The organism is Arthrobacter paludis, from assembly GCF_056782315.1.
Genome location: NZ_JBXAEW010000001.1, coordinates 54,440 through 165,712, shown reverse-complemented (window position 1 = coordinate 165,712; position 111,273 = coordinate 54,440). Strand labels below are relative to the sequence as shown.

106 protein-coding genes, 1 tRNA gene, 1 pseudogene and 3 riboswitches (2 of these 111 only partly in view) are annotated in these 111,273 nt (G+C 74.5%); of the genes and pseudogenes, 67 read left to right on the top strand and 41 right to left on the bottom strand.

The window, feature by feature from the left end:
• Positions 1–272 carry the final stretch of a serine hydrolase domain-containing protein gene (locus AC1Q5D_RS00845; protein ID WP_481736659.1) on the top strand. Its footprint begins 904 nt before the window's first position, so the window shows 272 of its 1,176 coding nt (coding positions 905–1,176); its start codon lies off the left edge, out of view; the stop codon is at positions 270–272.
• A gap of 31 nt (positions 273–303) precedes the next feature.
• Here AC1Q5D_RS00845 and AC1Q5D_RS00840 read toward each other — a convergent pair whose 3' ends face one another.
• Entirely contained in the window at positions 304–996 is a 693-nt protein-coding gene (locus AC1Q5D_RS00840) for a hypothetical protein (protein ID WP_481736658.1), read from the bottom strand.
• Positions 993–1,352, bottom strand: coding sequence for a hypothetical protein (locus AC1Q5D_RS00835; protein WP_481736657.1), 360 nt, complete (start codon positions 1,350–1,352; stop codon positions 993–995). Before AC1Q5D_RS00835 ends, AC1Q5D_RS00840 begins: the two co-directional genes overlap by 4 nt.
• Before the next feature lie 257 nt (positions 1,353–1,609).
• Here AC1Q5D_RS00835 and AC1Q5D_RS00830 point away from each other — a divergent pair, with 257 nt between their 5' ends.
• The 13 genes from AC1Q5D_RS00830 to AC1Q5D_RS00770 all read left to right on the top strand — a co-directional run bounded on the left by AC1Q5D_RS00830 (position 1,610) and on the right by AC1Q5D_RS00770 (position 17,312).
• Positions 1,610–3,274, top strand: a complete 1,665-nt coding sequence (locus AC1Q5D_RS00830; RefSeq protein WP_481736656.1) for a RecQ family ATP-dependent DNA helicase — start codon at positions 1,610–1,612, stop codon at positions 3,272–3,274.
• 26 nt (positions 3,275–3,300) lie between these two features.
• On the top strand, positions 3,301–4,062 hold the full coding sequence (locus tag AC1Q5D_RS00825; protein WP_481736655.1) for an SGNH/GDSL hydrolase family protein: 762 nt from the start codon (positions 3,301–3,303) through the stop codon (positions 4,060–4,062).
• Between the two features lie 57 nt (positions 4,063–4,119).
• Positions 4,120–4,851: a VIT1/CCC1 transporter family protein gene (locus tag AC1Q5D_RS00820; RefSeq protein WP_481736654.1), complete on the top strand. Its 732-nt coding sequence runs from the start codon at positions 4,120–4,122 to the stop codon at positions 4,849–4,851.
• Positions 4,852–5,291: 440 nt separating this feature from the next.
• Positions 5,292–6,185: an AfsR/SARP family transcriptional regulator gene (locus AC1Q5D_RS00815; RefSeq protein WP_481736653.1), complete on the top strand. Its 894-nt coding sequence runs from the start codon at positions 5,292–5,294 to the stop codon at positions 6,183–6,185.
• Positions 6,186–6,357: 172 nt separating this feature from the next.
• Entirely contained in the window at positions 6,358–7,029 is a 672-nt protein-coding gene (locus AC1Q5D_RS00810; RefSeq protein WP_481736652.1) for a response regulator, read from the top strand.
• Complete coding sequence (locus AC1Q5D_RS00805) at positions 7,022–8,437, top strand: sensor histidine kinase (RefSeq protein WP_481736651.1); 1,416 nt, start codon at positions 7,022–7,024, stop codon at positions 8,435–8,437. The genes AC1Q5D_RS00810 and AC1Q5D_RS00805 overlap by 8 nt, the downstream gene beginning before the upstream one ends.
• A 55-nt stretch (positions 8,438–8,492) precedes the next feature.
• Entirely contained in the window at positions 8,493–9,080 is a 588-nt protein-coding gene (locus AC1Q5D_RS00800; RefSeq protein ID WP_481736650.1) for a hypothetical protein, read from the top strand.
• Between the two features lie 30 nt (positions 9,081–9,110).
• Positions 9,111–9,758 (top strand): sensor histidine kinase, encoded by a 648-nt coding sequence (locus tag AC1Q5D_RS00795; protein ID WP_481736649.1) that lies wholly within the window; start codon positions 9,111–9,113, stop codon positions 9,756–9,758.
• A gap of 56 nt (positions 9,759–9,814) precedes the next feature.
• A riboswitch (glycine riboswitch) is annotated at positions 9,815–9,912 on the top strand.
• Between the two features lie 193 nt (positions 9,913–10,105).
• Positions 10,106–12,985 (top strand): aminomethyl-transferring glycine dehydrogenase, encoded by a 2,880-nt coding sequence (gene gcvP, locus AC1Q5D_RS00790; protein ID WP_481736648.1) that lies wholly within the window; start codon positions 10,106–10,108, stop codon positions 12,983–12,985.
• A 26-nt stretch (positions 12,986–13,011) separates the two neighbouring features.
• Complete coding sequence (gene gcvT, locus AC1Q5D_RS00785) at positions 13,012–14,145, top strand: glycine cleavage system aminomethyltransferase GcvT (RefSeq protein ID WP_481736647.1); 1,134 nt, start codon at positions 13,012–13,014, stop codon at positions 14,143–14,145.
• 37 nt (positions 14,146–14,182) lie between these two features.
• Positions 14,183–14,563 (top strand): glycine cleavage system protein GcvH, encoded by a 381-nt coding sequence (gcvH, locus tag AC1Q5D_RS00780; protein ID WP_481736646.1) that lies wholly within the window; start codon positions 14,183–14,185, stop codon positions 14,561–14,563.
• A 12-nt stretch (positions 14,564–14,575) separates the two neighbouring features.
• Positions 14,576–15,985, top strand: coding sequence for an L-serine ammonia-lyase (locus tag AC1Q5D_RS00775; RefSeq protein WP_481736645.1), 1,410 nt, complete (start codon positions 14,576–14,578; stop codon positions 15,983–15,985).
• 190 nt (positions 15,986–16,175) lie between these two features.
• A complete protein-coding gene (locus AC1Q5D_RS00770; RefSeq protein WP_481736644.1) occupies positions 16,176–17,312 on the top strand; it encodes a baeRF2 domain-containing protein in 1,137 nt (378 codons plus the stop codon).
• Between the two features lie 179 nt (positions 17,313–17,491).
• Here the strand turns inward: AC1Q5D_RS00770 and AC1Q5D_RS00765 are convergent, their stop codons facing one another.
• The 3 genes from AC1Q5D_RS00765 to AC1Q5D_RS00755 all read right to left on the bottom strand — a co-directional run bounded on the left by AC1Q5D_RS00765 (position 17,492) and on the right by AC1Q5D_RS00755 (position 21,048).
• Positions 17,492–18,247, bottom strand: a complete 756-nt coding sequence (locus AC1Q5D_RS00765; RefSeq protein ID WP_481736643.1) for a ZIP family metal transporter — start codon at positions 18,245–18,247, stop codon at positions 17,492–17,494.
• Between the two features lie 11 nt (positions 18,248–18,258).
• Complete coding sequence (locus AC1Q5D_RS00760; protein WP_481736642.1) at positions 18,259–20,223, bottom strand: acyl-CoA dehydrogenase family protein; 1,965 nt, start codon at positions 20,221–20,223, stop codon at positions 18,259–18,261.
• 93 nt (positions 20,224–20,316) lie between these two features.
• The gene (locus AC1Q5D_RS00755; protein ID WP_481736641.1) at positions 20,317–21,048 is read right to left on the bottom strand and encodes a helix-turn-helix domain-containing protein; all 732 of its coding nucleotides are present in this window, start codon (positions 21,046–21,048) and stop codon (positions 20,317–20,319) included.
• 108 nt (positions 21,049–21,156) lie between these two features.
• On the opposite strand from AC1Q5D_RS00755, the gene AC1Q5D_RS00750 reads away from it, so the two are divergent.
• The 5 genes from AC1Q5D_RS00750 to rpsN all read left to right on the top strand — a co-directional run bounded on the left by AC1Q5D_RS00750 (position 21,157) and on the right by rpsN (position 23,280).
• Positions 21,157–21,591, top strand: coding sequence for a hypothetical protein (locus tag AC1Q5D_RS00750; RefSeq protein WP_481736640.1), 435 nt, complete (start codon positions 21,157–21,159; stop codon positions 21,589–21,591).
• Between the two features lie 96 nt (positions 21,592–21,687).
• Positions 21,688–22,164, top strand: coding sequence for a MarR family winged helix-turn-helix transcriptional regulator (locus AC1Q5D_RS00745; RefSeq protein WP_481736639.1), 477 nt, complete (start codon positions 21,688–21,690; stop codon positions 22,162–22,164).
• Positions 22,165–22,565: 401 nt separating this feature from the next.
• The gene (gene rpmB, locus AC1Q5D_RS00740; protein ID WP_481736638.1) at positions 22,566–22,802 is read left to right on the top strand and encodes a 50S ribosomal protein L28; all 237 of its coding nucleotides are present in this window, start codon (positions 22,566–22,568) and stop codon (positions 22,800–22,802) included.
• Positions 22,802–22,969 carry a 50S ribosomal protein L33 gene (gene rpmG / locus AC1Q5D_RS00735; RefSeq protein WP_411733535.1) on the top strand — a complete coding sequence of 56 codons (168 nt, stop codon included), beginning with the start codon at positions 22,802–22,804 and terminating at the stop codon, positions 22,967–22,969. The genes rpmB and rpmG overlap by 1 nt, the downstream gene beginning before the upstream one ends.
• A 5-nt stretch (positions 22,970–22,974) precedes the next feature.
• Positions 22,975–23,280, top strand: coding sequence for a 30S ribosomal protein S14 (gene rpsN, locus AC1Q5D_RS00730; RefSeq protein ID WP_481736637.1), 306 nt, complete (start codon positions 22,975–22,977; stop codon positions 23,278–23,280).
• 142 nt (positions 23,281–23,422) lie between these two features.
• On the opposite strand, the gene AC1Q5D_RS00725 is transcribed toward rpsN, so the two are convergent.
• The gene (locus tag AC1Q5D_RS00725; RefSeq protein WP_481736636.1) at positions 23,423–24,061 is read right to left on the bottom strand and encodes a DnaJ family domain-containing protein; all 639 of its coding nucleotides are present in this window, start codon (positions 24,059–24,061) and stop codon (positions 23,423–23,425) included.
• Positions 24,062–24,431: 370 nt separating this feature from the next.
• On the opposite strand from AC1Q5D_RS00725, the gene AC1Q5D_RS00720 reads away from it, so the two are divergent.
• The 11 genes from AC1Q5D_RS00720 (at position 24,432) to AC1Q5D_RS00670 (ending at position 39,161) form a co-directional block, all read left to right on the top strand.
• The gene (locus tag AC1Q5D_RS00720; protein ID WP_481736635.1) at positions 24,432–24,707 is read left to right on the top strand and encodes an HU family DNA-binding protein; all 276 of its coding nucleotides are present in this window, start codon (positions 24,432–24,434) and stop codon (positions 24,705–24,707) included.
• Between the two features lie 174 nt (positions 24,708–24,881).
• Positions 24,882–25,502, top strand: a complete 621-nt coding sequence (locus tag AC1Q5D_RS00715; RefSeq protein ID WP_481736634.1) for a hypothetical protein — start codon at positions 24,882–24,884, stop codon at positions 25,500–25,502.
• Positions 25,503–25,547: 45 nt separating this feature from the next.
• The gene (locus AC1Q5D_RS00710; RefSeq protein WP_481736633.1) at positions 25,548–26,219 is read left to right on the top strand and encodes a copper resistance CopC family protein; all 672 of its coding nucleotides are present in this window, start codon (positions 25,548–25,550) and stop codon (positions 26,217–26,219) included.
• 73 nt (positions 26,220–26,292) lie between these two features.
• On the top strand, positions 26,293–28,374 hold the full coding sequence (locus tag AC1Q5D_RS00705; protein WP_481736632.1) for a bifunctional copper resistance protein CopD/cytochrome c oxidase assembly protein: 2,082 nt from the start codon (positions 26,293–26,295) through the stop codon (positions 28,372–28,374).
• Positions 28,364–29,188, top strand: a complete 825-nt coding sequence (locus AC1Q5D_RS00700; RefSeq protein ID WP_481736631.1) for a hypothetical protein — start codon at positions 28,364–28,366, stop codon at positions 29,186–29,188. The genes AC1Q5D_RS00705 and AC1Q5D_RS00700 overlap by 11 nt, the downstream gene beginning before the upstream one ends.
• Positions 29,189–29,306: 118 nt before the next feature.
• The gene (locus AC1Q5D_RS00695) at positions 29,307–31,259 is read left to right on the top strand and encodes an NHL domain-containing thioredoxin family protein (RefSeq protein ID WP_481736630.1); all 1,953 of its coding nucleotides are present in this window, start codon (positions 29,307–29,309) and stop codon (positions 31,257–31,259) included.
• Between the two features lie 240 nt (positions 31,260–31,499).
• Positions 31,500–31,599: riboswitch (SAM riboswitch) on the top strand.
• A 71-nt stretch (positions 31,600–31,670) separates the two neighbouring features.
• Complete coding sequence (locus tag AC1Q5D_RS00690; protein ID WP_481736629.1) at positions 31,671–32,582, top strand: methylenetetrahydrofolate reductase; 912 nt, start codon at positions 31,671–31,673, stop codon at positions 32,580–32,582.
• Positions 32,583–32,632: 50 nt separating this feature from the next.
• Positions 32,633–35,035 carry a 5-methyltetrahydropteroyltriglutamate--homocysteine S-methyltransferase gene (gene metE, locus AC1Q5D_RS00685; protein WP_481736628.1) on the top strand — a complete coding sequence of 801 codons (2,403 nt, stop codon included), beginning with the start codon at positions 32,633–32,635 and terminating at the stop codon, positions 35,033–35,035.
• A 139-nt stretch (positions 35,036–35,174) separates the two neighbouring features.
• Positions 35,175–36,566 carry an O-acetylhomoserine aminocarboxypropyltransferase/cysteine synthase family protein gene (locus tag AC1Q5D_RS00680; protein WP_481736627.1) on the top strand — a complete coding sequence of 464 codons (1,392 nt, stop codon included), beginning with the start codon at positions 35,175–35,177 and terminating at the stop codon, positions 36,564–36,566.
• Between the two features lies 1 nt (position 36,567).
• Positions 36,568–37,815, top strand: a complete 1,248-nt coding sequence (locus AC1Q5D_RS00675) for a cystathionine gamma-synthase (RefSeq protein ID WP_481736626.1) — start codon at positions 36,568–36,570, stop codon at positions 37,813–37,815.
• Between the two features lie 98 nt (positions 37,816–37,913).
• Positions 37,914–39,161, top strand: a complete 1,248-nt coding sequence (locus AC1Q5D_RS00670; RefSeq protein WP_481736625.1) for an MFS transporter — start codon at positions 37,914–37,916, stop codon at positions 39,159–39,161.
• Here AC1Q5D_RS00670 and AC1Q5D_RS00665 read toward each other — a convergent pair.
• The 8 genes and pseudogenes from AC1Q5D_RS00665 to AC1Q5D_RS00630 all read right to left on the bottom strand — a co-directional run bounded on the left by AC1Q5D_RS00665 (position 39,100) and on the right by AC1Q5D_RS00630 (position 45,547).
• Entirely contained in the window at positions 39,100–40,089 is a 990-nt protein-coding gene (locus AC1Q5D_RS00665; protein WP_481736624.1) for a hypothetical protein, read from the bottom strand. The genes AC1Q5D_RS00670 and AC1Q5D_RS00665 overlap by 62 nt on opposite strands.
• Positions 40,090–40,149: 60 nt before the next feature.
• A pseudogene (locus tag AC1Q5D_RS00660) lies at positions 40,150–41,663 on the bottom strand (helicase HerA-like domain-containing protein).
• Positions 41,664–41,713: 50 nt separating this feature from the next.
• Complete coding sequence (locus AC1Q5D_RS00655) at positions 41,714–42,640, bottom strand: AEC family transporter (RefSeq protein WP_481736623.1); 927 nt, start codon at positions 42,638–42,640, stop codon at positions 41,714–41,716.
• A 3-nt stretch (positions 42,641–42,643) separates the two neighbouring features.
• On the bottom strand, positions 42,644–43,075 hold the full coding sequence (panD, locus tag AC1Q5D_RS00650; protein ID WP_481736622.1) for an aspartate 1-decarboxylase: 432 nt from the start codon (positions 43,073–43,075) through the stop codon (positions 42,644–42,646).
• A 59-nt stretch (positions 43,076–43,134) separates the two neighbouring features.
• A tRNA-Gly gene (locus AC1Q5D_RS00645) sits at positions 43,135–43,205 on the bottom strand.
• Between the two features lie 100 nt (positions 43,206–43,305).
• Positions 43,306–44,487, bottom strand: a complete 1,182-nt coding sequence (locus AC1Q5D_RS00640) for a cation:proton antiporter (RefSeq protein WP_481736621.1) — start codon at positions 44,485–44,487, stop codon at positions 43,306–43,308.
• A gap of 9 nt (positions 44,488–44,496) precedes the next feature.
• Entirely contained in the window at positions 44,497–44,979 is a 483-nt protein-coding gene (locus AC1Q5D_RS00635) for a cation:proton antiporter regulatory subunit (protein WP_481736620.1), read from the bottom strand.
• Positions 44,980–45,055: 76 nt separating this feature from the next.
• The gene (locus tag AC1Q5D_RS00630; RefSeq protein WP_481736619.1) at positions 45,056–45,547 is read right to left on the bottom strand and encodes an SseB family protein; all 492 of its coding nucleotides are present in this window, start codon (positions 45,545–45,547) and stop codon (positions 45,056–45,058) included.
• A gap of 118 nt (positions 45,548–45,665) precedes the next feature.
• Between AC1Q5D_RS00630 and AC1Q5D_RS00625 the strand changes: the two genes are divergently transcribed.
• Entirely contained in the window at positions 45,666–47,378 is a 1,713-nt protein-coding gene (locus tag AC1Q5D_RS00625; RefSeq protein ID WP_481736618.1) for a fumarate hydratase, read from the top strand.
• Positions 47,379–47,491: 113 nt separating this feature from the next.
• On the opposite strand, the gene AC1Q5D_RS00620 is transcribed toward AC1Q5D_RS00625, so the two are convergent.
• Positions 47,492–48,466 (bottom strand): M15 family metallopeptidase, encoded by a 975-nt coding sequence (locus AC1Q5D_RS00620; RefSeq protein ID WP_481736617.1) that lies wholly within the window; start codon positions 48,464–48,466, stop codon positions 47,492–47,494.
• A gap of 100 nt (positions 48,467–48,566) precedes the next feature.
• Between AC1Q5D_RS00620 and dcd the strand changes: the two genes are divergently transcribed.
• Positions 48,567–49,148 carry a dCTP deaminase gene (gene dcd / locus AC1Q5D_RS00615; RefSeq protein WP_481736616.1) on the top strand — a complete coding sequence of 194 codons (582 nt, stop codon included), beginning with the start codon at positions 48,567–48,569 and terminating at the stop codon, positions 49,146–49,148.
• A gap of 30 nt (positions 49,149–49,178) precedes the next feature.
• Here the strand turns inward: dcd and AC1Q5D_RS00610 are convergent, their stop codons facing one another.
• The gene (locus tag AC1Q5D_RS00610; protein WP_481736615.1) at positions 49,179–50,513 is read right to left on the bottom strand and encodes an MFS transporter; all 1,335 of its coding nucleotides are present in this window, start codon (positions 50,511–50,513) and stop codon (positions 49,179–49,181) included.
• Between the two features lie 110 nt (positions 50,514–50,623).
• On the opposite strand from AC1Q5D_RS00610, the gene AC1Q5D_RS00605 reads away from it, so the two are divergent.
• From AC1Q5D_RS00605 to mnhG, 6 genes are read left to right on the top strand one after another with little or no spacing between them, the layout of a single operon-like run.
• Positions 50,624–53,689 (top strand): Na+/H+ antiporter subunit A, encoded by a 3,066-nt coding sequence (locus AC1Q5D_RS00605; protein WP_481736614.1) that lies wholly within the window; start codon positions 50,624–50,626, stop codon positions 53,687–53,689.
• A complete protein-coding gene (locus AC1Q5D_RS00600) occupies positions 53,686–54,228 on the top strand; it encodes a Na(+)/H(+) antiporter subunit C (protein WP_481736613.1) in 543 nt (180 codons plus the stop codon). The genes AC1Q5D_RS00605 and AC1Q5D_RS00600 overlap by 4 nt, the downstream gene beginning before the upstream one ends.
• The gene (locus tag AC1Q5D_RS00595) at positions 54,225–55,850 is read left to right on the top strand and encodes a Na+/H+ antiporter subunit D (RefSeq protein ID WP_481736612.1); all 1,626 of its coding nucleotides are present in this window, start codon (positions 54,225–54,227) and stop codon (positions 55,848–55,850) included. Before AC1Q5D_RS00600 ends, AC1Q5D_RS00595 begins: the two co-directional genes overlap by 4 nt.
• Entirely contained in the window at positions 55,847–56,467 is a 621-nt protein-coding gene (locus AC1Q5D_RS00590; protein ID WP_481736611.1) for a Na+/H+ antiporter subunit E, read from the top strand. Before AC1Q5D_RS00595 ends, AC1Q5D_RS00590 begins: the two co-directional genes overlap by 4 nt.
• Positions 56,468–56,469: 2 nt before the next feature.
• Positions 56,470–56,730, top strand: coding sequence for an MrpF/PhaF family protein (locus AC1Q5D_RS00585; protein WP_481736789.1), 261 nt, complete (start codon positions 56,470–56,472; stop codon positions 56,728–56,730).
• Complete coding sequence (mnhG, locus tag AC1Q5D_RS00580; protein WP_481736610.1) at positions 56,731–57,243, top strand: monovalent cation/H(+) antiporter subunit G; 513 nt, start codon at positions 56,731–56,733, stop codon at positions 57,241–57,243.
• On the opposite strand, the gene AC1Q5D_RS00575 is transcribed toward mnhG, so the two are convergent.
• Entirely contained in the window at positions 57,240–57,509 is a 270-nt protein-coding gene (locus AC1Q5D_RS00575; RefSeq protein ID WP_481736609.1) for a DUF4235 domain-containing protein, read from the bottom strand. The genes mnhG and AC1Q5D_RS00575 overlap by 4 nt on opposite strands.
• 70 nt (positions 57,510–57,579) lie before the next feature.
• Positions 57,580–57,703: riboswitch (TPP riboswitch) on the top strand.
• Between the two features lie 50 nt (positions 57,704–57,753).
• Here AC1Q5D_RS00575 and AC1Q5D_RS00570 point away from each other — a divergent pair.
• From AC1Q5D_RS00570 to AC1Q5D_RS00560, 3 genes are read left to right on the top strand one after another with little or no spacing between them, the layout of a single operon-like run.
• Positions 57,754–58,374 carry an ECF transporter S component gene (locus AC1Q5D_RS00570; protein WP_481736608.1) on the top strand — a complete coding sequence of 207 codons (621 nt, stop codon included), beginning with the start codon at positions 57,754–57,756 and terminating at the stop codon, positions 58,372–58,374.
• Complete coding sequence (locus tag AC1Q5D_RS00565; protein WP_481736788.1) at positions 58,371–59,948, top strand: ABC transporter ATP-binding protein; 1,578 nt, start codon at positions 58,371–58,373, stop codon at positions 59,946–59,948. Before AC1Q5D_RS00570 ends, AC1Q5D_RS00565 begins: the two co-directional genes overlap by 4 nt.
• Positions 59,945–60,739 carry an energy-coupling factor transporter transmembrane component T family protein gene (locus tag AC1Q5D_RS00560; RefSeq protein ID WP_481736607.1) on the top strand — a complete coding sequence of 265 codons (795 nt, stop codon included), beginning with the start codon at positions 59,945–59,947 and terminating at the stop codon, positions 60,737–60,739. The genes AC1Q5D_RS00565 and AC1Q5D_RS00560 overlap by 4 nt, the downstream gene beginning before the upstream one ends.
• A gap of 84 nt (positions 60,740–60,823) precedes the next feature.
• Here AC1Q5D_RS00560 and AC1Q5D_RS00555 read toward each other — a convergent pair whose 3' ends face one another.
• On the bottom strand, positions 60,824–61,705 hold the full coding sequence (locus AC1Q5D_RS00555; RefSeq protein WP_481736606.1) for an aminodeoxychorismate lyase: 882 nt from the start codon (positions 61,703–61,705) through the stop codon (positions 60,824–60,826).
• A 69-nt stretch (positions 61,706–61,774) separates the two neighbouring features.
• Here AC1Q5D_RS00555 and cls point away from each other — a divergent pair, with 69 nt between their 5' ends.
• Positions 61,775–63,256, top strand: a complete 1,482-nt coding sequence (gene cls, locus AC1Q5D_RS00550; RefSeq protein ID WP_481736605.1) for a cardiolipin synthase — start codon at positions 61,775–61,777, stop codon at positions 63,254–63,256.
• 30 nt (positions 63,257–63,286) lie between these two features.
• Here the strand turns inward: cls and AC1Q5D_RS00545 are convergent, their stop codons facing one another.
• The 5 genes from AC1Q5D_RS00545 to AC1Q5D_RS00525 form a co-directional block, all read right to left on the bottom strand.
• Complete coding sequence (locus tag AC1Q5D_RS00545) at positions 63,287–64,561, bottom strand: FAD-dependent monooxygenase (protein WP_481736604.1); 1,275 nt, start codon at positions 64,559–64,561, stop codon at positions 63,287–63,289.
• 71 nt (positions 64,562–64,632) lie between these two features.
• Positions 64,633–66,738, bottom strand: coding sequence for a chorismate-binding protein (locus AC1Q5D_RS00540; RefSeq protein WP_481736603.1), 2,106 nt, complete (start codon positions 66,736–66,738; stop codon positions 64,633–64,635).
• Positions 66,728–67,231 carry a low molecular weight protein-tyrosine-phosphatase gene (locus AC1Q5D_RS00535; protein ID WP_481736602.1) on the bottom strand — a complete coding sequence of 168 codons (504 nt, stop codon included), beginning with the start codon at positions 67,229–67,231 and terminating at the stop codon, positions 66,728–66,730. The genes AC1Q5D_RS00540 and AC1Q5D_RS00535 overlap by 11 nt, the downstream gene beginning before the upstream one ends.
• A 41-nt stretch (positions 67,232–67,272) precedes the next feature.
• On the bottom strand, positions 67,273–67,896 hold the full coding sequence (locus AC1Q5D_RS00530; RefSeq protein WP_481736601.1) for a LysE family transporter: 624 nt from the start codon (positions 67,894–67,896) through the stop codon (positions 67,273–67,275).
• Between the two features lie 9 nt (positions 67,897–67,905).
• Entirely contained in the window at positions 67,906–68,739 is an 834-nt protein-coding gene (locus tag AC1Q5D_RS00525) for a class I SAM-dependent methyltransferase (RefSeq protein WP_481736600.1), read from the bottom strand.
• A gap of 388 nt (positions 68,740–69,127) precedes the next feature.
• Here AC1Q5D_RS00525 and AC1Q5D_RS00520 point away from each other — a divergent pair, with 388 nt between their 5' ends.
• A complete protein-coding gene (locus AC1Q5D_RS00520) occupies positions 69,128–70,945 on the top strand; it encodes a DEAD/DEAH box helicase (protein WP_481736599.1) in 1,818 nt (605 codons plus the stop codon).
• Positions 70,946–71,094: 149 nt separating this feature from the next.
• On the opposite strand, the gene AC1Q5D_RS00515 is transcribed toward AC1Q5D_RS00520, so the two are convergent.
• Complete coding sequence (locus AC1Q5D_RS00515; protein ID WP_481736598.1) at positions 71,095–72,072, bottom strand: trypsin-like serine peptidase; 978 nt, start codon at positions 72,070–72,072, stop codon at positions 71,095–71,097.
• A 338-nt stretch (positions 72,073–72,410) separates the two neighbouring features.
• Between AC1Q5D_RS00515 and dnaK the strand changes: the two genes are divergently transcribed.
• The 6 genes from dnaK to AC1Q5D_RS00485 all read left to right on the top strand — a co-directional run bounded on the left by dnaK (position 72,411) and on the right by AC1Q5D_RS00485 (position 78,110).
• Positions 72,411–74,267 carry a molecular chaperone DnaK gene (gene dnaK, locus AC1Q5D_RS00510; RefSeq protein ID WP_481736597.1) on the top strand — a complete coding sequence of 619 codons (1,857 nt, stop codon included), beginning with the start codon at positions 72,411–72,413 and terminating at the stop codon, positions 74,265–74,267.
• 14 nt (positions 74,268–74,281) lie between these two features.
• Positions 74,282–74,989, top strand: coding sequence for a nucleotide exchange factor GrpE (locus AC1Q5D_RS00505; RefSeq protein ID WP_481736596.1), 708 nt, complete (start codon positions 74,282–74,284; stop codon positions 74,987–74,989).
• Between the two features lie 178 nt (positions 74,990–75,167).
• Positions 75,168–76,154, top strand: a complete 987-nt coding sequence (locus AC1Q5D_RS00500; RefSeq protein ID WP_481736595.1) for a DnaJ C-terminal domain-containing protein — start codon at positions 75,168–75,170, stop codon at positions 76,152–76,154.
• Positions 76,155–76,211: 57 nt separating this feature from the next.
• Positions 76,212–76,631, top strand: coding sequence for a heat shock protein transcriptional repressor HspR (locus AC1Q5D_RS00495; RefSeq protein WP_481736594.1), 420 nt, complete (start codon positions 76,212–76,214; stop codon positions 76,629–76,631).
• Between the two features lie 5 nt (positions 76,632–76,636).
• Positions 76,637–77,563: an alpha/beta hydrolase gene (locus AC1Q5D_RS00490; RefSeq protein WP_481736593.1), complete on the top strand. Its 927-nt coding sequence runs from the start codon at positions 76,637–76,639 to the stop codon at positions 77,561–77,563.
• A 22-nt stretch (positions 77,564–77,585) separates the two neighbouring features.
• Positions 77,586–78,110, top strand: coding sequence for an SRPBCC domain-containing protein (locus tag AC1Q5D_RS00485; RefSeq protein ID WP_481736592.1), 525 nt, complete (start codon positions 77,586–77,588; stop codon positions 78,108–78,110).
• 88 nt (positions 78,111–78,198) lie between these two features.
• Here the strand turns inward: AC1Q5D_RS00485 and trmB are convergent, their stop codons facing one another.
• Positions 78,199–78,972, bottom strand: a complete 774-nt coding sequence (gene trmB, locus AC1Q5D_RS00480) for a tRNA (guanosine(46)-N7)-methyltransferase TrmB (RefSeq protein ID WP_481736787.1) — start codon at positions 78,970–78,972, stop codon at positions 78,199–78,201.
• Positions 78,973–79,218: 246 nt separating this feature from the next.
• Here trmB and AC1Q5D_RS00475 point away from each other — a divergent pair, with 246 nt between their 5' ends.
• The 3 genes from AC1Q5D_RS00475 to clpB all read left to right on the top strand — a co-directional run bounded on the left by AC1Q5D_RS00475 (position 79,219) and on the right by clpB (position 82,639).
• Positions 79,219–79,638 carry a YccF domain-containing protein gene (locus tag AC1Q5D_RS00475; protein ID WP_481736591.1) on the top strand — a complete coding sequence of 140 codons (420 nt, stop codon included), beginning with the start codon at positions 79,219–79,221 and terminating at the stop codon, positions 79,636–79,638.
• 44 nt (positions 79,639–79,682) lie between these two features.
• Positions 79,683–79,961, top strand: a complete 279-nt coding sequence (locus AC1Q5D_RS00470) for a VOC family protein (protein WP_481736590.1) — start codon at positions 79,683–79,685, stop codon at positions 79,959–79,961.
• Positions 79,962–80,032: 71 nt separating this feature from the next.
• Positions 80,033–82,639 (top strand): ATP-dependent chaperone ClpB, encoded by a 2,607-nt coding sequence (gene clpB / locus AC1Q5D_RS00465; protein ID WP_481736589.1) that lies wholly within the window; start codon positions 80,033–80,035, stop codon positions 82,637–82,639.
• Between the two features lie 73 nt (positions 82,640–82,712).
• On the opposite strand, the gene AC1Q5D_RS00460 is transcribed toward clpB, so the two are convergent.
• Complete coding sequence (locus tag AC1Q5D_RS00460) at positions 82,713–83,300, bottom strand: septum formation family protein (RefSeq protein ID WP_481736588.1); 588 nt, start codon at positions 83,298–83,300, stop codon at positions 82,713–82,715.
• A 185-nt stretch (positions 83,301–83,485) separates the two neighbouring features.
• Between AC1Q5D_RS00460 and AC1Q5D_RS00455 the strand changes: the two genes are divergently transcribed.
• Both AC1Q5D_RS00455 and AC1Q5D_RS00450 read left to right on the top strand, forming a co-directional pair.
• Positions 83,486–83,710 carry a DUF3073 domain-containing protein gene (locus AC1Q5D_RS00455; RefSeq protein WP_481736587.1) on the top strand — a complete coding sequence of 75 codons (225 nt, stop codon included), beginning with the start codon at positions 83,486–83,488 and terminating at the stop codon, positions 83,708–83,710.
• A gap of 20 nt (positions 83,711–83,730) precedes the next feature.
• Entirely contained in the window at positions 83,731–84,684 is a 954-nt protein-coding gene (locus AC1Q5D_RS00450; RefSeq protein ID WP_481736586.1) for a Sir2 family NAD-dependent protein deacetylase, read from the top strand.
• Here AC1Q5D_RS00450 and AC1Q5D_RS00445 read toward each other — a convergent pair.
• The 7 genes from AC1Q5D_RS00445 to AC1Q5D_RS00415 form a co-directional block, all read right to left on the bottom strand.
• Complete coding sequence (locus AC1Q5D_RS00445) at positions 84,681–85,160, bottom strand: 2'-5' RNA ligase family protein (RefSeq protein WP_481736585.1); 480 nt, start codon at positions 85,158–85,160, stop codon at positions 84,681–84,683. The two genes, AC1Q5D_RS00450 and AC1Q5D_RS00445, sit on opposite strands and share 4 nt — an antisense overlap.
• Positions 85,161–85,214: 54 nt before the next feature.
• The gene (gene purM / locus AC1Q5D_RS00440; RefSeq protein WP_481736584.1) at positions 85,215–86,360 is read right to left on the bottom strand and encodes a phosphoribosylformylglycinamidine cyclo-ligase; all 1,146 of its coding nucleotides are present in this window, start codon (positions 86,358–86,360) and stop codon (positions 85,215–85,217) included.
• 17 nt (positions 86,361–86,377) lie between these two features.
• Positions 86,378–87,952 (bottom strand): amidophosphoribosyltransferase, encoded by a 1,575-nt coding sequence (gene purF, locus AC1Q5D_RS00435; protein WP_481736583.1) that lies wholly within the window; start codon positions 87,950–87,952, stop codon positions 86,378–86,380.
• 74 nt (positions 87,953–88,026) lie between these two features.
• Entirely contained in the window at positions 88,027–88,407 is a 381-nt protein-coding gene (locus AC1Q5D_RS00430) for a hypothetical protein (protein ID WP_481736582.1), read from the bottom strand.
• A gap of 3 nt (positions 88,408–88,410) precedes the next feature.
• Complete coding sequence (locus AC1Q5D_RS00425; protein ID WP_481736581.1) at positions 88,411–88,794, bottom strand: sterol carrier family protein; 384 nt, start codon at positions 88,792–88,794, stop codon at positions 88,411–88,413.
• Positions 88,795–88,804: 10 nt separating this feature from the next.
• On the bottom strand, positions 88,805–89,809 hold the full coding sequence (locus AC1Q5D_RS00420) for an asparaginase (RefSeq protein ID WP_481736580.1): 1,005 nt from the start codon (positions 89,807–89,809) through the stop codon (positions 88,805–88,807).
• A 5-nt stretch (positions 89,810–89,814) separates the two neighbouring features.
• Positions 89,815–90,405 (bottom strand): class I SAM-dependent methyltransferase, encoded by a 591-nt coding sequence (locus AC1Q5D_RS00415; RefSeq protein WP_481736579.1) that lies wholly within the window; start codon positions 90,403–90,405, stop codon positions 89,815–89,817.
• A 72-nt stretch (positions 90,406–90,477) separates the two neighbouring features.
• Here AC1Q5D_RS00415 and purD point away from each other — a divergent pair, with 72 nt between their 5' ends.
• Both purD and AC1Q5D_RS00405 read left to right on the top strand, forming a co-directional pair.
• Positions 90,478–91,761, top strand: coding sequence for a phosphoribosylamine--glycine ligase (gene purD / locus AC1Q5D_RS00410; protein WP_481736578.1), 1,284 nt, complete (start codon positions 90,478–90,480; stop codon positions 91,759–91,761).
• Complete coding sequence (locus AC1Q5D_RS00405; RefSeq protein ID WP_481736577.1) at positions 91,761–92,666, top strand: phosphoribosylaminoimidazolesuccinocarboxamide synthase; 906 nt, start codon at positions 91,761–91,763, stop codon at positions 92,664–92,666. Before purD ends, AC1Q5D_RS00405 begins: the two co-directional genes overlap by 1 nt.
• Positions 92,667–92,681: 15 nt before the next feature.
• Here AC1Q5D_RS00405 and AC1Q5D_RS00400 read toward each other — a convergent pair whose 3' ends face one another.
• Entirely contained in the window at positions 92,682–93,920 is a 1,239-nt protein-coding gene (locus tag AC1Q5D_RS00400; protein ID WP_481736576.1) for a helix-turn-helix domain-containing protein, read from the bottom strand.
• 143 nt (positions 93,921–94,063) lie between these two features.
• On the opposite strand from AC1Q5D_RS00400, the gene AC1Q5D_RS00395 reads away from it, so the two are divergent.
• The gene (locus AC1Q5D_RS00395) at positions 94,064–94,225 is read left to right on the top strand and encodes a hypothetical protein (RefSeq protein ID WP_481736575.1); all 162 of its coding nucleotides are present in this window, start codon (positions 94,064–94,066) and stop codon (positions 94,223–94,225) included.
• A 68-nt stretch (positions 94,226–94,293) separates the two neighbouring features.
• Here the strand turns inward: AC1Q5D_RS00395 and AC1Q5D_RS00390 are convergent, their stop codons facing one another.
• Together AC1Q5D_RS00390 and AC1Q5D_RS00385 are read right to left on the bottom strand one after the other, a co-directional pair.
• Positions 94,294–95,241, bottom strand: coding sequence for a metallophosphoesterase (locus tag AC1Q5D_RS00390; RefSeq protein WP_481736574.1), 948 nt, complete (start codon positions 95,239–95,241; stop codon positions 94,294–94,296).
• A 1-nt stretch (position 95,242) separates the two neighbouring features.
• Complete coding sequence (locus AC1Q5D_RS00385; protein WP_481736573.1) at positions 95,243–97,627, bottom strand: transglycosylase domain-containing protein; 2,385 nt, start codon at positions 97,625–97,627, stop codon at positions 95,243–95,245.
• A 37-nt stretch (positions 97,628–97,664) separates the two neighbouring features.
• Between AC1Q5D_RS00385 and sp36 the strand changes: the two genes are divergently transcribed.
• From sp36 to AC1Q5D_RS00370, 3 genes are read left to right on the top strand one after another with little or no spacing between them, the layout of a single operon-like run.
• The gene (sp36, locus tag AC1Q5D_RS00380; RefSeq protein ID WP_481736572.1) at positions 97,665–97,820 is read left to right on the top strand and encodes a Sp36 family protein; all 156 of its coding nucleotides are present in this window, start codon (positions 97,665–97,667) and stop codon (positions 97,818–97,820) included.
• A 20-nt stretch (positions 97,821–97,840) separates the two neighbouring features.
• On the top strand, positions 97,841–98,317 hold the full coding sequence (locus tag AC1Q5D_RS00375) for a RidA family protein (protein ID WP_481736571.1): 477 nt from the start codon (positions 97,841–97,843) through the stop codon (positions 98,315–98,317).
• A gap of 4 nt (positions 98,318–98,321) precedes the next feature.
• On the top strand, positions 98,322–99,263 hold the full coding sequence (locus AC1Q5D_RS00370; RefSeq protein ID WP_481736570.1) for an NUDIX hydrolase: 942 nt from the start codon (positions 98,322–98,324) through the stop codon (positions 99,261–99,263).
• Positions 99,264–99,326: 63 nt separating this feature from the next.
• Here AC1Q5D_RS00370 and AC1Q5D_RS00365 read toward each other — a convergent pair whose 3' ends face one another.
• Positions 99,327–100,004 carry a Crp/Fnr family transcriptional regulator gene (locus AC1Q5D_RS00365; RefSeq protein WP_481736569.1) on the bottom strand — a complete coding sequence of 226 codons (678 nt, stop codon included), beginning with the start codon at positions 100,002–100,004 and terminating at the stop codon, positions 99,327–99,329.
• A gap of 195 nt (positions 100,005–100,199) precedes the next feature.
• Between AC1Q5D_RS00365 and AC1Q5D_RS00360 the strand changes: the two genes are divergently transcribed.
• The gene (locus tag AC1Q5D_RS00360; RefSeq protein ID WP_481736568.1) at positions 100,200–101,384 is read left to right on the top strand and encodes a MarP family serine protease; all 1,185 of its coding nucleotides are present in this window, start codon (positions 100,200–100,202) and stop codon (positions 101,382–101,384) included.
• Here AC1Q5D_RS00360 and AC1Q5D_RS00355 read toward each other — a convergent pair.
• The 3 genes from AC1Q5D_RS00355 to acs are packed head-to-tail and all read right to left on the bottom strand — an operon-like array spanning position 101,381 to position 104,918.
• Entirely contained in the window at positions 101,381–102,373 is a 993-nt protein-coding gene (locus AC1Q5D_RS00355) for a DUF2332 domain-containing protein (protein ID WP_481736567.1), read from the bottom strand. The genes AC1Q5D_RS00360 and AC1Q5D_RS00355 overlap by 4 nt on opposite strands.
• Before the next feature lie 35 nt (positions 102,374–102,408).
• Positions 102,409–102,855, bottom strand: a complete 447-nt coding sequence (aroQ, locus tag AC1Q5D_RS00350) for a type II 3-dehydroquinate dehydratase (RefSeq protein WP_481736566.1) — start codon at positions 102,853–102,855, stop codon at positions 102,409–102,411.
• Positions 102,852–104,918, bottom strand: coding sequence for an acetate--CoA ligase (gene acs / locus AC1Q5D_RS00345; protein ID WP_481736565.1), 2,067 nt, complete (start codon positions 104,916–104,918; stop codon positions 102,852–102,854). The genes aroQ and acs overlap by 4 nt, the downstream gene beginning before the upstream one ends.
• 233 nt (positions 104,919–105,151) lie before the next feature.
• On the opposite strand from acs, the gene AC1Q5D_RS00340 reads away from it, so the two are divergent.
• The 3 genes from AC1Q5D_RS00340 to AC1Q5D_RS00330 are packed head-to-tail and all read left to right on the top strand — an operon-like array spanning position 105,152 to position 107,598.
• The gene (locus AC1Q5D_RS00340) at positions 105,152–106,120 is read left to right on the top strand and encodes a hypothetical protein (RefSeq protein WP_481736564.1); all 969 of its coding nucleotides are present in this window, start codon (positions 105,152–105,154) and stop codon (positions 106,118–106,120) included.
• Complete coding sequence (nth, locus tag AC1Q5D_RS00335) at positions 106,113–106,901, top strand: endonuclease III (protein WP_481736563.1); 789 nt, start codon at positions 106,113–106,115, stop codon at positions 106,899–106,901. Before AC1Q5D_RS00340 ends, nth begins: the two co-directional genes overlap by 8 nt.
• Positions 106,902–106,926: 25 nt before the next feature.
• Positions 106,927–107,598, top strand: coding sequence for an NUDIX hydrolase (locus AC1Q5D_RS00330; RefSeq protein ID WP_481736562.1), 672 nt, complete (start codon positions 106,927–106,929; stop codon positions 107,596–107,598).
• Here the strand turns inward: AC1Q5D_RS00330 and AC1Q5D_RS00325 are convergent.
• Positions 107,595–109,349 carry a bifunctional 3'-5' exonuclease/DNA polymerase gene (locus AC1Q5D_RS00325; RefSeq protein ID WP_481736561.1) on the bottom strand — a complete coding sequence of 585 codons (1,755 nt, stop codon included), beginning with the start codon at positions 109,347–109,349 and terminating at the stop codon, positions 107,595–107,597. The two genes, AC1Q5D_RS00330 and AC1Q5D_RS00325, sit on opposite strands and share 4 nt — an antisense overlap.
• Before the next feature lie 170 nt (positions 109,350–109,519).
• Between AC1Q5D_RS00325 and ssd the strand changes: the two genes are divergently transcribed.
• From ssd to AC1Q5D_RS00310, 3 genes are all read left to right on the top strand, one after another.
• Positions 109,520–110,608, top strand: a complete 1,089-nt coding sequence (gene ssd / locus AC1Q5D_RS00320; protein ID WP_481736560.1) for a septum site-determining protein Ssd — start codon at positions 109,520–109,522, stop codon at positions 110,606–110,608.
• Positions 110,609–110,712: 104 nt separating this feature from the next.
• Positions 110,713–110,874: a hypothetical protein gene (locus AC1Q5D_RS00315; RefSeq protein WP_481736559.1), complete on the top strand. Its 162-nt coding sequence runs from the start codon at positions 110,713–110,715 to the stop codon at positions 110,872–110,874.
• Between the two features lie 12 nt (positions 110,875–110,886).
• Positions 110,887–111,273, top strand: partial view of a TadA family conjugal transfer-associated ATPase gene (locus tag AC1Q5D_RS00310; RefSeq protein WP_481736558.1) — the start only. The gene runs 579 nt beyond the window's last position; 387 of the gene's 966 nt are visible here — the first part of the coding sequence; the start codon lies at positions 110,887–110,889; the stop codon falls past the right edge of the window.

Genomic DNA, 111,273 nt, shown 5'->3' with positions numbered 1-111,273 from the left:
CCGCCCTGGCGCAGGAGCAGGTCTTCGGGATCGACCGCTCGAACGGGCTGACCGGGGCGTTCGGCGTCGTGTTCATGAAGTCCCAGCCCCGCAACGACTTCGGCTCCGCCCACGCGTACGGGCACGACGGCGCCAACGCGTCCCTGGCGTTTGCGGACCCGGCCTACGGGACGGCCTTCGGGTACGTGCCGGCCCGGCCCGAGCCCTCCGGGACGGGGTCGCGCGGGCAGCGGCTGACCGTCGCCGTGCGCCGGGCCCTGCTCGACGCCTAGCGCCGGCCGGGCGTCGCCCGCCCCCGGGACGCTAGCCGAGGATGGGCCCGGCCCCGCCGCGGCCCCGCGGCCATGCGGCGGACGCCAGGACCCGGCCGTCCACTCCGACGGCCAGCACCGGCGCCCCGTCGGGCACGGGGCCGCCCGCCAGGATGCGGGCCGCGAGCCGGTGCGCGTCCAGCACGCCGGGGCCCGCGACCGTGACCTGGCGGAGTCCGGGCTTCCCGGCCGGAGCCGCCCCCGGGGGAACGCGCCGCGCGAGCGTGGCCAGCGCCCCCGTGAACCCGGGCGTCCCGGCCAGAGGCACGTCGGCGAGCAGCCGGGACGGGTCGTCCGGGGAGGTCACCCCGGCCCGCCACGGCACGCCATAGAACGGGGTGCCGTAGCCGCCGTCGCCCGGGTCCGGCTGCCCGGGCGCGGGCGAGCCCGAGCAGAGGACGTCGCCGTCCGCGTTCACCCCCCAGTGCCGCAGGTCCATCCGGAGCAGGGCCTCGCCGGCCGTCGCCAGGGCCCAGGGACGCTCGAGCCCCTCCGGCGGGGCGGCCCGCGCCAGCGTCTCCGTGAACACCCGGTGCACGGCCTGGACGGCCGCCTCGAGCTCGCCGGGCTCCACCGGCGCGACGACGGAGACCACCGTCCCGGCGGCCTCCAGCGTCCTGGTCGCGAGGGGCGGGACCGGGAGGTGCTCCTCCGCGTCGGGCTCCGCCTCCGGCACGGCGGTCACGCGTGGACCGCGTCGAGGAGCGACTGCAGCGTCCCCGGGTAGGCGGACGGGGCGTAGCCCGCCCCGCCGGCCAGCTGGACGGGCGCGCCCGAGACCAGGTCGGACGGGTCCGCGGGCGAGAGCCCGCCCGCCTCGTCCGGCCCGGCTCCGGCCGCGGGCAGGGCCGACGGCGCGTCGGACGGCGCCGCCGTCGCGGTGGTTCCCGCGCGTGGCCCCGGCAGCGCGGTGCCCGGGGCGGCGAACGGGGCCGGGACCGTCGAGGCGTGGCGCTCGAGGGGTGCCGGGGAGCCGGCCCACCCGGCCACGACGAGTCCGGCCGAGGCCACGGACGCGAAGACGGCGGTGCGGATGTCCACAGGTGTCCTTTCGTTGGGGACGCTCCCACCCTTCCCAACGAGTCTGAGCGGTCTCTGTGAAACGGCTCGCGACACGCGGTGCCTTCGCCCCCAGCGAAAGCCCGCTCCAGGTTCCTTCCCGGCGGGACCCGCCGGGCGGCGGCCTGGCAAACCCACGCGCGGGGTGCCGGCGCACGGCCCCGTCCCGGTGCGGATTCCCGCCGACACGGGCCACGGATAGGGTGGCGGCACATCGACGCCTGAACGAGGGAGCCCGCGTGGAGCCAGCGACCGACACCGAAGCGCCGGCCCGTCCGGCGCCGGCCGTCCCCGCCGCGGACTGGCGCCGGATCGCCCGGGAGACCTTCGGCTGGGAGGAGCCCCGGCCCGGCCAGGAGCAGGCCATCGCCGCCGCGGTCGCCGGCCGGGACGTGCTCGCCGTGATGCCGACGGGCCACGGGAAGTCCGCCGTGTACCAGCTGGCGGCCCTGGCCCGCGGCGGCCTCGCCGTCGTCGTCTCCCCGCTCATCGCGCTCCAGGCCGACCAGCTGGACGACCTCGACGCCCTCCCCGGCGGGGCGCGCGCCGTCGCCGTGAACTCGTCCCTCGGCGCCCGCCAGGTGCGCGCGGCGTGGGAGGCCGTCGAGGCCGGAACCGCGGCCTTCCTCTTCCTCGCCCCGGAGCAGCTCGCCAAGGACGAGGTCGTGGAGCGGGTCCGCGCGGCCGCCCCGTCGCTGTTCGTCGTGGACGAGGCCCATTGCGTCTCCGCCTGGGGCCACGACTTCCGGCCGGACTACCTGCGGTTGGGCGCGGCCCGCCACAGGCTCGGCGACCCGCCCGCCGTCGCCCTGACGGCGACGGCGTCCATCCGGACGCGGGAGGAGATCGCCGAGCGGCTCGGCCTGCGCGACCCGGAGACCGTGGTCCTCGGCTTCGACCGGCCCAACCTGTTCCTCGAGGTCCGCCGGCACGAGGACCGCGCCGCCAAGGAGGACGCGGTCGTCGAGCGGGCGGCCGGACTCGGGTCCCCGGGCCTGGTCTACGTGGCGCGGCGCCGGGACACGGAGGCGTACGCGGCCCGGCTTGCCGAGCGGGGGCTGCGGGCCGAGGCCTACCACGCCGGGATGCGCGCCGCGGACCGGGCCGCCGTCCACGACGCGTTCCAGGACGGCGGGCTCGACGTCGTCGTCGCCACCAGCGCCTTCGGCATGGGCATCGACAAGCCCGACGTCCGCTTCGTCCTGCACGCCGACATCCCCGACTCGCTGGACAGCTACTACCAGGAGATCGGGCGGGCCGGCCGCGACGGCGACCCGGCCACCGCGGAGCTCCACTACCGCGCGGAGGACCTCGGGCTGCGCAGCTTCTTCGCGTCCCACCCCGCCCGCGAGGACGACCTCCGCACCGTGCTCAAGGCGCTGCGGCGCGCCGACGGCCCGGTGCGCCTGGCCGCCCTCCGCCGGGCCGTCGACCTGCCCGCCCGCCGGACCATGGGCGTCGTGAACCTCCTCGAGTCGGCGGGGCTGGCCCGAACCGGCCGCCACGGCGTGGAGGCCGGCCGGGACCGTGGCCTGGGGGCCTCCGTCGCGGCGGCCCTGGAGACGGCCGAGACGCTCGAGCGGATCGACGAGTCGCGCATCGGGATGATGCGCGGCTACGCCGAGACCGACGGATGCCGGCGCCAGTACCTGCTGGCCTACTTCGGCGAGGGGCTCGAGGATGTCTGCGGCCACTGCGACCGCTGCCGGGCGGGCACCGCCGAGGACCTCACGGCGGACGACGGCGACTTCCCGCTGCAGAGCCGCGTCGAGCACGCGGAATGGGGCGGCGGCGTGGTCATGGGGGTCGACGACGACCGGCTCACCGTGCTGTTCGACTCCGAGGGGTACCGGACGCTCTCCCTGCCGCACGTCCTCGGCGAGGGGCTCCTGCGGCGGGCCTGACCCGCGGCGTGCCCTAGGCTGTCGGCGTGGAATTCGCGAAACGGTATGTGGCCCTGGGGGATTCGTTCACCGAGGGGGTCGGCGACCCGGACCCCTCCCGCCCGAACGGGGTCCGCGGCTGGGCCGACCGCGTTGCCGAACAGCTGTGCGCGGCCGACGACGGCTGGGGGTACGCCAACCTGGCGATCCGCGGCAAGAAGATCCGGCAGGTCATCGACGAGCAGCTCGAGCCCGCGCTGGCGCTGCGGCCCACGCTGGTCACCGTCTACGCGGGCGGCAACGACATCCTCCGGCCCAGCGTCGACATCGACGGGCTGATGGACGGGTACGCGGGCATGGTCGCGCGGCTCCGGGACGCGGGCGCCGCCGTCGTCCTGTTCACCGGGTTCGACTCCTCCGGCTCCGCGGTCTTCGGACGCACGCGCGGACGCACCGCGATCTACAACGAGTGGGTCCGCGAGATCGCCGACGCGCAGGGGTGCGCGATCGCCGACTACTGGCGCTGGCGCGAATTCCAGGACTGGCGCTACTGGGCCGAGGACCGCCTCCACATGGGCGTGCCCGGCCACACGCTCATGGCGGCCCGCGTCCTGGACGTCCTGCGGCACGACCACGCCATCGACACCCCCGAACTCGAGGCCGCACCCGCCCGCGGCCGCGCCGCCCGGCTGCTCGCCGACGCCCGCTGGGCCCGGGACCACGTCGCACCGTGGGTCAAGCGCCGCCTCACGGGGACCTCCTCCGGCGACCTCCTGCAGCCCCGGCACCCCCGGTACACCCGCCTGTAGCGGCCGGGCGGGCGGCGGCGCTGGCGGTCCGCCGCACGGCGGTGATTCACTGGGGCCATGGACGGGTGGACGACGCCGGCGCATCCCGGAGAAGAACACGCGCCCGGCGGCCTGGCCGTCCGGCTGAACTGGCTGCGGGCCGGTGTCCTCGGGGCCAACGACGGCATCGTCTCCGTGGCGGCCGTCGTCGTCGGCGTCGCCGGCGCCACCCAAGCCACCGGCCCGATCCTGGCCGCGGGCACCGCGGCCGCCGTCGGCGGGGCGATCTCGATGGCGCTGGGCGAATACGTGTCCGTCTCCAGCTCCTCCGACTCGCAGCGGGCCCTCATCGCCAAGGAGCGCCACGAACTGCGCACCATGCCGCAGGAGGAGCTCGAGGAACTCGCGGGGCTCTACGAGGCCAAGGGGCTGGCGCCGGACACGGCCCGCCGCGTGGCCGTGGAGCTCACCGAGCACGACGCCCTGGCCGCCCACCTGGACGCCGAGCTGGGACTCGACGAGGGGGAGGTCGCCAGCCCGTGGCACGCCGCCGCGGCGTCCGCCCTCGCCTTCACGGTCGGGGCCGCCCTGCCGTTCCTGACCGCGGTCCTGCTCCCGCCGGCCCTCCGCGTCCCGGTGACGTTCGCCGCCGTCGTCCTCGCCCTTGCGCTGACCGGGTGGCTCGGCGCGTTCCTCGGCGGTGCCCGCCCGCTGCGGCCGACCGCCCGGGTCGTGGCCGGCGGGGTCCTGGCGCTCGGCACGACGTACGCGATCGGCACGTGGCTCGGCGTCAGCGGAGCCGTCGGCTGACCCGGCCGGGCCGCGGGGGCGCAAGCTTTCACCAAGGTGCCCCCCGCAGGATGGCTGGGGTAAGAGGGCCCCAGAAGTCCCCAGCCGGGGCCCTCTTCCGCTGCCCGCGGCCCTCCGGTGCCGGGCCCGGATTGTGGCAACGCGGTGCCCGCGACGATGCGGTCCCGCGGCCGGTCCGGACAAGGTTTCCCAAGGGTCGACGTCGCAAGCTGGGATCGCGGGGGAACCTGCGCGGCGAGCGACGCCGACGGCCAAGCACCGGCGCCCGCGGAGCGCAACCCCCCAATGAGGGGGCCCTGTTCTCGGGATCCCCCCACCCCCCAAACACGGCTGACTCCGCCGCCGGGCGAAGCGCAGGATGGGTTCATCCAATCAGGGGGGAAACAATGGATATTGGGGGAGTCCAGTCCGGCCTGTGGCCGGTCGGGACAGGCAAGGCATTGGGGATCAGCATTCTCGGCGGATTGGCGGTGCGGCGTGGGGACGCCGTCCTGTCGGCCGCCGACCTGGGGGGACCGAAAGCGCGCCAGATCCTGGAGATCCTGGTCGTGCGCTTCGGGACACCCGTCTCGAAGAGCGAGCTCGTCGAACTGCTCTGGGGCGGCAGCGCCCCGGCCGCGGCCATCGGAACGCTCGAGAGCTACGTGAGCGTCCTGCGCCGGGCCCTGCAGCCGGGCCAGGGCAAGGCGGGCCCGCTGCGCACCGCCAACGGCGGCTACTACCTGGAGCGGAGCCTGGTCGACACGGACCTCGACCGGTTCAACGGGCTCCTCCGGTCGGCCGGCCACGGCGCTCCGAGCGAGGCCTACGCGAAGCTGTGCGAGGCCCTGGCGCTCGCGTCGGCCCCGCTGCTCGAGGACGAGCTGCTCCCGGAGTGGGCCGCGCAGGAGCGCGACTACCACGCCTCGCGCGTGACCGGCGCCCGGCTGCTGGCCTCGGAGACCGCGACCCGCATCGGACTGACCGACGAGGCCGTCGCCTGGGCGCGCCACGTCCTGGACCAGGACCGGCTCAACGAATCGGCGTGGACCGCGCTGATCCACGCGCTGGAGCGCGGCGGGCGCCCGGTCGAGGGGCTCATGGCCTACGACCAGTGCCGGCGCATCCTGGACACCGAGCTCGGATGCTCGCCCGGACCGGTGCTGCAGGGAGCCCAGCGGCGCATGCTCGAGGCGACCGCCGGCGGGTCCGACGAGTTCTCCGGCGTCGTCGCCGCGCTGCTGGCCCTGCACGGGGCCGCGCAGGGGGCCGCCGACCAGGCGGCCCGGGCCGCGGTCCGCGAGGCGGAGGCGGTGGTGCGGCGCTATCTCGAGCGGGCGGTCCAGCACGCCTGACGGATGGAACGCGACGGCCCGGCACCGGGGGTGCCGGGCCGTCGCGTCGCGTGGAGTCCGGACCCTAGCCGTGGGCGGCTCCTCCGGAGATACTTGATCCACGCGATGGCACGTGGGGACGGGCCGCCGCGGGGACCGCGCACAGGGGGAGTGCCAACGGAGGGGGATCCCTATGACAGCCAGTACCGCGCGCCACGGGACGCGCATGGACATCCTGATCGTCGACGACCACACGACGTTCGCCGAACTGCTGGCGGGCGCGTTGGACCGGGAGCCGGACGTCGCGTCCGTCGACATCGCGACCAGCGTCCACGACGGCGTGGAACGCTGCCTCGCGGGAGGGCCCGACGTCGTGGTCATGGACTACCACCTGCCGGACGGCGACGGGCTGGAGGCCGCCGCCCGGATCCTCGCCGCAAGGCCCACGACGCGCATCATCATGCTCACCGGGGACCCGTCGCCCGAGGCCCTGGAGGAGGCGGCGGCGCTCGGGATCTGCGGCTTCCTGCCGAAGGACGGCTCGCTCGCGACCATGCTGGACACGCTGCGGCACGCCCAGCAGGGGAGCATGGTCGTGCCGCCCGCGCTGCTGGCCCTGCCCCGCCACGGGCAGCGGCAGCCGGCGCCCGCGGCGGCCGGCCTGACGCCGCGCGAGATGGAGGTGCTGCGGCTGCTGGCCGACGGCGTCGACGTCCGCGCCGCCAGCCGCCGGCTCGGGATCACCGCCAACACGGGGCGCGGGTACGTGAAGTCGATCCTCGTGAAGCTCGACGCCCACTCCCAGCTGGAGGCGGTGGCGACCGCCGCCAAGCTCGGGCTGCTGCCCGGCCGCGGACATGACTAGCCTGCCCCGCGTGGACGGGCCGGAGGAGGAGGGCGACGCCCGGCGGGCCGTGTCCCGGGCCCTCCGCCGTTTCCTGGCCGCCGGCCTGCTGGTCCTCGTGGCCGTTGCCGTTCCGAGCGTGCTGTGGATCAACCACACGGCCGAGCGCCTGGCCCTCGAGGAGGTCACGGGCCTCACCCAGCGCCTCGCCGACTACGCGCTCGGGCCGGCCGTCGACCAGTCGCTCCTCGGCGGCGATCCGGCGGCCCGCGCGGAGATCCGGCAGATCCTCGACCCGTGGGTCGACAGCAGCTACCTGGTCCGGATCAAGATCTGGGGCGGGGACGGCACGGTCCTGTACTCCGACGAGGCCGACCTCATCGGCCAGCGGTTCGAGCTCGGCGGGGACGCCCGCGCGGTCCTGGCCAGCGGGCGCGGCCAGGCCACCTACGAGGAGCAGAACGAGGTCGAGAACCTCTTCGAGGCCGGCCAGGGCAGCCTCGTGGAGGTGTACGTGGCGTCGGAGGCCTCGACGGGGGAGCCGCTCCTGTTCGAGGCGTACTTCGCGGGCGAGGTCGTCGACCGCACCCGCAGCGAGGTCCTGGCCGGGGCGGGGCCGCTCCTGCTCGTCGCGCTGGTGGTCCTGCAGCTGGCCCAGCTGCTGCCCGCCCTGGGGCTGGCGCGGCGCGTGCACTTCCACCAGGAGGAGCGCCGCCTGGCGCTGCAGCACGCCGTCGACGCCGGCCAGCTGGAGCGGGCGCGGATCGCCCGGGACATCCACGACGACGTCATCCAGGACCTGGCGGGCCTCGGGTACGCGCTGGAGGCGGCGGAGGCCGACGACGACGGGGCCCGGCCCGGCTTCCCCGCCACCGGCCGGACGGCCGGGCGGGCCCCCGCGGAGCCGGCCAGCGCCGTCGTCCGCCGCAGCGTCCGCACCCTGCGCGACATCACGGGGACGCTCTACGCGCCCCAGATCGAGCCGCACGACCTCCCCGAGGCCCTCTGCCGGCTCGGCGCGCCACTCTCCGAACGGGGCATCGAGGTGGATGTCCGCGTCGGGCGGGACCTGCGCCTGGACCAGCACCAGGCCACGGTGCTGTACCGCGTCGCGCGGGAGGCGCTCGTGAACATCGCCAAGCACGCCGGGGCGGTCCACGTGTGGATCGACGTCGCGCGCCGCGGGCAGGGGACCGCCATGGCGATCGAGGACGACGGCCGGGGCATCGACGCGGATCCGGTCGAGCGGCGGGGGCACTTGGGCCTGCGGATCATGCACGACATCGCCGCGACCGCCGGCGGGCGCACGGAGGTCGTGCCCCGCGCCGAGGGCGGGACCAGCGTGTCCGTCGTCTTCGACCAGACCGGAACCGGACCTTCCCCGGCGCCGAGGATGTTCCCGGCCCTGAGCCAGGACCGCGGGCGCTGAACCGGGCCGGCGCCCGACCCAGCTTTTCCCATGGTCCCGCGGCCAGTCTTGGGTCATGGAACACCACGCAGCCTCGGCCGTGGATCCACAGGCTGCGGGTCCCGGCCCCCTTCCCCCGCGGGTCGGGACCCGCTTACGCCGCGCCCGCGTCGCGCTCGCCGGGGTCGCCGCGGCCGGAGCCGCCGGCACCGCCGCGGCGCTGTTGCTCGCCGGTGATCCCGCCCCGGCCGGCCCACCGCCGGGCACCCCCGTGGAGGTCGACGGCGGCGTCGCCCGCATCGACGCGATCATCCCGTTGCTGGACGACGGATGGCTGCCCCCGTCCGGCGACCCGGCGCCGGCGGCCTTCGCCGCCCCGGTCGCCGGAGGCGCCCACCGCGTCCGGGTTCTCGTCGAGTTCACCGCCCTCGACGGGGACGGGCTCGAATTCGAGAGCGACGAGTACCGGCTCGGGGTCCTCGGCGGCAGCCGGATCGATCCACTCTGGACCGGGCCGGAACGGGCCGACGTGGAGCGGGGCGGGCGCCTCGTGGCCACGTTCGTCTACGAGATTCCCGACCGGGCCATCGAACTCGTCCTCGAGGGGCCCGGCGGCACGGTCCTGTCCCTGGGCTCCGCGCACCACACGGGGGCCGGCGCGTGAGGCGCGCCGCCACCGCCGGGGGAGGGCGCCATGGTGGCCCCGTGCTCCGGTGACGCCGGGCACCAGGCCCGCGCGGCCGAGGACCTCGAGCGGACGCGCGCCGTGCGGCGCCTGGAGCAGGAGATCATCCAGTCGCTCGCGGGGGTCTCCTACGCGCTCGAGGCCGAGGACGCCCGGGCCGGGCTCACCCGGCGCGGCCGACTGGTCGACGCCCGGAACGCCCTGCACTCCGCGCTGCGCTCCCTGGGCGACGTCTCGCGCGGCCTGCGGACCCCGGGGATGGACCCGGACCTGCTCGCCGAGTCGCTGGTCGCCCTCGCCGCGGAGCACTCGGCCGCGGGCTTCGCCGTGCGCCTGGACCTCCGGGAGGTTCCCGCGCTGCGGCCCGCCCAGGCCCTGATGTTCCACCGGATCGCCCGGGAGGCACTGTCCAACGCGGCACGGCACTCCGGCGCCGACGCGGCGGACCTGCTGTTCGGGGCCGCCGGGCACCGGGTCATGCTGCACGTGCGCGACGCCGGCCGCGGGTTCGATCCCGGGGCGCCGACGCCTCCGGGCGGGCTGGGGCTGCGGATCATGCGCGCCGCCGCCGGCGAGGGCGGCGGGGTGGTCAACATCGAGTCCGGGCCCGGGCGCGGGACGAGCGTCGCGGCCGCCGTGCCCGCGGCCGCAGGATAGCCACGGCCCGCCCGGGACGGTAGCATGGGTCACGTGCCCACCCGGGCACACGCCAATGACATGCGGCGGGAGAGTCCCGTCCACACCATGGACGGGCGCCGTAGGAGCAAATCCTCCCCGGGAATCTCTCAGGCCCCCGTACCGCCGCGCAGAGGCAACTCTGGAAAGCAGCCGACCGCTGCGCCCGTCCCCGGACGGTCGCCGTGGGCGGTTCACCGAAGGTGCAAAGCGCCGCGCGGCCCCAGCGGCCCGACGGGGCGGAATCTCTCAGGTCACAGACAGAGTCGGGGAGGAACCGAGCCCCTACGGCATGCCCACCGTGCCGCAGACGACCTGGAGTTCCCCTCATGACCGCCACAGCAGCCAGCACCGCCACCGCCGAGACCACCTTCGCCGACCGCCACATCGGTCCCGACTCCGACGCAGCGGCGACCATGCTGCGCGAGCTGGGCTACGACAGCCTGGACGCGCTCGTCGACACCGCCGTCCCCGCGGGCATCCGCCAGGAGAGCCCGCTCGAGTTGCCGGCCGCCCGGTCCGAGGGCGAGGTCCTCGAGGAGCTCCGCGCGTTCGCCAACCGGAACCGGATCAAGACGCAGATGATCGGCCAGGGCTACTACGACACGTTCACCCCGCCGGTCATCAAGCGCAACGTCGTCGAGGACCCGGCCTGGTACACGGCCTACACGCCCTACCAGCCGGAGATCTCCCAGGGCCGGCTGGAGGCCCTGCTGAACTTCCAGACGATGGTCCAGGACCTGACGGCCCTGCCGATCGCCAACGCGTCGCTGCTGGACGAGGCGTCCGCCGTCGCCGAGGCCGTCCTGCTGATGCGCCGCTCGAACAAGGCCAAGGGCGACGCCAAGACCGTCCTGGACGCCAACCTCTTCCCGCAGACCATCGCCGTCGTCGAGGGCCGCGCCAAGGCCCTGGGCTTCGAGCTGGTCGTCGCGGACCTCTCGGCCGGCCTGCCCGAGGGAGAGATCTCCGGGATCGTCCTGCAGCAGCCGGGCGACAACGGCGCCGTCGTCGACCACTCGGCCACCATCGCCGCCGCCAAGGAGCGCGGCGCCATGGTGACGGTCGCCGCGGACATCCTGTCCCTGACCCTGATCGTCCCCCCGGGCGAGCAGGGCGCCGACATCGCCGTCGGCAACACCCAGCGCTTCGGCGTCCCGCTGTTCTTCGGCGGCCCGCACGCCGCCTACATGGCCGTGCGCCAGGGCCTCGAGCGCTCGCTGCCGGGCCGCCTGGTCGGCGTGTCCAAGGACGACGCCGGCGCCGTGTCCTACCGCCTGGCCCTGCAGACCCGCGAGCAGCACATCCGCCGCGAGAAGGCCACCTCCAACATCTGCACCGCGCAGGCCCTGCTCGCCGTCACCGCCTCCATGTACGCCGTCTACCACGGCCCGGCCGGCCTGAAGGCGATCGCCCAGCGCGTGCACCGCCGCGCCCGGACGCTGGCCGCCGTGCTGTCCGGCGCGGGGGTGGAGCTGGCCGCCGGGTCCTTCTTCGACACCGTCACCGCGTCCGTGCCCGGCCGCGCCGCCGCCGTCGTCTCCGCCGCCGAGGAGGCGGGCATCAACGTGCGCCTGGTCGACGCCGACACCGTGGGCGTCTCCACCGACGAGATGACCACCGCCGCGCACCTGGCCGCCGTCGCCGCCGCCTTTGGCGTCGACGCCGCCGAGGAGAAGGTGTCCGACGCCGAGGCCGCCCTGTCCGGGGACGCCCTGGGCGAGGGGGTGGCCCGCACGTCGGACTACCTGACGCACCCGATCTTCAACTCCGTCCGCTCCGAGACCCAGATGCTGCGCTACCTGCGCAAGCTCTCGGACCGCGACCTGGCGCTGGACCGGACCATGATCCCGCTGGGCTCGTGCACGATGAAGCTCAACGCCACCGCCGAGATGGAGGCCATCACCTGGCCGGGCTTCGCGTCGATCCACCCGTTCGCCCCCGACCACCAGACCGAGGGCTGGCGCGCGCTCATCGACGACCTGGAGTCGCGCCTGAGCGCCATCACCGGCTACGCGGGCGTCTCCATCGCCCCCAACGCCGGGTCGCAGGGCGAGTACGCCGGCCTGCTGGCGATCCGCCAGTACCACGTCGCCAACGGCGACACCGGGCGCACCGTCTGCCTGATCCCGGCGTCCGCGCACGGCACCAACGCGGCCTCCGCCGTGCTGGCCGGGCTGAAGGTCGTCGTCGTCAAGACCGCCCCGAACGGGACCATCGACGCCGCGGACCTCGACGCCAAGATCGAGGCGCACCGCGACGCGCTGGCCGGGATCATGATCACGTACCCGTCCACGCACGGCGTGTACGACGCGGACGTCATGGAGGTGTGCGAGAAGGTGCACGCCGCCGGCGGCCAGGTCTACATCGACGGCGCGAACCTCAACGCCCTGGTCGGCCTGGCCCAGCCGGGCCGGTTCGGCGGGGACGTGTCCCACCTGAACCTGCACAAGACGTTCTGCATCCCGCACGGCGGCGGCGGCCCCGGCGTCGGCCCGGTGGCCGTGGCCGAGCACCTCGTGCCGTTCCTGCCCGGCTCCCCGGCCGGCCCGTCCAACGGCCGCGAGGGCACCCCCGTGGCCGCGACCGCGTACGGCTCCGCCGGCGTGCTGCCCATCTCCTGGGCGTACGTCGCGATGATGGGTGCGGACGGCCTGACGTCGGCGACCAAGCACGCGCTGCTGTCCGCGAACTACATCGCGTCCAAGCTCGGGCCCCACTTCCCGATCCTCTACACCGGCGAGGCCGGCCTCGTGGCCCACGAGTGCATCCTGGACCTGCGGGAGGTCACCGCGAAGACCGGCGTCACCGCCGAGGACGTGGCCAAGCGCCTCATCGACTTCGGCTTCCACGCCCCGACCCTGTCCTTCCCGGTCGCCGGGACGCTGATGGTCGAGCCGACCGAGTCCGAGGACCTGGCCGAGATCGACCGCTTCATCGAGGCCATGGCCGCGATCCGCGCCGAGATGGACCAGGTCGCCGCCGGGGACTTCTCCCTGGAGGACTCCCCGCTGCGCCGGGCCCCGCACAGCGCGGCCGCCGTCGTCGACAGCGACTGGGACCGCCCGTACACCCGCGAGCAGGGCGCCTTCCCCGTGAAGTCGCTGCGCCAGGACAAGTACTTCCCGCCGGTGGGGCGGATCGACGGGGCGGCCGGCGACCGCAACCTCATCTGCTCCTGCCCCGCCCCCGAGGCGTTCGAGAACTAGCCCCCGATCAGACCGAGAGGCACACCGTGACCGAGACGAGCGCGCCGCAGCGCACCGCACTGTACGAGGAGCACGCCCGCCTGGGCGCGTCCTTCACCGACTTCGGCGGCTGGGACATGCCGCTGAAGTACGGCTCCGAGCTGGCCGAGCACAAGGCCGTCCGCGAGGCCGCCGGCCTGTTCGACCTGTCCCACATGGGCGAGGTCCGCGTGACCGGCCCGGACGCGGGCCGGTTCCTGAACCGCGCCCTGGTGGGCAACCTGGCCGTCATCAAGCCGGGCAAGGCCAAGTACTCGCTGATCTGCGCCGAGGACGGCGGGATCATCGACGACCTGATCACCTACCGGTTGGGCGAGACCGAGTTCCTCGTCGTGCCCAACGCGGGCAACGCCCCCGCCGTCGTCGCGGCCCTGCGCGAGCGCGCCGCCGGGTTCGACGTCGACGTCGCGGACGAGACCGCCGAGACGAGCCTCGTCGCGATCCAGGGCCCGAACGCCCTGGGGATCCTGCTGCCGCTGGCCCCGGCCGGCCACCAGGCCACGCTGCGCGACATGCCCTACTACGCCGCGGCGCCGATCGAGCTGACCGTGGCCGGGGCCCCCGTGCACGTGCTGGCGGCGCGCACCGGCTACACGGGCGAGGACGGCTTCGAGCTTTACCTGGGCCACGAGCAGGCCGCGTCCCTGTGGGAGGCGCTGCTCTCCGCCGGGCGCTCCGAGGGCCTCGTTCCCTGTGGGCTGGCGAGCCGCGACTCGCTGCGCCTGGAGGCCGGCATGCCGCTGTACGGCAACGAGCTCTCCCGCGACACGAACCCCTACGAGGCGGGCCTGGGCCCCGTCGTCTCCCTGAAGAAGGAGGACGACTTCGTCGGCCGCGCCGCGCTGGAGCGCGTCAAGGAGGCGGGCCCCGCCCGCCGCCTGGTCGGCCTTCAGGGCCTCGGCCGCCGTGCCGGGCGTTCGCACTACCCGGTGCTGCGCGACGGGCAGCAGGTCGGCGAGGTCACCTCCGGACAGCCCAGCCCGACGCTCGGCTACCCGGTGGCGCTGGCCTACGTCGAGCCCTCGGCCGCCGAGCCGGGAACCCGGCTGGACGTCGACCTGCGCGGCAAGCCGGAGGCCTTCGAGGTCGTCGAGCTGCCGTTCTACCGCCGTCAGAAGTAGCATTCGCCACACCACCACCGATCCGAAAGGACCACTCATGGCCAACGTGCCCAACTCCCTCCGCTACTCCGCCGAGCACGAGTGGATCGACGCGTCGACCCCCGCCAAGATCGGCATCACCGCGATCGCGGCGGACGCCCTCGGCGACGTCGTGTACGTCGACCTGCCCGAGGCCGGGTCCGAGGTCACCGCGGGCGAGACCTGCGGCGAGGTCGAGTCGACCAAGTCCGTCTCCGACCTCTACTCGCCGGTGTCCGGCACCGTCGTCGAGGTCAACCAGGAGGCCGTCGACAACCCGGCCCTGCTCAACGAGGACCCCTACGGCGCCGGCTGGCTGTTCACCGTCGAGGTGAGCTCCGAGGGCGCGCTCATGACCGCCGACGACTACGCCTCCGCCAACGGCGGGGACGTCTCCTAGCGGAGGAACGCCGTGGCCCTGAGCGTTTTCGACCTGTTCACGGTCGGCATCGGTCCGTCCAGTTCACACACGGTCGGTCCGATGCGGGCCGCCCGCCAGTTCGCGGTCTCGCTGGCCGAGTCCGGTCTGGCGGAGCGGATCGCGTCCCTGCGCGTGGACGTGTACGGCTCCCTTGCCGCCACCGGTCGGGGCCACGGCACGTTCACCGCGATCCTGCTCGGCCTGGAGGGATACGACCCGGAGGAGATCCTGCCCGCCACCGTCGAGGAGCGGCTCGCGGACATCGCGTCCACCGGCACCCTGCGCTTCGCGGCGCAGGCGGGGGCGCGCCGCGACCTCGCGTACGGCGAGGAGGACATGGTCAAGCACCCGCTGACCATCCTCGAGCGGCACACCAACGGCATGCGCTTCCAGGCGCTGGACGCCGACGGCGGCGTGCTCGAGGACCAGACCTGGTTCTCGGTCGGCGGCGGCTTCGTCGTCCGGGACGGCGAGGAGGAGGCGGCCGCCCACGAGCTGGAGGCCGCGGACCAGCAGGTGCCGTACCCCTTCCGCACGGCCGCCGAGCTGCTGGAGCATTGCCGCTCCACGGGGATGCCGGTCTCCGGGGTGATGATGGCCAACGAGTGCACGTGGCGCAGCCGCGAGGAGGTCCGCGAGGGGCTCCTGCACCTCTGGCGCGTCATGGAGGAGTGCAAGGACAACGCCCTCACCCGCGAGGGCGTGCTTCCCGGCGGCCTCAACGTGCGCCACCGGGCCCCGGAGTGGCACCGGCGCCTCGCCAAGGAGGACCGCGACCGCGACCCGAAGTACTGGCAGGAGTGGGTGAACCTCGTGGCGCTGGCCGTGAACGAGGAGAACGCCTCCGGCGGGCGCGTCGTCACCGCCCCCACCAACGGGGCGGCCGGCATCATCCCCGCCGTCGGCTTCTACGCCACCCACTACTCGCCCGGCATCGGCTGGGCGACCCAGGAGGACAAGGACGACGTCGTCGTGCGCTACCTGCTCACGGCCGGCGCCGTCGGCGTCCTCTACAAGGAGCAGGCCTCGATCTCGGGCGCGGAGGTGGGCTGCCAGGGCGAGGTCGGCTCGGCGTCGTCGATGGCCGCCGCCGGGCTGGCGGAGGTCCTGGGCGGCACGCCCGCGCAGGTCGAGAACGCCGCCGAGATCGCCATGGAGCACAACCTGGGGCTCACGTGCGACCCGATCGCGGGCCTGGTGCAGGTCCCCTGCATCGAGCGGAACGCGATCGCCGCGGCCAAGGCGATCAACGCCGCGAAGATGGCGATGATGGGCGACGGCGAGCACCGGGTGAGCCTCGACGAGGTGATCGTGACCATGCGCGAGACCGGCAAGGACATGAGCCACAAGTACAAGGAGACGGCGCTCGGCGGCCTGGCCGTGAATGTCGTCGAATGCTAGCCGGCGGCTGAGCCGCGGCGCACCCCGCGCGCGGGGCCCCGGGCCCCGCGCGAGGCGCCTCTGACCTGCGGTCGGAGGCGCCTTTTCGGTGCCGGGGACGGCCCTACCCGAACCCTGCGCCCGGTGCTACGGTGGGCGGACGGACCGAGTAGGCACGCGGCAGAGCCGTCGCGTGGGAAGGAGATTCCCCATGGCAAACCGGGCAGATTCCAATGGAATCGATGCCACTCTGTATCGCAGGGAAGGTCCGTGGTGCACGGCCTTCGTCGACGCGTCGCTCGGGACGACGTCCGCCCAGGAGGCGGCGGACCTGCTCCCCGACAAGGTCGCGCAGCTGCTGAAGGGCCAGCAGGCCGCCGAACCCGACATCAACGCCATGCGGGACGCCATGGTCCCCGCCCGCGGCCGCCCCGCGCCGGTCGCCCGCTTCGTCGCCGTGAACAACGGCGAGGTCGTCCTCGACGAGCTGGTCCAGGGCGTGGAGGCCGGGGCGCCCCGCGTCGAATGCGGCCCGTTCCCCAACCTCGTGCCGCTGGCCCGGGCCCGCGGCGGGCAGTTCTCGTACGTCGTCGCCGAGGTCGGGCGCGACGGCGGCGAGGTCCGCCTCCAGCACTCCGCCGTCCCGGGCGTCGCCGAGCACCGCAGCGTCTCCGGGGACCCGGAGGAGGCCCACCACGCACGCAAGGTCCCCGGACGGTACACCGAACCCGTGAACCGGGCCCAGACCGAGGAGATCTGGCGCCGCAATGCGGACGAGATCGCCCGGCACATCGACGAGGTCGCCCGCGAGGGGCGGGCCCGGCTCGTCGTGCTCTCGGGCGACGTCAAGGCCCGCGAGCTGGTCCTGGGCCAGCTGCCCGAGGGCACCCGGGCCATCACCACCGAGCTGGACCTGCACACGCGCACCGGCGGCGTCGACGAGGCCGCCGTCGCCAAGGCCGTCGCCGTGAAGGTCGACGAGGTCCTGGCCAACGACGTGAGGGAGCTGACGGAGAAGATCGCGAACCGCGCCAGCGCGGAACACCCCAACGCCGTGTTGGGCTTCGAGGAGGTCGTGGGGGCGCTCCAGCAGGCCCAGGCCGCGACCGTGCTCGTCGCCGAGTACCAGGACGAGCACTCGCTGCTGGCCCTCGCGTCCGAGCCGTGGCTGGCCACCGAGTCCGGCGGCTCGCCGGGGGCCGAGACCATCGGCTCGTGGCCGGCGCCCGAGGTGCTGCTGCGGGCGGCCGCCCTCACGGACGCGTCCATCCGCTACGTCCCCTCGGGCGTTCTGCCCGACGGGGCCGGCATCGCGGCCCTGCTGCGCTGGCCCAACGGCAACCACTAGCACGCAAGCACGAGCAGTACAGGAGGTCACGGCCCCGGGGACCGGGGCCGACGGCGGGGCCCGGCGGAAGGCCGGGCCCCGCGGCGTGTCCGGGGCCAGGCCCGCCCGGCCCCGGTCCTCCGGCCCCTGCCGCCGCCCCGGTCCTCCGGCCCTGCCCCAGGCTTCAGCCTCGCGGTTCCCTATCCTCCGGCGCGGTGGATGGCGAACGCGGCCGCGAAGCCGAGCGCCGTGGTCAGGCCCGTGAGCAGATGGTGCTCCGCAAAGGCCTCGGGGATCATCGTGTCCGCGAGCATCGCCAGGATGGCGCCGGCCGCGAGGGCCATGATGAACGCGACCACGCTGGGCGGGGCCCCGTCCAGGAGCAGGAACCCGGCGGCCGCCGACGCGCCGCAGAGCACGGCGATCGCCGACCACACGCCGAACACGTAGCGGGCCCCGCGGCCCGCCCGCCTCATGCCGGCCGAGCTCGAGAGTCCCTCGGGCAGGTTCGAGATGGCGACGGCGGCGAGCATCGCGGGGCTGACGGCGCCGGAGACGACGAAGCCGAGCCCCAGCACCAGCGACTCCGGGATCCCGTCCAGGAGCGCGCCGACGGCGATGGCGGTCCCGCTGCCCGGCGCCTCGCCCTCCGACGGCTGTTGGCCCCCGGAGCGCTTGCGGTGCCGCGCGCCCCGGCGCGCCAGCACGGCGTTGGCGCCGACGAACAGCGCGGCGCCGGCGACCAGTCCGCCGAGCGCGGCCGCGGTTCCCCCGGACTCGGCGGCCTCGCCCACGAGCTCGAACGTCAGGGCCGAGACCAGCACGCCGGCCCCGAACGCCATGACCGTCGCCACGGTCCGCGCCGGGATCTCCCACAGCCAGGCGGCGGCCGCGCCGAGGACCAGCGTCGAACCGCCCGCGGTGCCCCACAGGAGGGCCTGCACCCACGCCGGCACGGCAGGTCCGCTCAGCTGCCGAACGGCCGGCGGGCGCCCAGGACCGGCTCTCCGTCCGCGGACCAGTCGGCGATCCACGGGCCCGTGCCCTCGGACGGGTCCAGGACGCCCTCCTCCAGCCAGGCGTACCGCCCGTCCAGGACCCTGCGCGCCAGCCGCCGGTCCGTGGCGTCCGTGTTGTCCCAGAGCGCGCGGAACAGGCGCTCGACGCGGCCACGGGCCTGGCGGCAGAACGCCTCGGCCAGCTCGCGGGCCGCCGCTCCCCGGTCCGGCTCGGTGCGGGCGAGCTGTTCGGCGCGGGAGACGCACGCGGTCATCGCGAACAGTTCGGCCCCGATGTCCACGACGCGGCCGAGGAACGTCTGGTGGTGCTCGAGCCCGGCCTGCCACCGCGCCATGCCGGCGAACGTGTGCCGGGCCAGGCGCCGCGACGCCCGTTCGACATAGCGCAGCTGGGCCGCAAGCCGGCCGTGCTCCCGGTAGGCGAGCGGGACCAGGCCGGGGCCCGCCACGATGTGCGGCAGCCAGCGCGCGTAGAAGCCGGACGCGCCGGCCGCCGCGCGGGCCTTGGCCCGGACATCGGCCTCGGGGTTCGCCAGGTCGCCGGCGGCCTGCAGGTGGGCGTCCACGGCCTCGCGGGCGATCAGCAGGCGCATGATCTCGGTGGAGCCCTCGAAGATCCGGTTGATCCGCAGGTCGCGCAGCAGCTGCTCGGCGGCGACCGCCCGCTCGCCGCGCGCCCGCAGCGAGTCGGCGGTCTCGTACCCGCGTCCGCCGCGCACCTGCACGAGCTCGTCGGCGATGGTGTACGCGGCCTCGGAGCCGAAGAGCTTCGCGAGCGCGGCCTCGATGCGCACGTCCTTCATGCCCGCGTCCGCGAGGCCGGCGGAGAGCTCGAAGACCGACTCGAGCGCGAAGACGGTCGCCGCGATGTGGGCGATCTGGGTGGAGACGGCCTCGTGGCGCCCGATCGGCCGCCCCCATTGGACGCGCGCGTTCGACCACCCGCGGGCGATCTTCAGCGCCCACTTGCCCCCGCCGGCGCAGAGGGCCGGGATCGACAGGCGGCCGGTGTTCAGCGTGCTCAGGGCGATGCGCAGCCCCTGGCCCTCGCGCCCGAGCAGGTTCCCGGCGGGGACGCGGACGCCGTGGAAGCGCGTGACGCCGTTCTCGATGCCGCGCAGCCCCATGAACTGGTTCCGGTTCTCGACGACGATGCCCTCGCTGTCCGCCTCGACGACGAACGCGCTGATTCCGCCGGGGGACGTGCCGCCGTCGGGCAGGGGATGCGGCTGGACCCTGGCCATCACGACGAGCAGCTCGGCGACGGTGCCGTTCGTCGTCCACAGCTTGGCGCCGTCCAGGACGTAGTGGGAGCCGTCGTCCGCCAGCGCCGCCGTCGTCCCGAGCCGCGCCGGGTCGGAGCCCACGTCGTTCTCCGTGAGCAGGAACGCGCTGATGGCCCCGGCCGCGCAGCGCGGCAGGAAGCGCTGCCGCTGCTCCGGAGTGCCGAACTGGCGGACCGGCTCCGGCACGCCGATCGACTGGTGCGCCGAGACCAGCGCCCCAATGCTCGGGCTGACGGAGCCCAGAAGCATGAGGGCCCGCCCGTAGTCGGCCAGCGACAGCCCGAGTCCGCCGTACTCGCGCGGGATCTTCATCCCGAACACCCCGAGGTCCGCCATCGTCTGGATGTACTCGTCGGGGATGCGGGCGTGGCGCTCGATGAGCCCGGAGTCGAACCCCTCCACGGCCTCGGCGAGCCGCTGCAGGAACCGGCGGCCCGCGGCGGCGTCCTCCGGGTCGGCCTCGGGGTGCGGCAGGACCAGGGAGAAGTCGACCCGGCCGAGGTAGAGGCCCTTGGCGAAGCTCGGGCGCTCCCAGCCGGACTCGCGGGCGTCCTCGGCCACCGCTCGCGCGGTGCGTTCGTCCACGGCGCTGCCGGACGGGGTGGTGCGGGTGTCGGTGGGTTCCATGGTGTCCCCCCTGCGCTGGCGTGCCACACGGTGCGCGACGCGGTGCGTCGGGGTCCCCGCGGGCCAGGAGACCCACACGTCGATGCCCTCAGGCTACTCGCTGGTAGGGGTTTCGGCCACGGGGGAGCGCGCGGGGTCCGCCGTGGGGGTGTGCGGGACGAGGCGGACGCAGCAGCCGTGGCCCCCGGGGGCCACCGGCACCGCGTCCCACGGCGCGCCGCAGGCCTGCTCCGCCGAGCGCAGGTAGGCGCGGTTCATCCCGCACACCAGCTCGCGGTGGCGGTCGGAGAGCCGGTGGAACGGGCACTCGAGGAGGTCGACGCCCCCGTCGCCGGCGGGGCGGGGGGCGTAGCCGCGGTCGGCCAGCAGGCGGACCAGGCCGTCGGGGCCGTCCGCCGCGGCCTCGCCGCCGGCCGTCCGGCCCTCCTCGACGGCGGCGCGCTCGACGGCGCAGGCGACGGGCTCGCCCGTGCGCGTGGACTCCTCGATGCCCCGGGCCATCAGCTCGGCCGCCAGGTCGTATTCCCGCTGCGGCACCCCGGCCGAGACCTCCCGCCGCAGAGGCCCGTAGTGCTTGGCCGGGCGCCCGGCGCCAGGCCCGGCCCGGCCGCCCGTCCTGGCGAACGAGGTGGCCACCAGGCGCAGGGCCGCCAACCGGTCGAGGTGGAACGCGGCGGTGGACCGGGGCAGGGAGAGCGTTGCGGCGACGGCGTCCCGCGTGAGCGGCGCGTCCGCGGCGCGCACGAGGTCGTAGACGGCGCGCCGGGTCGGGTCGGCCAGTGCCGCCACCGCCTCCAGCCGCTCCCGGGGACCGAGCCGCCGCATCGCGCCACCGCCTTCCGCCGAGGGGGCCTTCTAAGTATCCGAGGTCTTGATTTTAGACTCTCCGCTTTCTAAAGTTAAGCATCGTTACTCTTAGAACCAGGAGGAACCATGAAAACCGCCCCGGTGGCCGCGCCCGCGGCCGCCGCGACCCACGACCCCTCCCGGCAGGCCTTCCTGCTGCTGCGCACGGTGTTCACCGTGGCGCCGATCCTGTTCGGCCTCGACAAGTTCGCCAACGTCCTCGTCGACTGGACCACCTACCTCGCCCCGATCGCGACGCAGATCGTCCCCCTCGAGCCGCGGATGTTCATGTACATCGTCGGGGTGGTCGAGATCGTCGCCGGCGTCCTGGTCGCGGTGAGCCCCCGCTGGGGCGGGCTCGTCGTGGCCCTCTGGCTCGCCGGCATCATCGCGAACCTGCTGCTGCTCGGCGACCACTTCGACGTGGCGCTGCGCGACTTCGGCCTGCTCGTGGCGGCCCTGGCCCTGAGCCGCCTCGCCGTCGCCCACGAACACCACCGCCACCTCCACCGCCGCGCCTGAGCGCGCCAGACCGGCCCCGCGGCCAACGCCGGCCGCGGGGCCCCGTGCCGCCCGGGAAGGGCCGGCGCCCAGCCAGCCTGTGGAAAGATGAAGGGCATGACGGAACCCCGCTGGCTTTCCCGGGAGGAGCGCGACTGCTGGCTCGCACTCCTGGCCGTGTCCATGCAATTGCCCAGCCGGCTGGACAGCGAGCTCCACCGCCAGGCGCGGATCACGCTCTTCGACTACAACGTCCTGGCGATGCTCTCGGAGGCCGAGGGGCGCCAGCTGCCCATGAGCCATCTCGCCGGGCAGACGAACTCGTCGCTGTCCCGCCTCAGCCACGTGGTGAAGAAGCTCGAGGGGCGCGGCTGGGTCGAGCGCAGCCCCAGCAGCACCGACGCCCGCGTGACCATGGCCCACCTGACCGACGACGGCATGTCCATGCTGGAGCGGCTGGCCCCGGAACACGTCGAGTCCGTCCGGCGCATCATCTTCGACGGGCTGGAGCCCTCGGACGTGACCGAGCTCGCCCGGCTGGGACGCAAGGTCGTGGCCGAGCTCGACCCCGCCCACTGGATCTTCCGCGACTAGGCGCGGCCGGGGAGTGGCGCACGGCGGCCGCCGAGCGCGCGGCGCGGGGGCCGATTGGCGCTCCGCGGCGTCGCGGAGTAGGATGGTACGGCGTTAAGCCGCGCGTGTCCCTTGGCGTGCGCCCCGGTGTGGGCCTTGGGACATGGCGGCGGCCCGTAACCATGAATAACGCGGCCGACCGGGTAGGGGAAAATGCCCAACTGGCCGCGAAGTTCACCGTCTTTTCGCGCGAAGTAAGGCGCTTCGGTTGGTTCTCACCCAGCCTGGTTACCTTCTGAAAGTCGCAGTAATAACGGTGTCACAACTGGTGGCGGGACCAAGCAACGCAGCATCGGCGTGCCGCCGCAAGGCGCCGCGTCCGTTGTGGTTCCGCCAATATTTACTACTACTGAGGAGTGATCATGGCAGCCGTTTGCCAGGTGACCGGTGCAGTGCCGAACTTCGGGCACAGCATCTCCCACTCGCACCGCCGCACGAAGCGCCGGTTCGACCCGAACATCCAGAAGAAGCGCTACTGGGTTCCGTCCCTGCGCCGCAACGTGACGCTGAACGTGTCCGCCCGCGGCATCAAGACCATTGACGTGCGCGGCATCGACGCGGTCGTCGCCGAGCTGATCGCGAAGGGTGTGAAGCTCTAGTGGCCAAGGACAAGGACGTTCGTCCGATCATCAAGCTCAAGTCCACCGCCGGCACGGGCTTCACGTACGTGACCCGCAAGAACCGCCGCAACGATCCGGACCGCATGGTCCTGAAGAAGTACGACCCGGTGGTCCGCAAGCACGTCGAATTCCGTGAGGAGCGCTAAGCAGCATGGCTAAGAAGTCCAAGATCGCTCGCAACGAGCAGCGCAAGGTCATCGTCGAGCGCTACGCCGCCAAGCGCGCCGAGCTGAAGAAGACCCTCGTCGACGAGAACGCCACCGACGAGGCCCGCGAGGCCGCGCGCCTGGGCCTGCAGAAGCTGCCCCGCGACGCCTCCCCGGTCCGCGTGCGCAACCGCGACGCCATCGACGGCCGCCCGCGCGGCACGTTCCAGAAGTTCGGCATCTCCCGCGTCCGTTTCCGCGAGATGGCCCACAAGGGCGAGCTGCCGGGCATCACCAAGTCCTCCTGGTAACCACCAGCGGCACCGCCTGGCGCGGCCCCCGTCGACTCCGGTCGGCGGGGGCCGCTCCCGTTTAATCAGTCCCGTCAATCAGTCCCGGGACGGACGCGCGCGGGGGACCGGCCCCGCGGCGGCTCAGCGCGCGGGGACCGGCTCAGCGCGCGGGGGACCAGAGCCACGCGGCGAGGCGGCGCCACCAGCGCCGCGGCGGTTCGGGCGCGGGCGCCGACGGCGGCGGCGCGTGGGCGGCGCGCCAGCGCCGCACCTCCTGCTCGAGGTCCCGGGTGGGTGTCACGACCGGCGGGCCGCCGAGGAGCTGGCGCCGCGCCTCGACGACGCGCCGGTTGAAGTCGCCCAGGACGTCCCGGACCTCCTTTTCCGAGCGGAGGGCATCGAGCCGGGCGTCGAGCCGCGCGTCCTCCCGGCGCAGCAGGAACGCCTCCGGGGCCACGTCGGTGAGCCCCTCCCGCTCGATGAGGGCCTTGATCCACCAGTCCGGGTCGTCGCTGGACACCGAGGCCGGCAGGGGCTTGCCGGCATAGCTCAGGTGGTCGAAGTCGCCGCGCCGGATCGCCGCCGCCAGCCGGTCCTCCGCGACCTGCCAGGTCTCGTCCCGGCCGCGGACCCTCGGGAGGTCGCCGCCGGGCAGCGTCGACTCCACCTCGGCCGGTCCCGGGCGCGCGAACTCGTCCCCGGGCACGGGGGCCGCCGCGTCCAGGGCGTCCCGGTAGCGGGCCGCCCGGAGGGCCGCATCGTCCGGGTCCGGCCCGGGCGCACCGTCTGTGGCGGGCATCGTGGCACCACCTTCCGCCTCCAGCGTAGGAACGCGCCGCCGGGCGCGGCAAGGTGGGCCGGCGGCCCACAGGGGGCCGGCGCCGGAACGCTCGGGCCACGGGTCCGGTGCGCGCATGCCCCCGGGTCCGGCGCCTGCGTGCCCCGGGCCCGACGGCGGCGCCACGGCCGGCGGGTGCGCGCGGGACGGCCCAAGACCGCCGCGGGGGACCGAAATCCCCCGAAAAACCCCATGAATTCGGCCCAACACGCCGAAACTGGGCCGTTGCGGCGGGCATGGCTGGTAGTTTCCATTCCAGAAGACCCCGCAGTCGCGGGGCGCTCCGGCCGACCGGCCGGGGGACAAGACAGCAAAAAGGACAGGATTCGCCATGAACCGCAGTGAGCTTGTTGCCGCCGTCGCCGAGAAGACCAACAACTCCCAGGTGGCCGTCAACGCCGTGCTGGACTCGGTGTTCGAGGTCTTCGTCGACCAGATCTCCAAGGGTGAGAAGGTGTCCATCCCCGGCTTCCTCGCCGTGGAGCGCACGGACCGCGCCGCCCGCACCGGCCGCAACCCGCAGACCGGCGAGACCATCCAGATCCCGGCCGGGCACTCCGTGAAGCTGACCGCCGGCTCCAAGCTCAAGGCCGCCGTCGCCAAGTAGCCTCCCCGCCTCGACGGGACCGCGGGCCCGCCCCCACACCGGGGGCGGGCCCGCGGCGTCTCCGGGGCCCGGTGTGACAATCCACGCCCGCCTCTCTACCGCGCGTAGAACGGCGGTAAACTGGGCGGGCGCCCGGAAACCGATCCGGCCGAGCCCGATCCGCAGGAGTCCGCCATGCAGCACCGCGCCGCACGCCCCGTGCGCGGCTGGGCCGCCGCGGTCTTCGCGGTGTCCCTCGCCGCCGCCTCGCACGGGGCCGCCGGCGGGGACCTCCCGCCGGGACCGCTCCTGCTGCTGGTGCTGGCCGTGTCCGGCTGCCTCTGCACGGCCCTGTCCGGCCGCGGCTGGGCCTGGTGGAGGACGACCGCCGCGGTGGCAGTGAGCCAGGGTCTCTACCACGCCGCGTTCGGCTGGGGCGCCCACGTCCACGGCGCCGCACCCGGAACGGCCGCCGCCGGTGGCGCCCACGCCGGCCACGACCCGGCCGCGCACGTCGCCGCGGCGCTCGCGGCGGCCCCCGGCACGGCGGCGGCCGAGCCCGCCGCGATGGTGTGGGCCCACGCGGCCGCCGCCGTCGCCACCGTCCTGCTGCTCCGCCGCGGGGACGCCGCCGTCGCGCGCCTTGCGGACGCCCTGCCGCTGGCCCGCCCGGCCCGGATCCTCTCCTGGCGGCCCGCCGTCCCGGCCCCCGCCCCCGCGCGGCCACCGGCCGCCCGCCCCGCACCCGACCACGACCTCGGCGTCCCCCTGCTGGCCCTGCGCCACCGCGGCCCGCCCGTCCGTCCCGCCGCCTGACCAGCCAACGGACCAGCCCCGGACGGGGCGGTAAGGACAACCAGCATGACCACGCACACCCCCACCATCGACCGGCCCGGAGCGATGCTCCGCGCCACCCTCGCGGCCTGCGCGGCGCTCCTGGCGCTCCTCGCGGCGCTCGTCTCCGCGCCCGCCGCGCAGGCCCACGACCAGCTCGTCGCCTCCACCCCGGAGCAGGGCGCCGAACTCGGCCAGGCCCCCGGGGAGCTCGAACTCCGCTTCTCCGGCGAGCTGCAACAACTCGGGGCCGAGGCCGTCCTGGCCGGACCTGACGGGGCCACGATCGAGACCAGCACCTCCACCGACGGACAGGCGCTCACCGTCATCCCCGCGACGGCCCTGGCGCCGGGCGCGTACACCCTGTCCTGGCGCGTCGTCTCCAGCGACGGACACCCCATCGAGGGCACCGAGGCCAACCGCCAGGCGATCGCGTTCACCGTGGCCGGGGCCGGCGGCGGCGCGGCCCCGCAGGACACGGCGTCCGGCGGATCCGCCCCGGCCGGCGACACGGCCTCCGCCCCGGCCGCCGAACCCGACGCAACCGCCACGGCGGACCCGGCCGCCGAACCGGAGGCGACCGACCCCGCCGGCGGGGAGTCCGGACTGCCGGCCCCGCTCGTGTGGGTCCTGCTGGCCCTGGCCGCCGTCGCGGCCGCCGCGGTCGTGTGGGCCAAGGCCCGCCGCCAGACGAAGTAAGCCCGGTCCGGACCCGGGCGGCCCAGCGCCGCCCGGGGGCCGGCGACGGAACCCCGACCCGGAAGGGACCCGAGTGAACACCCCCACCCCCACCGCGGCGAGGCCGGCCTGGCTGCTCGGCGCGGCCGCGCTGGCCGGGCTCGCGGGCCTCGTCGCCGCCCTGCTCTACACGGGCACGACCGTGGCCGGCCAGCTGTCCGACCCCGGCGCGTTCGTCCGCTGGGGCACCCCGATCGCGACCGCCATCCACCACACGGCCATGGCCGTGTCCGTCGGCACCCTCGTGCTCGCCGCCGTCGTCCTGCCCCGCTCCACCCGCCCGGGGCGCCGCGGCGAGGACGCCGACGACGGCGGCCACCCTGCGTTCGTCCGGGCCATGAACGCGGGCGCCGTCGCGGCCACCGTCTGGACGCTGTCGGCCGCGGCGCTGCTGGTGCTCTCCTTCTCCGACATCTCCGGCCAGCCGATCAGCGGCGACCCGGCCTACTCCGCGGCCCTGATCGACTACGCGCTGAACGTCTCCGTCGGTCAGGCGTGGGCGTGGATGGCGGTGATTGCGGCCTCGGTCGCCTCGCTCGCCTTCGGCGTCCGCTCGCGCTCCGGCGTCGGGGCGGCCGCCGTGTTCGCGATGGCCGGAATCCTGCCGCTCTCGCTCATCGGGCACGCGGCGGGAGGCGACGACCACTGGGGCGCCGTCAACGGGATGCTCCTGCACCTGGCCGGCATCTGCCTCTGGGTGGGTGGCATCATCGGCCTGGCCGCGATTGCGGGCCTCCTGGGCACTCCGGCGCCGGGCCGCTACGCGGGTACCCGGCCCGTGCTGGCCGGGACCGTCCTGCGCCGGTTCTCCGCCCTCGCCACCGTCGCGTTCGCGCTGGTGCTCGTCTCCGGGATCGTCAGCGCCTCGATCCGCCTCGCGGGGTGGTCCGACCTGCTCGCGACCCCGTACGGGCAGCTCGTCGTGGTCAAGGCGCTGCTCACGCTCCTGCTCGGGCTGCTGGGGCTCGGGCACCGGATGCTGACGATTCCGCAGCTCGAGGGCGGGAGGATCGGGGCCCTGCCCGCGGCCTGGCGCATCATCGGGGTGGAGGCCGCGATCATGGCGGCGACCATGGGCGTTGCCACGGCCCTGACCCGCACGCCCCCGCCCATTCCCGAGGAACTGCCCCCGACGCCCACCCCGGCCCGCCTCCTCACCGGGTACGACCTGCCGCCCGCCCTCGGGCCCACCGAGTGGCTGACCGTGTGGCGGGTCGACTGGCTCTGGCTCGCCGTCGCGATCTTCCTCGCGGTCGCCTACACGCGCGGCGTCGTGCTCCTGCGCCGCCGCGGGGACCGGTGGCCCGTCATGCGCCTGGTCTCCTGGTACGTCGGCCTCGCCGTGCTCGTCTACCTCACCTCGGGCGCGCCCGCCGTCTACGGGATCGTCCTGTTCTCGATGCACATGGTCGGCCACATGGCGCTGACGATGGTCGCGCCGATCTTCCTGGTCATCGGCAACCCGGTCACGCTCGCCCTGAGGGTCCTGCCGGCGCGCCTCGACGGCACGCGCGGGCCCCGGGAGTGGATCCTCGTGCTCGTGCACTCCTGGTTCTCGAAGCTCGTGACCCACCCGCTGTTCGCCGCCGCGAACTTCGCCGGGTCGATCATCGTCTTCTACAACACGGACCTGTTCCGGTTCGCGATGGAGGAGCACATCGGCCACGAGCTGATGAACCTGCACTTCCTGCTCACCGGCTACATCTTCGCGCTGACCATGATCGGCGGGGACCCCCTGCCCCGGCGGGCCGCCTACCCGATCCGGCTGCTGATCCTGCTCGCCACCGTCGCGTTCCACGCCTTCTACGGCGTCTCGATCATGGGCCAGGAGTCCCTGATCCAGGCCAGCTGGTTCGGGAACATGGGGCGCCCCTGGGGCCCGAGCGCCCTCGAGGACCAGCGCGCCGGGGCGGGCGCCATGTGGGGCATCGGCGAGGTGCCGACCCTCGTCCTGGCCCTCGGCGTCGCGCTCGCGTGGAGCCGCGACGACGCCCGCGAGTCGCGCCGCCGGGACCGGCAGGCGGACCGCGACGACGACGCGGAGCTCGAGGCCTACAACCGCATGTTCGCCGACCTGAAGCAACACGACGAGGAGATCGACCGCCGTGGCCGCTAACCGCCCCCGCCCCCTGCGCGCCGCCCTGGCCGGCGCGGCCGCGCTGCTGGCCCTGTCCGCCTGCGCGGCCCCCGCCGAGCCGCCGGCCGACCCCCACGCCGGGGTCGACACCGGGGCAGCCGTCCCGCCCGAAGCGGCCCCGGGCGGCTCCGGGTCCGGCGCGCCGGCCGCGGACCGGGGCGGGTCGCCGCGCGCCCAGGCCGCCGTCGACGCGGGAATCGCCGCCGCGGCGGCCCTCGGCTTCGGGCTCGCGGCCCCCGCCGCGTCCGCGGACCTCAAGGCCCTCCGCGAGGCGCCGGCCGATGCCCTGGAGGGCGTCGTCGTCGCGCCCTCGACGTGCCGCGGCGTGGTCGAGGAGCTCTCGTGGGCTCCCGGGCAGCAGTCCGCCGACGCCGCCCGCACCGACTTCACGACGCAGGGCGCCTCCGTCACCGGCTCGGTCGAGGTCGCCCCGGTCGACGACCGCGCCGCGCTGGACGCCCACTACGCCACGGTGGAGCGGATGCTCGGCGAGTGCTCCCAGGTGACGCTGAACATCCAGCAGGAGACCGGCAACGGCGGCGTGGTCCCGGAGACGGTGCCGCTGACCAGCACCGCGCCGGAGGTCTCCGGGGCCGATGTCGACTCGGCACTGCTGTGGACGCGCGGCCGCGACGGCCAGGCCCTCCAGCAGCAGGCGCTGGTCCTCATGGGGGAGCGGGACGGGCACGTGGCCATGGTCTCCTTCATCGGCACCAGGGGCCTGGACGACGGCCGTTTCGCGGAGATGGCCTCGGGCATCCTCGACGCGACCCTCGCCGAAGCGGGCGGGTAGCGGGGGACGACGGCGGCGCCCCCGCCGTCGTCCGCCGTCATCCGGGGCGGCGCCGGGAACAGCCGCGGGGATAATGGCGTTGGAACCAGAACGTCAGCCGACAGCGTCCAGGAGCAGCATGAACACCCCCACCCCAGCCACCGAGTCCGTCCGCGCCTCCTACCGGGTCCGCGCCTCCGAACTGGTGGGCCGCAACTGGCTCAACACCGGCGGCAAGCAGGTCACCCTCGAGGACCTGCGCGGCAAGATCGTGGTCCTCGACTTCTGGACGTTCTGCTGCATCAACTGCCTCCACGTGCTGGACGAGCTGCGCCCGCTCGAGGAGAAGCACCGCGACAAGCTGGTGATCGTGGGCGTGCACTCGCCGAAGTTCGAGCACGAGGCGGACCCGGACGCCCTGGCCGCCGCCGTCGAGCGCTACGAGATCCACCACCCGGTCCTCGACGACCCGGAGCTGGACACGTGGCAGGCCTACTCCGCCCGCGCCTGGCCGACGCTCGTCGTCATCGACCCGGAGGGCTACATCGCCGCCCACCTGACGGGGGAGGGCCACGCCAACGGCCTCGGCATCCTCGTCGAGGAGCTCGTCGCCGAGCACGAGGCCAAGGGGACGCTGCACCGCGGCACCGGCCCCTACGTGCCGCCCCCGGCGCGCGAGGGCGACCTGCGTTTCCCCGGCAAGGTCGCGGCCCTGCCCAACGGCAACTTCCTGGTCGGCGACTCGGGCCACCACCGCCTCGTCGAGCTGGCCGGGGACCTGTCCACCGTCGTGCGCACCATCGGCGAGGGGACGAAGGGCCACGCCGACGGCGGCCCCGACGCGGCCCGCTTCAACGAGCCCCAGGGCCTGGCGCTGCTGCCCGCCGACGTGGCGGCCCGGGTGGGCTACGACGTCGTCGTCGCCGACACGGTCAACCACCGCCTGCGCGGCGTCTCCCTGGGCACCGGCGAGGTCGTCACGGTGGCCGGCAACGGGGTCCAGCGCCTGCTGGACGTCGAAACGGCCCGGGCCGCCGGGGACGCCGCGAACGACGCCGGGGCCTGGGTGTGGGACCTCGGCGCCGACCCGCTGAACACCTCCCTGTCCTCGCCGTGGGACGTGGTGTGGAGCGCGAAGGCCGGGCGCGTCGTCGTCGCCATGGCCGGCACGCACCAGATCTTCTCCTTCGACCCGGCCACCGGCGCGCTCGAGGTCTTCGCCGGCACCGGCCTGGAGGGGCTGACCGACGGCCCCGCCGGCGGGTCCTGGTTCGCCCAGTCGTCCGGCCTCGCCGTGGACGCCCGGGGCGACGTGTGGGTCGCCGACTCGGAGACCAGCGCGCTGCGCGTGCTGCGCCTCGGCGACGACGGCCGCGTGGACGCCGTCGCGTCCGCGATCGGGACCGGCCTGTTCGACTTCGGGTTCCGCGACGGCGAGGCCGGACAGGCCCGCCTGCAGCACCCGCTGGGCGTCGCCGCGCTGCCCGACGGCTCCGTCGCCGTGGCCGACACCTACAACGGGGCCGTGCGCCGCTACGACCCGGCCACGGGGACCGTCTCCACCCTGGCCCGCGGCCTGGCCGAGCCCTCCGACGTGCTGCTGGACGGCTCCGTCGACGGCGAGGCCGTGCTGCTGGTCGTGGAGACCAACCGCCACCAGCTCGTGCGGGTGCCCCTGCCGAAGGAGGCGCTGACCGTCGACGAGGGCGCCTCGCAGACCGCCCGCCCGCGCACGCCCGTCGCCGCCGGCCAGCACGCCCTCGAGGTCCGCTTCGCCGCGCCGAAGGGCCAGAAGCTGGACGACCGCTGGGGCGACCCGACGCAGCTGAAGATCTCCTCCTCGCCCGAGGAGCTGCTGCTCGAGGGCGCCGGCACGTCCGTGGGCCTGGCCCGCACGCTGGTGCTCAACCCCGACGTCGCCGAGGGCGTCCTGCACATCACCGCCCGGGCCGCGGCGTGCGACGGCGAGCCCGGCGGGGAGATCCCCGACCACGCCGCCTGCCACCTGTACCAGCAGGACTGGGGCATCCCGGTGGTCCTCGACGCCGGCGGCGAGACCGCGCTGACGCTCGACCTGCGCGGGCTGGACTAGGAGGCGCCGGCGGCCCGCGCCGCCCACCCCCCACCGATAGGCGGGGCTCCCCGAGGGGAGCCCCGCCTTTTTGCGTGCCCTCCCTCGGGCGTCACGGGCCCGTCATGTGACGCGGGCGCGGCCCGGGTGTGACGCCCGCGGGCCGCCCCGCCGGGACACGATCCGTCATGTGCGCCCGCGTGACGGCCGCCGCCGCCGGGAACTTGCCGCATCCCGGGCGGCGCGGTGACATGGACCCACCAGCCATCCAGAGCGGCCGAGAGATCTGGCTCGACGACGCCGCAGCAACCATCCGGGGCCCACGGTCCGGGAACGGTGCTACCGCCAGAAGCGATGGAGACACATCGTCGGCGCCCGGGCGGGCCCCGCGCCGATGCCGTGCACTCCCTCGCGATCCCGCGAGGAGGACGAATGACCACGACCACCGCGGCGGCCCCGCCGTCGCTTTCCTACGAGCTGTACCCGCCCCGGGCCGGCGTGGCGCCGGAGCGGATCCAGGCCACCGTCGAGGCCCTCGAGGCCACGCAGCCGGACTACGTGTCCGTCACCTGCAACGGTTCCCCGTCCAGGCGCCGCGCCTCGCTCGACTTCCTCAGGCACCTCATGCACGAGACCCGCCTGCGCCCGGTGGCGCACCTGACCTGCGTCGGGGAGACCACCCGGTCGCTGGACCGGACCGTCCGGGAGCTGCTCGGCCTGGGCGTGCGCGGAGTCCTGGCCCTGCGCGGGGACCTGCCCACCGACCCCGGGGTCGACCGGGGCGAGTTGCCGTTCGCCCGGTACCTCGTGGAGCTGATCCGCGACGTGGAGCAGCGGCACGGGGCCACGCTCGCCGGCGGACGCCTGTCCGTGGGCGTGGCCGCCTACCCGGACCACCACCCGGAGTCCCCGTCCTTCCAGCACGACCTCGAGGTGCTGCTCGCCAAGGAGCGGTCCGGCGCGGACTTCGCGATCACGCAGGTCTACTTCGAGCCGGACCGCTACGGACGCCTCGTCGCGGCCGCCCGCCGCGCCGGCGTCACCATCCCGATCGTGCCGGGGATCATCCCCTTCGACAGCGAGCGGCGGCTCGAGCGCCTGGCCCAGCTCACCGGCCTGGCCCCCGACCCGGCGCTGCTGCACCGGCTCGCGACGGCCTCGGACGACGGCGCACGCCGCCGCATCGGCGTCGACGCCGCCCTGCGGCTGGCCCGGGCGGCGTTCGACGACGGCGCCCCCGGCCTCCACCTGTACACGTTCAACGACCACCGCGGATCGCTCGACGTCGTCGAGGCCCTCGGACTCGCCGGCACGGCCCACCGGGCCGCCGGCGTCCCCGCCTGACCGGCGGACCGACCCACCACCACAACCACCACACCACCCAGGAGAGAACCATGACCGCCCAGCACCAGACCCCGGCCCCCGGCTTCCCGGCCGCCACCGTCCTCGGCTACCCGCGCATCGGCCGGACCCGCGAGCTCAAGCGCGCCCTGGAGGCCCACTGGGCCGGACGGCTCGACGCCGAGGGGCTCGACCGCGCCGACCGCGCCGTCCAGAACGCGACCGTGGAGCGGCTCGCCGAGCTCGGCCTGCGCACCGACGACTCCTCGATCCCGGCCGACTTCGCCCTCTACGACCAGGTCCTCGACGCCACGGCGGCGCTCGGCGCCCTGCCGGGCCGCTTCGCCGACCTCGCCGGGGAGGACGGGTCCGTCGACACGGCCGCGTACTTCACGCTCGCCCGCGGCGACGCCGAGCGGCCGCCGCTGGAGCTGACGAAGTGGTTCGACACGAACTACCACTACCTGGTGCCGGAGATCGGCCCCGAGACCCCGTTCGCGCCGCTGGCCCACCGGCTCGAGGCGATCGTCGCCCGCTTCCGGGGTCTCGGCGTCGCCCTGCGGCCGGTGCTCGTCGGCCCCGTCACCTACCTGCTGCTGTCCAAGCCGGAGGACGGCTCGCCGGACGGGTTCGACCCCCTGTCGCGGCTGGACGACGTGGTCGCCGCCTACCGGGGCATCCTCGCCCGCCTCGCCGAGGCCGGGGCCGACTGGGTGCAGTTGGACGAGCCGGGCCTGGCGACCGATCGGGGCGGCGCGCTGGCCGGCGAGGGCGGGCCGGTGGAACGCGCGTACCGCGCCCTCGCTGCGCCCGGCGACGGCGGGGCCCGCCCGGCCCTGTTCGTCACCACCGGCTACGGCACCGCGGGCGACCCCGCCGAGCCCGGGGCCGCGCTGGGGGTCCTCGCCCGGGCCGGCGTGGAGGCCGTGCACGCCGACCTGGTGCGCGGCGACGTCCCCACCGCCCGGCACCTGCGACTGCCCTCCGCTACCCGCCTCGTCGCCGGGATCGTCGACGGGCGCAACGTGTGGCGCAACGACCTGCGCGCTTCCCTGGAGGTGCTGGTTGGCCTGCGCGCGGCCGCTCCCGGAGGGGTCTCCGTGGCCACCTCCACGTCGCTGTTCCACGTGCCGCACGACGTCGCGGCCGAGCGGAACCTTCCGGAGCACCTCGCCGGGTGGCTGGCCTTCGCGGACCAGAAGGTCGCCGAGGTCCGCTCGCTCGCGACCGGCCTGGCCGCGGGCGGAGACGCCATCGCCGCCGCCGTCGCCGACTCCGACGCGGCCCGCGCCCACCGCGCCGACTTCGGCGGAGTGCGCGTGGACCGCGTCCGCCAGCGGCTCGCGGCGCTGACGGACGAGGACTTCCGCCGGGTGCCCGCCGACGAGCGGGCGGCCCTGCAGCAGGCCCGGCTCGGGCTTCCGCCCCTGCCCACCACGACGATCGGGTCCTTCCCGCAGACCGGGGAGGTCCGGAAGGCGCGCGCGGCGGTGCGCTCCGGGGCGATCGGCCAGGCGGAGTACGAGGAGTTCCTGCGCGCGGAGATCGGGCGCGTGGTCCGGCTCCAGGAGGAACTGGGCCTGGACGTCCTGGTCCACGGCGAGCCGGAGCGCAACGACATGGTCCAGTACTTCGCCGAGAACCTGGACGGCTTCGCCGCCACCGAGCACGGCTGGGTCCAGTCGTACGGGTCCCGCTGCACGCGCCCGTCCATCCTGTGGGGCGACGTCACGCGCCCGCGGGCATTCACCGTCCCGTGGATCCGCCATGCCCAGGCGCTGACCGAGCGGCCGCTGAAGGGCATGCTCACCGGACCCGTGACGATCCTCGCCTGGTCGTTCGTGCGCGACGACCAGCCCCTCGGGGAGACGGCCCAGCAGGTGGCCCTCGCGCTGCGGGACGAGATCGCCGACCTCGAGGCGGCCGGAACCGGGATCGTCCAGGTCGACGAGCCGGCCCTGCGGGAGCTGCTGCCGCTGCGCGGCACCGGCCACGCGGACTACCTGGAGTGGTCCGTCCGGGCGTTCCGGCTGGCCACGTCCGGCGTGCGCGCTGACACGCAGGTCCACACGCACCTGTGCTACTCGGAGTTCGGGGAGGTCATCTCCGCCATCGACGCCCTGGACGCGGACGTGACCAGCATCGAGGCCGCACGCTCGCGGATGGAGATCGTCGCCGACATCGCCGGGTTCGGGTACGGCCGCGGCATCGGCCCGGGCGTGTACGACATCCACTCCCCGCGCGTGCCGTCCACGGAGGAGGTCGAGGGCCTCATCCGGCAGGCGCTCGGCAGCGTCCCGGCGCACCGCCTGTGGGTCAACCCGGACTGCGGGCTGAAGACCCGCGGCTACGCCGAGACCGTGGACTCCCTGCGGAACGTCGTGGCCGCGGCCGCGCGCGTCCGGGACCGCGCCGCGGACCGGCGCCCCCTGGCCGGGACGGACGCCCGCGCCTGAGCAGTGGCGGGCGGCGGCACCCCGCCGCTGCCCGCCGCGTCCCGGCGGCTCTCGCCGTCCCAGCCGCCCGCCACCGCGCAGTACCCGCCGCCCGCCGCCCGGCGCCGGCCCCCGAACCCCCGCAGACGAGGAGCCCCTCATGACCGCCACCCAGCAGGCCCCCTGGCCGGGCGCCGCCCCGGCCACGGCCCAGGTCCACGCCGGCTACGCGCCGCAGGCCCCGCACTATCCCGCCGCCGCCCCGATCCACCAGACCGCGTCCTACGCCTTCCCGGACTACCGGACCGCCCGGGCGATGTTCGCCCTCGCGGAGCCGGGCTTCACGTACACCCGGACCGGCAACCCCACCACCGCCGTGTTCGAGCAGCGCCTGGCCGCGCTCGAGGGCGGGACCGGCGCCGTCGCCACGGCGACGGGCCAGGCCGCCGTCGCCGTCGCCCTCCTGGCCCTCCTCCAGGGCGGGAGGCACCTCGTCGCGTCCTCGCGCCTCTACGGGGGGACCGTGGACCTGCTGACGGACACGTTCGCCGACTTCGGGATCGAGACCGACTTCGTCGACCCCGCGGACCCTGCCGCCTGGGGCCGGGCCGTGCGCCCCACGACGCGCGCCTTCCTGGTCGAGTCGATCTCCAACCCCCTGGCCACGCTGGTGGACCTGCCGGCCCTGGCCGGCGTCGCCCAGGCGGCCGGGGTGCCCGTGGTCGTGGACAACACGCTGGCCACCCCGGCCCTGTACCGGCCGTTCGACCACGGGGCGGACATCGTCGTGCACTCGGCCACGAAATTCCTCGGCGGTCACGGGACGGTCCTGGCCGGGGCGCTGGTCGACGGCGGCACGTTCGACTTCGCCGCCGACCCGGGGAAGTGGCCGCAGCTGGCCCGGCCCAAGGCCCGCTACGGAGGGGCGACGCTGCTGGAGCGCCACGGCGCGGCCGCCTACCTGACGCTGGCCCGGAGCAAGTACCTCCACGACCTCGGCCCGGCGCTGGCCCCGGCCAGCGCCGCCGCCGTCGCGCAGGGGCTCGAGACGCTGGGGCTGCGGGTCGCGCGGCACACCGCCTCGGCGGAAGCCGTCGCCCGGCACCTGCAGCGGCACCCGGCCGTCGCGCGCGTGCACCATCCGGCCCTGGCTGGCCACCGGGACTCGGCCCTCGCGGCCCGGGACTTCCCCCGGGGGGCCGGGTCCGTCTTCTCCTTCGACCTCGACGCCGGACCCGGCGAGGTGGGCCCGTTCATCGACCGGCTCCGGCTGTTTCGGCTCGTCGCCAACGTCGGCGACACGCGCTCGCTCGTGGCGCACCCCGCCGCGATGACCCACTGCCGGCTGACTCCGGCGCAGCGCGCCGCGGCGGGCATCGCCGAGACCACCGTCCGGCTCTCCATCGGCCTCGAGGCGTTGGAAGACCTCGTGGCCGACCTGGACCGGGCCCTGGCCCCGCTGGCGGGGCGCGCCACGCGCCGGGGCGGCCCGGAGGCGGCGGCGCCGTCGCCGCCTCCCCGGGCGGCGGCCGCGGCCGGAAGGGGGGCCTGAGGTGGCCGCGGCGCGGGGGCCGGCGCGGCTCGGGTTCAACACGGCGGCCATCCACGCCGGGCAGGAGCCCGACCCGCTGACCGGGGCGGTGGTGCCGCCGATCTACCAGACCAGCACGTTCGTCCAGGACGGGATCAACGTCCTGCGCGCCGGCCACGAGTACAGCCGCGGGTCGAACCCGACGCGCGATGGGTTCCAGACCCAGCTCGCGGCCCTGGAGGGCGGGGCGGCGTGCTTCGCGTTCGCGTCCGGGATCGCGGCCGAGGACGCGCTCCTGCGGGCCGTCCTGCGCCCCGGCGACCACATCGTCCTCGGCGGCGACGGGTACGGGGGGACGAACCGGCTGGTGGCCCAGGTCCTGGCCCCGTGGGGCATCGAGCACACCGCCGTCGACATCACCGACGCGGAGGCGGTCGCCGCCGCCGTCGTGCCGGGACGGACGGCCCTGCTGTGGGTCGAGACCCCGTCCAACCCGCTGCTGGCCGTCGCCGACCTGGCCGCGTGGGCGCTCGTGGCGCGCGACGCGCGGGCCCTGCTGGTCGTCGACAACACGTTCGCGTCCCCGTACCTGCAGCGCCCGCTCGAATGGGGCGCCGACGCCGTCGTGCACTCCACCACCAAGTACATCGGCGGGCACTCGGACGTGCTCGGCGGCGCCGTCGTGGTCGCGGACCGGCCGTTCCGGGGCCGGACGCTCGCCGAGGCCGTCGGGTTCCAGCAGTTCGCGGCGGGGGCCGTCGCCGGGCCGCAGGACTCCTACCTGGCGGCGAGGGGCCTGAAGACCCTGGGGCTGCGCATGGAGCGGCACGGGGCCAACGCGCACGAACTGGCGGTGTGGCTCCAGGGGCACCCCGCCGTGGCCGAGGTCCTCTACCCGGGGCTGCCCGGCCACCCCGGCCACGCCCTCGCCGCGCGGCAGATGGACGGCTTCGGGGGCATCGTCTCCGTGCGGCTCGCCGGCGGGGAGCGCGCCGCCCGGGCCTTCGCGGAGTCCACCCGGCTCTTCGCCCTCTCCGTCAGCCTGGGCGGGGTCGAGTCGCTCGTGTGCTACTGCTCGGAGATGACGCACGCCTCGGTCCGCGGCACGGACCTGGCGGTGCCCACCGACCTCGTCCGGCTCTCGGTGGGCGTCGAGGACGTCGCCGACCTGCGGGAGGACCTGGACCGGGCCCTGGGCGGCCTGCGGGGCGCCGCGGGCGCCGTGGCGGCGGGCGCCGTGGCCGCGGGCGGCCCGGCGCCGGCCCCGTAGCCACCCCGGGCGGGGCGCACCCATGGCGCCCCGCCCGGGGCCGGGGATATGGTTGGTGTCGTCAAGCAACTATCTTCGGGGGTGACGCGCTGAGCAGCATGTTCGCCGCGCTGCGGGTCCCCAACTACCGGCTCTGGGTCTCGGGGGCCCTCGTGTCCAACATCGGCACGTGGATGCAGCGCGTCGCCCAGGACTGGCTCGTGCTCACCGTCCTCACGGACAACTCCGGCACGGCCACCGGCATCACGACCGGACTGCAGTTCCTGCCCATCCTGCTCATCGGCCCCTACGCGGGGCTCGTCGCGGACCGGCACCACAAGCGGCACCTGCTCATGCTCACGCAGGCGGCCATGGGCCTGTGCGCCCTCGCGCTGGGGGTCCTCGTCCTGCTGGACGCCGCCGAGCTGTGGCACGTGTACGGGCTGGCGCTGGCGCTCGGCGTCGCCAGCGCGTTCGACGCCCCCGCGAGGCAGGCCTTCGTCTCGGAGGTCGTCGGCGGCCCGGACCTGCCCAACGCGGTCGCGCTCAACAGCGCCTCCTTCAACCTGGCCCGCCTCGTCGGCCCGGGCGTCGCCGGGCTGCTCATCGCCTGGATCGGTACGGCCCCGGCCTTCCTGGTCAACGCGGCCAGCTTCGCCGCCGTGATCGTGGCCATCGCCCGCATGGACCCCGCGACGCTGCACACGCCCGAGCGCATGGCCCGCGGCAAGCACCAGATCCGCGACGGGCTGCGCTACGTGCGCGGCCGGCCGGACCTCGTGATGATCCTCGCCCTGGCCGCCCTCGTGGGCACCTTCGGGCTGAACTTCCAGCTGACCAACGCGATGATGGCCACGGAGCTCGACGCCGGGCCGGACGGCTACGGGCTGCTCGGCTCCGTGATGGCCGTGGGCACGCTCGCCGGCGCGCTGCTGGCCGCCCGGCGCTCCCGGTTCCGGCTGCGCTACCTGGTGGGCGGGGCCATCGGGTTCGGGGCGGCCTCCGTGGCCTCCAGCGCCATGCCGGTCTTCTGGGCCTACGCGCTCTCCCTGGTCGCCGTCGGGCTGGGGGCGCTGACCTTCCTCAACAGCTGCAACACGTCGATCCAGCTGTCCGTGGACCCGCGGTACCGGGGCCGGGTCCTGGCCCTCTACATGGCCGTGATCCAGGGCGGCACCCCGATCGGGGCGCCGCTGATCGGCTGGCTGGGCACCGAGTTCGGCGTGCGCTGGGCCCTGGCCTTCGGCGGCGTCGTGTCGCTCGCGGCCGGCCTGTGGGCCCTGGGCGCGATCCGGTCGGGCAGGGTCAGTCTGCCGCCACGGGAGTCACGGACAGGGACGTCGGACCCGCGTCCAGCCGGGCCGTGAACCCGAACGTGTCCTCGACCGTCTTCTCCTCGAACGCGCCGGTCATCAGGTCCTGCTCGACCAGGTGGATGCTCGCGCTGGCCTCCAAGGGGGCGATGCGCCACCGGCCCCCCTCGGGGACCACCTCGACCTCGGGGTACTCCTCGATGTCCCAGTCGATCGTCCCGGCGTCCACGCGTGCCGTGGTCGAGTAGGTGAGCGGGCAGGCCGCCGGCTTGAGGACCTGCTGCCGCGCGCAGTCGTCGAGGTAGGCGCGGATCCGACGCTCGACGTCGTCCTTGAGCTCCGCCGTCGGTCGCGTGACCAGCTCGACGGGCTCCGCGGCGGCCGCCGGGGAATCGACGACGACCCGCTTGGCGGGCGCCTCGAAGTACTTGGATGAGTAGGACGCCTCGACGACCGTGCCGGGGAAGGCCGGGATCCGCTGGGAGCCCGACGCCAGCGGCGAGGGGCGGCCGTTGACGGCGATCTCGTTCGTGGTGTCCGCGTGGACCGTGACCACGGGCAGCTCCGACTCCGCGAACGCCCAGCGGTCGAAGAACAGCCACTCGGTGCCCGCGTGCCGGAGCCGGAACGCGGTGCTGTGGCTGCGCCCGTCGACCGTGTACCGGGCCGTGACCTCCACCTCGTCGTCCGTGAGGGGCTCGGCGGGAAGGACCTCCAGGCCGCGGACCGGCGCCGCCGCGGCGGCCAGGCCGGCACCGTCCAGGACCAGCCCGTTGCCCGCCGGCGCCTCGGCCCGGAGCAGGCCCAGGGCCCGGCCGCCCTCTCCCGCGCGCAGCAGGGAGAAGTACCGGCGCACCTGCTCCTCGGGCCCGAAGACCCGCTGGTTGACGAGGGCGATGGTGACCACCGCCGCCGTGGCAGCCACCATCAACACGGCCAGCCACAGGGCGAGGACCTTGAGGGGGAGGGAACCGCGCTGCACGCCCCCTACGTTACCGGCAGCGGGGGACCGCGACCGGCAGGGTGCGGCGTGCGGGGCCCGCTACCGGCGGCGGCGGCGCGTGCCGAACAGGCCGCGCAGCAGCTCCTTTCCCAGCACCCCGGCGACCTGGGTCGCGGCCTCCACCCACGGGTTCTCGCCGCGGCTGGGCGGACGGCCGCCGGCGCGGGACCGGCCGGCCCCGCCCCGGGACCGTCCGCTGGCCCCCGTCGGGACGGGCCGGCCGCGCCCGCGGGCCCCGCCGTCGTCCCCGCCCTGCCCCGTCGCGCCGCCGCGGGCGCCGACGGCGGCGAGCTTCTCGTGCGCGCTCTCGCGGTCGACGGCGGTGCCGTATTCGGCGAGCAGTTCCGACGCCGCGACGGCCGACTCGGCGGTCCCGGCCGGCGCGGGGCCGATGGCCGAGCGCGGCGGCGCGAGCCGCGTCCAGGCGACGGGAGTGGGCGCGCCGCGGTCGTCGACGAGGGTGACGATGGCCTCGCCGATGCCGGCGGACGTGAGGGCCTGCGCGAGGTCGTAGCCGCTCGTGGGGAACGTGGACACGGTCGCCTTGAGGGCCTTCGCGTCCTGCGGCGTGAAGACCCGCAGGGCGTGCTGGATGCGGTTGCCGAGCTGTCCGAGGACCTCCGCGGGCAGGTCCTGCGGGTTCTGGGTGACGAAGTACACCCCGACGCCCTTGGAGCGGATGAGGCGGACCGTCGTGGTGATCGAGTCGAGAAACGCGTCCGAGGCGTCCTCGAAGAGGAGGTGGGCCTCGTCCAGGAAGAACACGAGCTCGGGGCGGTCCGCGTCCCCGACCTCCGGGAGTTCCTCGAACAGGTCCGCGAGGAGCCAGATGAGGAACGTGGAGAACAGCAGCGGCTGGCGCAGGAGGGTCGGCAACTCGAGGCAGCTCACGACGCCCCGGCCGTCCGGGGCCCGGCGCAGCAGCTCCGCGGTGTCGAACTCGGGTTCGCCGAAGAACGCCTCCAGGCCCTGGGCCTGCAGGCCGACCAGCTCGCGCAGGATGACGCCCGCGGTCGCGGGGGAGAACCCGCCCAGCCCCTCCAGGTCGGAGGAGCCCGCGTCGCTGGACAGGTGCGCGACGACGGCCCGCAGGTCCTTGAGGTCCACGAGCTCGAGGCCCTGGCGGTCGGCGTAGTGGAAGACGAGCTGCAGGCTGGACTCCTGCGTCTCGTTCAGCCCCATAATGCGGGCCAGCAGCACGGGGCCGAAGGACGTCACCGTGGCCCGGACGGGGACGCCCGTCCCGTCGTGATCCGCCCGGACGCCGTGCCGGGCGTGGACAGGCCGGTCAGGTCGCCCTTGATGTCCGTGAGGAAGACCGGCACGCCGTGGTCGGAGAGCTGCTCGGCGAGGACCTGCAGCGTGACCGTCTTCCCCGTGCCGGTCGCCCCGGCCACGAGGCCGTGCCGGTTGGCCATCCGCAGGGGGAGGCGGACGGGCGCATCCGCGTGGACCGCGCCGCCGGCGAGGGCGGCACCGAGGTGGAGGGCCTCGCCGTCGACCGCGTAGCCGGCGCGGATGGCCTCGAGCTGTTCGGTTTCGTTGGTCGCCATGGCGTGAGCCTAGCCGCGGCCGCGCGCCCGCGACAGGCCCCTCCCGCCGGCTACGGCAGCAGCAGCGGCACCGCCATCATGGCCGGGATCGCCACCACGGTGGTGATCAGGACCGTGTCCTTCGCGGTCACCAGCCCCTCGTCGTACCGGGAAGCGGTCACGAAGACGTTCTGTGCCGTGGGGAGCGCGGCCATCACGACGGCGGCGAACAGCCCGTCCCCCTCGAGGCCGAAGCCCAGCCGGGCGATCGCCCAGGCGAGCAGCGGGTGCGCGACGAGCTTCAGGCCGGAGGCCACGAGCGTGTCCGCGCGGCGGGCCGAGGACCGGCGCAGCGGGCGGGACCCCACCAGCGAGATGCCGAAGGCGATGAGCATCGCCGGGATGGACGCCCCGGCGATGATCGTGATCGGCTCCCAGAGCTGCCGCGGGACCCCCACGCCGGACAGGGCGACGGCCAGCCCGAGCATCGAGCCGACGATCATCGGGTTCCGGACGGTGGCCAGGAGCAGGGCGGCGGGCGTGGTGCGGCGCCCGGCGGTCGCCGTGTCCAGCAGCGCCAGGAAGACGGGGCTGAGCAGGGCGAGCTGGAACAGGATGATCGGGGCCGCCTGGCTGATGTCCCCGAGCACGTACGCGGCGATCGGCAGGCCGAGGTTCGCGGAGTTCACGGTGGCGGCGCTCATGGAGCCGATGAGCAGTTCCGAGCGGGAGCGGCGCAGCCACCAGCGGGTCGCGGCGACATAGAGCACGGCGATGCCGAACGCGCTGAGGGCGGCGACGGCGAGCAGGGGACCCAGCACCGTCGAGGGGTCCGACTCGGCGAGGGTCGTGAAGAGCAGCGCGGGGCTGGCGACGAAGAACGTCAGGCGGTTGAGGACGATGCGTGCGTCGTCGCCCAACACCCCGGTGCGGCCGACCAGGTAGCCGACGGCGATGACCGTCCAGACGACCGCGAACCCGGAGAGGACTCCCCCCAACGGCTAGCGTTCGGCGGGCGTGCCGGCGAGTGCGTGGGGCGGGCGCTCGATGTTGGGCAGCACGGCCTCGGACGGGTCCGAGCCGAGGGCGACGATGCGGTTCGAGGCGTCGACGTGGACGACCGCGGGCACGTACTCGCGGGCCTCGGCCGTTTCCATCTCCGCGTAGCTGATGAGGATCACCGTGTCGCCCGGGTGCACCAGGTGTGCCGCGGCGCCGTTGATCCCGATCTCGCGGCTGCCCCGCTCGCCGGCGATCGTGTAGGTCTCGAGGCGGGCGCCGTTGGTGACGTCCACGATGCTCACGAGCTCGCCGGGGAGGATGTCGGCGGCCTCGAGCAGGTCGAGGTCGACGGTGACGGAGCCGACGTAGTGGAGGTCGGCGTGCGTGACGGTGGCCCGGTGGATCTTGGACTTGAACATGGTGCGTTTCATGGCGGGGTCCAGTCTACGCCCACCCGGCGGGGGCGCCGAGTGAACTTGGGCATAAAGAGAGCGGGCGACGGGAATCGAACCCGCGTGTCCAGCTTGGGAAGCTGGCGCTCTACCATTGAGCTACGCCCGCGATGTGCCCGCCGTCCGTTCGTACCGCGGGCGCGACTCAGCATATCCCACACCGGGCCCGTCCGCGCAATCGGGTCCCGTGGCGCGTGTCGGGCGGCCGGTCACGGGCCGGCGGGGTGCGCCGCGGCCCGCCGGTGGCCGAGGAGCGCCGGCTCCACCCAGCGTGCGGCGATCGGCCCGAGCACGGCCAGCAGCATGACGTACGCGCTCGCGAGCGCGGCCAGGCCGTCGGGCGCGGCGCCGGAGGCCACCGCCAGGCCGGCGATGACGATGGAGAACTCGCCGCGGGCGATCAGGGCGGCGCCGGCGCGCAGCTGGCCGGGGCGGGCGATGCCCGCCTGGCGGGCCGCCCACGCGCCCGTGGCCATCTTCGTGGCGGACGTCAGCACGGCGAGGACGACGGCGGGGACCAGCACGGGCGGGATCGCGCCCGGGTCGGTGTTGATGCCGAACAGGACGAAGAACAGGGCCGCGAAGAGGTCGCGCAACGGCTCGAGGACCTTCTGGGCCGTGTTCGCCGTGGCCCCGGAGATCGCGATGCCCAGCAGGAACGCCCCCACCGCGGCGGAGACCTGCAGGGCGGCCGCGAGCCCGGCGACGAGCAGCGCCGCCCCGATGATGTTCAGCAGCAGGTTCTCCCGGTCCGTGGAGTGGAGCAGGCGCGAGATCGACGGCCCGAACCGCAGCGCGAGGAGCAGGACCACGGTCACGGCCAGCAGGGCGATGCCGACCGCCCGCAGTCCGCCCCAGAAGCTGGCCCCGGCGAGGACCGCGGTGAGGATCGGCAGGTACACCGCCATCGCGAGGTCCTCGAGTACCAGCACGGACAGGACGACTGGGGTCTCGCGGTTGCCGAGCCGGCCCAGGTCGGAGAGCACCTTCGCGACGATGCCGGACGAGGAGATGTAGGTGACCCCGGCCAGGACGAATGCCCCGGTGGGACCCCAGCCGAGCAGGAGGGCCAGGGCCGCGCCGGGCAGGGCGTTGAGGACGACGTCGAGGGCGCCGGCCATCCAGGAGCCGCGCAGCCCCGCGACCAACTCGGACGCCGTGTACTCCAGGCCCAGCATCAGCAGCAGCAGGACGACGCCGAGTTCGCTGGCGACCTCGCCGAACTCCTGGAGCCCGGTCACGGGGACGAGCCCGCCGTGGCCGACCGCGAGGCCGCCGAGCAGGTAGAGGGGGACGGGGGACATGCCGGCCCGCGCGGCCAGCCGGCCCAGCACGCCGAGGCCCAGGAACAACGCGCCGAGCTCGACGAGCACGAGCGTGGTCCCGGACACCGTGGCCTCCTAGACGCCGCCGAGCAGGCGCGCGGCGCGCTCGAGGGCGTCCGACGTGCCGACGACGATCAGCACGTCGCCCGCGGCCAGCCCGAAGTCGGGGACGGGGGAGGCCAGCACCTGCCCGGCCCGCACGACCGCGACCACGGAGACGCCGGTGCGGGTGCGCAGCCGCGTGGCGCCGAGCGTCGCCCCCGCATACGGGGAATCCTCCCCGAGCACGACCTGCTGGGTCTCGATGCCGGGCAGCTCGCTGTGCTGCTGCCCCAGTTGGGCCACCAGTTGCGGGGCCCCGAGCAGCGCCCCGAGCGCGGCGGCCTCCTCCATGCCCAGGGGCACGGAGGCCAGGACGGCGTCCGGGTCCTCGCGCTCGGAGACGATCAGCTCCAGGCCGCCGTCGCGGTGGATGACCACGCCGACGCGCCGGCCGCTCGCGAGGGTGAGTTCCCGCCGGACGCCGATGCCCGGCAGCGGGGTCTCCTCAAGATCCATGGGAACACTGTAGACCCGCGGGCTTCCCGGGGCGGTGGGCGTCGGGAAGCCCGCGGGGTCGGTTCCGGGCCGCGCGTCAGGAGGCGGGGCCGGCCCCGCCGCCTGCCCCGCCGGCGCCCGGCCCGAAGTCGCGGCGGATCGCCTCGACGCCGTCGCTGCCGATCTCGAAGCCGATGGCGTGGCCGGGGTTGATGACGATGCCCGCGCCCGTGAGGTGCTCCACCACGGAGGCGCCGGCGACGCGGACCGCGTACGGCGCCTCGTCGACGTACGTCTCGGGGACGCGGGAGAGGTGGGTGAAGAGCGCGACGACGGGGTCGCCGTCCTTGTTCTGCAGCACGAGCGGCTGGACGTTCCCGGACTCCGGGGTGACCTCCTCGCGGCTGAGGAAGAACAGCTCGGCGGACAGGAACGCGCCAATGACCTCCCCGGCGCGCGACTGGTCCTGCTGGCCGGAGAGCAGGACGCTCTCGAAATGGGTCTGCGGGGCGTCCGGGTCCGGGGCGGCGCCGCCGTCGTCCCCGGCCGGGCTCGTCGGTGCGTTGGGCTGGGTGTTCTCCTCGCTCATGTCCCCACCCGACCACGCGCGCCCGGGATGCGCAAGGCGGCCGCCGTCACGCGGGGGCGGCGCACCGGCCCCGCCCGGTACAGTGGATTGGCACCGCCTAGACCCACCGAGGAAGACCATGAGCGCATTCCAGTACGAGGACCTCCTGCCCATCGGGGAGGACCAGACCCCCTACCGAAAGATCGGCACCGACGGTGTCCGGGCGGTCGAAGGCCCGGGCGGGCGGCGCTTCCTGGAGGTCGACCCGGAGGCCCTCGAGCTGCTGGCCGAGACGGCGCTGCACGACATCTCCCACTACCTGCGCCCGGCGCACCTGCAGCAGCTGCGCAACATCCTCGACGACTCCGAGGCCAGCCCGAACGACAAGTTCGTGGCCCTGGACCTGCTCAAGAACGCGAACATCGCGGCCGGCGGCGTCCTGCCCATGTGCCAGGACACGGGCACCGCGATCGTCATGGGCAAGCGCGGCCAGCACGTGCTCAGCCCCGGCGGCCAGGACGAGGAGGCCCTGTCCAAGGGCATCTACAACGCGTACACCCGCCTGAACCTGCGCTACTCCCAGCTGGCCCCGCTGACCACCTGGGAGGAGAAGAGCACGGGCAACAACCTCCCCGCGCAGATCGAGCTCTACTCCGACACCGCGCCGGGCCACGAGGACGCCTACAAGTTCCTGTTCATGGCCAAGGGCGGCGGCTCGGCCAACAAGTCCTTCCTCTACCAGGAGACGAAGGCCATCCTCAACGAGGACGCCATGATGCGCTTCCTCGACGAGAAGCTGCGCTCCCTCGGCACGGCCGCGTGCCCGCCGTACCACCTGGCGATCGTCATCGGCGGCACGAGCGCCGAGTACGCGCTGAAGACCGCCAAGTACGCCTCCGCCAAGTACCTGGACAGCCTGCCCACCGAGGGCGCGATGACCGGACGCGGCTTCCGCGACACCGAGCTCGAGGAGAAGGTCCACGAGCTGACCCGCCACTTCGGCATCGGCGCCCAGTTCGGCGGCAAGTACTTCTGCCACGACGTCCGCGTCGTCCGCCTGCCCCGCCACGGCGCGTCCCTGCCCGTCGCGATCGCCGTCTCCTGCTCGGCCGACCGCCAGATGCTGGCCAAGATCACGGCGGACGGGATCTTCGTCGAGCAGCTCGAGACCGACCCGGCCCGCTTCATGCCCGAGGAGTCCCACCCGGCCGTGGCCGAGCACGGCGGGGACACGCAGGGCGTCACCGGCACCGGCGGCGGCTCCGTGGTCAAGGTCGACCTCAACCGGCCGATGGACGAGATCCTCGCGGAGCTCACCAAGCACCCCGTCAAGACCCGGCTCTCGCTGACCGGACCGCTCGTGGTGGCGCGCGACATCGCCCACGCCAAGATCCGGGAGCGCCTGGACGCCGGCGAGGAAATGCCCCAGTACCTCAAGGACCACCCCGTCTACTACGCGGGCCCCGCGAAGACCCCGGACGGCATGGCCTCCGGCTCCTTCGGGCCGACCACGGCCGGCCGCATGGACTCCTACGTGGACCAGTTCCAGGCCGCGGGCGGCTCCATGGTGATGCTCGCCAAGGGCAACCGCTCCCGCCAGGTCACGGAGGCCTGCAACGCGCACGGCGGCTTCTACCTCGGCTCCATCGGCGGCCCGGCCGCCCGCCTGGCCCAGGACTGCATCAAGAAGGTCGAGGTCCTCGAGTACCCCGAGCTCGGCATGGAGGCGATCTGGAAGATCGAGGTCGAGGACTTCCCGGCCTTCATCGTCGTCGACGACAAGGGCAACGACTTCTTCGCCGAGACCCTTAAGCCCACGTTCACCGGCATCCCGGTCCGCGCCGGGAAGTAGCCGGCCCGCGCCCGAAGGCGGCCGGGCCCGCACGGGGCCGGCCGCCTTCGGCCGTCCGGGCGCGGGGGCCCGGGTGGCCGCGTCCCGGGCCCGGCGCCCGGGCACGCCTCGGCCTAGGTCTGGAAGACCCGGTACCAAGGGATGCGCAGGGGCGGTCCGCTGTGGGCCGGGCCCGCGGCGCTGCCGCCGGGGGCGGACGACGGCGGGGCGGGTGCGGGGTCCCCGGCGCCGCGGGGCTCCGGTGCGCCGGGGGCGGACGACGGCGCAGCCGCTGCGGGGTCCCCGGGGCGGCCGTCGAGCGGCGCGGGCACCCGGGACGTGCCCGCGCCGCCGTCCCCGCCCGTGGCCGCGCGCCGCGCCGCCGCGACGTACTCCTCGTAGGTCGCCGCGCCCGAGGCCGCGACGTCCGCGGCGACGGCGGGGCCGAGGTAGCGCAGGTGCCACGGCTCGTAGGAGTACCCCGTGGCCTCCTCCTCGCCGCGGGGGTAGCGGACGATGAAGCCGTACTCGTCGGCGTGGGCTGCGACCCATCGCCCGGCGGGGGTGTCCCCGAAGCAGCGCTCCAGCCGGCACTGGCCGGTGTCCAGCCCGAGGTCCGCCGCGAGGCCCAGCTGGTGCTCGCTCGTGCCGGGCGGCGCGGAGATCAGCGCCGCGTACTCCCGGCCATGCTGGCGGACGTACCGGGCGTACAGGTCGCGCTGCGTCTCGAGGGAGCGGTAGGAGCTCTCGACGCGCAGCCCGTGCCCGGCCGCCTCCGCCGCGTCGAGCAGGCGCTCCATGGCGTCGGCGGCGATCGGGACCATCGGGTGGGCGCCGCCGGCGACGGGCTCGAGGCGGCGCGGGGCGTAGTCGATCGGGTCGAGGGGGCGGTCGCGGTTGACCAGCACCAGGACGGAGGCTGGGTCGTCGAAGGCGGCCCGGGCCAGGGCCGCGTCGTCGGCCGGCGTCGAGGCGGCGGGGGCCGAGGCGGCGGGCGCCGCGTCGTCGGCCGGGGCGGCGACGGCGGGGAGGGCGCACCAGAGCGCGGCGGCGGCTCCGGCTGCCGCGGCGGCCGCTCGGATGGCTGGTGTGGTGCGGTGTCGATTCATGTCGTGCGTGGACCGGCCGTCTCCGGCGGCAGGTCGAGTCTTCCCCCCGCGTTCAGGATAGCGCCGCCCGGGCACGGCGCGCATGCGCTATTTTGGTCGGGTGCTGCTCTCCGACCGCGACATCCGCGCCGACCTCTCGGCCGGCCGCATCCACTTGGACCCGTTCGACGCCGCCATGGTCCAGCCCTCGAGCGTGGACGTGCGGCTGGACCGCTTCTTCCGGCTCTTCGACAACCACAAGTACGCGCACATCGACCCGTCGCTCGAGCAGCCCGACCTGACCCGCCTCGTCGAGGTGGAGCCGGACGAGCCGTTCATCCTGCATCCGGGCGAGTTCGTGCTCGGCTCCACGTACGAGACCGTGACCCTCCCGGAGGACATCGCCGCCCGGCTCGAGGGCAAGTCCTCGCTCGGGCGGCTGGGGCTGCTCACCCATTCGACGGCGGGGTTCATCGACCCGGGGTTCTCCGGGCACGTCACCCTCGAGCTGTCCAACATGGCCACGCTGCCGATCAAGCTGTGGCCGGGCTCGAAGATCGGCCAGCTCTGCTTCTTCCGGCTGACCTCGCCGGCGCAGCACCCCTACGGCTCCGGCCAGTACGGGAACCGCTACCAGGGCCAGCGCGGGCCGACCGCCTCCCGCAGCCACCAGAACTTCCACCGCACCCGCCTGGGCTCCTGACGCCCGGCCGGGCGCGCCGCCGACGTCCCCCTAGTCCCGCGCCGGCTCCGGTCGGGCCTCCCGGGCCGGGGGCTTCACGGGCAGCAGGAGCAGCAGTCCGGCCAGCAGGACCACGGTGATGCCCAGGATGCCGTAGCGCTGGGCGCCCCCGGCCGGCACGGCGGTCGCGGCGATCGCGATCGAGGCGGAGAACAGGGTCGGGGCCAGGAAGCTCACGGCCCGGCCGGTCGTCGCGTAGAGGCCGAACAGCTCGCCCTCGCGCCCCGGCGGGGCCAGCCGGGCCAGGTAGGCCCGCGACGAGGACTGGGCCGGCCCGACGAACAGGCACAGGGCCAGGCCGAAGACCCAGAACCCGGCCGCGCCCGGGGAGAGGAACACGCCCACCGCGGCCGCGATGAGCCCGGCCAGGGCGAACACGATGACGCGCTTGGGGCCGATCCGGTCGTCCAGCAGCCCGCCGAGCATGGCCCCCAGCGCGGCGACCACGTTGCCCGCGATCGCGAAGACGATCACCTGCTGCAGCTCGAAGCCGAACGTGCCGGCCGCGATCACGCCGCCGAACGTGAACACGGCGGCCAGGCCGTCCCGGAAGACCGCGGAGGCGCCGAGGAAGAACAGGGTGTGCGGCGATCCGGAGGCCAGGGAGCGCACGTGGCGCCACAGCAGCCGGTACGACTCCAGCACGCCCGCCCGGCGGCCCGGGGCGCTCGCCGGGACCTCGGGCACCGCGAACAGGACGGGCAGCCCGAAGACGAGGAACCAGGCGGCCGAGAACACGGCGACGAGCCGCAGGTTCAGCGAGTCGCCCGTCGCCGCGCCCGGCCACTCGACGACGGGCGTGACGAAGAGGAACAGGACGGTGGCGAGGGCGACGATGCCGCCCAGGTAGCCCATGCCCCACCCGAAGCCGGAGACCTTCCCGATCGTTGCCGGGGTCGAGACCTGGGGGAGCATCGCGTTGTAGTTCACAGCGGCGAACTCGGAGAAGACGCTGGCGGCGGCGATCAGCGCGACGCCCAGGAGCAGGAACGGGGGCGAGGGGAAGACGAGGAAGCACGCGGCGGTGGCGGCGGCGACCACGACCGTGTTCACGCCGAGCCAGAAGCGCCGGCGGCCGCCCGCGTCGGAGCGCTGGCCCGTCACGGGCGCCAGAACGGCCACGACGACCCCGGCGATGGCCAGCCCCGCGCCGAGCGCGGCGGAGTTCGCGTCCGTCTCGCCGAACAGGTCGCTCGTCAGGTAGACCGTGAACACGAACGTCGTCATGACGGCGTTGATCGCCGCCGACCCCCAGTCCCACGAGGCCCACGCGAGGACCCTGGTGCGGGGAACCCGGACCGTGGCAGTGTCGGATGCGTCTCCCATGGACGCATCGTAGCCCGGTTGGGGGAGGGGCACTGTAGACTGGAGGCGACCCCCGCGCAACACCGTGCCACCGGTGTATCCGCGGGACACCGTCGACCGGAAGGGACCGCATGCTCCTGGTGCTCATCGCCCTGTTCGCCGTTGCGGCCGTCGCGCCGCTGATCTTCCGGAAACTGGGGCGGAGCACCTTCTACATCCTGGGGGCGGTGCCGGCCGCCGGGTTCGTCTGGCTCGTGGCCACGTTCCCCCGCTACCTCCGGGCCGACCAGGCCGCCCCGTCCGGGGCCCCCCACGCGCCGCCGTCCGAGGTCTGGTCCTGGATCGGGTCCCTGGGCGTCGAACTCGCGTTCCGGATGGACGCGCTCTCCGCGACCCTGTCGCTCCTGGTCCTGGGGGTCGGTGCCCTGGTGCTGTTCTACTGCGCCCGTTACTTCAAGACCGAAGACCCCAACCTGGGGACGTTCGGCGCCCAGCTGCTCGCGTTCGCCGGCGTGATGTTCGGCCTCGTCACCGCGGACGACCTGATCCTGCTGTTCGTCTTCTGGGAACTGACGACCATCCTGTCCTACCTGCTGATCGGGTTCGCGCGCACCCGCGTGTTCGCCCGCCGGTCCGCGCTGCAGGCCCTGATGGTGACCACGTTCGGCGGGCTGGTCATGCTGCTCGGCCTGGTGATGCTCGGCTTCGCCGCGGGGACTAATCGCCTGTCCTCGATCCTGGCCGCCGCGCCGGAGCTCACCGCCAGCGGAACGTTCGTGGACGTGGCGATCCTGCTCATCGTCGTGGGCGCCGTGTCGAAGTCCGCGCTGGTTCCGTTCCACTTCTGGCTGCCCGGCGCCATGGCCGCGCCCACGCCGGTCTCCGCCTACCTGCACGCCGCCGCGATGGTCAAGGCCGGCGTCTACCTCGTCGCGCGCCTGGCCCCTGGGTTCTCGGGGACGGCCCACTGGGACTGGGCCGTCGTGGGGCTCGGGACCGCGACGCTGCTCGTCGGGGGCTACCGCGCCCTGCGCCAGGACGACGTGAAGCTGGTCCTGGCGTACGGCACGGTCTCCCAGCTCGGGTTCCTCATGATCGTCGCCGGGCTCGGGACATTCAACGCCGCCATCGCGGCGCTCGCCATGCTCCTGGCCCACGGGCTGTTCAAGGCGGCCCTGTTCCTCGTCGTGGGCATCATCGACCACCAGGCGGGAACGCGCGACGTCCGCGAGCTGAGCGGCCTGTGGCGCTCCGCGCCCAAGCTGTTCGTCGTCTCCGCCATCGCCACGGCCTCCATGGCCGGCCTGCCCCCGCTCTACGGGTTCGTCGCCAAGGAGGCCGTCCTCGCCGCGCTGGTCGAGGAGGCCACGACGCCGGCAGGCGTCTGGGTGCTGGCGTCCGTCGTGGTCGGTTCGGCCCTCACGGTCGCCTACAGCGCCCGGTTCCTGTGGGGCGCCTTCGCCACCAAGCCCGGGCTCGGCGCCACCCGGTTCAAGCCCGTGGACTGGTCCTTCCTGGCCGCCCCGGCGGTCCTGTCCGCGCTCAGCGTGGCCGTGGCGTTCGCCCTGCCGCCGGTCGAGGCCACCGTGTCCGCGTACGCGGGGCTCTTCCCCGCGGCCGAGGAGCCGCTGCACCTGGCGCTGTGGCACGGCTTCACGCCGGAGCTCGGCCTCTCCGCGCTGGCCATCGCGGGGGGCCTGGCGCTCTTCCTCCTCCGCGGCCCCGTCGGCCGGCTCCAGGCGCGCGTCCCCGCCGCCATCGACTCCGAGCGCGCCTACCGGGCCACGCTGCAGGGGACCGACGAGGTCTCCGTCTGGCTGACCGGGCGCACGCAGAGCGGCTCGCTGGTGGTGTACCTGGCGGTGATCCTCGTCGTCGCGGCGGCCGCCCCGGCCGCGGCGGCGCTGTTCCTGCGGACGCCCGCCCCGGACGCGTGGAACTGGTTCGACGCACCGGGCCAACTGGTCGTCGGGCTCGGCATGACGGCCGCGGCCCTGGCGGCGCTCCGGGCCAACAAGCGCTTCCTGGCGGTCCTCATGGTGGGCGTGACCGGATACGGCATGGCGGCGCTGTTCGCCCTCCACGGCGCGCCCGACCTCGCGCTGACCCAGGTGCTCGTCGAGACGATCGTCCTCGTGGCCATGGTCCTGGCGCTGCGCACGCTGCCGGCCCGCCTGTGGACCCGCAACCCGCTCGGCCACCGCCTGGTCCGCGCGGCCATCGCCCTCGGCTTCGCGGCCGCCATGGTCTCGATCGCCGCGATCGCCATGGCCTCCCGGACCGCCGAGCCGATCTCCCTGCAGTTCCCCGAGCTCGCGTACTTCGGCGGGGCCGGGAAGAACATCGTGAACGTGACCCTCGTCGACATCCGCGCCTGGGACACGTTCGGCGAGATCACCGTCCTGGCCGCCGCGGCGACCGGCGTCGCCAGCCTGATCTTCGTGCGGGGCCGCGGGGACCTGCGGCGCCACCACCTCGGCCGCGTGGAGTCCGGCAGCGTGGACCGCGGCTCCGAGCGGTTCGTCGAGACGGGACGCGGCCGGGCGGCGCTGGTGATCGCCCGCCACTTCGCCCGCAGCGCCCGGGACGCCTGGCTCGTGGCCGGCCGGACCCTGGCCCCCGAGCGGCGCTCCATCATCTTCGAGGTCGTCACGCGGCTGCTCTTCCACTCCCTGGTCCTGCTCTCCGTGTACCTGCTGCTGACCGGGCACAACACGCCGGGCGGCGGGTTCGCCGGGGGGCTGCTGTGCGGGCTCGCACTGTCCATCCGGTACCTGGCCGGCGGGAGGTTCGAGCTCGCGGAGGCGACCCCGGTCAGCCCCGGCACCGTGCTGGGCCTCGGCCTGGCCACCGCGGCCGCCGCCGGCGCGCTGCCGCTGCTCTTCGGCGGCCAGGTCTTCCAATCCGCCGCGATCGAGTTCGCGCTCCCGGTGTTCGGGGAACACAAGTTCGTCACCTCGACCATCTTCGACATCGGCGTCTACCTCGTCGTCGTCGGCCTCGTCCTGGACGTGCTGCGCAGCCTCGGCTCGGAGATCGACGTGCGGGCCGAGCGGACCGGCGGGGCCCCGGCCGCGGCGGCGGCCGCGTCCGAGCCGCCCGGCGCGCGGGACGTCGAGGCAGGGACGGGCGGGCCGACCACCGCGACAGCACACGCGACCGGCGCGATGCCGGCGGAAACGGAGGGCCGCGCATGAGCGTGAACATCACCCTGCTCGCCGTCATGGGCGTCCTGTTCGCCTGCGGCATCTACCTGCTGCTGGAGCGCAGCCTCACGCGCGTGCTGCTCGGCATCCTGCTCATCGGCAACGGCGCGAACGTGCTGCTCCTGGCCGCGGGCGGGGGCGCCGGCCGCGCGCCGCTGTACGCGGAGGGCGTCCCGGCGGAGGAGTATGCGGACCCGCTGCCGCAGGCCCTGATCCTCACGGCCATCGTCATCACGTTCGCGGTCACGGCGTTCGTGCTGGCGATCATCTACCGCTCCTGGGTCATCGCCCGCCGCGACGAGGTCGTGGACGACGTCGAGGACCGCCGCGTCGCCGAGCAGCCCACCTTCGACGCCGAGGAGGACGCGCCCATCGAGGCCGACACCACCGAGTTCACCGACGACTCCGCCCCGGTGCCGGCGGGCGTCGGGGCGGCCGCCCGGGCGCGGGGCCCCGAGGAGCGGGCCCACGACGAGGAACGCGCCGGGAGCTTGGACGAACGGCGGAACAAGGAGGCCCGGAACCCGTGATCCCCGCCGCCGTCTCCCTCGCCCCGCTCGCGGTCGCGCTGCCGATCTTCGGCGCGGCCCTGGCGTTCGTCCTGCGCCGGCGCGTGGGCCTGCAGCGCGCCACGACCATCATGGCGCTCGTCATGACCCTGGTCCTCGAGTCCGCGATGCTGGTCAGCGCCTGGCGCCACGGCGCGCAGGCCGTGGTGCTGGGCGGGTGGGCGCCCCCGTTCGGGATCTCCATGGTCGTGGACGAGTTCTCCGCCCTGATGCTCGTCGTGTCCACCGCCGTGAGCCTCGCGGTGCTCGTCTACGCCACGGGCCAGGGCATGGCCGACGGCGACGAGGAGGGGCCCGTCTCCGTGTTCCACCCGACGTTCCTGATCCTCGTCGCCGGCGTCTCGAACGCGTTCCTGGCCGGCGACCTGTTCAACCTGTTCGTCGGCTTCGAGATCCTGCTGACCGCCTCCTACGTGCTGCTCACGCTCGGGGGCACGACGGCGAGGATCCGCGCCGGCGTCACATACACCGTCGTGTCCGTCCTCTCGTCGATGCTGTTCCTGACCGCCATCGGGATGGTCTACGCGGCGACGGGGACCGTGAACCTGGCGGACCTGGCCGGCAAGCTCGCGGAGCTGCCGGAGGGAACGCAGGTGATCCTGCACGTGATGCTCCTCGTGGGCTTCGGCATCAAGGCCGCCGTCTTCCCGCTCTCGTTCTGGCTGCCGGACTCGTACCCGACGGCCCCGGCCCCTGTGACCGCCGTGTTCGCGGGCCTGCTCACCAAGGTCGGCATCTACGCGCTCGTGCGCACCGAGACGCTCCTGTTCCCGGGCGACACGCTGAACCCGGTCCTGATGGTCGCCGCCCTCCTGACGATGCTCGTCGGGATCCTTGGCGCCGTCGCCCAGTCCGACCTCAAGCGCCTGCTGTCCTTCACGCTGACGAGCCACATCGGCTTCATGGTGTTCGGCCTGGCCATGGGCAACCGGGCGGCGCTGGGGGCCACCGTGTACTACGTCGCCCACCACATCATCGTGCAGACCGCCCTGTTCCTCGTCACCGGCCTCATCGAGCGCCGGGCGGGCACGTCGGACGTCGACCGCCTGGGCGCCCTGGCCCGCCTGTCCCCGGTCCTGGCCGTCCTGTACTTCGTCCCGGCCATGAACCTGGGCGGGATCCCGCCGTTCTCCGGCTTCCTGGGCAAGCTCGGGCTGCTGCAGGGCGGCATCGAGCTCGGCACGCCCCTGGCCTGGGTGCTGCTGGCCGGGTCGCTGGCCACGTCGCTGCTCACGCTGCTCGCCGTCGCCCGCGTCTGGAACCGCGCGTTCTGGCGCAAGGCCGAGGACGCGGAGGACCCCGACCCGCTGCTGCTGGTCGCGGCGTCCGACGGCGGCCGCGTCACCACGTACGAGCACGTCGCCAACTTCCCGGCCAGCCGCTTCAGCGACCGCGGCGACACGGCGGTGCTCCCGCGCACGATGGTGCTGGCCACCGGGGCCCTGGTCGTGCTCGGGGTGGCCCTGACGTTCTTCGCGGGCCCGCTGTTCCAACTCAGCGACCAGGCGGCGGTCGCCATGCTCGAACGCGCCCCGTACATCGAGTCCGTCCTCGGCACCGCGGCGAGGGGAGGCACGCCATGAGCCCCGCCCGCGCCTCCGGCATCGGCACCGGGGCAACCGGCGCCGAGGGGCACCGCCGGCGCCGCCGCCCCCGCCTGGTCGTCGAACTCCCGCTGCTCGTCTGGATGACCCTGCTCTGGGGGGCCGCGTGGATGGACTTCTCCGCCGGCAACCTGCTCTTCGGCCTGCTGCTCTCCCTGGGAATCGTGTCCGTGTTCCGCCTGCCGCCCGTGGAGTTGGGCGGCCGGTTCAACCCGGCCCGGGCCGTGGTGTTCGCCCTGCGGTTCGTGTGGGACGTCGCGGTCGCGAGCTTCGTCGTCCTGGGCGTCGCCGTGTTCAAGGGCCCGCGCGTGCGCAACGCCGTCGTCGGGGTGCAGCTGCGCAGCCGGGAGGACCTGATGACCACCGTGCTGGGCCACGTGCTCACGCTCATCCCGGGCTCGTTCGTCGTCGAGGTGGACCGGCCGCACGCCACGCTCTACCTGCACGTCCTCAACGTGGAGACGCCCGCGGACGCCGAGCACTTCCGCCAGACCGTCCGCGACACGGAGGCCCGGCTCATCGAGGTCATGGGAACCCCCCGGGAGCTCGCGGAATTGCGGGCCGAACGGACCCCGACGAAGGAGGGAACCCCGTGATCATGACCGTCGCCGCCTGGACCGCAGGCGTCCTGCTGGCACTCGCGCTGCTGTTTGCCATCGTGCGCGTGTGGCGGGGGCCGTCGATCCTCGAGCGCGTGCTGGCCGTCGACGTGATCCTCGCGATCGTCATCGCCGCCCTGTGCGTCGACATGGCGGTCTCGGGACACCTGAACCACCTGGCGTTCGTCATTGTCGCCGCGGGCACGGCGTTCATCGGCTCGGTCACCGTCTCCCGCTACGTCACGGACCGGAGGCAGTAGATGGACGCCACGACCCTCGACAGCTTCCTCGACGACGCCGCCGCCGCCTGCCTGGTCGTCGGGGCGCTCATGAACGCGGCCGCCGGCATCGGCCTCCTGCGCTTCCCCGACCTGCTCTCGCGCATGCACGCCGCGACGAAACCGCAGGTGCTGGGGCTCCTGCTCCTCCTGGCCGCGGTCGCCCTGCAGAACCGTTCCCTGGCCGCGGTGCCCGCGCTGCTCGTGGTGTGGCTGCTGCAGCTGCTGACGTCGCCGGTCAGCGCGCACATGGTCGGGCGGGCCGGCTACCGGACCAAGCACCTCAAGCCGGAGACGCTCGTCGTGGACGACCTCGCCGAGGTCGTCGCCCGGGCCCAGGACGGGGGCGACGGGCACGGTCCGCCAGTGGCCCACGACGGGGCCGCGCACGACGGCCAGTCGCCGGCGGGCGCCGACGCCGCGGCCGCACACGGCGGGACGGAGCAGGCGAAGCGGCGGGTCGCGGACCCGCACCGCCCAGACGCGGGGAGCTAGACCTCGTCCATCGAGGCCATGTAGCGGGCGACGCCGCGCTGGGCTGCCCGGTTGCCGAGCACGCGCACGACGGCGCCGACGATCGCCGACACCGTCGCGAAGGCCACCGTCTGCCGCACGGACGCCTCCGCGAGCGTGTCCAGGTCCGCCGCCTTGGGCGGCTTCTTCCCCGTGATCCCGGTCCACAGGAAGTCCAGGGACTTCGCGGCGGCCACGCCAAGGCCGATCGAGACGAGCGATCCGATGAGCTTCAAGACGGGGTTCACGAAAGGGTCCTCTTCCCTCGGGGGCGCTGTCCCGCCCAGCATAACGGCTGGGGTAGAATGTGCGGACCGTAACCAACGACAGGGGAGCGTCGCGGACCCGCAGGGCCCGCAGGAACGCTGAGAGTGCGCACCGGCGCAGACCCTCGAACCTGATCCGGCTAGTACCGGCGATAGGGAGTCGAGTTCTCGGGGCGGCCGCCACCGTGCGCGCACCGCCTCCCCCTCCTTGCACAAGGAGGAAACCATGGCCACCACCACCGCAACGCCCGCCCGCCGCTCGTGGCGCGTCGTCGACATCGTCGTCGGCGCCCTGCTCGCCGTCGCCGGCGGCGTCCTGTTCTGGGTCTGGTCGAACGGCGTCTACCCGCCGCTGTCCGTCGGCCTCACCGCCGCCTACGCCCCCCTGGCCGGGCTGCTGTCCGGCGGCTGGGTCCTGCCCGCAGTCCTGGGCGGCCTGGTGATCCGCAAGCCGGGCGCCGCCCTGTTCGTGGAGACGGTCGCCGCGACCGGGGAGCTGCTCATGGGCTCGCCGTACGGGACCACCGTCCTGGTGTCCGGCATCGTGCAGGGCCTGGGCGCGGAGCTGGTCATCGCCGCGTTCCGCTACCGCCGCTTCACGCTGCCCGTCGCCCTGCTGGCCGGCACCGGGGCGGGCCTGGCCATGGGCCTGAACGACTGCTTCTCCCCGTGGGGCTGGAACATCGCGTACGGGCTCGGCGACAAGTTCGCCTACATGGCCTGCACGTCCTTGTCCGGCGCCGTGATCGCCGGCCTGCTGTCGTGGATCGCGACCCGCGGGCTGTCGCGGACCGGGGCGCTGTCCGCGTTCGCGTCGCGCCGCGCCGCCTCCGAGCCCGTCCTCTGAGCGTGGGCGCCGCGCACGCGGCGACGGCCGGGCGCGTCCGCCCCGCCGGGATCGCCGCCGAGGGATGGGGCTGGCGCCACGCGGGCCGGCCGGACCCCGCCGTCGCGGGCCTGGACCTGCGCATTGAACCGGGGGAGAAGGTGTTGCTGATCGGCCCGTCCGGGGCGGGGAAGTCGACGCTGCTGCACGCCCTGGCGGGCGTGTTGGGGGACGACGGCGAGGCCGAGGAAACCGGCAGCCTGCGGATCGACGGGGGACACCCCCGCGCCGAACGCGGCCGCGCGGGCCTCATGCAGCAGGACCCGGAGACCCAGGTCGTCCTCGGGCGCGTGGGCGACGACGTCGCCTTCGGGGCCGAGAACCTCGCCGTGCCGCCGGCCCGGATCTGGGACCGCGTCCGCGCCGCCCTGGCGGCCGTCGGCCTCGGCCACCTGCCCCTGGACCACCCGTCGTCGGCCCTGTCCGGGGGGCAGAAGCAGCGGCTCGCCCTGGCCGGCATCCTGGCCATGCGCCCGGGGCTGATCCTGCTCGACGAGCCGACGGCCAACCTCGACCCCGCCGGCGTGCTGGAGGTCCGCGACGCCGTCGTGCGCACGGCCGAGGAGACCGGGGCGACGCTGCTGGTCGTGGAGCACCGGGTCGCCGTGTGGCAGGACGCCGTCGACCGCGTCGTCGTCCTCGCGCCCGGCGGGGCCGGACACCCGGGCGGTGTCCTGGCCGACGGCCCGCCCGGGGCCGTGCTCGGCCGGAACGGGGCGTCCCTGGCCGCGGCCGGGGTCTGGGTGCCCGGGCACGCGCCCGCCGTCCGCCCGCGCTCGACCGCGGGGACCGGGCCCGCGCTGCTGGCCGCCCGGGACCTGGCCGTGGCGCGCGGACGCGGTACGCGCCGCCGGCCCGCCGTTCCCGCGGCCGCCGGCCTGGCCGCGGACGTCCCCGCGGGCGGGGCGCTGGCCGTCACCGGCCCGAATGGGGCGGGCAAGTCGACGTTCGCGCTGACGCTGGCCGGCCTCCTGGAGCCCCTCGCCGGGACCGTCGAGGCGGCGGACGCCCTGCGCCGGCCGGTGCCCGGAGACCGCGGGCGGGCCTCCCGCGCCGTCGGGCCCCACCCGCACCGCTGGCGGGCCGAGCAGCTGATCCCGCGGATCGGCACGGTGTTCCAGGAGCCGGAGCACCAGTTCGTGGCCGGGACCGTCCTGGACGAGCTGCGCTTCGGCCCCCGCCAGCTCGGCCGGGGCCTCGAGCGCGTCGACGAGCTGCTCGAGCGCCTCCGGCTGGCCCACCTCGCCGACGCGAACCCGTACACCCTCTCCGGCGGCGAGAAGCGGCGCCTCTCCGTGGCGACCGTGCTCGCGGCCCATCCGCGCGTGCTCGTCCTGGACGAGCCGACGTTCGGCCAGGACGCCCTGACCTGGGCCCAGCTGGCGTCCCTGCTCACGGAGCTGCTCGACGCGGGCACCGCCGTCGTCGCCGTCACCCACGACGGCGACTTCGCCGCCGCGCTGGGCGGCACGGAGCTGGCGCTGGGCCCCTCCGGCGGCGTGCCGGCCGGAGCCGGAACGGGGTCGGCACGGTGAGGGAGATCCTGACGCTGCGCGACAACCACGCGCCCCTGGCCCGCGCCAACCCCCTGAGCAAGCTCTTCGCCGTCGTCGTCCCGACGTTCGCGGTGGCGCTGAGCATCGACCTGGTCTCCGCCGGAGCCATGCTGCTGGCCTGCCTCGCCCTCGTCCCGCTGGCCGGGGTGACGTACGCGCTGCTGTGGCGCCGCGGCTGGCCGCTCGTGGCCGCGGCGGCACTCGGCGGATTCAGCACGGCGGCGGTGGGGCAGGACTCGGGCCGGGTCCTGCTGGACACCGGCCTGTGGACCATGACCGAGGGCTCGCTCGGGCTCGGCGCGGCCATGCTGGTCCGCGGGCTGGCGATCGCGTGCCCGGCCCTGCTGATGATGGCGTGCACGGACCCGACCGACCTGGCCGACGCCCTCGCGCAGCGCGCCCGCCTGCCGCACCGCTTCGTGCTCGGCACGCTCGCGGCGCTGCGCCTGGTCGGGCTCCTGGCCGAGCAGTGGCGCGTCCTGGGCCTGGCCCGTCGTGCCCGCGGCGTCGGCGCCCAGGGCGGCCCGCTGCACCGGCTGCGCGCCCTGCTGGGGCAGAGCTTCGGGCTGCTGGTGCAGTCGATCCGGCTGGCCTCGCGCCTCGCCGTGACGATGGAGGCCCGGGGGTTCGGCGGCGGTCCACGGACCTGGGCGCGCCCGTCGCGGTTCTCCGGCCTCGACGCCGTCGTCGTCGCCGGGGGACTGGCGCTCGCGGCCGTGCCCGTGGCGGCGGCCGTGGCCGCGGGGACGTGGAACGCGGTCTGGCTCTAGCCCGGCGGCGGGCGGCTCCCGGCCGCCCGCCCGCCCGACCGCCCGCCCGGGCGGCGGCCCGGCCCGCCCCCGCGGACGCGTGCGCTACCTGACCTGACGCACCAGCCCCATCAGCTCGTCGTGCAGGGTGCGGTCGCGGCCGATCGCCACGCCGTCGATCGAGTTCACGGGCGCGAGCAGGCGGATGCTGGAGACGAGCCAGACCGCGTCGGCGGCCAGCAGGTCCCCGGGCTCCAGCGGGCCGTAGCCGAGCTCCCAGCCGGTGGCCTCCGCGGCCGCGAACAGGGCCCCCTGGGTCGTGCCGGGCAGGACCCCGGTCTCCAGGAGCGGGGTGACGAGGCGCTTGCGCCCGCCGTCGCACACGGCCATGAGCACCGTGGAGGTCGGCCCCTCGAGGACGCGGCCGTCGCTCGAGAGGAAGATGACGTCGTCGGCGCCCAGGCCGCGCGCGTGGCGCAGCGCGGCCATGTTCACCGCGTAGGAGAGGGTCTTGGCGCCCAAGAGCAGCCACGGGGCGCGCTCGGCGACGGCGGAGTCGTAGCCGCGGTCCAGGGTGATGACGGCGAGGCCCTCCTCGCGCTGGAGGCGCCCGGACTCCGGGGCCGGCGCCGCGGTCACCCAGAACGTGCCGGTGCCGCCCTCGGGCCCGCGCGTGGCCAGGAGCTTGACGACGGCCTCGTCCTCGAAGCCCGGCTGCTCGGCGGCCACGTACTCGGCCACGGCGGTCTCCACGGCGGCCCGCCAGCGTTCGGGGCGCGGCAGCGGCAGTTCGCAGGCCGCGGCGGACGTGGCCAGACGCGCCAGGTGGGCATCGAGCTTCCGCACCGACCCGCCCGTGTAGAGCATCGACTCGAAGACGCCGTCGCCCCGCGTCGTGCCCTGGTCGAGGACGGACAGCTGCGGCAAGGACGCGTCGGCGACACGGCCCCCGGCGTGGTCGGGATCGAGGAACACCAGCACAGTCATGGGTCAACAGTACCGGTGGGTTCGGCCCGGTAGGCTGGGCAGGCACGGTGGGAAACCCGAGGAGGTCCGTTGTTCGACGCGCTGGCCCTGTGGGACGCCCTACCGCCCTGGGTCCTCGGCGTCGCCTGGGTGATCGACATGGGCATCCGCGTGGTCATGCTCGGCGTGGTGCCCGGCAACCGCCGCCCGACCACCGCCATGGCCTGGCTGCTGGCCATCTTCTTCCTGCCCGCCATCGGCCTGCTCCTGTTCCTGACCTTCGGCAACTTCCGCCTCTCCCGGCGCCGGATCCAGCGCCAGACCGAGGTGAACCGGCGCGTGCTCGAGGCGACGCGGCACCTCGACGTGGACGACCCCGAGTTCGACGGCCCCGAATGGGTCCGCTCGGCGACCGAGCTCAACCGCAACCTCGGGGCCTTCCCGCTGCAGGAGGGGAACCGGTTCGAGTTCGTCCTGGACTACGAGGAGTCCATCGAGAAGATGGTCGAGGCCATCGACGGGGCCCGGAACTTCGTCCATGCGCAGTTCTACATCGTCGGCGACGACCCCCGCTACGCCGGCCCCTTCCTGGACGCCCTCGACCGGGCCGTGGCCCGCGGCGTCACCGTCCGGTTCCTCTACGACCACCTGGGCACGCTGCGGGTCAGCGGCTACCGGGCGCTGAAGCGCCGGCTCGACGCCGGCGGGATCCAGTGGCGCGCCATGCTCCCGCTCAGCCCGTTCCGGAGGCAGTGGCGCCGGCCGGACCTCCGCAACCACCGCAAGATGCTCGTCATCGACGGGGAGGTCGCGTTCACGGGGAGCCAGAACCTGATCGAGCCCGGCTACAAGCGGGGCCTCTCCCGCCGGCTCGGGCGCGAGTGGGTGGACCTCATGGCGCGCGTCCACGGGCCCATGGTGACGAGCCTCAACGTCATGTTCGCCACCGACTGGGGCGCCGAGACGGACGAGCAGCTCATGGCCGACCTCGACGACGTGGTGCCCCAGCCGCCCGACGGGCCGATCACCGCCCAGCTGGTGCCGAGCGGGCCGGGGTTCGAGTCGGAGAACAACCTGCGCCTGTTCAACACGCTGATCTACTCGGCCCAGGAGCGCCTGCGGATCACGAGCCCGTACTTCGTCCCCGACGACTCGCTGCTGTACGCGATCACGACGGCGGCGCAGCGCGGCGTCGACGTCGAGCTGTTCGTGTCCAAGAAGGGCGACCAGTTCCTCGTCAACCACGCCCAGCAGTCCTACTACGAGATGCTGCTGCGGGCCGGCGTGCGGATCTACCGCTACGAGGAGCCCATGGTGCTGCACACCAAGTGCTTCACGGTGGACAAGGACGTCGCCGTGTTCGGCTCCTCCAACATGGACATGCGCTCGTTCTCGCTGAACCTCGAGGTGTCCGTGATGATGCTCGGGGCGCGGGCCGTCGCCGAGCTGGCCCGCGTGCAGGACACCTACCGGTCCCGGTCCGAACTCCTGACCCTCGGGGCGTGGACGGCCCGGTCCCGCTGGGAGCGGTACGTCGACAACGTCTGCCGGCTCACGGCCACGCTCCAGTAGCGCGCGGCGGCCTCCGGCCCGGGCGCGCCGCTACCCGGGCGCGCCGCGGCCCTTCGAGGGCAGGGCGGCGCCGAACACGGAGCGGGCGGCGGCCGGGCCGACCCCGGGCAGGCCCATGGCCCGCACGGCGAGCCGGCGCGCGACGCGTCCCGCGCCCGTCTTGGCGAGGAACATCCCGGCGTTGCGGCGTCCGGCGCGCTGCTGCTCGTCGGCGACGGGGCGCCAGTCCCGCTCGTACTCGTGCAGGGCCAGCTGCAGGTCCGGTTCCGTCGCCAGGTTCGCGGCCAGGACCTCCGCCCCGGCCACGGCCAGGGAGGCGCCCTGGCCCGCGAGCAGGGACACCGCGTGCGCGGCGTCGCCCATCAGGACCGTGCGGCCGCGCCGCCACTGGGGGACCACCGACTGGGCGACGACGTCGTAGTACACGTCCCGCCCGACCTGCCCGACGGCGGCCGGCAGCTCCCAGCCCAGGTCGCGGTAGTGGAGGACGACGGCGGCGCGCGGGTCCCGCGGGAGGACGCGGTCCCCGGTGGCGTGGACGCCGAAGAACGCCACGCGCCCGTCCGGCAGCGCGTAGAGGCCGGCCTGGCGCCGGAGGCTGTCGGTGAGGTGGACGTCCCCGCGGAGCCGGCGGGCCATCGCCCGGTCCTCGAAGACGAACCCACTGGCGTGCGCGTCGAGGTGGTGCAGGTACCTCTCCTCGGCGCCGTACAGGCAGCGGCGCACCGCGGAGTGGATGCCGTCCGCGCCGACCAGGAGCTCGGCGGGGAACCGGCGGCCGTCCTCGAGGACGGCGACCGCGGGCTCGCTCGCGTCGGCGGGGCCGCCGGGGACGGGGATGCGCCCCGGCTCCACGTCGGCGACGCGGGCCCCCTGGTGGATCTGCACGGAGGCGGGGAGCCACTGGCGCAGGGCCGTCTCGATGTCCGGCCGCAGGATGCTGAAGAAGCGGCCCCCGGCGGCCGCGAGGAAGCTGTCCATGGCGAGCCGCGCCGTCGTCCTGCCCTCGCCGTCGACGTAGGCGACGCCGTCGTACATGACCGCGCGCTCGTGGAGCGCGCCGAGCAGGCCCTGGCGCTCGGCCGCGTCGAAGCCGGGGCCGAAGAAGTCGATCATGTAGCCGGCGCGGCGCGGGCCGGCGGACTGTTCGAGGACGGTCGTCTCCCACCCCATCCGCGCGAGCAGGCCCGCCGTCGCCAGACCGCTGATGCCGGCGCCGACGACCACCGCGCGGCGCGTGCCGGGCGGGGCCGGGGGACCGGCGCGGCGGGACGGACGGCGTGCACGGGCTGCGGGATCCTCCATGCCTCCACGGTATCCCCCGGCGCCGGCGGCCGGGCCGGCGGGCGGGCAGCGGCCCGGCGCCGCGCCCGGACCTAGTCCTCGGGGAACGCGGCCCCCAGCGCGCCCAGCACGCCGCGGGACTTGGTGCGGACCTCGTCCCATTCGTCCTCGGGCAAGGAGTCGGCCGTGATGGCCCCGCCGAGCCCGAGGGAGAGGCGCCAGTCCCCGTCGCGGTGCATTGCGAGGGTGCGGATGACCACGGAGAGGTCGGCGGCGCCGTCGTGCGAGAAGTACCCCAGCGCCCCCGAGTACGGGCCGCGGGGCCTGCCGTCCTCGAGCCGGTCGAGGATCGCCATGGTGGACACCTTCGGGGCCCCCGTCATGGAGCCGCCCGGGAAGGCGGCGGCGACGGCCTCGGCGCGGGGCACCTCGGGGCGCAGCGTCGCGTCGATGGTCGAGACCATCTGGTGCACGGTCGCGTGGGTCTCGACGGCGCAGAGGCGCGGGACCGCGAGCGTGGCGGGGTCGGCGGAGCGGACCAGGTCGTTGCGGAGCAGGTCCACGATCATGATGTTCTCGGCCCGGTCCTTCGGCGAGGCCGCCAGGTCCCCGCGCAGCCGGGCGTCCTCCGCCGGGTCGGGGGAGCGCCGGCGGGTGCCCTTGATCGGTTCGGCCCGCATCCGGCCGTCCGCGGCGATGCCGACCAGCCGCTCCGGCGACGTGCTCGCCAGCACCGCGTCCCCGAAGCGGAGGTAGGCGGCGAAGGGCGCGGGGCTGTTCCGGCGGAGCGCCTGGTACACCCGCCAGGGGTCGAGGGCGTCCGCGGCGGCGCTCGCCTGGAGCCGGGTGGTCAGGCACACCTCGTAGGTGTTGCCGTCCCGGATCTCCGCCTGGGCCTCCCGGACCTTGGCCAGGTAGGCGTCGCGGGTGTCCGCGGCGCGGAAGCGCGGCGGCGGGGACACCGGCGGGAGGGCCGGGCCCGCGTCGGGACCCCCGCCCGCCGCCGTCGGGCCGCCGGACGCGATCCGCGCGGCGGTCTCCTCGAGCCACACCCCGGCGTCGGGCCCGTCGAGGGCCAGCAGGATGGCGGAGCCCGCCTCGTGGTCGACGACCACGGCGCGCCCCGCGTGCAGCAGGGCCGCGTCGGGGAGGCTTTCCCCGGAGGTCGCGACGTCGCTCCCCCCGGTCTCCCGCTTCAGCTCGTAGCCGAGCCAGCCCAGCCAGCCGAGCCGGAACGGCGCGCGGTCGCCGGACGGGGGCCGCGCGCCGGGGGGCGCGTCCGGCCCCATGCCGGCCAGGCGCGGGCGGCCCCACACCGTGTCGAGCCACCGGAAGAACGGCCCCGGGACGCGGACGGTCGCGGCGCCGCGCGTGACCTCGGTGGTCCCGTTCCGGTGCAGGGCCGTGGCGCCGAGGGCGCCGCCGTCGTCGGCCAGGATGCTGAAGCGGTTGCGGCGGCCGGGATCGGGGGTGCCCGCCGTGGAGGAATCGAGGAACACGGCGTGGCCCGAGGCGCCGAACAGCTGCTCAAAGAGGCCCGCGGCCGTGGCCCCCGGCGGCAACCGGACCTCGGTCCCGCGCGGGGGGCGTGCGCCGCGTTCGTGGAGTTCCGGTGCCAGGACCGGGGCCAGCCCGGGCAGGTGCAGGAGGGCGGCCAGGGTGTCCTCGGGGGTGCGGGTTGCGGCGGCGGTCCCGTGGTTCGCGACGACGACGTCGGCGGGCCCGGGCGCGTCGGCGCCGGCGAGCCACACGAGCTCCTGGGCGGCCCAGCGCTCCCAGTGCGGCGCGTAGGTGTCGCCGTCGCGGGCCAGGGCCCTGCAGCGGCGCTCGGCGTCGTCGGACTCGACCCAGACCACGGCGTCCACGTAGCGGCGGGCGGCCGCCGACGCGGCCCCGACCCCCTCGACGACGACGACTGGGGCGGGGGCCGTGCTGCGGCGCTCGCCGTCCGTGTCCCCGACCCAGTCCCAGGCGCGCCACCAGGCGGTTTCGCCCCAGTGCAGCGGCTCGAGCACCGTGCGCACGTAGCGCTCGATGCCCTCCGCCAACCCGTCCCAGCCGGGGTAGAGGTCCTCGAGGTGGAACAGGGAGACCTCGCGGTGCCGCCGGAGCAGGGTCGCGAGCTCGAGGGCGAGGGTGCTCTTGCCGGCTCCGGAGCGGCCGTCGACGGCGATGATGAGCGGCGCGCTACGCGCCACGGGCATCCGTGCTCTGGCTGCGCACGTGCTCGACGAGTCCCGGCAGCGCCGCCTGGATCATGGTCCGGCAGGTCTCGAAGTCCTTCTCGTCCCCGAACCACGGGTCGTAGATCCCCTGGTCGGCGATCCCCTTGCCGGCCAGGGCCGGGTCGAAGCCGCGCAGCATGCGGACCTTCGCCTGGTCCGCGGGCGTCGGGGCGAGGCGGCGCAGGTCGGTGTAGTGGTCGGTGTCCAGGGCCAGGACCAGGTCGGTCCGCGCGAAGTCCTCGGGCGTGAACTGCCGCGCGACGTGCGTGCTCGAGTCGAGGCCGCCCGCCGTGAGCAGGGCCGCGGCGCGGGGGTCGGCGGGGTTGCCGATCTCCCAGTCGCTGGTGCCGGCGGAGGTGATCTCGACGCCGTCGACCCCGGCCTCTTCCAAGGCGTTGCGGATCATGTACTCGGCCATGGGGGAGCGGCAGATGTTGCCCGTGCAAACTGCGGTGATCCGGTACATGGATCCAGTCTATGAGGAGTGCGACGGGGAGCGGGCCGCGGCTATCCGACGAACGCCAGCAGCGCGGCGACGAGGATGAACAGCGCCCCGAAAACGATGTTCAGGACGCGCTGGCCGCGCACGTTGCGGGTGAAGCGACGGAACGACTTGGCGGCCGCGGCAAAGAAGAACCACATCACGAGCACGTCCACGGCCACCACCGTCGCGATGAGCACTGCGTACTGGGGGAGCATGGCGGAGTCGGGCCGGACGAATTGGGGCGTGAAGGCCAGGAAGAAGACGATCGCCTTCGGGTTCAGCAGGTTCACCCACAGGCCGCGCCGGAACATGGACCACGCCGGCTCGTTGGCCCGGACGTCGAGTTCGGACGTGTCGGCCACGGGACGCGAGGCGATGAGGCGGATGCCGAGATACACGAGGTAGGCGGCGCCCGCGTACCGCACCACGGCGAAGGCGAGGGGCGAGCCGGCGACCAGGAGGCCGACGCCGGCCGCGACGACCACAACGTGGACCACCAGGGCCGCCTGCTGCCCGAGGATGCCCCAGATCGACCGCCGGAAGCCCGCGTTGAGCGAGTTGGTCATCGTGTTGATCGCGCCCGCGCCCGGCGTGAAGCTGATCAGCGTGGAGGCACCCAGGAGGGAGAGCCAGAGGGATGGAGTCACGAAGGGATTCTAGGCGTCCTCGACGCGCGCGATGATCTCCACGCTCGGCATGAAGAACACGGCAGCGGGGTCGGCGGCCCAGCTGCGCCAGCCCTCCGCGATCCGCTCCAGGTCCGCCTGCTCCGCGAGCCCGTCGGACAGCGCCTGGGCCGCATAGTTCGACTCGAGAACGCGCTCGGCCCAGGCGTGTCCGAACGCCCGTCGGCGTTCCGGGGTCCCGTAGACCCAGACGGACCCCGTGGCCTGCACGCGCTCCACCTCGAATCCGGCGGCCAGCACCCACTCGAGCAGGTGCCGGGCCGCATCGGGCTCGGCCCCGTTGCCCCGCGACTCCGCGTCGTAGATCCGGACCCAGTCGCTCAGCTCGCGGGAGGCCGGATGCCATGTCATCGCCCCGTAGTCCGCCTCGCGCAGGGCCACGAGGCCGCCGGGCCGCACCACGCGCCGCATCTCGCGGATCGCGGCGACCGGATCGACGAGGTGGTGCAGGACCTGGTGGGAATGCGCGACGTCGAACGACTCGTCCTCGAACGGCAGGTCGTAGATGTTCCCGACCTCGAAGGCCGTGTTTTCCACGCCCGAGTCGGCGGCCAGGAGCCGCGCCTGCGCGATGACGTCCTCGGAGCGGTCCAGGCCGGTCACCCTGCCGCCCCCGCCGTCGCCACCCGCGACGAGCGCCGCCAGCCCGGTCGTGATCGTTCCGGGGCCGCAGCCGACGTCCAGGACGTCCATGCCGCGGCGGAGGTGGGGGAGCAGGTGGGGTGCGGAGTCGTCGACCGTCCGCTGCGCGTGGGCGCGGACGACGCTGGCGTGGTGCCCGTGGGTGTAGACCTCGTCGCTCATGTCCAGAGCCTAGGCGACCTGCCGTTCTCCCGCGCCCGAACATTGCGTTGTCTTGCGCGAACGCCGCGATGCCCAGGCCCGGCCGGGGTGCCGCCGCCGCTCGTTCGGGCCGGTGCCGGGGGACGACGGCGGAGTCCCCGACGTGATCCCGCTCGCGGCGCGCCGCGCGCGGCGCCTGTAGACTGGACCACGGTGTCCGCACCGCCCGCCGCAGTCCGGCGGCGCGATCGCGGCCCGCGTCGACAGATGTCCCTCCCGCCGCCGTGGCCCAGCCCGGGGCGGCCGGAGGACCCGAACGCCCCCGGGCGTTCCGCGGCCCACGCGTTCCACGGCTTCTTCGGCGATCCGGCGCCCCGCACGGTGCGCTGACCCACGACCGAAAGCAGCCATGAGCCCCACTTTCACTTCCCTTGGCGTGCCCGCCAACCTGGCCGACGTCCTCTCCGCGCAGGGCATCGACTCCGCCTTCCCGATCCAGGAGGCCACCCTCCCGTCGACCCTGCAGGGACAGGACGTGCTCGGCCGGGGCCAGACCGGCTCGGGCAAGACGCTCGCCTTCAGCCTCCCCGTCGTCGCCCGCCTGGCGGCGGACCCGCAGCCGCGCCGGGCACGGTTCCCGCGCGCCCTGGTCATGGCGCCGACGCGCGAGCTCGCGACCCAGATCAACCGGACGCTCGAGCCGCTGGCCACGGCCGCGGGCCTGCGCACCGCCGTCGTCTTCGGCGGCGTCTCGCAGTCGCGCCAGGAGCGCGAGCTCAACGCGGGCGTCGACGTGCTCATCGCGTGCCCGGGCCGCCTCGAGGACCTGCTGAACCAGAAGTGCGTCGACCTCTCCCGCGTCGAGGTCTCCGTCCTGGACGAGGCCGACCACATGGCCGACCTCGGCTTCCTGCCCGTCGTCAAGCGCATCCTCGACCGCACGCCGAAGGGCATCCAGCACCTGCTCTTCTCCGCGACCCTGGACAACGGCGTGGACAAGCTCGTCGCCCGGTACCTCTCCAACCCGGTGGTGCACTCCGTCGACGCGCCGAAGGCGGCCGTGAACTCCATGGAGCACCGCGTCTTCGTCGTCGACCCGGACGAGAAGAAGGAGCTCGTGCTCGAGCTCGCCTCCGGGACCGGCCGGCGCATCATGTTCATGCGCACCAAGCACCACGCCAAGAAGATGGCGCTGTGGCTGTCGAAGGCCGGCGTCCCCGCCGTCGACCTGCACGGGAACCTGTCGCAGAACGCCCGCGACCGCAATCTCGCCGCCTTCTCCTCCGGCGACGCCAAGGTCCTCGTGGCCACGGATGTCGCCGCCCGCGGCGTGCACGTGGACAACGTCGAGCTCGTCGTGCACATCGACCCGCCCGCCGAGCACAAGGCCTACCTGCACCGCTCCGGACGCACCGCCCGCGCCGGGTCCGATGGCACCGTGGTCACGATCGCCACGATCGACCAGCAGGCCGACGTCCGTGCCCTCTTGAAGGCCGCCGGCCTCAAGGTTCCGTTCGAGTCCGTCCTGCCGGACGCCGACGCCGTCGCCGCCGTGCGCGGCGAGAAGGCCGCGGCGGTCGCCTACGCGGCGCCGGTGAAGCAGCAGCAGGGCCGGCGGAAGCCGGAGAGCGACGGCGCCGCCGCGCCCGCCGCCCGTTCCGGCGGACGACGGCGCGGCCGTGGCCGCTCCGGCCAGGGCGGCGGCCAGGACGGCGCGTCGCGCCAGGAGGCGCGCCGCGAGCAGGCCGCCGGCGGCGGCCGTTCGCTCCCCGCCGCGGACGACGCCGGGCGGGGCCGCGCGCGCGAGGACGCCGGGCGGGGCCGCACCCGCGGCGACGCCGGGCGGGGCCGCACGCGGGGGGACGCGGGCCGTGGTGGCGCCGGCGAGGGTGCCGCCGAGGGCCGCCGGTCGCGCCGGGGGACCCGCACCGCGTCCCGCTCGCAGGACACCGTGCCCGCGGGCCGCGGGCCCCGGCCGGGCTCGTCCGGGTCCGGCCGCGGAGGCCAGGGCGGTTCCGGACGCCCGGCGCAGGGCGCGCCGAAGGGGCCGCGCAGCGGCGCCGAGCGCTCGGGCGCCACGTCGCGCCCGCAGCAGGCCCCGGCCCGCCGGTCCGGCGGGCACACGATCGCGGACGCCCTCGGCCAGCAGGCCGCGGCCGCCGCGCAGGGAGCAGCGCGCCGCGGCAACCGCCGCGCCTCGGCCCCGGCGTCCAACCAGAAGGGCTAGCGCCCGGCCCGCCGGCGGCGCGTCGGCTGGCCCGCGGTACGTCCGCGGGCCGGCTCCGCCCGCCGGCGGGAGGGCACGAAGGGGCGGCACGCGAACGGGCGGCACCGGAGGGGATCCGGCGCCGCCCGTTCGCGTGGGCGGTCGGCTGGCTAGCCCTGCGACGCCGTCTGGTACGCGTTCTGGATGACCGCGCCCCAGTACGGCCCGTACATCGTCGTGGAGCGGCTGCCGTACCCGTAGCTGTTCACCGAGTTCTGGTAGCCGGAAGAGCTGGTGCCGAGGAACCACGGGCCGCCGGAGGAGCCGCCGGTCATGTCGCACGGGATGCCCTGCGAGTTGAACTGCGGGTTGTACGGGTCGTTGGCCGCGTCTCCCGTGCAGGAGACGAGGCTCTGTCCGTCGAACGGGTGGGCCGCGGGGTAGCCGAAGGCCTTGTAGGTCTGGCCCCGGGAGGCGTTGAACTCGACGCCGGAGGCGCCCACGACCTCGGCCAGTTCCTGGCCTCCCCTCGGGGCGACGACGGCGAAGCCGGTGTCGTAGGCCATGTCGCCGGAGCTGACCCACTGGCTCGGTGCGTAGAGGCCCTCGGCGCTCCACTGGCCGTACGGCGCGGCACCGTCCTCGTACGCGGGGACGAACACGAAGTTGCTGGCGAAGGCCCCGGGGCCCTCGTTCAGGCAGTGGCCCGCGGTGGACACGGTGGCCCGGTTGGCGGAGGCCACGGCGTTGGCCGAGCAGACGTAGTTCTGCCCGCCGAGGGTGAAGAAGACCTTGCCGATGTGTGGCACCGGGACCTCGTCGGCGTGCAGCGACTTGGACGCCGGCTTGCCCTTCTCCCGCGCGGGCGCCTTCGTCCCCTGGACCCGCTCGCGCAGGCCCCGCGCCACCTCCTCGACGGCCGTCCTCGTGCCGCGCTCGAGCGCCCGGTCCGCCAGGACGCTGCCGGGGACGGCGTTGCGCATGCGCTCGGCCGTCCAGTAGCCGCCCGCGCGCTCTTCGGCGGTGACCTGGTGCGCGGTGACGGATGCGTGCTCCGACGGCGCGGCCCCGGCCGGGGTGCCGGCGAGGGCGGAGGTGGCGAGCGCGGCGATGGCCGCGAGGCCGAGTCCAAGGTGCTTTTTGCCCATGGGAGGGTGCCTTTCTCGTGGTGGAGGGGCGGCCACAGGGAGGCCGTCCGCCACGGAACCTACCGCCCCGGAACCGCGGTGTAAAGCACTTCTTGCAGAAAACTGCGCAAGTCCACGGATCTTGTCGAAAAGGCCATCCGCCGCCCCGCCCTCGTCGATTCGTTCATTGGCTATGGGGTCTGACTAGGGTTTTTGTGTGCTCGGCAAGAAACCTGAGTCGTCGCCGCTCAACTTCGAGTTGACAGCTTCGGCGTCCGGATTAGACTTGAGTGCAGAACGCTCAAGCCCTCAGGGGCCGGGCGGACCACCGCTGGTTTCCAATCGAAAGAAGGAACTCCATGTCCCGTGCAGTAGGCATCGACCTGGGTACCACCAACTCCGTCGTCTCCGTCCTGGAGGGCGGCGAGCCGACCGTCATCGCCAACGCGGAGGGCGCGCGCACCACGCCGTCCGTCGTCGCGTTCTCCAAGTCGGGCGAGGTCCTCGTCGGCGAGATCGCCAAGCGCCAGGCCGTCAACAACATCGACCGCACGATCGCTTCGGTCAAGCGCCACATGGGCACCGACTGGACCGTGGAGATCGACGACAAGACGTACACGCCGCAGGAGATCTCGGCGCGCACGCTCATGAAGCTCAAGCACGACGCCGAATCGTACCTGGGCGAGAAGGTCACCGACGCCGTCATCACCGTCCCGGCGTACTTCAACGACGCCGAGCGCCAGTCCACCAAGGAGGCCGGCGAGATCGCGGGCATGAACGTGCTGCGCATCGTCAACGAGCCCACCGCCGCGGCCCTGGCCTACGGCCTGGACAAGGGCAAGGAGGACGAGCTCATCCTCGTCTTCGACCTGGGCGGCGGCACGTTCGACGTCTCCCTGCTCGAGGTCGGCAAGGACGAGGACGGCTTCTCCACGATCCAGGTCCGCGCCACCGCCGGCGACAACCGCCTCGGCGGCGACGACTGGGACCAGCGCATCGTCGACTGGCTGCTGGCCCAGGCCAAGGCGAAGGGCGCCGACCTGTCCAAGGACAAGATCGCCCTCCAGCGCCTGAAGGAGGCCGCCGAGCAGGCCAAGAAGGAGCTGTCCTCCGCGACCAGCACCAACATCTCCCTGCAGTACCTCTCCGTCACCCCGGAGGGCCCGGTCCACCTGGACGAGCACCTGTCCCGCGCCAAGTTCCAGGACCTGACCTCCGACCTGCTGGAGCGCACCAAGAAGCCGTTCCACGACGTGATCAAGGAGGCCGGCATCAAGGTCTCCGACATCGCCCACGTCATCCTCGTCGGCGGCTCGACCCGCATGCCCGCCGTCGCGGACCTCGTGGCCGAGATGTCCGGCAAGGACGCCAACAAGGGCGTGAACCCGGACGAGGTCGTCGCCGTCGGCGCCGCCCTGCAGGCCGGCGTCCTCAAGGGCGAGCGCAAGGACGTGCTGCTCATCGACGTCACCCCGCTCTCCCTCGGCATCGAGACCAAGGGCGGCGTGATGACCAAGCTCATCGAGCGCAACACGGCCATCCCGACCAAGCGCAGCGAGACCTTCACGACGGCCGACGACAACCAGCCGTCGGTGTCGATCCAGGTCTTCCAGGGCGAGCGCGAGTTCACCCGCGACAACAAGCCGCTGGGCACCTTCGAGCTGACCGGCATCGCCCCGGCCCCCCGCGGCATCCCGCAGATCGAGGTCACCTTCGACATCGACGCCAACGGCATCGTCCACGTCTCCGCGAAGGACAAGGGCACCGGCACCGAGCAGTCGATGACCATCACGGGCGGCACCGCGCTGTCCAAGGACGACATCGACCGCATGGTGCGCGAGGCCGAGGAGCACGCCTCCGAGGACAAGGCCCGCCGCGAGGCCGCCGAGACCCGCAACGCCGCCGAGCAGTCCGCCTACTCCGTGGACAAGCTCATCAAGGACAACGCGGACAAGCTGCCCGAGGAGGTCAAGACCGAGGTCCAGGCCGACGTCGACGCCCTGAAGGCGGCCCTGGAGAAGCAGGACAACGACGACGAGGTCAAGGCCGCCTACGAGAAGCTGCAGGCGTCCCAGACCAAGCTCGGCGAGGCCCTGTACTCCCAGGCGCAGGCCGACGCCTCCGCCGCCGGCGCCGAGGGCCCCTCCGGCAACGACGGCCAGGACGAGGACATCGTCGACGCCGAGGTCGTCGACGAGGACACCGACAAGAAGTAAAGGCGGTAGCGACCATGCCGCACCACGGCAACGAGGCGGAGCACGGCGAGGAGCCCATCCGCTTCACCGACAAGCGCAAGATCGACCCCGAGACGGGCGCGGTCCGCGGCGACGCGGACCCCGCCGCGGGCGCCCAGCCCTCCGGCGGGGAGCCCGACGGCGGGGCCCAGCCGGGCCAGTCCGACGGCGGCGCGCAGCCGGGGGAGCCCGGGCACGAGCCCGCCGTCGCCGGCGAGGCCCACGACTCGGGCGACGCCCTGTCCCAGGCCGAGCAGATCCTCAACGCGGCCACCCCGGGCGAGGAATCGCCGCGGGAGGCCGAGCTCCGCGAGGACCTGCTGCGCCTGCAGGCGGAGTACGTCAACTACCGCAAGCGCGTCGAGCGGGACCGCGAGGCCGTGCGCGAACTCGCGGTGCAGTCCGTGCTGGCCAGCATGCTGCCGGTCCTGGACGACCTGGACGCCGCCAAGGCGCACGGGGACCTCGAGGACGGCCCGTTCGCGGCGGTCGCCCGGAAGCTGGACGGGATCCTGTCCGGCCACGGGCTGGAGCGGATCGCGGAGGACGGGGTCGCGTTCGACCCGAACGTCCACGAGGCGCTCATGCAGCAGCCGAACCCGGAGATCCCGGCGGACCACGTCGCGCAGGTCCTGCGGGTCGGCTACCGCAAGGGCGAGCGCGTCATCCGCGCGGCCCAAGTGATCGTCTCCACCGGGGAGTAGCGCACCGGGGGGGGGGGGGCGAAAAGGACAGGACCACCCCCCTCCCCCCCCCCCCCCCCCCCCTTTTTTTGGGTTTTTCCAGGGGGGGGGGAGGGAAGGGGGGGGTCCGGGCAGCCGGTCGGGCCCCCGCCGCTCTCCACCACCACCCACCACGTTTTTCGGGAAGGAAGCGCCACCCATGGCAAGCCAGGACTGGGTCGAGAAGGACTTCTACGCGATCCTCGGCGTCTCCAAGGACGCATCCGACGCCGACATCAAGAAGGCCTACCGCAAGCTCGCGCGCCAGTACCACCCGGACACGAACCCGGGCGACGCGGTGGCCGAGCAGCGTTTCAAGGACGTCACCGAGGCGAACTCGGTCCTGTCCGACCCCGAGGAGCGCCGCCAGTACGATGCCATCCGCGCCATGGGCTCGGGGGCCCGCTTCCAGGCCGGCGGCCACGGGGCGCCCGGCGGGGCCGACTTCGAGGACATCTTCTCCAACCTCTTCGGCGGGCCGGCCGGCGGGGGCGGCTTCCAGGGCGCCCGCGGCGGCCAGGTGCCGCCCGAGTTCGCGGACCTCTTCGGAGGGGGCGGCGGCGGGGGCTTCGGGGGCTTCGGCGGCTTCCAGCAGGCCCCGCAGCGCGGCGCCGACCGGACCGCATCCACGAGCATCTCCTTCGCCGGGGCCGTGCGCGGCACGACGATCGGGCTGCGTGAGGCCAGCGGCGACGTGATCGACGTGCGGATCCCCGCCGGCATCAAGGACGGCCAGACGGTGCGCGTCAAGGGCAAGGGCCAGCGCGGTCCGGCCGGCAGCGGCGACCTGCTCGTGAAGGTCTCCGTCCAGCCGCACCCGTTCTTCCAGCGCGAGGACAACAACATCCGCATCCACGTGCCCGTGACGTTCGCGGAGGCGGCCCTCGGCGGGCAGATCGAGGTCCCCACGCTCACGGGCGAACCCGTGAAGGTCAAGGTCCCGGCCGGGTCCAGCTCCGGACGCACGCTGCGGCTCAAGGGCCGCGGCATCAAGACCGCCAAGGCCACGGGCGACCTGCTCGTCGTCCTCGACGTCGTCGTTCCCCAGAACCTCACCGCGGAGGCCGAGGAGGCCGTGAAGGCGTTCGCGGCCGCCACCGCCGGCGCGGACCCGCGCGCGGGCCTCGCCTCGAAGGCCTCGCTCTAGGCGCAACCGCCGAGGGCACACAGCGGGGCCGCGGGCGCGGCCTAGGAAGGAGGAGGCATGGCCGACCGGTTCACCCCGGTGTTCGTCATCTCCGTGGCCGCCGAGCTCGCGGAGCTGCACCCGCAGACCCTGCGCCAGTACGACCGGCTGGGGCTCGTCTCGCCGTCGCGCCAGCGCGGCAAGCAGCGCCGCTACAGCCAGCACGACGTCGACCTGCTCCGCGAGGTCCAGCGCCTCTCCCGGGACGGCGTCTCGCTCGAGGGCATCAAGCGCATCCTCAGCCTCGAGAACCAGGTCGCCGCGCTGAGGGCCCGCGTCGGCGAGCTGACGGACGAGCTGGAGGACGTGCGCCGCAGGTCCGCGGAGCTCAGCCGCGTGTTCGCGGCGGGCGCCCACGGCGACGTCGTCTCCCTCGCCCGCGGACAGCGGCCGCGGCCGCGCAGCCAGGCCGTCGTGGTCTGGCGCCCGCAGCCCTGAGCGCCGTGCCACGCCCGGCCAGCTACGCGGAGGCCAGCGCGGCCGCCCACGAGAGGCTGCGCGCCACGACGGCCGTGCGGGACGGCCTGCCGCCCCGCCACCGCTCGGGGCTCGACGGCGTCGTCCACGCGCTGTCCCCGCACTCCATGGACCGGACCATCCCGCCCCGCCGGCTGCTCTACCTGGACCTCGACGGCCGGGAGCCGCTCGCGGCCGTCGCCGTCGGCGACCTCGACACCGCCGGTCAGGTGACGTGGCAGCTCTCGGGCTCGGGCATCCGCGCGGCCACGGCGATGTGGGGGACGGCCAGGGAGGCCGGCCAGCTGCTGCTCGAACAACGGGCGGCCGGGGCGGACGACCCCGCCGTCGTCGCCTGGCTCGGCTATCCCTCGCCCGGGCTCCTGCGGGCCGTGTTCAACCACGCCGCACGCGCCGGCGTCGACCGCCTCCTCGCCGACCTCGTCGAGTTCGCCCGGCTGCGCCCCGACGGCCCGCGCACGGCGCTGGAGGCGCACTCGTACGGGGCCACGCTCGCCGCCCACGCCCTCGAGCGGCTCGCCGCGCGGGACGCCCCGCCGGGTCCGCGCATCGACGCGCTGACGACCACCGGCTCCGCGGGCATGCCGCGGCGCCTGGCCGCCGACCCCGTCCGGCTGGGCCTGGCCGGCACGGCCCTGCAGGAGGGCGTGGCGGCCGGGGACTGGCTGGCCCGCGCGGGCCGGCTCCTCAGCGGACGGACCCTCTCGCCGGGGGAGCGGATGCCGGTCGGCGCCCTCCCCGAACTCGGCCTGCTCCCCGTGACCGGACACAACACGTCCCGCTTCGTGCCGACCGCGACCCGCCCGCGGCACGGGTACCGGGACCCCGGGACGCTGTCGCTGCGCAACCTCGCCCGCACCACGACGGGCCTGCCGCCGCTGGGCCGGGCGTGACGGGACGCCCTAGACTCCTGCCATGAGCGCACACGCGATCCCGCCGGCGTCCTTCGCGCCCGCGGGGCACCGCTGGGTCCTGACCTATCGGCTGGACCTGCCCGTGAACCGGTGGGACGCCTGGATGGCCGTCACCACCCGCGACGGGCTGAAGGCCTGGTTCCCGGCCACGGTCGTCGGCGAGTGGTCGCCCGGCCGGGCCCTCGAGTTCACGTTCCCCGAGGAGCCGGACGCCGAGGCCATGAGCGGCGAGGTCGTCTCCGTGGAGACCGGCCACGAACTCGTGTTCACGTGGGAGACGGACTCCCTGCGGCTCGCCCTCGAGGAGCACGACTCCGGCACCCGGCTGGTGTTCGCGGCGTCGATCGACTCGCAGGGGCGCGGCGCGCGCGACGGCGCCGGCTGGCACGCCTGCCTCGCGCACCTCGCCGAGTCCCTCGGCGGGTGCGTCGAGGAGGCGGACAAGGACTGGGTCTCCCTCTGGAGCCTCTACCGGGAGGAGTTCGGGCCGGAAGGGTCGACGGCGCTGCCCCCGCGCGAGCCCTGAGCCGGTCCCGGCCCGCGTGCGGGCGCCCGTCCGTGCGCCACGCCGGCCCTCACCAGGGAGACACAGGTCGTCTCGTGGGTCCCGCCGCCTAGACCCGGCGGTACGCGAGGTCGAACACGAGCCGCCCGGCCTTGCCGGCCTTGCGCTCGAAGCTGGTCAGGATCCGGCCCTCGAACCGGGGCGCCCACCCGCCGTCGGGGTCCGAGAACCCCGGCTCCGGGTCGTGCCCCTCGAGTCCGCCGCGCCGGACCGCCGCCAGCGGACTGTCGGCGCCGGCCCGACCGCCCGGGTTCAGGTTCACGAAGTGCTCCGAGCCTTCGAGGACCCGCCGCATCTGCTCGGCGTAGCTGGACCAGTCCGTGGCCAGGCGCCACGTGCCGCCGGGCGCGAGGGCGCGGGCCGCCTGTTCCGCGAACGACTCGTTGACGAGGCGCCGCTTGTGGTGCCGCTTCTTGTGCCAGGGGTCGGGGAAGAACACCCACAACTCGTCGACCGATCCGGCCGGCAGGGCGTCCAGGGCCTCCGGGGCGTTGGCCTGGACCGCGCGCACGTTCCCCAGGCCCCGCTGCTCGATGCGCAGCATCAGCTGCGCCAGCCCGGGACGGTAGACCTCCAGGGCCAGGAAGTTGCGCTCGGGCCGCTCGGCGGCCGCGTGGGCGACGGCCTCGCCGAGCCCGGATCCGATCTCCACCGTCAGCGGGGCGCGGCGCCCGAAGGCGGCCTCGGCGTCGAGCACGTAGTCGGGGTCCACGGACGTCTCCCCGCGCCCGCGCGGCACGTCCACGATGAACCGCTCGGCCTGGCGTTCCCACGCCTCCAGCCGGCGCCCCTGCAGCCGGGACCCGCGGCGCACGAAGGACACGGGCCGCGTGCGGTAGTAGCGGGGGTCGTCGACGGCGAGGCCGCGCTGCGGCGGCTTGTGGTGGGGGTCGACGGCGGGGACGCCGGGGCCGGCGGCGCCCGCGGCCGGCAGGCCCGCGTCCGGGGTGTCGGGGACGTCCGCGGCGGGCACGTCCGCGGGGTGGTTCTCTCCAGTGCTCACCGCACCAAGGGTACCGCCCGCCCCCACGTCTGGCCGGGGGCCGTCCGCGCGGCCACAATGGGGACCATGAATGCCGCGCTCGCCGCCGTCCTCAACGTCATCTGGCTCGTCTTCGGGGGCATCTGGCTTGCCCTGGGCTATGCGCTCGCCGGGGTGGTCTGCTGCCTGCTGGTGGTGACGATCCCGTTCGGGATCGCGTCCTTCCGGATCGCGAACTACGCGCTGTGGCCGTTCGGCCGCACGCTCGTGGACCGGCGGGACGGCGGTGGGGCGTGGTCGACCCTCGGGAACGTCATCTGGATCGTCGTGGCCGGCTGGTGGATCGCCCTGGGCCACGTCCTCACCGCGATTCCGATGTTCGTGAGCATCGTCGGCATCCCGCTCGGGATCGCCAACCTCAAACTCATCCCCGTCTCGCTGGTCCCGCTCGGCCGGGAGATCGTTCCGTCGACCACCCGGATGCCGCTCGGACCGCCCGCCCGCTAGCGCCCCGGCCGCCGCGCCCGGCGGCCCCAGGAAAGGACCGACCCATGCGCGACATCATCAACTGCCTCTGGTTCGACGGCCGCGGCCAGGAGGCGGCCGAGTTCTACACGTCGGTGTTCCCGGATTCCCGGATCACGGGCAGCACCCCCGGAGGGCCGCGCTCGAGAGGGCCGCGGCCGGCTAGGCCTGGCCCGGCTTCCCACCCGCTGCCGCCGGGCCGGCCGGACCCGCCCGGGCCGTTTGCTGCCGCCCGACCCGCCGCCCCGCGCCGGTCTTCCCCTGCCCGGGACCGCCCGCATATCACCTTGGCAAACCAAAGTTGAGTGGAATAAACTCAACTTAGATGCGTTGAATACGGTAAACGCGTGAGCGTCCCAACCCGAAGGGAGACCCGGTGGACTTCAACCTCACCACCAAGAGCCAAGAGGCGGTGTCGGCCGCGTCGATGAACGCGTCGACCGCCGGCAACCCGCAGATCGAGCCCGCCCACCTGCTCAAGGCGCTCATGGACACGCGCGAATCGATCGCGGTCCAGCTCCTCAAGGCCGCCGGGGCGGACCCCGACGTCGTCTCCGTGGCGGCCAGCGCCGCGATCAAGGCCCTTCCCGCCTCCTCGGGAACGTCCGTATCCCAGGCGCAGGCGTCGCGGCAGCTGCTGCAGGTGTTCAACGCGGCGAAGCAGGAGGCCGAGGCGCTCGGCGACACGCACGTCTCCACGGAGCACCTGCTGCTCGGCCTCGCCGCCGACCCCGGCCAGGCCGGGGCCGCGCTGCGGGACGCGGGCTCCACCGTGGAGGCGCTGCGCGCCGCCCTGCCGGGCCTCCGCGGCGGCCGCCGCGTCGACTCCGCGGACCCCGAGGGCACGTTCCAGGCGCTGGAGAAGTACGGCACCGACCTGACCGCGATCGCGCGCTCCGGCAAGCTCGACCCGGTCATCGGCCGGGACGCGGAGATCCGCCGCGTGGTCCAGGTCCTGTCCCGGCGCACGAAGAACAACCCCGTGCTCATCGGCGAGCCCGGGGTCGGCAAGACCGCCGTCGTCGAGGGCCTGGCGCAGCGCATCGTGGACAACGACGTCCCGGAGTCGCTGCGCGGCAAGACGCTCGTCGCCCTGGACCTCGGCGCCATGGTGGCCGGCGCGAAGTACCGCGGCGAGTTCGAGGAGCGGCTCAAGGCCGTGCTGGAGGAGATCAAGGCCTCCGACGGGCAGATCGTCACGTTCATCGACGAGCTGCACACGGTCGTCGGCGCCGGCGCCTCCGAGGGCGCCATGGATGCCGGGAACATGCTCAAGCCCATGCTGGCCCGCGGGGAGCTGCGGCTCATCGGCGCCACCACGCTGGACGAGTACCGCGAGAACGTCGAGAAGGACCCCGCCCTGGAGCGCCGCTTCCAGCAGGTCTACGTCGGCGAGCCCAGCGTCGAGGACACCATCGGGATCCTGCGCGGCCTCAAGGAGCGCTACTCCGCCCACCACAAGGTGGACATCTCCGACTCCGCGCTGGTCGCGGCCGCGTCCCTCTCGAACCGCTACATCACGGGTCGGCAGTTGCCGGACAAGGCGATCGACCTGGTCGACGAGGCGGCCTCCCGCCTGCGCATGGAACTGGACTCGAACCCCATCGAGCTCGACGAGCTGGAGCGTGGCATCCGCCGCCTCGAGATGGAGGAGATGGCCCTCTCCAAGGAGACCGACGAGGCCTCCGCCGAACGGCTCCGCACGCTCCGCCAGACCCTGGCCGACCGGCGCGAGGAGTACGGCGCCCTGAAGGCGCGGTGGGACGCGGAGAAGGGCGGCCTCAACGAATTGGGCGAGATCACTGCGGAGATCGACCGGCTCCGCTCGGAGGCGGAACGGCTCCAGCGCGAGGGCGACCTCGCGGGCGCGTCGGTCATCCTCTACCGGGACCTGCCCGCCCTGGAGCAGCGCCGGGAGGCGGCCCAGCGCGCGGAGGACGAGGGGCGCGACACGGAGCGACTCGTCTCCCGCGAGGTCGGCGCCGACGACATCGCGGAGGTCGTCTCGGCGTGGACGGGCATCCCGGCCGGGCGCATGCTCGCCGGGGAAACCGAGAAGCTGCTGGAGATGGAGTCGTTCCTCGGCCGCCGGCTGATCGGCCAGTCCCGCGCAGTCGCCTCGGTCTCGGACGCCGTCCGCCGCGCCCGCGCCGGGGTCTCGGACCCCGACCGGCCCACGGGGTCCTTCCTGTTCCTCGGACCCACCGGCGTCGGCAAGACCGAGCTGGCCAAGGCGCTCGCCGACTTCCTCTTCGACGACGAGCGCGCCATGGTCCGCATCGACATGTCGGAGTACTCCGAGAAGCACGCCGTCGCCCGCCTGGTGGGGGCGCCCCCCGGCTACGTCGGCTACGAGGAGGGCGGCCAGCTGACCGAGGCCGTGCGCCGCCGCCCCTACTCGGTGGTCCTGCTCGACGAGGTCGAGAAGGCGCACCCGGAGGCGTTCGACATCCTCCTGCAGGTCCTCGACGACGGGAGGCTGACCGACGGCCAGGGCCGGACCGTGGACTTCCGCAACACGATCCTCGTCCTCACGTCCAACCTGGGCTCGCAGTTCCTCGTGGACGCGTCGCTCGACGAGGGCGCCAAGCGCGAGGCCGTGATGGCCGCCGTCCGCGCCTCCTTCAAGCCGGAGTTCCTCAACCGGCTGGACGACGTCATCGTGTTCGACCCGCTGTCCCTGGACGAGCTCGGCCGGATCGTCGACCTGCAGGTCGACGCGCTGGCGCGGCGGCTGTCGGGCCGCCGGCTCACCCTGGACGTCACGGAGGCCGCCCGCGAATGGCTCGCACTGGCCGGCTACGACCCGGCGTTCGGCGCCCGTCCGCTGCGCCGGCTCGTGCAGCGGGAGATCGGCGACCGGCTCGCCCGCGGGCTGCTCGCCGGGGAGATCGCCGACGGCGACACCGTGCGGGTCGACGCCGCGGGGGAGGGGGCCGGACTCAGCGTCGCGCGGGCCCAGGGGACCGCGGCCAGGGCATAGCCCCGCGGCGGGGATGGCGACGGCGGCGCCGCCATCGCCATCCCCTAGGCCCTGGGTGGCCCCGCACCGCGGGCTACGTCCCGGACTGGGACAGCAGCGAGCCGGTGGAGGTCCCCTCGGCCAGGACGAGGAAGCACTCGACGGTGCGGTCGCCCGCGGCCCAGGTGCCCTTGGACGGGCGGCTGAACTGGTACACCCAGGAGCCGACCAGCGCCGCGGCAGGGTCCAGCTCGATCGCCTTGCACGCCTCCTCGGCCTTCTCGGTCGTGCGCTCGTCGCCGGGGTAGGGGGTGTCGGGGAGCGTGGCCGTCCCGATGTACTGGGCGGTGTGGGGGGTCCGGCAGGTGACGATCGTCGCCGTGCCCAGCGGGCCCTCGAAGTCGGTGAGGCAGTCGCCGACCCGGGCCTGCGACGCGGGGGCGTCGCGGGCGATGATGCCGTCGATGCCGGGGGACTCGTTGCGGGGCACGGCGGCCGGCGCCGGGGCGTTGGCGGAACTCAGCTGGAACACCTTGCCCGCTCCGTAGACGAGCAGCAGGACCGTGACGATGGCGATCACCACCACCCAGGCCGTGGAGAGGCCGAACCAGCGGCGCTCCTGCGTCTCCGCGGGACGGGCGGGCTGGTATGGCGAGGGGTCCGGGGGCGCCGGAGGTTCCACTGCGGCTCCTGCGGTCAACGGGCGGCGGATATCACCCCCAACTCTAGCCGTCCGGGGGCTCCGCCCGACGACGAACGGGTGCGAATCATGTTAACCTAGAAATACGAAAGAACTGATCACATATTCCGGGGCCTCTTCCTGTGGGAAGACCACCTCCGGATCGACCGGATAAAGGGGGTCACGCCATGGGGCGCGGCCGTCAGAAGGCAAAAGCGACGCGGCAGGCCAGGGATATGAAGTACTATTCCCCGGCCACTGATTTGTCTGCCCTGGAACGCGAGCTGGGCGGGGGAGGACGCACCGACGTCCCGACGCGCAGCGAAGAGTCGTACGACGAGTACGACGACTATGCGGACAAGTACACCGTCCACGATGAGGACGACGGGGAAGGCCGCCGGCGGATCGGCTGACCGCCGCCGCCGAGCACCCCGTGGAGCAGTCGGCCCTTCCCGATCCTCCGGCCTTTCCTGACCATTCGGTCGCGAACGCCCACCGGGCGGCCATCCGCTCCATCGAGCGGATCGTCGACGACACGGTACCCCCGCAGGATCCCGCCACCGCCCGTGGCGGGATCCTCTCCATGGTGCGGGGCGGATCGGTCCTCCTCCTGACCGGGGCGGGCGTCTCCACCGACTCCGGCATCCCCGACTACCGCGGCCCGAACGGCTCCCTGCGCCGGCACCGCCCGATGACGTACCAGGAGTTCCGCCACGACCCGGCGGCCCGCCACCGGTACTGGGCGCGCAGCTACGTCGGGTGGCGCCACATGGCCGTCTCCGAGCCCAACGCCGCCCACCACGCCCTCGTGGAGCTCGAACACCTCGGCCTCGTCTCCGGGGTCGTGACCCAGAACGTCGACGGCCTGCACGCCCGGGCCGGCTCCACGGCCGTCGTGCCGCTGCACGGCGACCTGGATCTGGTGCGCTGCCTCGCGTGCGGGGCCACCGAGCCCCGGGCGTCCCTCGACGGGCGCCTCGCCGCCGCCAACCCCGGCTACATCGAACGGATCGAACTCGACCCCTCGCTGGTGAACCCCGACGGCGACGTCACCCTGGATGAGGCCGCCGTGGGCGACTTCCGCATGGTCGGTTGCCTGGCCTGCGGCAGCGTCGAGCTCAAGCCCGACGTCGTCTACTTCGGCGAGAACATCCCGCCCGACCGCCGCCGCCGCGTCGCCGAACTGCAGGAGTCGTCGCGCAGCCTGCTCGTCGTCGGCTCGAGCCTCGCGGTGATGAGCGGGTACCGGCTCGTCCTGGACGCGGTGAAGCGCGGACACGAGGTCGGGATCGTCAACGGCGGGCCCACCCGCGGCGACGCCCGCGCGACCTGGCGCTGGCGGACCCGCGTGGCCCCCGCGCTGCGCGAACTGCTCGACCTGCTCTAGCCGGGGCCGGGGCCGAGCGGCCAGGCGCCGAGGACCTCCCGGAACCGGGCGTCCCCGCCCGGGCGCATGTCCACGAGCGCCACCTCGCGCACGCGCAGCGCGCCCCCGGCGTGCAGCCGGCCCGCGGTGTGCGTGATGTGCGGGCGGTAGCCGCCGAGCGTGTGCCGGCGGCCCGGAACGTGGATGTCCGGACCGAGGGCCGCCAGCGCGTCGGCGTGCAGGGCCGCCAGCCCGGACCCGGCGTCGACCAGGCTGACCGGGACCGATCCGTCGCGCCCGAACCCGGCGTCCTCGCCCACGCGCGCGGTGAACGGGGCGTGGCGCGCGGCCACGGCGGCCAGGGCCCCCGCGACGGGGGCCACGGGTCCGGCGGCGTCGAAACGGAGCAGTGTCGCGTGCAGCGGCCACTCGTGGCGCCCGAAGACGTGCCCGGGCGGAAGGGGGTCCACAAACACGACGGCGACGTACACTCCCATCCGCCCAGTGTGGCAGAGGGGGCGCACGCCGCCGCGCGGTCGTGGGCCGGGGCCCTACGAGGCGTAGGCCCCCGCCATGAGGACGGCGCCGCCGTCGACGCCCTTGGCGCCCTGCACGAAGTCGGCGCCGGCGCCGGCGGCCTCGTCCGTGACGCGGCCGATGGTGCCCATGGCCCAGGCGGGGACGTTGCGCTCGGCCAGGCGGGCCAGCGCCGCGTCCGCGGCGGACGGGTCGACGACGGCGACCATGCCGACGCCCAGGTTCAGGGTGCGCTCCAAGTCCGCCTGCGGGACGCCGCCCAGCTCGGCCACGAGCTTGAAGACGGCGGGCAGCTCCCACGTGGAGCGGTCCACGGTGGCCATGAGGCCCTGCGGCAGTACGCGGGCCAGGTTCGCGGCCAGACCGCCGCCGGTGACGTGGCTGAAGCCGTGCAGCGGCGCGGCGTCCCCGCCGTTGAGCCCGCGGACCAGGTCCAGGCAGTCGGCGGAGTAGATCCGCGTGGGCTCCAGGAGCTCCTCGCCGAGGGTGCGCCCCAGCTCGGACACCTCGCGGTCCAGCGCCCATCCGGCGTGGTGGATCACGCGGCGGACCAGCGAGTACCCGTTGGAGTGGATGCCGGAGGAGGCCATCGCGATGACGACGTCGCCGTCGCGCACGCGCTCGGGGCCGAGCAGGCCGTCGGCCTCGACGACGCCCGTGGCGGCGCCGGCGACGTCGTACTCGTGCTCGCCCAGGAGGCCCGGGTGCTCGGCGGTCTCCCCGCCGACCAGCGCGGTGCCGGCCAGGCGGCAGCCCTCGGCGATGCCGCGCACGATGTCCGCGATGCGCTCCGGGACCACCTTGCCGCAGGCGATGTAGTCCGTCATGAACAGCGGCTCGGCGCCGACGACGACGATGTCGTCCACCACCATGCCCACGAGGTCGTGGCCGATGGTGTGGTGGATGTCCATGGCCTGGGCGATGGCCACCTTCGTGCCGACCCCGTCCGTGGACGTGGCCAGCAGGGGCTTGCGGTAGGACAGCAGGCGGGAGGCGTCGTAGAGGCCGGCGAAGCCGCCGACTCCGCCGAGCACGGAGTCGTTGTGGGTCGCCTTGATGGCGCCCTTCATCAGCTCGACGGCGCGGTCGCCGGCCTCGACGTCGACCCCGGCGGAGGCGTAGGTGATTCCGGCGGGCTCGGGCGTGGGGGAGGTCGTCACGGGGCGGCTTCCTTCGGTCAGGCCTTTTTGGCGGCGGACAGGGAGGTCTTGTCTTGCGGCAGGAGCGAGGACTCGAACTCCGCGTCCGGGCCCGGGTCGCAACCGCCCTCCGGCTCCTCCTCCGCGGGGTTGGTGCGCTCGAGGAGGTTCTTGCCGAGGCGGTCGCTGGCCGGCAGCTCGATCGGGTACGTGCCGGTGAAGCAGGCCGTGCACAGGCGCTCGCGCGGCTGCTGCGTCGCCTCGATCATCCCGTCCTCGGAGATGTAGGCCAGCGAGTCGGCGCCGATCGACGTCGTGATCTCCTGGATCGTGGCGCCGTTGGCGATCAGCTCGGCCCGGGAGGCGAAGTCGATCCCGTAGAAGCAGGGCCACTTGATGGGCGGGGAGGAGATCTTGACGTGGATCTCGGCCGCGCCGGCCTCGCGCAGCATGCGAACGATGGCGCGCTGGGTGTTGCCGCGCACGATCGAGTCGTCGACGACGACGACGCGCTTGCCCCGGATGACGGGCTCGAGCGCGTTGAGCTTGAGCTTGATGCCCAGCTGGCGCAGCGACTGCGACGGCTGGATGAAGGTCCGGCCCACGTAGGCGTTCTTGACGAAGCCGTGCGCGAACGGGATCCCGGACTCCTCGGCGTAGCCGATCGCCGCGGGCGTGCCGGACTCGGGGACCGGGATCACCAGGTCCGCGTCGGCGCGGTTCTCGCGGGCGAGCCGGCGGCCCATCTCGACGCGGGACTCGTAGACGGACCGGCCGTTGATGGCGGCATCCGGGCGGGCCAGGTACACGTACTCGAAGACGCAGCCGGCGGGGGTGGCGGGGCCGAAGCGCTGCGAGCGGATGCCCTCCTCGTCGATCGCGATGAATTCCCCGGGCTCGATTTCGCGGATGAAGCTCGCGCCGACCGTCGCCAGGGCCGGCTGCTCGGAGGCGACCACCCAGCCGCGCTCGAGCCGGCCCAGCACGAGCGGGCGGACGCCGTGCGGATCCCGGGCCGCGTAGAGCGTGCCCTCGCTCATGAACACGAACGAGAACGCGCCGCGCAGCTTCGGCAGCAGGCCCAGCGCCGTCTCCTCGAGGCCCTGGCCCTCCTCGCCGCGCAGCAGCGCCGTGACGAGGGCGGTGTCCGTGGTGTTGCCCTGGGCGAGCTCGCCGCGGAACTTGGTGCCCTGCTCCTCCACGACCATGTCCATCAGCTCGGCGCTGTTGATCAGGTTGCCGTTGTGGGCCAGGGCGACCGTGCCCTCGCTGGTGGCGCCGAGGGTGGGCTGGGCGTTGGCCCAGTGGCTCGCGCCGGTGGTGGAGTAGCGGCAGTGGCCGACGGCGAGGTGGCCCGTCATCGAGTTCAGCGTGTTCTCGTCGAACACCTGCGAGACCAGGCCCATGTCCTTGTAGACGTTGATGCGCGAGCCGTCGGAGGTCGCGATGCCCGCGGACTCCTGGCCGCGGTGCTGGATGGCGTAGAGCCCGTAGTACGCCAGCTTGGCGACGTCCTCGCCGGGTGCCCAGACACCGAAGACCCCGCACTCGTCCTGCGGGCCCTTCTCGTCGGGAAGTAGATCGTGGGAAAGCTTGCCGTCGCCTCGCGCCATGTGCCCCATTCTCGCATGGCGGGCCCGTGCGCCGGGACTCGTGTGGCCCGCGCTACGTCGGGAGGAGTGGACGGCTAGCGCGGATCCGTGCCGCGCGGCCCGCGGCCTTCGTCCTCCGGGCGGTCGGCGCCGCCCTTGTCCTCCGGGCGTTCGCCGCCGTCGTCGTCCACGGGGACCGCGGTGCCGCGCCGCCCGGACCCGCGCAGCGTGGCGCGGTTCACGACGAGGAACACGATGCTGGCCAGCAACAGGCCCGCCAGGCCGTAGAACACGGCGAGGAACCCGAACACCGTCCCGGGGGTGAACTCGGGGGAGGGGGCCGCCGTGTAGGCCGACACCAGGGCCAGGACCAGGCCCGCCGCGACGCCGACGGTCGCGAACGCCGCGTACTTCGGGGCGCGCCGGACGGTCACGGGCACGCCGGCGCGGGGGGTGTTCTCGTCGGGGGAAGGCATGCGTTAAAGGGTACCGAAGAGCGGCAGGTGCCCGGACAGGTCGGCGCGCTGCCCGGACGCGGACACGGCGCCGGAGGAGACGGCGGCCTCCCACGCCGCGTCCCCGGTGGCCAGGGCCAGCCACGTCGCGGCGTCCATCTCCACGACGTTGGGCGGCGTGCCGCGGGTGTGACGGGGCCCGGGGATGCACTGGGCGACGCCGAAGGGGGGAACCCGCACCTCCACCGAGTTGCCCTCCGCCGACGCCGCCAATTCCTCGAGCGCGTAGCGGACCGCCATCGCCACGACGGGCCGGGGCAGGCCAGGCCGCCCGTCCGGACCCGCCTGGAGCCATCGGCGGACCGCGGCGTCGCCCGCGTCGGCGGGGATGCGTCGCCGGATGCCCATGCCCGGCCCCCTAGTCCAGCAGCGCCACGACGGGCGCCGCGAGCCGGATGCGCCCCACGGGCCGGCCGCCGCCGAGGACCGGCCGGGCGAGCCGCTCCAGGACGGGCGCGAGCCGCTCGACGTCGATGGCCCCGGCCGCGGCCAGCAGGGTCAGCCCCACGAGCGTCGACGCGCGGCCCCGGCCGTCGAGCATCTTCAGCGCGCAGGCGGTTCCGTCCGGCGCGCCGAGGACCAGGACGCCCTCCGCGCCGAGCTTGGCGAGCACGCCCAGCTCCTCCATCACCACGGTGTTGTCCCGGCCCGCGCCCTGCACCGCCCACGGGTGGTCCAGCATCGCCGTCGCGACGCCGGCGGCCGCGGCCTCCGCGTCCCGCCGGCCCGGGGCGGCGGCCAGGCGCGACACCGCGCGGGCCAGCCCGCGCAGGGGCAGCGCCGGGACGGGCGCTCCGCAACCGTCCGTCGCGGTGTGGACGAGCGGGGTGCCGGCGTACTCCTCGACGGTCTCGGCGACGGCCCGCTGCACGGGGTGCCCCGGGTCCAGGTACGTGCCCGGGTCCCAGCCGGAGGCCACGCAGGCGGCGAGGAAGGCCGCGTGCTTGCCCGAGCAGTTGAACGCGAGCCTGGACTTGCCGGCGCCGGATCGGATGGCCTCGATGCGGGCGGCCTCGTCGCCCGGCCACGCCTCGGGGCACTGGAGGTCGGCCTCGGACAGCCCGGCAGCGGCCAGGATCCCGGCCGCCGTGTCCCGGTGCCGGGCCGTGCCCGTGTGGCTTCCGCAGGCGAGCGCCGTCTGGGGAGCGTCCAGCGGCGCCCCGGAGCGGACCGACGCGAGTGCCTGGAACGGCTTGAGGGCCGAGCGCGGCAGGACGGGCGCGTCGGGGTCGCCGAGGGCGGCCACCTGCGTGCCGTCGGGGGAGACGACGACGGCGGAGCCGGCGTGCCGGGACTCGACGAAGCCGTTGCGCTCGACGACGGCCAGCTCGGCCGCCCTCGCCGACGTGAAGGTCTCGGGCACGGCGGCTAGCCCGCGGAGAGGACGGCGACGAGGAAGTCGGAGCCGTCGGCGAAGGGGCGCAGGTCCCAGGTGGACAGGAGCAGGTCCTCGCGCAGGCCGGCGGCCCGCGCGTCGGCCCGGAAGTCCCCGAATTCGTAGCCGCGGCCGGAGCCGAAGCCCGTCACCACGCGCCCCTCCGGGGCCAGGTGCGCGCGGAAGCGCTCGAGCACCTGCCCGCCGGTGCCGGGGGCCAGGAACGCCATGACGTTCCCGGCGCAGACGATCGCGTCGAACCGCTGGCCGAGGTCCAGCTCCGTGAGGTCGCCCGCGCGCCAGTCGCAGTCGGGGTGGTCGGCGCGGGCCGCGTCGATGAGCACGGGGTCGACGTCGACGCCCACCACCGTGTGGCCGCGCCGGGCCAGCTCGCCGCCCACGCGGCCGGGGCCGCAGCCGGCGTCCAGGACCCGGCTGCCGCGCGGCAGCATGGCGTCGATCAGACGGGCCTCGCCGTGCAGGTCCGCGCCCTCGGCCCGCAGCTGGGCGAACCGGTCGATGTACCAGGCCGAGTGGGAGGGGTTGCGGCGCACCTGCGCCTCCCAGAGCGTTTCCTTGCGCATGCGCCCAGCCTACGACGCCGTCGGCCGTCACGCCCTGCGCCGTCCGGGGGCGGGCCGGTAGGGTGGGGCACCGTGAAGGTTCTCGTCATCGGCCCCGGCGGCCGCGAACACGCCATCGTCAAGGCCCTCAAGGCCGATCCGCACGTCAGGGAGGTCCACTGCGCGCCCGGCAACGCCGGCATCGCGGCGGACGCCCAGGTCCACCCCGTGGACGCCCAGGACCCGGGCGCCGTCGTCGACCTGGCCCGCGGGCTGGCGGCGGACCTCGTCGTCGTCGGTCCGGAGGCGCCGCTCGCCGCCGGCGTCGCCGACGCCCTCGCGGCCGCCGGGATCCCGGTCTTCGGCCCCAGCCAGGCGGCCGCCCGCCTCGAGGCGTCCAAGGCGTTCGCGAAGGAGGTCATGGCGGAGGCCGGCGTGCCCACGGCCATGGCGCGCGTCGCGACGAACGCCGAGGAGGCCGCCGCCGCGCTGGACGCGTTCGGCGCGCCCTACGTCGTCAAGGACGACGGCCTGGCCGCCGGCAAGGGCGTCGTCGTCACGGACGACCGCGCGGCCGCCCTCGACCACGCGGCGGCCTGCTTCGCCGCCGGCGGCACCGTGGTCATCGAGGAGTTCCTCGACGGCCCCGAGGTCTCCCTGTTCGTCATCTCCGACGGGCAGCGGGCGGTCCCGCTCGCCCCGGCCCAGGACTTCAAGCGCATCTTCGACGGCGACGAGGGCCCGAACACCGGCGGCATGGGCGCCTACACCCCGCTGCCGTGGCTCCCCGCCGGGTTCGTCGACGACGTCATGGAGCGCGTGGCGCTGCCGACCATCCGCGAGATGGACCGGCGCGGCACCCCGTTCGTCGGCGTCCTCTACTGCGGCCTGGCCGTGACGTCCCGCGGCCTGCGGGTCATCGAGTTCAATGCGCGCTTCGGCGACCCGGAGACCCAGGCCGTCCTGGCCCGCCTCAAGACCCCGCTCGGGGGGATCCTCCTGAACGCGGCGACCGGCCGGCTCGACGACGCCGAGCAGCTGCGCTGGCGGCCCGAGACGGCCGTCGACGTCGTCATGGCCGCCGCCCACTACCCGGACACGCCCCGCAAGGGCGACGCGATCACCGGACTCGATGCCGCGGAGGCCCTGGAGGGCGTCTCCGTCCTGCACGCCGGGACCGCGGCCGACGGCGACGCCGTCGTCACCAACGGCGGGAGGGTGCTCGCCGTGGTCGGCCTCGGCGCGGACCTCGCCGCCGCGCGCGAGCGCGCCTACGCCGGCGTCGCGGAGATCTCCTGGGAGGGCGCGCAGCACCGCACCGACATCGCGCTCAAGGCCGCCCAAGGCGCCGTTGCCGTGCCCGGGGGAGCCCACTGATGGCCGGGTACGCGGCGGACGCCCCCTCCCTGCCCGGCTGGGACCACGTCTACTCGGGCAAGGTCCGCGACCTCTACGTGCCCGCCGGGGCGGCGCACGCCGACGCCGACCGAGTCCTCGTGGTCGCCTCGGACCGGATCAGCGCCTACGACCACGTCCTGGCCACGGAGATCCCCGACAAGGGCAAGGTCCTGACGCAGCTGAGCCTGTGGTGGTTCGAGCAGCTCGGCTCCATCCCCAACCACGTCCTCTCCACCGACGTCCCCACGGCCGTGGCCGGGCGGGCCATGGTGTGCCGGAAGCTGGACATGTTCCCGATCGAGTGCATCGCCCGCGGCTACCTGACCGGGTCCGGGCTCGCCGAGTACCGGGAGTCCGGCACCGTGTGCTCGCTGCCGCTGCCCGACGGGCTCGTGGACGGCTCCCGGCTGGAGCCGGCGCTGTTCACGCCCTCCGCCAAGGCCGAGGTCGGCGAGCACGACGAGAACATCACCTACGGCGAGGTCGTTGGGCGGATCGGCGGGGACCACGCCGACACCCTGCGCCGGCTGACGCTCGAGCTCTACACGCGGGCCGAGGAGATCGCCCGGGGCCGCGGCATCATCCTGGCGGACACGAAGGTCGAGTTCGGGATCGATCCGGCCACCGGCGCCACCACGCTGGGCGACGAGGTCCTGACGCCGGACTCCTCCCGGTTCTGGGACGCGGCGGACTACGCGCCGGGCAGGTCGCAGGCCTCGTTCGACAAGCAATTCGTCCGCGACTGGCTCACCGGCGCCGAGTCGGGATGGGACCGCGCCTCGGGCGCGGAGCCCCCGGCGCTGCCGCAGGAGATCGTCGAGCGGACGCGCGCCCGCTACGTCGAGGCGTACGAGCGGCTGACCGGCCGGCCCTTCGCGGCGTAGCGCCCCGCGCCCGGGTCAGCGCTTGGCGGCCCGCACTTCCGTGGCCAGTTCGATCGCCAGGGACGCGCGGTCCGGGGCCCCGGCCGCCGCGAACGTCTGCTGCGCCCGGGCCAGCGTCTCCAGGGCCTCGTCGGGCTTGCCCGTCGCGAGCAGGCAGCGGGCCGCGAGCAGGTCCAGCTCGCCCTGCTGGTGCCGGGAGAGGGCCTCGCGGTCCTCCTGGACGGGAACGAGATGCTCGAGGGCGCGGGCGGGCTCCCCGTTGAGGTGGAGCCACCGGGCGCGGATGAGCTGGACCTCGAGGTTCTCGGAGTGGATGCCGCCGATGACGCCGAGCGCGAGCTCGGCCTTCTCGATGCACTCGAGGGTCTCCGGCTCCACGACGCCGGCCGCGAGGCGCATGTTGGCGCTGGCGCGGTGGAACCGGGCCCACAGTTCGATGTCGCTGGCCGGGAGGAGGCGCTGGGCGGCCAGGCGGTGGTGCTCGAGCCCGGCCGCGATGTCCTGGCGCTTGAAGGCCACGTTGCCGATGGCCCAGTGGGCGTTGCCGGCCGTCTGGCTCGGCGCCCCGGAGGCGACGGCCTCGGCGAGCGTCTCGCAGGTCCGCCACGCCTCGTCCAGCTGCCCCGACTCCGCCAGCGAGCCGATGAGCGCGAACAGCGCGCCGATGTAGATGAGCGACTCGGCCGGCAGCTCCCGGCCCAGCTCGACGGCGGTCAGGGCGTGGTCCACCGCGACGTGGAGCTTCCCGAGGGCCAGGTAGGCGTTGGCGACCAGCGTCTCGGCCCGCACCTTCAGGGCCAACGACTCGTCCGTCAGGGGATGGGAGAGGACCTCCTCGGCCGCCGCCCGGTATTCGTCGTAGCGGCCCTGGTCCCGCAGGGACTCGGCGCGCAGGAACATCATGTTCCACCAGGCGCTCGAGTTCTTCAGGCGCAGCGCGACCGTGGCCGCCTCCATCGCCGTGGCCTCCGCGTCGCTGTACTCGCGCGCGGTGTAGGACTGGCGGGCCCGGTGCTCGAGCAGCACGAACTCCGCCTCGTCGGCCGAGACCGGCGTGTTCCAGGACTCCATGACCTCGCGGTCGAGGTCCAGGCGCCCCGAGAGCTCCGTGATGATCTCGGCCGTGGGTTCCCGGCTGCCGGTCTCCAGGAGCGAGATGTAGCTCGTCGAGTAGCGTCCCGCCCCCAGCTGGGCCTGTGTCATCTTGTGCTGGAGCCTGGCCTGCCGGAGCTTTTCGCCGAATTTGATCCCCAATGCATCCCCTTCGTCGTGAGGCCCCGCCCGTTCCCCAGGACCCGCATTCGCGGACCCCTTGACGCCGGAGCTAGGTACTAATTTACTGTGTGTGTGAAGTGGTTCGCCACTTCCCCCGTACGATCCACCCCCCAAGGAGCATCATGAGGAAGTTCATCGCAGCACTTGCTGCCACCGCGGCATTGAGCGGTGCGGCGGTCCTGGCAGTCGGGGACTGGCCCCATGTCGGAGACTGGCCGCACGGTGGCACCGCCGTGGGCGACTGGCCGCATCAGGTCGTCGCCGTGGGCGACTGGCCACACTAGGCACCAGGCACCAGAAAGGGCGCCCCGGCCGACCGGCCGGGGCGCCCTTTCGTGTCCGTCGGTCCGCCCTACGGGCGGGCGGTGAGCGTCAGCAGCACGGCCTCGGGCGGACAGGCGATGCGGATCGGCGCGAAGCGGGACGTGCCGATGCCCGCGGAGACGTTGAGGGGGATCTCCCGCCCCCGGTGGCTCCACACCGTCAGGCCGCGCGCCCGCCACACCGGCAGGTCGCAGTTGCTCACGAGCGCCCCCACTCCCGGCACGCAGACCTGGCCCCCGTGCGTATGCCCGGCGAGGACCAGGTCCGCGCCGGCATCGGTGAACACGTCCAGGACGCGCTGGTACGGCGCGTGGGTCAGGGCGAGGCGCACGCTCGGCGCGGACGTCACGGAGCCCGAGGGCCAGCCGGTGAAGTGGTCGCGGCCCAGGTGCGGGTCGTCGACGCCGGAGAGGTCCACGCGCACGCCGTTCACGGGCAGCGACTGGTGGCGGTTGGCCAGGTTGATCCAGCCCACGGAGCCGAAGGCCCGGTGCATGTCGCGCCACGGCAGCTCCTCGAAGCCGTCCTCGTCCGGCGTGGACGAGGGGCCGGCCAGGTACCGGAAGGGGTTCTTCGGGCGCGGCGCGTAGTAGCAGTTCGAGCCGGGCACGAAGGCCCCGGGGAAGCGGGAGAGCGGCTTCAGCGCATCCAACAGGTCCGGCAGGGCGTTGCGGTGGCTGAGGTTGTCGCCGGTGTTGACCACGAGGTCCGGCTGCAGGTCGGCGAGGGACCGCAGCCAGCGCCGCTTCGCCTCCTGGCCCGGCACCATGTGGATGTCGGACAGGTGCAGCACGGTCAGCGGGCCGAACCCCGGGGGCAGGACCGGAACGGTCTCGTGCCGGAGGCGGAACGAGTTGCGCTCCAGGAGGCCGTACCCCGCCGTGAGGGCCCCGGCCGCCGCCAGTGTGCCGGCGCCGAGCGCCGCAGTCCCGGCCGCGGCCGCCACGGCCGCGCCCATCCGCTTGAACCGGTCCATGCTAGTTGTTCCCGCCCCCCGAGCCGGGGCCGCCCGGCCTCTCGTCGCTGTTCCCGTTGCCGCGGCCGCTGTTGCCGCCGGCGTCGGCCGTCGTCTCCTCGGCCGCCTCCGCGGACTCCTCTGCGGCCTCCTCCCGCGCCTCGCGGGACTCTTCGGCGGCCTCGGTGTCCCGCGTCGTCGGCGCGGCCTGGGCCTCCTCGTCGCCCGCGGGCGTCGGGGAGGGCCGGGCGGCTTCCGCGGCCGACGGGGAGCTGCTGTCCGAGGACTGCTCCGGCGCCGGCTGCGGGGCGGGCCGCGAGTCGGGCTGGCCGAAGTCCTCGGCCGGGTAGTACTGCAGGATGTCCTGCGCGTAGTTCGTCCACATGGGGCCCGCGAAGGTCATCGAGTCCGCGTAGTCGTAGTACTGGCCCTTGATGGTCTCGCCGAAGATGGTCTCCGTGCTCTGGCCGCCGCGGCCGACCCACGCGGCGGTGGAGACGCCGGTGGTGTAGCCGACGAACCACGTCGAGGACGCGCCGTTGTTCGTGCCGGTCTTGCCGGCGATCGGCATGTCGATCGTGCCCTTGGCGATGCGCTCCTCGGCGATGCGGGTCAGCGTTCCGTTGAGGTTCTTCACGTGCTCGGGCTCGAGCACCTGCTGGCAGTCCTGCTCCGGCACCTGGTACTTGTTGCCCGAGTTGTCCGTCACGGACACCAGGGCCCGGGGGGCGCAGAATTCGCCGTTGTTCGCGAAGGCCGCGAAGGCGGCGGCCTGCGACAGGGGCGTCACGGTCTCGGTGCCCAGGACGAAGGACGGGTTCGCGGGGCTCTGTGGCTCGCCGTCGATCCCGCTGACCAGGCCCAGGTCGTTGGCGTTCTTCGCGATCTGGCACAGGTCCAGCTGGGCGGCCTCGGCGACGGTGGCCGTATTGACGGACCAGTAGAGCCCGTAGTCCACGGTCATCTGCTTGCGCATGTTGTCGATCGAGTTCCCGACCTCCCACTGGCCGTCTTCGGTGTAGGTGCGCGTGGAGCCGCCCTTGAGGCAGGATGCCTGCCACCGGTAGGAGTCCGGGTAGCTGGCGCGGGAGGCGTCGACCCTGTCCCACATGTTCCGGCCGGCCTGGAGCCAGGCCAGCGTCGTGAAGGGCTTCATCGTCGAGCCGGTCTGGTAGCCGCCGACGCCGCCCATGGCCCGGGAGACGTTGAAGTTGTAGACGGTGTAGGACGTGCCGTCCTGCGGGCTGTACTTCTTGTTCTGCGCCATGGCCAGGATCCTGCCCGTGCCCGGCTCAACCGAGACGATCGAGCTGCCCAGATCCGACTCGTCGTCCGCCGGGATCATCGCGGCGGTCTCCTTCTCCGCCTCCTTCTGCAGGCGCGGGTCCAGCGTGGTCTCGATGGTCAGGCCGCCGCGGTACAGGAGGCGCTCGCGGTCCTCGGGGGTCTCGCCGAAGGCCGGATCTGCCATGATCAGGTGCTGCACGTAGCTGCAGAAGTACTGCGCCGTGGGGGCCGCGACGCAGCCGGACCTGACCTCCTTCGGGTTCAGGCCGAGGCCGGTCTCCACGTACTTCTTGTACTCGGCGTCCGTGATGGCCCCGGTCCGCTTCATCGCCGCGAGCACGGTGTTGCGCCGCTCGAGCGTGAGCTCCGGGTTGGTCAGCGGGTTGAACGCGTTCGGACGCTGGACCATCCCGGCGAGCATGGCCGCCTGCGGGGCGGTCAGCTGCGACGCCGGCACCGAGAAGTAGCGCTGGGCGGCGGCCTCGACGCCGTAGGTCGTGCCGGAGAAGAGAACGATGTTGAGGTAGCCCTGGAGGACCTCCTCCTTGCTCATCTGCTTCTCGACCGAGATCGCGAGCTTGGCCTCGCGCAGCTTGTCGCCGATGTTCTTCGTGCCCGAGTAGGTGATCTCGTCCTTGGACACGCCGTTGAGGAAGTCCGCGTTGATCAACATGTTGTTGACGTACTGCTGCGTCAGCGTGGACGCGCCCTGCGTCGTCGAACTCGTCAGGTTGTGCGCGGCCGCGCGGGCGATGCCGCGGATGTCGACGCCGTTGTGCTCCCAGAAGCGCTCGTCCTCGATGGCGACGATGGCGTCCTGCATCGGCTTCGAGATCTTGTCGAGCGTGACCGGGATGCGGTTCTCGGCGTAGAACGTCGCCAGCGTCGTGCCGTCCTTGGCGACGATGCGCGACGGCACGGAGAGCGGCTCCTTCTCGAGTTCGGCGGGAAGCGCCTCGAAGAACTCGATGCCGGCGGACGCGCCCGACCCGGCGACGGCGGCCGCGGGCACGAGCATGCCCGCGGCAAGGACGCCGCAGACCGCGCTCACTCCAAAGAACGAGACGATCTTCCCGAGCGTCGTTGCCGTGTCAAAGAACGGGGACTTACGAGCAGCCATATGAACCAGTCTACCGGCGAGGGGCTAACCTACAGACATGACCAAATGGGAGTACGCGACCTTGCCCCTGATCATCCATGCCACGAAGCAGATCCTCGACCAGTGGGGCGACGACGGGTGGGAACTCGTCACCGTCATCCCCGGTCCCGACGGCAACGCCCCCGTCGCGTACCTGAAACGCCCCAAGCAGTAGCGCCACAGAACGGAGAACCCGTGGACCACCAGTCCGTTTCCGCAGTCGAGCGCCGACTGGCCGACCTCGGCCTCGAGCTCCCCCCGGTCGCCGCCCCCGTGGCGGCGTACGTCCCCGCCACGGTCAGCGGGAACCACGTCTACACGTCCGGGCAGCTCCCCTTCATTCAGGGCGAACTCCCAGCCACCGGCAAAGTCGGGGCGTCGGTGTCGGCCGAGGACGCCCAGAAGCTGGCCGCCACGTGCGCGGTGAACGCCCTCGCCGCCGTCAAGGAGGCCATCGGCGACCTCGACCGCATCACGCGCATCGTCAAGGTCGTCGGTTTCGTCGCCTCCGACCCCGGTTTCACGGGCCAGCCGGGCGTCGTCAACGGGGCCTCCGAACTGCTGGGCCAGGTGCTCGGCGAGGCCGGCGTGCACTCGCGCTCCGCCGTCGGCGTCGCCGTGCTGCCGCTGGACGCCCCGGTCGAAGTTGAGCTCGTCGCCGAGTTCTCCTAGCCCGGTGCCCCGGGCCCGTCCCACGGACGGGCCCGGGCTCAGCCGGCGCCTCTTCGCGCTGCCTCCCTCGCAGCGTCCGGCGGCCGAAAGCTGGGTGGCCTACGGCGCCCGCACGCCGCGCGCCGTCCGGCGCGCGTCCTCCGTGGCCCTGGTGCGCGACAGCCGGGCCGGCGTCGAGACCTACCTCGGCTACCGCCCCGGGTCCTCGCCACTGGGGACCGTGGCGTTCCCCGGGGGCAGCTTCGAGGCCACCGATGACGACGCCGTCGGCTGGTTCGGCCCGAAGCCCGCCGACTGGGCGCACCGGCTCGGGATCCTCGACCACCGGGTCGCGCGTGCCCACATCGTGTGCGCCATCCGGGAGCTCTTCGAGGAAACCGGAATCCTCCTGGCCGGGGCGGACCCGCTCTCCATCGTCGAGCACTCCTCCAGCGGCGAGTGGATGGACCTGCGGGAGGCGGTCGCCGGGCAGGACCGCACGTTCGCGGCGGTGCTGGCCCGCCGCGGGCTCGGGCTGCGCACCGACCTGCTGCGGCCACTGTCCCACTGGATCAGCCCCGACTTCGCGCACCGCCGCTTCGACACCCGGTACTTCGCCGCGGCGGTCCCGTCGTCGCAGGAGGCGACGCTGCTGCGCGGCAAGGGCGTGTGGGCCGAATGGCTCCCCGCGGCGGCGGTCCTCGCGGACCGGGAGACGACCCGGCTCGGCGACGCCGTCGGGCAGCCGGACACGGTCGGGCTCACGCTGAGCGAAATCACGACCCCCGCCGTCGAAACGATCCTCGAGAAGATCGCCACCACCCGGGGAACCGTCGCCTACCTCTCCCACCGCAGGACCCTGCGCTCCTACCACCCCGTGCTGCACAGCGGCGAGGACGGCGTGTTCCACCTCGACGTCACCGTGAGCACCGGCGCCGAGGGCGGCGGCACCGCGCGCGGCCGGTAGCGCACGGCAAACGGGCCGCGGCGACCCCGGGGGAGTCGGCGCGGCCCGTGGGCGCAGCGGGTCCTAGCGCGAGCGCTGGCGCAGGCGCTGGATGTCGAGGATGACGACGGCGCGGGCCTCGAGGCGCAGCCAGCCGCGCTGCACGAACTCGGCCAGGGCCTTGTTGACGGTCTCGCGGGAGGCGCCGACCAGCTGGGCGAGCTCCTCCTGGGTCAGCTCGTGGGCGACCAGGATCCCGTCGGTGGCCGGACGGCCGAAGCGGTCGGCCAGGTCCAGCAGGGCCTTCGCGACACGGCCGGGGACGTCGGAGAAGACGAGGTCGGCCAGCGACTCGTTGGTGCGGCGGAGGCGGCGGGCCAGCGCCTGGAGCAGCTGGACCGAGACCTCCGGGCTGGAGTGGATGGCCTTGCGCAGGTTCTCGTGGCGCAGGCCGGCCAGCCGGGTCTCGGACACGGCCGTGGCGGTCGCATTGCGCGGGTGCGGGTCGAACAGCGCCATCTCGCCGAAGAGCTCGCCGGGGCCGAGGATGGCCAGGAGGTTCTCGCGGCCGTCGGGAGCGGTCCGCCCCAGCTTGATCTTGCCGGAGACGATGAAGTAAAGCTGGTCGCCCTGGTCGCCCTCGCGGAAGACGGACGCGCCGCGCGACAGGTCCACCTCGGTCAGCTCGTCGGTCAGCAAGGCGAACACCTCGTCACCCAGGGAGGTGAAGAGCGGGGCCCGGCGGAGTACCTCGATGTCCATGAATTCTCCTGTCAAGAGTCGATTGCGCTGCACCTTATTGTGCCGTAGTTACGGCTTGGGTGACAGCATCAACAGGCCGGGACGCCGCACGCCCGCCCGGCCCGGACCCGGGAACCCGGGACCAACCATAGAATGGGGAGGGGCGCCGTGCGGTCGCCCGGGGGCCGTGGCGGCGAATTCGAGGGAGTGGAACGGGTGCCATTTTCACTGTCGGTGCTCGACATCGTCCTGTTGCTGGTGCTGCTGGCCTTCTTCGTTTCCGGCCTCCGCAAGGGCCTGTTCGTCACGCTCGGCGGCATCGTCGGGTTCGTGGCGGGGGGAGTCGCCGCCTTCTTCGCGATCCCCCTGGTCTCGGCCTGGGTGGCCGACCCGTCCTGGCGGATGGTCGTCGTCGTGGTCTCCGCCGTCGTCCTGGTGCTCGTGGGCCAGGCGCTCGGCGCCGCGATCGGCGCGGGGATCCGCCGCGCCGTCGACGCGCCCGGCGTGCGCGGCTTCGACCGCCTCCTCGGGGGCCTCGCGAACACGGCCGCCGCGGCGCTGGTGGTTTCCGCCGTCGCCTTTTCCGCGGCCGCGCTGGGCGTCCCCTACCTCTCACAGCAGATCGCCGGCTCGCAGGTCATCGGCGCGATCCGCCAGTACACGCCGGACGCGGTGTCCGCGGCCATGGCCCAGGCCCGCTCGGCCGTCATGGGCCAGACGATCCCGGAGCTGCTCGAGCCGTTCGCGCCCGCCGACGAGCCCGCGCCCGAGGACGTGCCCGACTCCGGGGCCCTCGCGGAGGCGGCGGAGTCCGTCGTCAAGATCACCGGCACGGCGTTCGAGTGCGGCGTGAACCAGACGGGCAGCGGCTTCGTCGCGGCCCACCACCGGGTCATCACCAACGCCCACGTCGTGGCGGGCGTCGCCCAGCCGGTCGTCAACACGCAGGACGGCCGGGCGCTGCCCGCGCGCGTGGTGCACTTCGACGCCGACGGCGACCTCGCGGTGCTGGCCGTCGACGGGCTGGACCTCGAGCCCATCCCGCTGGGCGAGGGACTCGAGGCCGGCGACGAGGCCGCGTTCCTCGGCTACCCCGCGGGCGGACCGTTCCGCGCCGCGGGAGCCACGGTGCAGTCGCTGGCCACGGTGCGGGTCGACAACATCTACGGCGCGGACCCCTCCCCGCTGAGCGTGTACCAGCTGGCCGCCGAGGTCGAGCAGGGCAACTCCGGCGGGCCGCTGCTCGAGACCGACGGCGAGCTCTCCGGGGTCGTCTTCGCCAAGGCGCAGGGGGCCGACCCCGTCGGCTACGCGCTGTCCCTGTTCGAGGTCGGCCCCGTGGTCCGCGGCGCGGCGTCCTACGTCGACACCGTCTCGGCCGGGCCCTGCTCCACCCGCTAGCGCCCGGCGAGCCAGTGCAGCTCCGCGCCGTGCTGGCCGGTGTGCGCGACCGGCACGCCGTCGACCGCCAGCGTGAAGTACCCGGGACGTGCCCCGGGCACGGTGTCCTCGCCGTCCAGGAAGAAGCTCTCGTTCGAGACCCAGCGGCACGGCAGCGAGCGGACGGCGGCGGCGAAGCGCGCCCGGTCCTCCGGGGCGAGGTAGGCCAGGACCGCGGAGTGGAACACGACGGGGACCGTGCCCGAGGGGGCGCGGGCCACGACGTCGGCGACCCGCTCGACGATGTCCCCGGCCACGACCACGGGCGGCTCCGGCTGGGCGCGCAGCGTCCGCAGGGCCGCCCGCAGCCGCTCCAGACGGTCGCCCTGTCCGGGCCAGACGAGGGCCTCCAGCCAGCGCGCCTCCTCGGGGTCGGCCGCGTCGACCGGGTGCAGGTCGATGCCGGCGCGCCAGGCGACGTCGGGCAGCGCGTCCGGCAGGGGCGGGCCGCCCGTCGTCGCGCACTCCAGCAGCGGCTCGCCGTCCCCGAGGCGGGCGTCGCCGTCGTAACGGTAGGAGTAGCGGTCCGGCAGCAGGCACAGCCCCGCCGAGGCCCCGGCCTCGATGAGTGCGAGCGGGGCGCCCTCCTCGGCGGCGATCCGGGCGAGGGACGGCAACAGCGTCGCGCACCGCCCGGCTTCGTTCGTCTGCACGCGCCGCGTGGAGGCCAGGCCCGCGATCCCCTCGCGGTGCGCGCGGAGGAACGCCGCCAGGTCCGGGTAGGTCGCGTCGTCGCCGAGGCCGAGGTAGCGCGCGGCCGCGAAGACGACCAGCGGGTTGCGGCCGGGCTCGGGCAGGCCGGCGACCAGGTCCAGGATCTCCCCGTCGCCGGCGACGCCCGCGGCCCAGTCCGCGTACCGCTGCGAGTGCCCCGGGAACCACGTCGCGGCGCCCTCGGCGAACCTGCGGCGGACGGCCCCGGGGCCGTCCTGGGTGGCGGTCGCGTCCATGCGTTCCTTTCCGCCCGCGCGGCGCGGGCGCCCGGTCAGCCGAGCAGGTGGGCGAGGTGCTGCACGGCCAGCCGGTAGCCGTGCACGCCGGCGCCGACGATGGTCGCGGCGGCGACGGGGGAGATGTAGGAGTGGTGGCGGAAGGCCTCGCGGCGGTGCACGTTCGAGATGTGCACCTCGACGAGGGGCAGTCGGACGCCGGCGACGGCGTCCGCGAGGGCGACGGACGTGTGCGTGAACCCGCCGGGGTTGAGCACGATGCCGGCGCACCCGCCGCGGGCCGCGTGCACGGCGTCGATCAGGGCGCCCTCGTGGTTGGACTGCAGGCACCGCACGGCCAGCCCGTGCTCCGCCGCCGTCGCGCGGCACAGCTCCTCGACGTCGGCGAGGGTGTCGCGGCCGTAGATCTCCGGCTCGCGCGTGCCAAGCAGGTTCAGGTTGGGGCCGTTCAGAACGAGGAGCGTGCGGGGGGCGTCGGTCATGCCCCCATTAAACAGGCCCGGGCCGCGGGGGGTGTGCGGTGCGGGGCCTGGGCGGGAGGGAGGGGCTGCCTTCTTATGTCCGCCGCGATCTGCGCCATGACGCCGGGGTCGGCGAGCGTCGTGGCGTCGCCGGGCTCGCGGCCCTCGGCCACGTCCTTGAGCAGGCGGCGCATGATCTTGCCGGAGCGGGTCTTGGGCAGCTCGGGCACGATCAGCACGTGGCGGGGCTTGGCGATGGGGCCGATGTCCTTGCCGACGTGGGCGCGCAGGACCTGGGCCGGGTCGTCCTCGTCGGGCTCGGCGGCGAGGATGACGAACGCGACGACGGCCTCGCCGGTCGTCTCGTCGCTGGCGCCGACGACGGCGGCCTCGGCGACCCACGGGTGGGCGACGAGCGAGGACTCGATCTCGGTGGTGGAGAGGCGGTGGCCGGAGACGTTCATGACGTCGTCGACGCGGCCGAGGAGCCAGATGTCGCCGTCCTCGTCCCGCTTGGCCCCGTCGCCGGCGAAGTACATGTCCTGGAACCGCGACCAGTAGGTCTCGCGGTAGCGGTCCATGTCGCCCCAGATGCCGCGCAGCATCGCCGGCCACGGGTCGCGGATCACCAGGTAGCCGCCCTCGCCGTTGGCCACGGAGGCCCCGTTCTCGTCGACGACGTCGACGGTGATGCCGGGAACGGGCACCTGCGCGGAGCCGGGCTTGGTCGCGGTCACGCCCGGCAGCGGGGCGATCATGTGCGCGCCGGTCTCGGTCTGCCACCAGGTGTCCACGATGGGGGCCGGGTGCTCCTTGCGGGGGCCGGGCTGGCCGTCCGCGCCCTTGCCGTTGTTGCCGCCGATGACCTCGCGGTACCACATCCAGGCCTCGGGGTTGATGGGCTCGCCCACGGAACCAAGGACGCGCAGCGAGGACAGGTCGTACCCGTCCGGGATGTGCCGGCCCCACTTCATCATGGTCCGGATCGCCGTGGGTGCGGTGTAGAGGATCGTGACGCCGTACTTCTCGACGATCTCCCACCAGCGGCCCTGGTGCGGGGAATCCGGCGTTCCCTCGTACATGACCTGGGTGGCGCCGTTGACCAGCGGGCCGTACGTCACGTAGGAGTGCCCGGTGACCCAGCCGATGTCGGCGGTGCACCAGTAGACGTCGGTCTCCGGGTGCAGGTCGAACGTGTCCCGGTGCGTGACGGCGTTCTGGACCAGGAACCCACCGGTGGTGTGCAGGATACCCTTGGGCTTCCCGGTGGTCCCGGACGTGTAGAGGATGAACAGCGGGTGCTCGGAGTCGTGGGGGACCGGGGCGTGCTCGGTGGCGGCCGCGCCGACGGCGTCGTCCCACCACAGGTCCCGGCCCTCGGTCCAGGCGACGTCCTCGCCGTTGCGCTTGACGACGACGACGTTCGAGACGGTGTGGCCGGGCGCGGAGAGGGCCTCGTCGACGGCGGGCTTGAGCGGGGAGGGCTTGCCGCGGCGGAAGGTGCCGTCGGCGGTGACGACGAGCTTGGCCTCGGCGTCGTCGATCCGCGAGCGCAGGGCGTCCGCGGAGAAGCCGCCGAACACCACGGAGTGCACGGCGCCGATGCGGGCGCACGCGAGCATCGTCACGACCGCCTCGGGGATCATCGGCAGGTAGACGGCGACGCGGTCGCCCTTGGAGACGCCGAGGGCCTCGAACGCGTTCGCGGCCTTCTTGACCTCCTCGGTCAGCTGCGCGTACGTGATGGTCCGGGTGTCCCCGGGCTCGCCCTCGAAGTGGATCGCGACCCGGTCGCCCAGGCCGTTCTCGACGTGCCGGTCGAGCGCGTTGTAGGCCGCGTTGAGTTCGCCGCCGACGAACCACTTCGCCACGGGGGCGCCGGACCAGTCGAGCGTCTCGGCGAAGTCGGTGTCCCAGGAGAGGGCGGAGCGGGCCTGGTCCGCCCAGTAGCCGAGCCGGTCGGCGGCGGCCCGGTCGTACGCGTCGGCCCCCGCAACGGCCTGGGCCGCGAACTCGGCCGACGGCTCGAACTTGCGGTTCTCGTGCAACAGGTTGTCCAGGGTGTGCGTGGTGCTCTCGGGCACGGCGGGTTCCTTCCGGTCGGAGGGGACGGTGTTGTGAGCCACGTTACAGGCGCCGGGGCGGCGTGGTGGTCACTGTCACAGACTAAGACGTGGACGGGGCCCTTGGTGCGCCGAACGGCAGGAACCGCGCCGTGGGCGGCGCCCCGGGCCCGCGCCACCGCGGCCCCCGGCCCGGCTACGCTTGCAGGGTGGATCCCGGCCGCCGCGAGCCGGGGGAAAGGCAAGGTCCCACGGTGTACGAGAACGTCCCCGAGGCCGCCCCGGCACCCGCCGTGGCCGGCCCGTTCACCCTGCGCGAGGCGGTCGTGGTCGCCTCGGGCCTCGTCGTCCTGATCGGTTCGCTGTTGCCGTACCAGCTGGCCGGCGGCTGGGTGGCGAACGCGTGGACGCTCAATGCGATCGCCTACAACCAGCTGACCACGCTGGCCCTGCCCGTGCTCGTGGCCGCCGGCTTCGTGTGGCGCCGGCTGTCCGGCCGCCGCCGCGTCGCCGTCGGCTCCCTCACCCTGGACCAGATCGGATCCGTCGCCGCGGTCCTCGCCACGGCCTTCTTCTTCATCAGCTCCGCCATGTCCATGAACGCGTCCTACCTGCTCGGCCTGATCGGTGCCCTGGGCCTGGGGGCCGGGACGACGGTGGCCCCGCTCGTGCGCGGCTTCGCGGCGGATTTCGCGGCCGGCACCGGCCCGCTCCTGGCCCGGCCGGTGCGGGACACCGTGCCCGGCGCGTCCCGGGGGGCCGGCGCCTACGCCTCCGGCGCCTACGCGGCCGACCCGGGCGCCCCGGGGGCTGGCCACGCGACGGCGGCAGTCCGCGGGCCAGGGGACGCCGCGGGCACCGTCGGCGCGGGCGCGGGGGACGCCACGGCCGACGCGGACGCTGGCTCCGCCCCCGGGGGCACCACTGGGGCCGGGGATGCCGGCGCGGACACCGCCCGCACCACCGCGTTCGACACCGCGGCCGCAGCCCAGGAGCCGGCCCTCGAGGCGAGCCGTCACGCCGGGGCCGGAAGCGGGCCGTTCTGGTTCGCCGTCCCCCAGGCGCGCACCGTCGTGGACGAGCGCACCCGGGAGCCGGCGTTCGCCCTGCACCCGGGCACCTGGATCCTCGCGCTCGAGGACCGCGGCGGGGAGTTCCTGGTCCAAGGCGCCGACGGGCGCACGGGCCTCCTGCGCGAGACGGGGAACGTCGAGCGTGCCTAGCCGGCCGGAGACGACGCTGGGCCTGAAGCGCCGGGCCCGGCGGATCAACCGGACGCTGGCGGAGGCGTACCCGTACGCCGTCGCGGAACTGGACTTCACCAACCCCTTCGAACTGGTCGTCGCCACCGTGCTCTCCGCGCAGACGACCGACGTGCGCGTCAACGCCGCGACGCCCGCCCTGTTCGCGCGGTACCCGGACGCCCGCGCGATGGCCGGGGCCGACCTCGAGGAGCTGCGCGAGCTGATCCGGCCGACCGGGTTCTTCCGCGCCAAGGCGGACAGCCTGCTCGCGCTGTCCCGGCGCCTGGTCGAGGAGTACGACGGCGAGGTGCCGAGCCGGCTCGAGGACCTGGTGACCCTGGCCGGCGTCGGCCGCAAGACCGCCAACGTCGTCCTCGGCAACGCGTTCGGCGTCCCGGGGATCACCGTGGACACCCACTTCGGCCGGCTCGCCCGACGCTTCGGTTGGACGGACGAGACCGATCCCGTCAAGGTCGAGCACGCCGTCGGCGAGCTGTTCGAGAAGAAGGACTGGACGATGCTCTCGCACCGGGTCGTGTTCCACGGGCGCCGCGTCTGCCACGCCCGCAAGCCGGCCTGCGGGGCCTGCGTGGTCGCGACCCTGTGCCCCTCCTACGGCGAGGGCGAGACCGACCCGGACCGTGCAGCCAAGCTGCTCAAGTACGAACTCGCGCCCGGCCGGGAGGAGTTGCTCGCGCGCATGCGCGCCGGCGCGACCCGCCGCGAGCTGCGCGCCCTGGGCCACGGGCTGGACGCGTGAGCGCGCGCGCCGAGGGGCTGGACGCGTGAGCGCGCGCGCCGAGCTGGCCCGGTTGGCGGAGCGCCTCGGCGGGGCGGCCGGGGAGCCCTGGATCCCGCGCGGCCTCGGGGACCGGGCGGCCGCGCGGCGGGCCGCCGTTCTGATCCTGTTCGGCCGGCTCGACGAGATCCCCGCCGCCCACCACAGCGCCGCGGTGCCCGACGACCTCGACGTGCTGCTGGTGCAGCGGGCGGACACGCTCCGCGACCATCCGGGGCAGGTCGCGTTCCCGGGCGGCGGCATCGACCCGCAGGACGCCTCCCCCGCCGCCGCAGCGCTGCGCGAGGCCCGCGAGGAGACCGGGCTGGACCCGGACGGCGTCGAGGTGCTCGGGGAGCTTCCCGCCACGGAACTGCCCGTGAGCAACTTCCTGGTCACCCCCGTCCTGGGCTGGTGGGCGCGGCCGACCGAGGTCTTCGCCGTCGACCCGGGGGAGTCGGCCCACGTGTTCCGCGCGCCCGTCGCGGACCTGCTGGATCCCGCCCACCGCGGCACCGTGGTGCTGCGCCGCGGGGGAAACGTGCACCGCTCGGACGCGTTCGACGTCGACGGGGCCACCGTCTGGGGGTTCACCGGGATCCTGCTGTCGCGGCTGTTCGACGAGCTCGGGTGGACCCGGCCGTGGGACGCCGCCCGGGAAATCCCGGTCGACCTCTAGCCCGAGGCCTGGCCCGCGCCGCCGTCGCCTAGCGGGACGGCACCCGGGGCGCCGCCGTCGTCCGCCGCGGCGCCCTTCGCGTCCGCGTAACAGCCGACGGCCGCGCACTCGACCGGAAACTGCACGGGCGCGTCGCCGAAGAGCAGCCGCCCGGCCTCCACGGCGGCCTCGCGGACGAGGTCCGCGGCGCGCCCCGCCGCTTCGCGGGGTACCTGCAGCACCACCTCGTCGTGCAGGAAGAACACGAGTTCGCCCGCGTCCCGGCCCGCCGCCCGCTCCGCGCGCAACCGGCGCCGTAGGGCTCCGAGCCAGCACAGGGCCCACTCGGCCGCCGTCCCCTGGACCACGAAGTTGCGCGTGAACCGGCCGCGCGCCCGGGCCTCGGCGTCCGCCCGCCGCTGCTCCTCCGCGCTGGACGTGCGCTGGCGCGCCAACCACGCCTTGCCCGGGGGAGGCGTGGACCGGCCCAGGAGCGTCATGACGGCGCGCCCGGCCTCGCCGTCGCGCGCCGCCGCCTCGACGTAGCCGACGGCCCGGGGGTACGACCGGGCGAGCCGGGGGTACAGGCGCCCGGACTCGCCCGTCGTCGCGCCGTAGAGGGCGCCCAGCAGCGCGACCTTCGCCTGGGCGCGCTCGCCCCCGAAGCCGGTCTCCGCCACGCCCCGGTACAGGTCACGTCCGCGGGCCGCGTCCGCGAGCGCCGTGTCGCGGGCCAGCGCCGCCAGGATCCGCGGCTCGAGCTGGGCGGCGTCGGCGACGACGAGGACGTGCCCCGGATCCGCCCGGACGGCCGGACGGACCGCGTGCGGGATCTGCAGGGCGCCGCCACCGCGGGAGGCCCACCGCCCCGTGGGGACGCCGCCGACGACGTAGTCCGTCCGGAACCGGCCGTCCCGCACCCACTCGTCGAGCCACGCCCACCCGTTCGCCGAGTGCAGGCGGGCCAGGCGGCGGTACTCCAACAGGACCGGCACGGCGGGGTGGTGGTGGCCGGCCAGCTCGCGCTGGCCGGTGCTGCGCACGTCGATGCCCGCACGGTGCAGGGCCCGCAACAGGTCCTGCTGGGAGTCCGGGTTCAGGCCCGGGGCGCCGAGCGCCGCCCGGAGCCGGTCCGCCAGCTCCCGCAACCGCGGCGGGTGGCCGCCGCCGGCGGGGCGGGGGCCGAGCTCGCGCTCGAGCAGCCGCGCGTGGGCGCCGCCGTCCCAGGGCAGGCCCGCGTGGCGCATCTCCGCCGCCACGAGCCCGCCCACGGATTCCGCGGCCAGCAACAGCGTCAGCCGCCGGCCCTCCGGGGCCGCGGGGGCGGCCGCGAGCTGGTTCGCGAGTTCGACGGCGGCGTCCTCGACGGTCGCGGCCCCCGCAGGGGCGGCCGAGAACAGCGTGTCCTGGCGGTCGGGAAGCGGGACACCCTCCGCGGCCGGGGGCGAGGCCCGCAGCCGCTCCACGTACGGTGTCGGGAGGGCCGTGGCCGAGTGGGCGAGGATGGCCCGGCACAGGGCGAGGTCGTGGGCCCGCGCCACGCCGACTCCGGCGGCGAGCAACCGCGGATACCAGTCCGGGGTCCGCTCCCAGACCCAGCGGACACCGCTCGACTCCAGCCGCGCGACGGTTTGGGGGAGGCGGGCCAGCGGGACGGTCTCGGCGGGGCCCTCCGGCTCCAGCCCCGGTCCCAGCACGAGCAGGGCGGCGGCGTCCGGGCCCGGAGACGGCCGGTCCCGGGACCCGGGGGCCAGGACGGCGTAGCGGGGCATGGCCACATTCTGCCACCGGGCGGCGGTCCTGCCGGCGCGGCCCCTTCCCCGGGCCGGCCCTCCCCGGACCGGCCCTCCACAGCGGGCCCGCCCGGCGTGTCCGGTCCTGCCTTGTCCACAACGCGGCCGTTCCCCCACCGCACGCGGCCCCGGGCGGGCAGGCTGGGCCCATGGGAGCTGAACGGTTTGTGGCGGCGGAGCCGGAGGCCCGCGGCGGATCCGGGGCGGGAGGGGCGGCGGCCGAGTGCGTCCTGTGCACGCGCGACGAGGCCCTGGCGGACCACGTGGCGCTGATCGCGGCCGCGGCCGGCGTCGGCCTGCGCCTGGCCCGCCCGGGGGACCCGGTGACCGGCCCGGAGCCGCCGGTGCTGCTCTGGGGCCCCGACGCGGTGGAAGGGGCCGCGCCCGGCGGCGGCTCCCTGGTGCTGGTGGGCTACGCCGAGCGGTCCGGGGACCTGTGGCAGGCGGCGGCCGGCCGCCCGGGCGCGCGGGTCGCGGTCCTGCCCCAGGCGGCCGCCTGGCTGGGCGAGTTCCTGGGCGAGCTCGGCCTGCGTTCCGGGACCGGGCGGGTCCTGGTGGCGGCGGGCCGGTCCGGGGGCGCGGGCACGACGACGGTGGCCGCCCTGGCCGCGGCCGCCGCGACGCTCGACGGGCGGCGCGCGCTGGTCGTCGACGCGGACCCGTGCAGCACCGGCCTGTGGCCCGTCCTCGGCGGGAGGGCCCCCGCCGGCGTCGGGTGGGAGGACCTGGCCGGCTCCAGCGGGCGCGTGGCGCCGGCCCAGTTGGCCGAGGTCCTGCCCCTCGCCCGTGGGACCGCCGTGCTGACGTGGCGCTCGCGGGGCACGGGGGACGCGGTGCCGCCGGGCGTGCTCGCGGAGGTCCTGGCGGCGGCCCGCCGCGTGTTCGACGTGGTCGTGGTCGATGCCGGGCGCTCCGCCCTGGTCGGGTCCGCGCTCGCCGAGGCCGCCGACGCCGGCCTGGCCGTGCTGCGCGCGGACGCGCCCCCGGGGCCCTCCGACCGGGAGCGCCTTGCCGGGTGGCGGGGAGCCGTCACCGGACCGTTGCCGGCCGGGCTCGATGCCGAGCGGGTGGCCCGCTCGGCGGGGCTGGAGCCGGCCGGATACCTGCCTCCCGACCGCGGCGTCTCCCGGGCGGCGCTGGAGGGGCGGCTGCCGTCGGCGCTCGGGGCGCGGCGGGTCCGGAAGCGCTTCGCGGCCCTGCTCGCGTGCGCCCTCCCCGCCGGAGGCGGTGCCCGGTGACAGGCCAGACGCCCGGCCCGGGGTCCGCGGCCGACCCGCCGCGGAGGAGCCTGCGGTCGGGTACCGCCCCGGTGTCGGCCGGGCAGCCCGTCGACGAACGCGTGATGGAGCGGGTCAGGTCCCTGGCGGCCAGCGGCGGGGGCAGGCTCTCGGGCGCCGACCTGGCCCAGGCCGTGCGGGCCAGCGGCCTCGTCGTGGGCAGCGGCAGCGCGGCCCGGGTCATCCGCCTGCTCCAGGAGGACCTTCGCGGCCTCGGCCCCCTGTAGGAGCTGGCCGACGTGCCGGGAACGACGGACGTGCTCGTGGACGGGACGGGCCGGGTCTGGACGGACGGCGGCCACGGCCTGTGCGCGGAGGACCTGCGGTTCGGGGACCCGGAGGACGTGCGGCGCCTGGCCGTCCGGCTGGCCGCCACCGGCGGCACGCGGCTGGACGACGGCCGTCCCTTCGCGGACGTCGTGCTCGGGCCGTACCGGATCCACGCCGTGCTGCCGCCGGTCTCGACCGCCGGCCCCCTCCTGTCGGTCCGCATCCGCCGGCCGGTGGCCCCCGACCTCGAGGACGTGCTGCCCGGCGGGGCGGCCAGCCCGTGGCTCGCACCGCTCCGCGCCCTCGTCAGGGCCCGGTTGAACTTCCTCGTCAGCGGCGGCACGGGGGCGGGCAAG

Bases quoted from the DNA above. Each gene is read 5' to 3' on its own strand.
- AC1Q5D_RS00820 (WP_481736654.1), top strand. From the start codon at position 4,120: ATGGACGGGTGGACGACGCCGGCGCATCCCGGAGAAGAACACGCGCCC.
- AC1Q5D_RS00810 (WP_481736652.1), top strand. From the start codon at position 6,358: ATGACAGCCAGTACCGCGCGCCACGGGACGCGCATGGACATCCTGATC.
- AC1Q5D_RS00805 (WP_481736651.1), top strand. From the start codon at position 7,022: ATGACTAGCCTGCCCCGCGTGGACGGGCCGGAGGAGGAGGGCGACGCC.
- AC1Q5D_RS00800 (WP_481736650.1), top strand. From the start codon at position 8,493: ATGGAACACCACGCAGCCTCGGCCGTGGATCCACAGGCTGCGGGTCCC.
- AC1Q5D_RS00795 (WP_481736649.1), top strand. From the start codon at position 9,111: ATGGTGGCCCCGTGCTCCGGTGACGCCGGGCACCAGGCCCGCGCGGCC.
- gcvP (WP_481736648.1), top strand. From the start codon at position 10,106: ATGACCGCCACAGCAGCCAGCACCGCCACCGCCGAGACCACCTTCGCC.
- gcvH (WP_481736646.1), top strand. From the start codon at position 14,183: ATGGCCAACGTGCCCAACTCCCTCCGCTACTCCGCCGAGCACGAGTGG.
- AC1Q5D_RS00770 (WP_481736644.1), top strand. From the start codon at position 16,176: ATGGCAAACCGGGCAGATTCCAATGGAATCGATGCCACTCTGTATCGC.
- AC1Q5D_RS00760 (WP_481736642.1), bottom strand. From the start codon at position 20,223: ATGGAACCCACCGACACCCGCACCACCCCGTCCGGCAGCGCCGTGGAC.
- AC1Q5D_RS00755 (WP_481736641.1), bottom strand. From the start codon at position 21,048: ATGCGGCGGCTCGGTCCCCGGGAGCGGCTGGAGGCGGTGGCGGCACTG.
- AC1Q5D_RS00750 (WP_481736640.1), top strand. From the start codon at position 21,157: ATGAAAACCGCCCCGGTGGCCGCGCCCGCGGCCGCCGCGACCCACGAC.
- AC1Q5D_RS00745 (WP_481736639.1), top strand. From the start codon at position 21,688: ATGACGGAACCCCGCTGGCTTTCCCGGGAGGAGCGCGACTGCTGGCTC.
- rpmB (WP_481736638.1), top strand. From the start codon at position 22,566: ATGGCAGCCGTTTGCCAGGTGACCGGTGCAGTGCCGAACTTCGGGCAC.
- rpsN (WP_481736637.1), top strand. From the start codon at position 22,975: ATGGCTAAGAAGTCCAAGATCGCTCGCAACGAGCAGCGCAAGGTCATC.
- AC1Q5D_RS00725 (WP_481736636.1), bottom strand. From the start codon at position 24,061: ATGCCCGCCACAGACGGTGCGCCCGGGCCGGACCCGGACGATGCGGCC.
- AC1Q5D_RS00720 (WP_481736635.1), top strand. From the start codon at position 24,432: ATGAACCGCAGTGAGCTTGTTGCCGCCGTCGCCGAGAAGACCAACAAC.
- AC1Q5D_RS00715 (WP_481736634.1), top strand. From the start codon at position 24,882: ATGCAGCACCGCGCCGCACGCCCCGTGCGCGGCTGGGCCGCCGCGGTC.
- AC1Q5D_RS00710 (WP_481736633.1), top strand. From the start codon at position 25,548: ATGACCACGCACACCCCCACCATCGACCGGCCCGGAGCGATGCTCCGC.
- AC1Q5D_RS00695 (WP_481736630.1), top strand. From the start codon at position 29,307: ATGAACACCCCCACCCCAGCCACCGAGTCCGTCCGCGCCTCCTACCGG.
- AC1Q5D_RS00690 (WP_481736629.1), top strand. From the start codon at position 31,671: ATGACCACGACCACCGCGGCGGCCCCGCCGTCGCTTTCCTACGAGCTG.
- metE (WP_481736628.1), top strand. From the start codon at position 32,633: ATGACCGCCCAGCACCAGACCCCGGCCCCCGGCTTCCCGGCCGCCACC.
- AC1Q5D_RS00680 (WP_481736627.1), top strand. From the start codon at position 35,175: ATGACCGCCACCCAGCAGGCCCCCTGGCCGGGCGCCGCCCCGGCCACG.
- AC1Q5D_RS00670 (WP_481736625.1), top strand. From the start codon at position 37,914: ATGTTCGCCGCGCTGCGGGTCCCCAACTACCGGCTCTGGGTCTCGGGG.
- panD (WP_481736622.1), bottom strand. From the start codon at position 43,075: ATGAAACGCACCATGTTCAAGTCCAAGATCCACCGGGCCACCGTCACG.
- AC1Q5D_RS00635 (WP_481736620.1), bottom strand. From the start codon at position 44,979: ATGGATCTTGAGGAGACCCCGCTGCCGGGCATCGGCGTCCGGCGGGAA.
- AC1Q5D_RS00630 (WP_481736619.1), bottom strand. From the start codon at position 45,547: ATGAGCGAGGAGAACACCCAGCCCAACGCACCGACGAGCCCGGCCGGG.
- AC1Q5D_RS00625 (WP_481736618.1), top strand. From the start codon at position 45,666: ATGAGCGCATTCCAGTACGAGGACCTCCTGCCCATCGGGGAGGACCAG.
- AC1Q5D_RS00620 (WP_481736617.1), bottom strand. From the start codon at position 48,466: ATGAATCGACACCGCACCACACCAGCCATCCGAGCGGCCGCCGCGGCA.
- AC1Q5D_RS00610 (WP_481736615.1), bottom strand. From the start codon at position 50,513: ATGGGAGACGCATCCGACACTGCCACGGTCCGGGTTCCCCGCACCAGG.
- AC1Q5D_RS00605 (WP_481736614.1), top strand. From the start codon at position 50,624: ATGCTCCTGGTGCTCATCGCCCTGTTCGCCGTTGCGGCCGTCGCGCCG.
- AC1Q5D_RS00600 (WP_481736613.1), top strand. From the start codon at position 53,686: ATGAGCGTGAACATCACCCTGCTCGCCGTCATGGGCGTCCTGTTCGCC.
- AC1Q5D_RS00590 (WP_481736611.1), top strand. From the start codon at position 55,847: ATGAGCCCCGCCCGCGCCTCCGGCATCGGCACCGGGGCAACCGGCGCC.
- AC1Q5D_RS00585 (WP_481736789.1), top strand. From the start codon at position 56,470: ATGACCGTCGCCGCCTGGACCGCAGGCGTCCTGCTGGCACTCGCGCTG.
- mnhG (WP_481736610.1), top strand. From the start codon at position 56,731: ATGGACGCCACGACCCTCGACAGCTTCCTCGACGACGCCGCCGCCGCC.
- AC1Q5D_RS00570 (WP_481736608.1), top strand. From the start codon at position 57,754: ATGGCCACCACCACCGCAACGCCCGCCCGCCGCTCGTGGCGCGTCGTC.
- AC1Q5D_RS00555 (WP_481736606.1), bottom strand. From the start codon at position 61,705: ATGACTGTGCTGGTGTTCCTCGATCCCGACCACGCCGGGGGCCGTGTC.
- AC1Q5D_RS00545 (WP_481736604.1), bottom strand. From the start codon at position 64,561: ATGGAGGATCCCGCAGCCCGTGCACGCCGTCCGTCCCGCCGCGCCGGT.
- AC1Q5D_RS00535 (WP_481736602.1), bottom strand. From the start codon at position 67,231: ATGTACCGGATCACCGCAGTTTGCACGGGCAACATCTGCCGCTCCCCC.
- AC1Q5D_RS00525 (WP_481736600.1), bottom strand. From the start codon at position 68,739: ATGAGCGACGAGGTCTACACCCACGGGCACCACGCCAGCGTCGTCCGC.
- AC1Q5D_RS00520 (WP_481736599.1), top strand. From the start codon at position 69,128: ATGAGCCCCACTTTCACTTCCCTTGGCGTGCCCGCCAACCTGGCCGAC.
- AC1Q5D_RS00515 (WP_481736598.1), bottom strand. From the start codon at position 72,072: ATGGGCAAAAAGCACCTTGGACTCGGCCTCGCGGCCATCGCCGCGCTC.
- dnaK (WP_481736597.1), top strand. From the start codon at position 72,411: ATGTCCCGTGCAGTAGGCATCGACCTGGGTACCACCAACTCCGTCGTC.
- AC1Q5D_RS00505 (WP_481736596.1), top strand. From the start codon at position 74,282: ATGCCGCACCACGGCAACGAGGCGGAGCACGGCGAGGAGCCCATCCGC.
- AC1Q5D_RS00500 (WP_481736595.1), top strand. From the start codon at position 75,168: ATGGCAAGCCAGGACTGGGTCGAGAAGGACTTCTACGCGATCCTCGGC.
- AC1Q5D_RS00495 (WP_481736594.1), top strand. From the start codon at position 76,212: ATGGCCGACCGGTTCACCCCGGTGTTCGTCATCTCCGTGGCCGCCGAG.
- AC1Q5D_RS00485 (WP_481736592.1), top strand. From the start codon at position 77,586: ATGAGCGCACACGCGATCCCGCCGGCGTCCTTCGCGCCCGCGGGGCAC.
- AC1Q5D_RS00475 (WP_481736591.1), top strand. From the start codon at position 79,219: ATGAATGCCGCGCTCGCCGCCGTCCTCAACGTCATCTGGCTCGTCTTC.
- AC1Q5D_RS00470 (WP_481736590.1), top strand. From the start codon at position 79,683: ATGCGCGACATCATCAACTGCCTCTGGTTCGACGGCCGCGGCCAGGAG.
- AC1Q5D_RS00455 (WP_481736587.1), top strand. From the start codon at position 83,486: ATGGGGCGCGGCCGTCAGAAGGCAAAAGCGACGCGGCAGGCCAGGGAT.
- AC1Q5D_RS00445 (WP_481736585.1), bottom strand. From the start codon at position 85,160: ATGGGAGTGTACGTCGCCGTCGTGTTTGTGGACCCCCTTCCGCCCGGG.
- purF (WP_481736583.1), bottom strand. From the start codon at position 87,952: ATGGCGCGAGGCGACGGCAAGCTTTCCCACGATCTACTTCCCGACGAG.
- AC1Q5D_RS00430 (WP_481736582.1), bottom strand. From the start codon at position 88,407: ATGCCTTCCCCCGACGAGAACACCCCCCGCGCCGGCGTGCCCGTGACC.
- AC1Q5D_RS00425 (WP_481736581.1), bottom strand. From the start codon at position 88,794: ATGGGCATCCGGCGACGCATCCCCGCCGACGCGGGCGACGCCGCGGTC.
- AC1Q5D_RS00415 (WP_481736579.1), bottom strand. From the start codon at position 90,405: ATGCGCAAGGAAACGCTCTGGGAGGCGCAGGTGCGCCGCAACCCCTCC.
- AC1Q5D_RS00405 (WP_481736577.1), top strand. From the start codon at position 91,761: ATGGCCGGGTACGCGGCGGACGCCCCCTCCCTGCCCGGCTGGGACCAC.
- AC1Q5D_RS00395 (WP_481736575.1), top strand. From the start codon at position 94,064: ATGAGGAAGTTCATCGCAGCACTTGCTGCCACCGCGGCATTGAGCGGT.
- AC1Q5D_RS00390 (WP_481736574.1), bottom strand. From the start codon at position 95,241: ATGGACCGGTTCAAGCGGATGGGCGCGGCCGTGGCGGCCGCGGCCGGG.
- AC1Q5D_RS00385 (WP_481736573.1), bottom strand. From the start codon at position 97,627: ATGGCTGCTCGTAAGTCCCCGTTCTTTGACACGGCAACGACGCTCGGG.
- sp36 (WP_481736572.1), top strand. From the start codon at position 97,665: ATGACCAAATGGGAGTACGCGACCTTGCCCCTGATCATCCATGCCACG.
- AC1Q5D_RS00365 (WP_481736569.1), bottom strand. From the start codon at position 100,004: ATGGACATCGAGGTACTCCGCCGGGCCCCGCTCTTCACCTCCCTGGGT.
- AC1Q5D_RS00355 (WP_481736567.1), bottom strand. From the start codon at position 102,373: ATGGACGCGACCGCCACCCAGGACGGCCCCGGGGCCGTCCGCCGCAGG.
- aroQ (WP_481736566.1), bottom strand. From the start codon at position 102,855: ATGACCGACGCCCCCCGCACGCTCCTCGTTCTGAACGGCCCCAACCTG.
- AC1Q5D_RS00325 (WP_481736561.1), bottom strand. From the start codon at position 109,349: ATGCCCCGCTACGCCGTCCTGGCCCCCGGGTCCCGGGACCGGCCGTCT.
- ssd (WP_481736560.1), top strand. From the start codon at position 109,520: ATGGGAGCTGAACGGTTTGTGGCGGCGGAGCCGGAGGCCCGCGGCGGA.
- AC1Q5D_RS00315 (WP_481736559.1), top strand. From the start codon at position 110,713: ATGGAGCGGGTCAGGTCCCTGGCGGCCAGCGGCGGGGGCAGGCTCTCG.